The organism is Amycolatopsis sp. NPDC051716, assembly GCF_040681595.1.
GTDB lineage: Bacteria > Actinomycetota > Actinomycetes > Mycobacteriales > Pseudonocardiaceae > Amycolatopsis.
This window is the reverse complement of record NZ_JBFAZA010000008.1, coordinates 186,557-301,899: the sequence shown is the minus strand read 5'-3', so window position 1 is coordinate 301,899 and position 115,343 is coordinate 186,557. Positions and strand designations below refer to the sequence as shown.

At 70.1% G+C, this 115,343-nt stretch carries 96 protein-coding genes and 6 pseudogenes (2 of these 102 running past the window's edge); 51 read left to right on the top strand and 51 right to left on the bottom strand.

From position 1 onward, the window contains the following. The 3 genes in view from AB0M30_RS13965 to AB0M30_RS13955 are tightly spaced (at most 12 nt apart) and all read right to left on the bottom strand, a layout consistent with a single transcriptional unit that may run on beyond the window. On the bottom strand, nt 1-731 hold the 5' portion of the coding sequence (locus AB0M30_RS13965; RefSeq protein WP_364583930.1) for an alpha/beta hydrolase fold domain-containing protein. 235 nt of this gene lie to the left of the window's left edge; 731 of the gene's 966 nt are visible here — the first part of the coding sequence; it begins with the start codon at nt 729-731; the stop codon falls past the left edge of the window. Further along, nucleotides 728-1,675 carry an aldo/keto reductase gene (locus tag AB0M30_RS13960; RefSeq protein ID WP_364583927.1) on the bottom strand — a complete coding sequence of 316 codons (948 nt, stop codon included), beginning with the start codon at nt 1,673-1,675 and terminating at the stop codon, nt 728-730. Before AB0M30_RS13960 ends, AB0M30_RS13965 begins: the two co-directional genes overlap by 4 nt. 12 nt (nt 1,676-1,687) lie before the next feature. Further along, complete coding sequence (locus AB0M30_RS13955) at nt 1,688-2,791, bottom strand: zinc-binding dehydrogenase (RefSeq protein WP_364583982.1); 1,104 nt, start codon at nt 2,789-2,791, stop codon at nt 1,688-1,690. Nucleotides 2,792-2,847: 56 nt separating this feature from the next. Between AB0M30_RS13955 and AB0M30_RS13950 the strand changes: the two genes are divergently transcribed. Further along, a complete protein-coding gene (locus AB0M30_RS13950) occupies nt 2,848-4,137 on the top strand; it encodes an amidohydrolase family protein (protein ID WP_364583924.1) in 1,290 nt (429 codons plus the stop codon). Here AB0M30_RS13950 and AB0M30_RS13945 read toward each other — a convergent pair whose 3' ends face one another. Beyond that, nucleotides 4,138-4,872 carry an SDR family NAD(P)-dependent oxidoreductase gene (locus AB0M30_RS13945; protein ID WP_364583921.1) on the bottom strand — a complete coding sequence of 245 codons (735 nt, stop codon included), beginning with the start codon at nt 4,870-4,872 and terminating at the stop codon, nt 4,138-4,140. 45 nt (nt 4,873-4,917) lie between these two features. On the opposite strand from AB0M30_RS13945, the gene AB0M30_RS13940 reads away from it, so the two are divergent. Next, entirely contained in the window at nt 4,918-5,838 is a 921-nt protein-coding gene (locus tag AB0M30_RS13940) for an aldo/keto reductase (protein WP_364583919.1), read from the top strand. A 54-nt stretch (nt 5,839-5,892) separates the two neighbouring features. Here the strand turns inward: AB0M30_RS13940 and AB0M30_RS13935 are convergent, their stop codons facing one another. The 5 genes from AB0M30_RS13935 to AB0M30_RS13915 are packed head-to-tail and all read right to left on the bottom strand — an operon-like array spanning nt 5,893 to nt 11,745. Then, on the bottom strand, nt 5,893-6,612 hold the full coding sequence (locus AB0M30_RS13935; RefSeq protein ID WP_364583918.1) for an alpha/beta fold hydrolase: 720 nt from the start codon (nt 6,610-6,612) through the stop codon (nt 5,893-5,895). A 12-nt stretch (nt 6,613-6,624) separates the two neighbouring features. Continuing rightward, nucleotides 6,625-7,530 carry an ABC transporter permease gene (locus tag AB0M30_RS13930; protein ID WP_364583916.1) on the bottom strand — a complete coding sequence of 302 codons (906 nt, stop codon included), beginning with the start codon at nt 7,528-7,530 and terminating at the stop codon, nt 6,625-6,627. Beyond that, nucleotides 7,527-8,471 carry an ABC transporter permease gene (locus tag AB0M30_RS13925; RefSeq protein WP_364583914.1) on the bottom strand — a complete coding sequence of 315 codons (945 nt, stop codon included), beginning with the start codon at nt 8,469-8,471 and terminating at the stop codon, nt 7,527-7,529. The genes AB0M30_RS13930 and AB0M30_RS13925 overlap by 4 nt, the downstream gene beginning before the upstream one ends. Next, nucleotides 8,468-10,045 carry an ABC transporter substrate-binding protein gene (locus AB0M30_RS13920; RefSeq protein WP_364583912.1) on the bottom strand — a complete coding sequence of 526 codons (1,578 nt, stop codon included), beginning with the start codon at nt 10,043-10,045 and terminating at the stop codon, nt 8,468-8,470. Before AB0M30_RS13920 ends, AB0M30_RS13925 begins: the two co-directional genes overlap by 4 nt. Continuing rightward, nucleotides 10,042-11,745 carry an ABC transporter ATP-binding protein gene (locus AB0M30_RS13915; protein WP_364583911.1) on the bottom strand — a complete coding sequence of 568 codons (1,704 nt, stop codon included), beginning with the start codon at nt 11,743-11,745 and terminating at the stop codon, nt 10,042-10,044. The genes AB0M30_RS13920 and AB0M30_RS13915 overlap by 4 nt, the downstream gene beginning before the upstream one ends. Before the next feature lie 230 nt (nt 11,746-11,975). Here AB0M30_RS13915 and AB0M30_RS13910 point away from each other — a divergent pair, with 230 nt between their 5' ends. Further along, on the top strand, nt 11,976-12,950 hold the full coding sequence (locus AB0M30_RS13910) for a methyltransferase domain-containing protein (protein ID WP_364583909.1): 975 nt from the start codon (nt 11,976-11,978) through the stop codon (nt 12,948-12,950). A gap of 2 nt (nt 12,951-12,952) precedes the next feature. Beyond that, complete coding sequence (locus AB0M30_RS13905; protein ID WP_364583906.1) at nt 12,953-13,870, top strand: alpha/beta hydrolase; 918 nt, start codon at nt 12,953-12,955, stop codon at nt 13,868-13,870. A 1-nt stretch (nt 13,871) separates the two neighbouring features. On the opposite strand, the gene AB0M30_RS13900 is transcribed toward AB0M30_RS13905, so the two are convergent. The 4 genes from AB0M30_RS13900 to AB0M30_RS13885 form a co-directional block, all read right to left on the bottom strand. After that, on the bottom strand, nt 13,872-14,459 hold the full coding sequence (locus tag AB0M30_RS13900) for a TetR/AcrR family transcriptional regulator (protein ID WP_364583903.1): 588 nt from the start codon (nt 14,457-14,459) through the stop codon (nt 13,872-13,874). 66 nt (nt 14,460-14,525) lie between these two features. Next, a complete protein-coding gene (locus tag AB0M30_RS13895) occupies nt 14,526-16,127 on the bottom strand; it encodes an amidohydrolase (RefSeq protein WP_364583900.1) in 1,602 nt (533 codons plus the stop codon). A gap of 2 nt (nt 16,128-16,129) precedes the next feature. Then, complete coding sequence (locus AB0M30_RS13890; protein ID WP_364583898.1) at nt 16,130-16,864, bottom strand: MoaF C-terminal domain-containing protein; 735 nt, start codon at nt 16,862-16,864, stop codon at nt 16,130-16,132. Nucleotides 16,865-16,871: 7 nt separating this feature from the next. After that, the gene (locus AB0M30_RS13885; protein ID WP_364583896.1) at nt 16,872-18,734 is read right to left on the bottom strand and encodes a primary-amine oxidase; all 1,863 of its coding nucleotides are present in this window, start codon (nt 18,732-18,734) and stop codon (nt 16,872-16,874) included. Nucleotides 18,735-18,846: 112 nt separating this feature from the next. On the opposite strand from AB0M30_RS13885, the gene AB0M30_RS13880 reads away from it, so the two are divergent. Continuing rightward, nucleotides 18,847-19,545 carry an SDR family oxidoreductase gene (locus AB0M30_RS13880; protein WP_364583893.1) on the top strand — a complete coding sequence of 233 codons (699 nt, stop codon included), beginning with the start codon at nt 18,847-18,849 and terminating at the stop codon, nt 19,543-19,545. A 13-nt stretch (nt 19,546-19,558) separates the two neighbouring features. Next, nucleotides 19,559-20,359 carry an SDR family oxidoreductase gene (locus AB0M30_RS13875; RefSeq protein ID WP_364583891.1) on the top strand — a complete coding sequence of 267 codons (801 nt, stop codon included), beginning with the start codon at nt 19,559-19,561 and terminating at the stop codon, nt 20,357-20,359. A 1-nt stretch (nt 20,360) separates the two neighbouring features. Here the strand turns inward: AB0M30_RS13875 and AB0M30_RS13870 are convergent, their stop codons facing one another. The 8 genes from AB0M30_RS13870 to AB0M30_RS13835 all read right to left on the bottom strand — a co-directional run bounded on the left by AB0M30_RS13870 (nt 20,361) and on the right by AB0M30_RS13835 (nt 28,487). After that, the gene (locus tag AB0M30_RS13870; RefSeq protein WP_364583889.1) at nt 20,361-21,053 is read right to left on the bottom strand and encodes an ATP-binding cassette domain-containing protein; all 693 of its coding nucleotides are present in this window, start codon (nt 21,051-21,053) and stop codon (nt 20,361-20,363) included. Next, a complete protein-coding gene (locus AB0M30_RS13865) occupies nt 21,050-22,768 on the bottom strand; it encodes an ATP-binding cassette domain-containing protein (RefSeq protein ID WP_364583886.1) in 1,719 nt (572 codons plus the stop codon). Before AB0M30_RS13865 ends, AB0M30_RS13870 begins: the two co-directional genes overlap by 4 nt. Then, entirely contained in the window at nt 22,755-23,615 is an 861-nt protein-coding gene (locus AB0M30_RS13860) for a branched-chain amino acid ABC transporter permease (protein ID WP_364583883.1), read from the bottom strand. Before AB0M30_RS13860 ends, AB0M30_RS13865 begins: the two co-directional genes overlap by 14 nt. 10 nt (nt 23,616-23,625) lie before the next feature. Beyond that, nucleotides 23,626-24,798, bottom strand: coding sequence for an ABC transporter substrate-binding protein (locus AB0M30_RS13855; protein WP_364583881.1), 1,173 nt, complete (start codon nt 24,796-24,798; stop codon nt 23,626-23,628). Beyond that, nucleotides 24,795-25,190: a nuclear transport factor 2 family protein gene (locus AB0M30_RS13850; RefSeq protein WP_364583878.1), complete on the bottom strand. Its 396-nt coding sequence runs from the start codon at nt 25,188-25,190 to the stop codon at nt 24,795-24,797. Before AB0M30_RS13850 ends, AB0M30_RS13855 begins: the two co-directional genes overlap by 4 nt. A gap of 11 nt (nt 25,191-25,201) precedes the next feature. Beyond that, a complete protein-coding gene (locus AB0M30_RS13845; protein ID WP_364583875.1) occupies nt 25,202-25,969 on the bottom strand; it encodes a MoaF C-terminal domain-containing protein in 768 nt (255 codons plus the stop codon). A 57-nt stretch (nt 25,970-26,026) separates the two neighbouring features. Further along, the gene (locus tag AB0M30_RS13840; RefSeq protein WP_364583873.1) at nt 26,027-26,971 is read right to left on the bottom strand and encodes a helix-turn-helix domain-containing protein; all 945 of its coding nucleotides are present in this window, start codon (nt 26,969-26,971) and stop codon (nt 26,027-26,029) included. A 289-nt stretch (nt 26,972-27,260) separates the two neighbouring features. Continuing rightward, entirely contained in the window at nt 27,261-28,487 is a 1,227-nt protein-coding gene (locus AB0M30_RS13835) for a cytochrome P450 (protein WP_364583871.1), read from the bottom strand. A gap of 935 nt (nt 28,488-29,422) precedes the next feature. Between AB0M30_RS13835 and AB0M30_RS13830 the strand changes: the two genes are divergently transcribed. Then, nucleotides 29,423-29,785 carry a hypothetical protein gene (locus tag AB0M30_RS13830; RefSeq protein WP_364583868.1) on the top strand — a complete coding sequence of 121 codons (363 nt, stop codon included), beginning with the start codon at nt 29,423-29,425 and terminating at the stop codon, nt 29,783-29,785. A 140-nt stretch (nt 29,786-29,925) separates the two neighbouring features. On the opposite strand, the gene AB0M30_RS13825 is transcribed toward AB0M30_RS13830, so the two are convergent. After that, nucleotides 29,926-30,516, bottom strand: a complete 591-nt coding sequence (locus tag AB0M30_RS13825) for a helix-turn-helix domain-containing protein (RefSeq protein ID WP_364583866.1) — start codon at nt 30,514-30,516, stop codon at nt 29,926-29,928. A gap of 39 nt (nt 30,517-30,555) precedes the next feature. Between AB0M30_RS13825 and AB0M30_RS13820 the strand changes: the two genes are divergently transcribed. From AB0M30_RS13820 to AB0M30_RS13805, 4 genes are all read left to right on the top strand, one after another. Further along, nucleotides 30,556-30,855, top strand: a complete 300-nt coding sequence (locus AB0M30_RS13820) for a hypothetical protein (protein ID WP_364583864.1) — start codon at nt 30,556-30,558, stop codon at nt 30,853-30,855. Between the two features lie 129 nt (nt 30,856-30,984). Beyond that, nucleotides 30,985-31,311, top strand: a complete 327-nt coding sequence (locus AB0M30_RS13815) for a helix-turn-helix transcriptional regulator (RefSeq protein ID WP_364583863.1) — start codon at nt 30,985-30,987, stop codon at nt 31,309-31,311. Continuing rightward, the gene (locus AB0M30_RS13810) at nt 31,308-32,066 is read left to right on the top strand and encodes an HD domain-containing protein (RefSeq protein ID WP_364583860.1); all 759 of its coding nucleotides are present in this window, start codon (nt 31,308-31,310) and stop codon (nt 32,064-32,066) included. The genes AB0M30_RS13815 and AB0M30_RS13810 overlap by 4 nt, the downstream gene beginning before the upstream one ends. 38 nt (nt 32,067-32,104) lie before the next feature. Further along, nucleotides 32,105-32,785 (top strand): hypothetical protein, encoded by a 681-nt coding sequence (locus AB0M30_RS13805; protein ID WP_364583857.1) that lies wholly within the window; start codon nt 32,105-32,107, stop codon nt 32,783-32,785. Between the two features lie 77 nt (nt 32,786-32,862). Here AB0M30_RS13805 and AB0M30_RS13800 read toward each other — a convergent pair whose 3' ends face one another. Both AB0M30_RS13800 and AB0M30_RS13795 read right to left on the bottom strand, forming a co-directional pair. Then, nucleotides 32,863-34,194: a peroxidase family protein gene (locus AB0M30_RS13800; protein WP_364583856.1), complete on the bottom strand. Its 1,332-nt coding sequence runs from the start codon at nt 34,192-34,194 to the stop codon at nt 32,863-32,865. 99 nt (nt 34,195-34,293) lie between these two features. Further along, entirely contained in the window at nt 34,294-35,499 is a 1,206-nt protein-coding gene (locus AB0M30_RS13795) for a low temperature requirement protein A (protein ID WP_364583853.1), read from the bottom strand. A 131-nt stretch (nt 35,500-35,630) separates the two neighbouring features. Here AB0M30_RS13795 and AB0M30_RS13790 point away from each other — a divergent pair, with 131 nt between their 5' ends. The 5 genes from AB0M30_RS13790 (at nt 35,631) to AB0M30_RS13770 (ending at nt 37,573) form a co-directional block, all read left to right on the top strand. Beyond that, complete coding sequence (locus tag AB0M30_RS13790; RefSeq protein WP_364583851.1) at nt 35,631-35,843, top strand: hypothetical protein; 213 nt, start codon at nt 35,631-35,633, stop codon at nt 35,841-35,843. Further along, nucleotides 35,840-36,193, top strand: a complete 354-nt coding sequence (locus AB0M30_RS13785) for an antibiotic biosynthesis monooxygenase family protein (RefSeq protein ID WP_364583849.1) — start codon at nt 35,840-35,842, stop codon at nt 36,191-36,193. Before AB0M30_RS13790 ends, AB0M30_RS13785 begins: the two co-directional genes overlap by 4 nt. Before the next feature lie 61 nt (nt 36,194-36,254). After that, complete coding sequence (locus AB0M30_RS13780) at nt 36,255-36,401, top strand: hypothetical protein (protein WP_364583846.1); 147 nt, start codon at nt 36,255-36,257, stop codon at nt 36,399-36,401. A gap of 72 nt (nt 36,402-36,473) precedes the next feature. Continuing rightward, nucleotides 36,474-36,842, top strand: a complete 369-nt coding sequence (locus tag AB0M30_RS13775) for a cupin domain-containing protein (protein WP_364583843.1) — start codon at nt 36,474-36,476, stop codon at nt 36,840-36,842. Next, nucleotides 36,839-37,573, top strand: a complete 735-nt coding sequence (locus AB0M30_RS13770) for an NAD(P)H-binding protein (protein ID WP_364583840.1) — start codon at nt 36,839-36,841, stop codon at nt 37,571-37,573. The genes AB0M30_RS13775 and AB0M30_RS13770 overlap by 4 nt, the downstream gene beginning before the upstream one ends. Before the next feature lie 33 nt (nt 37,574-37,606). On the opposite strand, the gene AB0M30_RS13765 is transcribed toward AB0M30_RS13770, so the two are convergent. The 5 genes from AB0M30_RS13765 to AB0M30_RS13745 form a co-directional block, all read right to left on the bottom strand. Then, on the bottom strand, nt 37,607-37,972 hold the full coding sequence (locus AB0M30_RS13765) for a hypothetical protein (RefSeq protein WP_364583838.1): 366 nt from the start codon (nt 37,970-37,972) through the stop codon (nt 37,607-37,609). A gap of 20 nt (nt 37,973-37,992) precedes the next feature. Then, nucleotides 37,993-38,886: an RNA polymerase sigma-70 factor gene (locus tag AB0M30_RS13760; protein ID WP_364583835.1), complete on the bottom strand. Its 894-nt coding sequence runs from the start codon at nt 38,884-38,886 to the stop codon at nt 37,993-37,995. Nucleotides 38,887-38,963: 77 nt separating this feature from the next. After that, complete coding sequence (locus tag AB0M30_RS13755; protein WP_364583833.1) at nt 38,964-39,338, bottom strand: hypothetical protein; 375 nt, start codon at nt 39,336-39,338, stop codon at nt 38,964-38,966. Further along, the gene (locus AB0M30_RS13750; RefSeq protein WP_364583831.1) at nt 39,335-40,369 is read right to left on the bottom strand and encodes an FAD-binding protein; all 1,035 of its coding nucleotides are present in this window, start codon (nt 40,367-40,369) and stop codon (nt 39,335-39,337) included. Before AB0M30_RS13750 ends, AB0M30_RS13755 begins: the two co-directional genes overlap by 4 nt. Nucleotides 40,370-40,371: 2 nt before the next feature. After that, nucleotides 40,372-41,130, bottom strand: coding sequence for an SDR family oxidoreductase (locus AB0M30_RS13745; RefSeq protein WP_364583828.1), 759 nt, complete (start codon nt 41,128-41,130; stop codon nt 40,372-40,374). 155 nt (nt 41,131-41,285) lie between these two features. Here AB0M30_RS13745 and AB0M30_RS13740 point away from each other — a divergent pair, with 155 nt between their 5' ends. The 5 genes from AB0M30_RS13740 to AB0M30_RS13720 all read left to right on the top strand — a co-directional run bounded on the left by AB0M30_RS13740 (nt 41,286) and on the right by AB0M30_RS13720 (nt 45,100). Further along, nucleotides 41,286-42,332, top strand: a complete 1,047-nt coding sequence (locus AB0M30_RS13740) for a ferritin-like protein (RefSeq protein WP_364583825.1) — start codon at nt 41,286-41,288, stop codon at nt 42,330-42,332. A 944-nt stretch (nt 42,333-43,276) separates the two neighbouring features. Continuing rightward, complete coding sequence (locus AB0M30_RS13735) at nt 43,277-43,648, top strand: hypothetical protein (RefSeq protein WP_364583824.1); 372 nt, start codon at nt 43,277-43,279, stop codon at nt 43,646-43,648. 230 nt (nt 43,649-43,878) lie between these two features. Next, nucleotides 43,879-44,025 carry a hypothetical protein gene (locus AB0M30_RS13730; protein ID WP_364583822.1) on the top strand — a complete coding sequence of 49 codons (147 nt, stop codon included), beginning with the start codon at nt 43,879-43,881 and terminating at the stop codon, nt 44,023-44,025. 70 nt (nt 44,026-44,095) lie between these two features. Beyond that, complete coding sequence (locus tag AB0M30_RS13725; RefSeq protein ID WP_364583819.1) at nt 44,096-44,554, top strand: hypothetical protein; 459 nt, start codon at nt 44,096-44,098, stop codon at nt 44,552-44,554. A gap of 138 nt (nt 44,555-44,692) precedes the next feature. After that, nucleotides 44,693-45,100 carry a hypothetical protein gene (locus tag AB0M30_RS13720; RefSeq protein ID WP_364583817.1) on the top strand — a complete coding sequence of 136 codons (408 nt, stop codon included), beginning with the start codon at nt 44,693-44,695 and terminating at the stop codon, nt 45,098-45,100. A gap of 14 nt (nt 45,101-45,114) precedes the next feature. Here the strand turns inward: AB0M30_RS13720 and AB0M30_RS13715 are convergent. Continuing rightward, nucleotides 45,115-45,343 (bottom strand): annotated as a pseudogene (locus AB0M30_RS13715) (aldo/keto reductase); the annotation flags it as partial. A gap of 303 nt (nt 45,344-45,646) precedes the next feature. Between AB0M30_RS13715 and AB0M30_RS13710 the strand changes: the two are divergent. The 5 genes and pseudogenes from AB0M30_RS13710 to AB0M30_RS13690 form a co-directional block, all read left to right on the top strand. Then, nucleotides 45,647-46,024: pseudogene (locus tag AB0M30_RS13710) on the top strand (hypothetical protein); the annotation flags it as partial. 354 nt (nt 46,025-46,378) lie between these two features. After that, the gene (locus tag AB0M30_RS13705) at nt 46,379-52,909 is read left to right on the top strand and encodes an RHS repeat-associated core domain-containing protein (protein WP_364583815.1); all 6,531 of its coding nucleotides are present in this window, start codon (nt 46,379-46,381) and stop codon (nt 52,907-52,909) included. Then, nucleotides 52,906-53,388: an Imm26 family immunity protein gene (locus AB0M30_RS13700; RefSeq protein WP_364583813.1), complete on the top strand. Its 483-nt coding sequence runs from the start codon at nt 52,906-52,908 to the stop codon at nt 53,386-53,388. Before AB0M30_RS13705 ends, AB0M30_RS13700 begins: the two co-directional genes overlap by 4 nt. 551 nt (nt 53,389-53,939) lie before the next feature. Then, nucleotides 53,940-55,040: a hypothetical protein gene (locus tag AB0M30_RS13695; RefSeq protein WP_364583811.1), complete on the top strand. Its 1,101-nt coding sequence runs from the start codon at nt 53,940-53,942 to the stop codon at nt 55,038-55,040. A 1,120-nt stretch (nt 55,041-56,160) separates the two neighbouring features. Continuing rightward, nucleotides 56,161-58,059, top strand: a complete 1,899-nt coding sequence (locus AB0M30_RS13690; RefSeq protein WP_364583809.1) for an RICIN domain-containing protein — start codon at nt 56,161-56,163, stop codon at nt 58,057-58,059. Between the two features lie 149 nt (nt 58,060-58,208). On the opposite strand, the pseudogene AB0M30_RS13685 reads toward AB0M30_RS13690, so the two are convergent. Further along, nucleotides 58,209-58,538, bottom strand: a pseudogene (locus AB0M30_RS13685) (cellulose-binding protein); the annotation flags it as partial. Nucleotides 58,539-58,799: 261 nt separating this feature from the next. On the opposite strand from AB0M30_RS13685, the gene AB0M30_RS13680 reads away from it, so the two are divergent. After that, a complete protein-coding gene (locus AB0M30_RS13680) occupies nt 58,800-59,465 on the top strand; it encodes a response regulator transcription factor (RefSeq protein ID WP_364583807.1) in 666 nt (221 codons plus the stop codon). 26 nt (nt 59,466-59,491) lie between these two features. On the opposite strand, the gene AB0M30_RS13675 is transcribed toward AB0M30_RS13680, so the two are convergent. Both AB0M30_RS13675 and AB0M30_RS13670 read right to left on the bottom strand, forming a co-directional pair. Then, entirely contained in the window at nt 59,492-60,469 is a 978-nt protein-coding gene (locus tag AB0M30_RS13675) for a TQO small subunit DoxD (RefSeq protein ID WP_364583805.1), read from the bottom strand. Between the two features lie 111 nt (nt 60,470-60,580). After that, complete coding sequence (locus AB0M30_RS13670) at nt 60,581-61,789, bottom strand: hypothetical protein (RefSeq protein WP_364583803.1); 1,209 nt, start codon at nt 61,787-61,789, stop codon at nt 60,581-60,583. A gap of 184 nt (nt 61,790-61,973) precedes the next feature. Between AB0M30_RS13670 and AB0M30_RS13665 the strand changes: the two genes are divergently transcribed. Next, nucleotides 61,974-64,121: an MMPL family transporter gene (locus tag AB0M30_RS13665; protein ID WP_364583801.1), complete on the top strand. Its 2,148-nt coding sequence runs from the start codon at nt 61,974-61,976 to the stop codon at nt 64,119-64,121. Nucleotides 64,122-64,372: 251 nt separating this feature from the next. Here the strand turns inward: AB0M30_RS13665 and AB0M30_RS13660 are convergent, their stop codons facing one another. The 3 genes from AB0M30_RS13660 to AB0M30_RS13650 all read right to left on the bottom strand — a co-directional run bounded on the left by AB0M30_RS13660 (nt 64,373) and on the right by AB0M30_RS13650 (nt 67,555). Beyond that, entirely contained in the window at nt 64,373-65,824 is a 1,452-nt protein-coding gene (locus AB0M30_RS13660) for a HAMP domain-containing sensor histidine kinase (protein ID WP_364583799.1), read from the bottom strand. Next, nucleotides 65,821-66,513, bottom strand: a complete 693-nt coding sequence (locus tag AB0M30_RS13655) for a response regulator transcription factor (RefSeq protein WP_364583796.1) — start codon at nt 66,511-66,513, stop codon at nt 65,821-65,823. The genes AB0M30_RS13660 and AB0M30_RS13655 overlap by 4 nt, the downstream gene beginning before the upstream one ends. A gap of 112 nt (nt 66,514-66,625) precedes the next feature. Continuing rightward, nucleotides 66,626-67,555 carry a helix-turn-helix domain-containing protein gene (locus tag AB0M30_RS13650; protein WP_364583794.1) on the bottom strand — a complete coding sequence of 310 codons (930 nt, stop codon included), beginning with the start codon at nt 67,553-67,555 and terminating at the stop codon, nt 66,626-66,628. Between the two features lie 89 nt (nt 67,556-67,644). Here AB0M30_RS13650 and AB0M30_RS13645 point away from each other — a divergent pair, with 89 nt between their 5' ends. Continuing rightward, entirely contained in the window at nt 67,645-68,232 is a 588-nt protein-coding gene (locus AB0M30_RS13645; protein WP_364583792.1) for a DinB family protein, read from the top strand. A 45-nt stretch (nt 68,233-68,277) separates the two neighbouring features. On the opposite strand, the gene AB0M30_RS13640 is transcribed toward AB0M30_RS13645, so the two are convergent. Then, nucleotides 68,278-69,552: a sigma-70 family RNA polymerase sigma factor gene (locus AB0M30_RS13640; protein WP_364583790.1), complete on the bottom strand. Its 1,275-nt coding sequence runs from the start codon at nt 69,550-69,552 to the stop codon at nt 68,278-68,280. A gap of 519 nt (nt 69,553-70,071) precedes the next feature. Next, nucleotides 70,072-70,281: pseudogene (locus AB0M30_RS13635) on the bottom strand (LacI family transcriptional regulator); the annotation flags it as partial. Nucleotides 70,282-70,786: 505 nt separating this feature from the next. Between AB0M30_RS13635 and AB0M30_RS13630 the strand changes: the two are divergent. From AB0M30_RS13630 to AB0M30_RS13615, 4 genes are all read left to right on the top strand, one after another. Beyond that, nucleotides 70,787-73,486 carry a family 78 glycoside hydrolase catalytic domain gene (locus AB0M30_RS13630; RefSeq protein WP_364583787.1) on the top strand — a complete coding sequence of 900 codons (2,700 nt, stop codon included), beginning with the start codon at nt 70,787-70,789 and terminating at the stop codon, nt 73,484-73,486. Nucleotides 73,487-73,502: 16 nt separating this feature from the next. Next, entirely contained in the window at nt 73,503-75,107 is a 1,605-nt protein-coding gene (locus AB0M30_RS13625) for a carboxylesterase family protein (protein WP_364583785.1), read from the top strand. A 24-nt stretch (nt 75,108-75,131) separates the two neighbouring features. Next, the gene (locus tag AB0M30_RS13620; protein WP_364583782.1) at nt 75,132-77,660 is read left to right on the top strand and encodes a glycoside hydrolase family 3 C-terminal domain-containing protein; all 2,529 of its coding nucleotides are present in this window, start codon (nt 75,132-75,134) and stop codon (nt 77,658-77,660) included. Between the two features lie 215 nt (nt 77,661-77,875). Continuing rightward, a complete protein-coding gene (locus AB0M30_RS13615; protein WP_364583979.1) occupies nt 77,876-78,937 on the top strand; it encodes a LacI family DNA-binding transcriptional regulator in 1,062 nt (353 codons plus the stop codon). A gap of 260 nt (nt 78,938-79,197) precedes the next feature. Here AB0M30_RS13615 and AB0M30_RS13610 read toward each other — a convergent pair whose 3' ends face one another. After that, nucleotides 79,198-80,226, bottom strand: coding sequence for a LacI family DNA-binding transcriptional regulator (locus AB0M30_RS13610; RefSeq protein WP_364583779.1), 1,029 nt, complete (start codon nt 80,224-80,226; stop codon nt 79,198-79,200). A 171-nt stretch (nt 80,227-80,397) separates the two neighbouring features. On the opposite strand from AB0M30_RS13610, the gene AB0M30_RS13605 reads away from it, so the two are divergent. From AB0M30_RS13605 to AB0M30_RS13590, 4 genes are read left to right on the top strand one after another with little or no spacing between them, the layout of a single operon-like run. Then, nucleotides 80,398-81,336, top strand: coding sequence for a sugar ABC transporter permease (locus AB0M30_RS13605; RefSeq protein WP_364583776.1), 939 nt, complete (start codon nt 80,398-80,400; stop codon nt 81,334-81,336). Then, complete coding sequence (locus tag AB0M30_RS13600) at nt 81,333-82,154, top strand: carbohydrate ABC transporter permease (protein WP_364583773.1); 822 nt, start codon at nt 81,333-81,335, stop codon at nt 82,152-82,154. The genes AB0M30_RS13605 and AB0M30_RS13600 overlap by 4 nt, the downstream gene beginning before the upstream one ends. After that, a complete protein-coding gene (locus AB0M30_RS13595) occupies nt 82,151-84,745 on the top strand; it encodes a family 78 glycoside hydrolase catalytic domain (protein ID WP_364583770.1) in 2,595 nt (864 codons plus the stop codon). The genes AB0M30_RS13600 and AB0M30_RS13595 overlap by 4 nt, the downstream gene beginning before the upstream one ends. Then, nucleotides 84,742-85,995 carry an extracellular solute-binding protein gene (locus AB0M30_RS13590; RefSeq protein ID WP_364583768.1) on the top strand — a complete coding sequence of 418 codons (1,254 nt, stop codon included), beginning with the start codon at nt 84,742-84,744 and terminating at the stop codon, nt 85,993-85,995. The genes AB0M30_RS13595 and AB0M30_RS13590 overlap by 4 nt, the downstream gene beginning before the upstream one ends. A gap of 93 nt (nt 85,996-86,088) precedes the next feature. Here the strand turns inward: AB0M30_RS13590 and AB0M30_RS13585 are convergent, their stop codons facing one another. Together AB0M30_RS13585 and AB0M30_RS13580 are read right to left on the bottom strand one after the other, a co-directional pair. Continuing rightward, nucleotides 86,089-86,598 carry a nuclear transport factor 2 family protein gene (locus AB0M30_RS13585; RefSeq protein ID WP_364583765.1) on the bottom strand — a complete coding sequence of 170 codons (510 nt, stop codon included), beginning with the start codon at nt 86,596-86,598 and terminating at the stop codon, nt 86,089-86,091. An 88-nt stretch (nt 86,599-86,686) separates the two neighbouring features. Further along, nucleotides 86,687-87,865, bottom strand: a complete 1,179-nt coding sequence (locus AB0M30_RS13580; protein ID WP_364583763.1) for an FAD-dependent monooxygenase — start codon at nt 87,863-87,865, stop codon at nt 86,687-86,689. Between the two features lie 124 nt (nt 87,866-87,989). On the opposite strand from AB0M30_RS13580, the gene AB0M30_RS13575 reads away from it, so the two are divergent. Beyond that, nucleotides 87,990-88,889 (top strand): helix-turn-helix transcriptional regulator, encoded by a 900-nt coding sequence (locus tag AB0M30_RS13575; RefSeq protein ID WP_364583761.1) that lies wholly within the window; start codon nt 87,990-87,992, stop codon nt 88,887-88,889. Between the two features lie 214 nt (nt 88,890-89,103). Next, nucleotides 89,104-89,382 (top strand): MafI family immunity protein, encoded by a 279-nt coding sequence (locus AB0M30_RS13570; protein ID WP_364583758.1) that lies wholly within the window; start codon nt 89,104-89,106, stop codon nt 89,380-89,382. A gap of 212 nt (nt 89,383-89,594) precedes the next feature. Here the strand turns inward: AB0M30_RS13570 and AB0M30_RS13565 are convergent, their stop codons facing one another. Further along, entirely contained in the window at nt 89,595-90,425 is an 831-nt protein-coding gene (locus AB0M30_RS13565) for a hypothetical protein (protein ID WP_364583756.1), read from the bottom strand. 495 nt (nt 90,426-90,920) lie between these two features. Between AB0M30_RS13565 and AB0M30_RS13560 the strand changes: the two genes are divergently transcribed. Continuing rightward, nucleotides 90,921-91,394, top strand: a complete 474-nt coding sequence (locus AB0M30_RS13560; RefSeq protein ID WP_364583754.1) for a hypothetical protein — start codon at nt 90,921-90,923, stop codon at nt 91,392-91,394. A gap of 527 nt (nt 91,395-91,921) precedes the next feature. Here AB0M30_RS13560 and AB0M30_RS13555 read toward each other — a convergent pair. After that, a complete protein-coding gene (locus AB0M30_RS13555; RefSeq protein ID WP_364583752.1) occupies nt 91,922-92,413 on the bottom strand; it encodes a MarR family transcriptional regulator in 492 nt (163 codons plus the stop codon). 117 nt (nt 92,414-92,530) lie between these two features. Between AB0M30_RS13555 and AB0M30_RS13550 the strand changes: the two genes are divergently transcribed. From AB0M30_RS13550 to AB0M30_RS13540, 3 genes are read left to right on the top strand one after another with little or no spacing between them, the layout of a single operon-like run. Beyond that, nucleotides 92,531-93,337, top strand: a complete 807-nt coding sequence (locus tag AB0M30_RS13550; RefSeq protein WP_364583750.1) for an MBL fold metallo-hydrolase — start codon at nt 92,531-92,533, stop codon at nt 93,335-93,337. Nucleotides 93,338-93,339: 2 nt separating this feature from the next. Next, nucleotides 93,340-93,750 carry a nuclear transport factor 2 family protein gene (locus tag AB0M30_RS13545; protein ID WP_364583747.1) on the top strand — a complete coding sequence of 137 codons (411 nt, stop codon included), beginning with the start codon at nt 93,340-93,342 and terminating at the stop codon, nt 93,748-93,750. Nucleotides 93,751-93,781: 31 nt separating this feature from the next. After that, nucleotides 93,782-94,924, top strand: coding sequence for an extracellular solute-binding protein (locus AB0M30_RS13540; protein ID WP_364583744.1), 1,143 nt, complete (start codon nt 93,782-93,784; stop codon nt 94,922-94,924). 245 nt (nt 94,925-95,169) lie between these two features. On the opposite strand, the gene AB0M30_RS13535 is transcribed toward AB0M30_RS13540, so the two are convergent. From AB0M30_RS13535 to AB0M30_RS13525, 3 genes and pseudogenes are all read right to left on the bottom strand, one after another. Beyond that, nucleotides 95,170-96,720 (bottom strand): carboxylesterase family protein, encoded by a 1,551-nt coding sequence (locus AB0M30_RS13535; protein ID WP_364583741.1) that lies wholly within the window; start codon nt 96,718-96,720, stop codon nt 95,170-95,172. Between the two features lie 59 nt (nt 96,721-96,779). Beyond that, nucleotides 96,780-97,839 (bottom strand): annotated as a pseudogene (locus AB0M30_RS13530) (CocE/NonD family hydrolase). Further along, nucleotides 97,836-98,417 (bottom strand): TetR/AcrR family transcriptional regulator, encoded by a 582-nt coding sequence (locus AB0M30_RS13525; protein WP_364583739.1) that lies wholly within the window; start codon nt 98,415-98,417, stop codon nt 97,836-97,838. The pseudogene AB0M30_RS13530 and the gene AB0M30_RS13525 overlap by 4 nt, the downstream one beginning before the upstream one ends. A 276-nt stretch (nt 98,418-98,693) precedes the next feature. Here AB0M30_RS13525 and AB0M30_RS13520 point away from each other — a divergent pair, with 276 nt between their 5' ends. Both AB0M30_RS13520 and AB0M30_RS13515 read left to right on the top strand, forming a co-directional pair. After that, a complete protein-coding gene (locus tag AB0M30_RS13520) occupies nt 98,694-100,715 on the top strand; it encodes a TIR domain-containing protein (RefSeq protein WP_364583736.1) in 2,022 nt (673 codons plus the stop codon). A 163-nt stretch (nt 100,716-100,878) separates the two neighbouring features. Then, on the top strand, nt 100,879-102,996 hold the full coding sequence (locus AB0M30_RS13515) for a tetratricopeptide repeat protein (protein WP_364583733.1): 2,118 nt from the start codon (nt 100,879-100,881) through the stop codon (nt 102,994-102,996). On the opposite strand, the gene AB0M30_RS13510 is transcribed toward AB0M30_RS13515, so the two are convergent. Both AB0M30_RS13510 and AB0M30_RS13505 read right to left on the bottom strand, forming a co-directional pair. Next, nucleotides 102,993-106,280, bottom strand: coding sequence for a toll/interleukin-1 receptor domain-containing protein (locus tag AB0M30_RS13510; RefSeq protein WP_364583730.1), 3,288 nt, complete (start codon nt 106,278-106,280; stop codon nt 102,993-102,995). The genes AB0M30_RS13515 and AB0M30_RS13510 overlap by 4 nt on opposite strands. A 46-nt stretch (nt 106,281-106,326) precedes the next feature. Continuing rightward, nucleotides 106,327-107,262, bottom strand: a complete 936-nt coding sequence (locus AB0M30_RS13505) for a TIR domain-containing protein (RefSeq protein WP_364583727.1) — start codon at nt 107,260-107,262, stop codon at nt 106,327-106,329. 15 nt (nt 107,263-107,277) lie between these two features. On the opposite strand from AB0M30_RS13505, the gene AB0M30_RS13500 reads away from it, so the two are divergent. Both AB0M30_RS13500 and AB0M30_RS13495 read left to right on the top strand, forming a co-directional pair. Then, nucleotides 107,278-110,106: a toll/interleukin-1 receptor domain-containing protein gene (locus AB0M30_RS13500; RefSeq protein ID WP_364583725.1), complete on the top strand. Its 2,829-nt coding sequence runs from the start codon at nt 107,278-107,280 to the stop codon at nt 110,104-110,106. Between the two features lie 88 nt (nt 110,107-110,194). After that, nucleotides 110,195-110,287: pseudogene (locus AB0M30_RS13495) on the top strand (MerR family transcriptional regulator); the annotation flags it as partial. Between the two features lie 476 nt (nt 110,288-110,763). Here the strand turns inward: AB0M30_RS13495 and AB0M30_RS13490 are convergent. Beyond that, complete coding sequence (locus AB0M30_RS13490) at nt 110,764-111,699, bottom strand: zinc-binding dehydrogenase (RefSeq protein ID WP_364583722.1); 936 nt, start codon at nt 111,697-111,699, stop codon at nt 110,764-110,766. Nucleotides 111,700-111,795: 96 nt separating this feature from the next. Here AB0M30_RS13490 and AB0M30_RS13485 point away from each other — a divergent pair, with 96 nt between their 5' ends. Together AB0M30_RS13485 and AB0M30_RS13480 are read left to right on the top strand one after the other, a co-directional pair. After that, nucleotides 111,796-112,398, top strand: a complete 603-nt coding sequence (locus AB0M30_RS13485) for a helix-turn-helix domain-containing protein (protein ID WP_364583720.1) — start codon at nt 111,796-111,798, stop codon at nt 112,396-112,398. An 89-nt stretch (nt 112,399-112,487) separates the two neighbouring features. Continuing rightward, nucleotides 112,488-112,868, top strand: a complete 381-nt coding sequence (locus tag AB0M30_RS13480) for a VOC family protein (protein WP_364583718.1) — start codon at nt 112,488-112,490, stop codon at nt 112,866-112,868. Between the two features lie 112 nt (nt 112,869-112,980). On the opposite strand, the gene AB0M30_RS13475 is transcribed toward AB0M30_RS13480, so the two are convergent. Both AB0M30_RS13475 and AB0M30_RS13470 read right to left on the bottom strand, forming a co-directional pair. Beyond that, complete coding sequence (locus AB0M30_RS13475; RefSeq protein ID WP_364583716.1) at nt 112,981-113,334, bottom strand: SgcJ/EcaC family oxidoreductase; 354 nt, start codon at nt 113,332-113,334, stop codon at nt 112,981-112,983. Between the two features lie 3 nt (nt 113,335-113,337). After that, complete coding sequence (locus AB0M30_RS13470) at nt 113,338-114,045, bottom strand: SDR family oxidoreductase (RefSeq protein ID WP_364583713.1); 708 nt, start codon at nt 114,043-114,045, stop codon at nt 113,338-113,340. Between the two features lie 122 nt (nt 114,046-114,167). Between AB0M30_RS13470 and AB0M30_RS13465 the strand changes: the two genes are divergently transcribed. Beyond that, nucleotides 114,168-115,088: a LysR family transcriptional regulator gene (locus tag AB0M30_RS13465; RefSeq protein ID WP_364583711.1), complete on the top strand. Its 921-nt coding sequence runs from the start codon at nt 114,168-114,170 to the stop codon at nt 115,086-115,088. 73 nt (nt 115,089-115,161) lie between these two features. Next, nucleotides 115,162-115,343, top strand: partial view of a hypothetical protein gene (locus AB0M30_RS13460; protein ID WP_364583708.1) — the start only. It continues 232 nt past the right edge of the window; the window shows 182 of its 414 coding nt (coding positions 1-182); its start codon is at nt 115,162-115,164; the stop codon falls past the right edge of the window.

Below are 115,343 nucleotides of genomic sequence, written 5' to 3'. Positions count from 1 at the left end.
TCCGCCCAGACGTGCAGCTCGGTGGGCACCCCCGCCCGGGCCAGCCGCTGGGCGTACGCCACGTCTTCGTCGCGGAACAGCTCCGCGCCGCCGACCTCGACGAACGCCGGTGGCAGGCCACTGAGGTCCGTCATCCGCGCCGGGGCCGCGTAGGGCGAAACCTGCCCGTTCAGCAGGCTGCGCCAGCCGAAGTCGTTGGCTTCCTTCGTCCACACGAGGTCCGGGAGGTCGGCCGTGGTCCGGTCGTCGAGCATCGGGCACAGCAGCAGTTGCCCGGCCAGCGCCGGCCCGCCGCGGTCGCGGGCCAGCAGCGCCACCCCGGCGCTGAGCCCGCCGCCCGCGCTGCCGCCCCCGACGACGAGCCGTTCGAAGCCGAACGCCGAGGCGAACCACACGAGCCCGGCGTAGCAGTCTTCGAGCGGCGCCGGGTGCGGGTGCTCGGGCGCGAGCCGGTACTCGACGGTCGCGCAGGCGAACCCGAACTCTCCGATCAACGGCACCAGGCGCGGCAGGTCGGCGAACCGGTCGTCCATCACCATCCCGCCGCCGTGGATGCTGTACAGGCCGGGGGCGTCCGGCCGCGGGTGCCGGGGCCGCAGCACCGTGACCACGACCCCGCCGTCCAGGGTGTGCTCCGACCAGGTGATGTCCCGGTCGCCGATGGCCTCCGGCGGCGTGGGGTTGCGGAAGGACGCGCGGATCGCGGGGAGCGTCTCGGCGGAAAGGTTCACGGCCCCTCCGGATCGACGGCGTCCCGGTCGGCCCAGAACGGTTCCACCAGCGCCCGCAGCTCCGCCGCGCCCACCCGCTCGACCAGCGCGACCGCCGCCAGGTTGTCCGCCAGCTGCCGCACGCTGGTCGCCCCGAACAACGTCGTCGTGTTCGCCGGGTGCGTGAGGGTGAACGCCAGGCACAGCTGAGCCGGGGTCGCCCCGACGCCGGCGGCCACCTTCGCGAGGTCCGCAGCCGAGTCCGCGATCCGCTGCCGGACGTCACCGGGGTCGCGGCCGACCTGACGGCCGCCCTTTCCCAGCAGCACCCCGCCCTCGAAGACGTCGGACGCCTGGAGCGAGACCCCGAGGTCGAAGACCGAAGCGAACGGCTCGCCGTCCGGAATGGACCGCCGCGCCACGCTGTACTTCAGCTGGGCGATCGCGGGGCCCGGGACACCGTCCGCGGCCGCGAAGCCGTGGACGGCCTTGATCGCCGACGCGGACCAGTTGTTGACGCCCCACTGCCCGATCAGCCCCGCGTCGTGCAACTCGGCGAGGTCGGTGACGAGGGCGTGCAGGTCGGTGCCGTCGCGCCGGAGGTCGCCGAGGATCACCAGGTCGGCGTGGGTGACACCGGCGCGGAAGAACGCGTTCTCCAGCTGGGCGCGCAGGCTGTGCTCCGGATAGCCCTCCAGCCACAGCTTCGCCGACAGCAGGTAGTCCTCGCGGCGCAGGCCGGCGGCCCGGACCATGGCCGAGAACAGCACGTCGGTGAACACCGGCGGGCTGCCGGGCAGCCCGTAGACGCCGACGTCGAAGAGGGTGATGCCGGCGTCGATGGCCGCTTGCAGCAGCGAGACGGCTTCGCGGAAGTCCATCCGGTCGTAGGTGTGCCACGAGCCGAGGGACAGCACGCCGGTGAGCGGGCCGTCGCGGCCGATGAGGCGTTGGGGAATGGGCACGGGCGAGCCCTCCTAGGGCAGTCGGGGGTCGATGACGGCTTTGAGCTCGCCGAGCCGGGACATCGACTCGACGGCGGCGGACGCGCCGGCCAGCCCGACCGGCGGGCTGAACAGCTCGTCCCAGGGCATCCGATCGGCGAAGGCGCGCAAGAACCCGACCGAGCGGTGGTAGTCGGCGATGTCGCCGTTGAGGGATCCGGCGAGCGTGAGCTCCTTGCCCATCACCGTGCCGAGCGGCACCGGGACGGGTGTCGGCCCGGTCGATCCGACGAGGGCGACCGTCCCGCGCTGGGCGGCGAAGGCGACGGCCTCCTCGCCGATCGTCGGGCCGCCCGCGAAGTCGAAGACGTGGTCGGCGCCGCGGCCGCCGGTCAGCTCGCGGACCCGCTCGATGCGTTCGTCCGGAGTGGACTCGACGGAAACGGTGGCGGTGGCGCCGAACCGTTCGGCCACGGCCAGCCGCGACTGCGGGCCGCCGACGGTGATCACCGTCCCGGCGCCGCAGAGGCGGGCGACCGCCGTGGCGAACACGCCGAGCGCGCCCGCGCCCTGGACGACGACTGTCGCGTTCGGACGGATGCCGCCGGACCGGGTCACCGCGCGCAGCACGGTCTTGCCCGCGCAGCCGGACATCGACGCCCACGTGTCCGGGACGTCGCCGGGCAGCAGCAGCTTCGCCGCGCCTGGCGTCACGTAGCAGTACCGGGCCAGGCCGCCGGTGGCGTACGGGAATCGGTCGGCGCGCTGCAGGAAGCCGTACCCGCGGTGCTCGCAGGCAACGGGCTCACGCAGAACCGTGCAGCCGTAACACCTCCCGCACGTCGACTCGGACCAGCCGATGCGGTCGCCCGGCTTGACCTCCTGGCCGAGCGTGTCGGTGGTGCCCGGTCCGGTGGCGACGACTTCGCCGACCATCTCGTGACCCAGCACCATCGGGAGCATGCCGGGCAGGCTCATCCGCCCCGACCACAGGTGGACGTCGGTGCCGCACAACGTGGTGCAGGTGAGCCGGACGAGTGCGGCACCGGGCTCGGGCTCTTCGGGCAGTGGGAGCTCGCGCAGTTCGAGGGGAGCGCGGTGGCCGGTGAGAACGGCGGCCTCCGTGTGGGTGGGCAGGGCCATCTTTTTAGTCTACAGTCGTGGAAGAAAAAGTCCAGGGCCGGGAGGAAAGCATGACAGCGCAACGGATTCACCCGGCGGACCTGGTGGTTCACGGCGGGGTGGTGCACACCTTCGGCCCGGCGGGCACGGTCACCGGTCTCGTGGTTCGCGACGGCCGGATCGTCGCGGCAGGCGGCGACCTGACCGGCCACATCGGACCGGACACCGAGGTCCTGGACCTCGCCGGCCGGACGGTGCTGCCGGGCATCAACGACGCCCACCTGCACGCGACCTGGCTCGGCGCCCGGTGGCCGCACCCGCTGCTCGGCGCGCCGCACGAGGAAACCCCGGTGGTCACCGCGGAAGACCGCCGGGCCGCGATCCTGCGGGCCGGCGACGTCTGCGCGGCGCTCGGCATCACCAGCTACACCGAGCCCGGGCTCGGTCCGGGCGAGACCGGCTGCTTCTCGGCGGAAGTCGTCGACGAGTACGCGGCCTTGCAGCGCGAAGGGCGGCTGCGGACACGGGTCACCGTGCTGCGCCTGTTCGGTCTCCTGGACGGCGCCAGTTCACTGGCGGACTTCGAGCGCGGCCTCGCCACGCCCGCGCCGACGGCGGACCCGGAGTGGCTGGCCGTCACCGGCGTCAAGATCTTCGCCGACGGCATCCCGCCGATGCGCACGGCCTGGACCCACCACTGCTACGCCGACGGCTCGCACGGCGCCCTGCTCGTCGACGGTTCCGACGACGACGAGCGCGCGGCCACCCTGGCGGCGATGATCTCGCTGGCCCACGAAGCCGGCCTCGTGGTCGGCGTCCACGCCACCGGCGAACGCAGCATCGAAGCCGCTCTGGAGCACCTGCGGGCCGGTGACCACCTCGTGCACGGCGACCTCGTCACCCCGGCGCAGCTGCGGCGGATGGCCGGTCGGGGCGTCGGGCTGACCACGCAACCGGCCATCGCCACCGCGATGCGGCCGATGGTCGCCACCGCGCTCGGCGAGGACGTCGCCGCGAAGGCGTGGCCGCTGCGGGACGTCCTCGACGTCGGAGTGCAGCTCACGCTGAGCAGCGACGCGCCGGTCGTCACACCTGACTGGCGCGTCCACCTCGCGGCGGCGGGGGAGCTGCTGGGCGCGCGAGGTGTCACGTCCGAGCTGACCGCGCGCCTGCTCCGCTGTTACACGACCGAAGCCGCCGCGCAGGACGGATCCGCGGCGTGGAAGGGGTCACTGGACCCGGGCAAGGTGGCCGACTTCTGCGTCCTCGGCGCCGATCCTGTGGTCGTTCCCCTGGCGGACCTGCCGTCGGTCACCGTCGAGCTGACCGTGACCGGCGGCCGGATCGTCCACAAGGGATAATCAGGTGAGCAGCTGGCCGCCGTCCACCGCCAGGCTCACCCCGGTGATGTGCCCGGCGGCGGGCGAGGCCAGGAACGTCACCGCCGGGACGACGTCCTCGACGGCGGCGATGCGGCCCAGCGGAATCCGGGCTTCCCAGGCTGCGCGGGCGGCGGTGTCCGCGGCGAACCCCGCCGTCATCGGCGTCAGCACCGGCCCGGGTGCGACCGCGTTGACGCGAATCCCGTGGGGCGCCAGCTCCAGGGCGGCGGACCGGGTCAGCGCGTCGACGGCCGCTTTGGTGGCTTCGTAGTGGCCGAGCCCGGGCGTCGGCTGCCGGGCGCCGATCGAGGAGATGTTCACGATCGCTCCGCGCGTCCCGGCCGCCGCCATGTGCGCGCCCACCGCACGGGTCATCAGGAACGTGCCGCGGAAGTTGACCCGGAGGCAACGGTCGAAGACCTCGACCTCCAGGCCGGTCAGCGGACCACCGCCGCCGGCCAGCCCGGCGTTGTTGACCAGTACGTCCACCGGCCCGAACCGGTCCGCCACCAGGGCGGCCGCCGCCTCGATCGACGCCGGGTCCGCGATGTCCAGTTCGACGTGCTCGGCGCCGATCTCGCGACCGACGTCGTGCGCCGCCCGGGCGTCCACATCGGCCACGACCACCCGGTCACCCGCCGCGAGAAACCCTTCGGCGACCCCGCGGCCGATTCCGCTCGCGCCGCCCGTGACCACCACAACCCGTGTTTTCATTCTACAATCGTAGATGAAAGATGTGCTGTGGCGAAAGGAAAACCCGTGCTCGGAAGATCGGCCTTCGGCCTCGGCTCGTGGAACACCTGGGACCGGATGGACTTCGGCGACGCCGTCCGGCTGCTCAGGACGGCCGTCGACGCCGGCGTGACCCTGTTCGACGTCGCCCACTACGACTTCGGTCCGCACGCGGAGAACTCGCGCACCGACATCCTCTTCGGCGAGGCCGTCCGGAAGGCCGGGATCGCGCGCGAGGATTACGTGCTGTGCGGCAAACTCTGGCTCTGGGACTATCCGCGCAGCGGCTTCGCGGGGCAGCTCGAGACGTCGCTGGGCCGGATCGGCACGGAGTACGCGGACCTGGTCGTGGTGGGCGACTACCGGGAACGCCCGGACATCCCGCGGATCGTCACCGAGGTCGCCGAGCAGGTCCGGGCTGGGCGCGTCGGCGGCTGGGGCGTCAACAACTGGCTCGCCGCCGACCTGGACCTGGCCCTGGGGTTCGCGGACCGCGAGGGCCTGCCGGCGCCGGAGTTCGCCCAGCTCAAGTACTCGATCGCCCGCCGCTCGATGGCCGAAGGGCAGCCGTACCGCAAGCACTTCGCGAGCGGGCGGCTGGCACTGCAGGCGTCCGACGTCTTCGAAGGTGGTGTCCTGCTGGGCAATGCCACCCCGGCCCGCAAGATCGGCGCGGACGTCGGCGGCATCCGCGCGGCCATCGTGGACGCGTCCGCGGAGGTCGGCCGTATCGCGGCGGACTTCGGCGCCACCCCGGCCCAGCTCGCGCTGGCGTTCTGCCTGGCGTACGAACCGGTGGCGAACGTGCTGTTCGGCGTGAGTCGCGCGGAGCAGCTGACCGACAACCTCGGCGCGCTCCTCCTGGCCCGCGAGCACGGCCCCGAAATCCGCGCGGCCCTCGACCGCCTCCGCCTCGACCACGCCGTCAACCCCGACGGCTCCTGGTGAACCCTCGTGAGTGGTAAGGCGGGTTCTCACCCGCCTCACCACTCACGAGGGCGGTCAGGGGGTGGTGAGGAAGGAGACGGCCGCGGCGCGGAAGGGAACGCCGCGCAGGGCGCCGCCGTGGTCGCCGGGGACCGTCAGGAGGTCACTGCCCGGGGCCAGCGGGATCAGGGTTTCGATGCCCTGGCTGATCGGGTCGTCCTGGCCCGCGACGAACCGCGTCGGCACGGTGAGGGTGCTCGCCTCCGGGACGAACGGCTCGTGCCGCAGTCCCTCGATGCACCGGGCGAGGGCGGCCGGGTCGCGGCCGGGCGCGGTGATCATCCGGGCGATCGCCGCCGTGAGCGGGTCCGCTGGCAGCCGCCCGCCGGCGGCGAAGGCGAGCGCCGCTTCGACGTCGACCGCGCCGAACGGCTCGTGGGGGCCGAGCCCACCCAAGACCAGCCGGCGAACCGGCAGCACCGCGGGCAGTTCCCACGCCAGCCGCGCGCCCAGCGAGTAGCCGACCACGTCCACTTCGGACACTTCGCCGGCCACGAGAGCGAGTTCCCCGGCGATCGCCTTCGGCGTGACGTCGGCGAGCGCCGGGCTGGACCCGTGGCCGGGCAGGTCGGGCACCAGCACCGGACGGCCCGCCGCGGTGAGCGCCGACGGCCAGCCCGTGCTGACCCAGTCGGTGTGCCCGTCGGAGGCGAACCCGTGCAGGAGCAGCACCGGCGGTCCGGCGGCCGGCCCGTCCGGGGTGAACCGGCGTACGGCAAGGGAGGTGAGCGTCAAGGAGATCCTTTCTCACGAAGCCCGGCGCAGCCGCTGCAGCTCGCCGAGCGTCCGGGCACGGGCGTCGACGGCGATCCGCAGCGCGGAGCCGATGAGGTTGAGCAGGAGCACGCAGGCCATGATCGTCACGCCCGGCACCACGACCAGCCACGGCGCGGTGACCAGGTACGACCGGCCCTCGGCGATCATGTTTCCCCAGGTCGGCGTGGGTGGGGCGATGCCGAGGCCGAGGAAGCTCATGGCTCCGTCGACGAGCATCGCGGCCGCGGCCAGGATGACGACCTGGACCAGCGCCAGCGGCAGCACGTTGGGGAACACGTGCACCAGCAGGATCTTGCCGCGGCTCATCCCGGACACCCGCGCGGCGCCGATGTACTGCCGTCCGGCGATGCCGAGCACGCGGCTGCGGATCACCCGGGCGGTGAACGGCGTGAAGATCACCGTCAGCGCGATCAGCTCGGTCCAGATGCTCGCGCCGAGCGCGATGGCCAGCGCCATCGCGAGGATGATCGCCGGGAACGACATCCACGCGTCCATCAGCCGCATCAGCACCGCGTCCGCGGCCCGGTAGAAGCCGCTGACCAGGCCGATCACCATGCCGGAGAAGGCCGCGCAGAGCGTGATCAACGCGGACAGCCCCAGCGACGCGCGCCCACCCGACACCAGCCGGGCGAGGACGTCCCGGCCGAAGGAGTCGGTGCCGAGCGGATGCGCGCCCGACGGCGGCAGCAGCCGGTGCACCGGGTCGGTCGCGCTGACGCTCGGCAGGAAGAACGGCAGCACGACCACGGTGAGCACGATCAGGCCGAGCAGGACCGAGCACACGACGAGGGTCCGGTTGCGCCGGAACACCCGGGCCGCGCGCCGCGGCAGGGGAGCGTCCACCGAGGTGGCGGGTTCGGCGACGGCGAGGCTCATGCGACACGCACCTTCGGGTCGAGCAGCGCGTACGACAGGTCGACCAGCAGGTTGACCACGACGAACAGCACCGCGACGAACAACGTCACGCCCTGGATGAGCGGGAAGTCGCGAGTGGACACCGCACCCATGAGCAGGTGCCCGAGGCCGGGCACCACGAAGATCGACTCGATGATCACGATCCCGCCGACGAGCATGGCGAAGTTGCTCCCCAGCTGCGTCACCAGCGGCATCAGCGCGTTCGGCAGGACGTGCTTGAGCAGCACCCGCCGTTCGGGCAGGCCCTTGACGCGCGCGGTCCGCAGGTAGGCGAGCGGCAGCTCGCCGAGCACGCTCTCGCGCAGCGTCAGCACGAACAGCGCCGTCTGCCCGATGACGAGCACGGTCACCGGCAGCACCAGCGCCGGCACCGCGGCCACCGGATCGGTCAGCAGGTCGTGGTAACCGCTGGAGGGGAACCACCGCAGGGTCACCGAGAAGACGAGCACCAGGACGAGGGAGATCCAGAAGTCCGGCATCGCCATGCCGAGCGACGACAGCCGGTCGAGCGTGCGGGCCACCGGGTTGCGCGGCGACACCGCCTGCCACGAGGTGATCGCCACCGAGAGGACGAAGCTGATCACCGTCGAGAGCACGGCGAGCGTCAGTGTCGGCCCGATGTGCGCGGCGACGACGTCGAGGACCGGCTGGTGGTAGGTGATCGACGTGCCGAAGTCGCCGCGCAGCACGTGCCCGGCCCAGCTCAGGTACTGCTGCCAGAGCGAGCCGTCGAGGCCCAGGCTCGTGCGCAGCGCGGCGACGTCGGCCGGGCGCGCGGTCGGGCCGAGGATGGCCTGGGCCGGGTCGCCCGGGATCAGCCGGATGACGAAGAACATCATGGTGCCGGCGATGACCAGGATGATCACCAGGTCGCGCAGCCGACGCAGCAGCACCCCGGTCATGCGGCCAGCCAGGAGTTCCAGAACACCCGGTAGAAGTCGCCGTAGCCCTTGAGCCGCGGGGTGTAGGCCGCCCAGAGCTTCGACTGGCTCAGCGTGATCACCGACAGCTGCTTCCAGGTGAACGTCTGGAGCTTGTCGATGACGGCCTTGGCCTGCTCGGGTGTGGTCGAAGCGTTGAACTCGGCCAGCAGCCCGTCGAGCTCCGGCGACGACGAGCCGTTCAGCGTGCCGAGGGTGAGCGCCGGCATCTGGGCGGGCGAGGTCAGCGACGAGTCGAAGAACAGCGTCGTGATGTCCCAGCCGCCCGGGTCCTTGGTGAGGGTGCCGAGCATGGTGGCGAAGTCGAAGGTGTCGATCTTGGTCTGCAGGCCGATCTTGCCGAGCGCGTCCTGGATGAGCACGGCCCACTTGCCGAACTCGGGGTAGGAGTTCGTGGTGACGATGTGGATCGTCGCCCCGGTGGTGATGCCGGCGTCGGCGAGCAGCTGCTTCGCGCGGGCCGGGTCGTGTTCGCGGTAGACGGATTCACCGGCGGTCGAGTAGGACGCCTTGTTGTCCGGCGAGGCGAACGCGCCCGTCTCGATGGTCAGGTCCTTGCTGCCGCCGGTCGCCGCGTTGATGGCGGGCTTGTCCAGCAGCAGGTTCAACGCCTGGCGGGCCCGGGGGTCGGCGAACTTCGATCCGGGGTTGAAGTTGGGGATGACGACGTTCTCGTTGCCGCCGGGCAGGTTGTGCACCACCAGGTTCGGGTTGGCCTTGAGCTGCTCGTACTGGTCGTTGGCCGGCATGGCGTGGTCCCACTGGCCGGTCTGCAGGCCGTTGATCAGCGCGTCCTGGTCGCCGACGACCTTGTAGGTGACCGTGTCGAGGTAGGCGTGCTTGGCGCCGGCCTGGCCACCCCAGTCCTCCTCGGACCGCGACTGGTAGCCGTCGTAGCGCTGGAGCACCAGCTGCTGGCCGATGTCCCAGCTCTTCAGCTTGTACGGGCCGGTGCCGATCGCCTTGTCCTGGCCGAACCCGGTGGCGGGCAGGTCCACCAGGTTCTTCGCCTCGTAGATCTCGGTGCCGGCGCCGGCCAGTTCGTCGATGAGGGGGTAGCGCGGCCGCTTGAGCTCGATGCTCACCGTCGCCGGGTCCGGCGCGGTGATCGCGTCGATGTCCGGGGTGACGAGCTGCCCGGTGCGGTGGCTCTTCTGCCAGCGCCGCAGGCTCGCGACGACGTCGTTCGCGGTCAGCGGGTTGCCGTCCTGGAACGTGACGCCCTGGCGCAGCTTGAACGTGTAGGCGAGCCGGTCCGGGCTGGTCGTGTAGGTGTCGACGAGCATCGGCCGGGCGACGAAGTGCTGGTCGACCTCGAACAGCTTCTCGTACATCATGTTGCCGATCTGCGCGGTCACCTGGCCGGGGTTGGCGACCATGTCGAGCGACTGCGGATCGGTGGGGACGGCGACGGTGAGGTTGCCGCCGCGGACCGGAGGCCCGTCGGCGGCCGGGGTCGTTCCGGCGCTGCCCATGCAGCCGGCGAGCAGGGTGCCCGCGGCGGCGAGGGTGGCGAGCAGGGGAGTTCTCTTCATGGGCGCGTCGATCCTGTGTGGGGGAGGGCGGGCAGGTCGGGGTTGGCGGCGAGCAGCCGCCGGGTGTAGTCGTGCTGCGGGGAGAGACGGATCTCGTCGGGGGTGCCGGTCTCGATCAGCTGCCCGCGGTACATGACGCCGACGCGGTCGGCGACCGAGAGCACGAGGCTGAGGTTGTGGGTGATGAACAGCAGGCTGAGCGTGCGGGTGCGGCGCAGGTTCAGCAGCAGGTTCATCACCTGGCCCTGCACCGAGACGTCCAGGGCCGATGTCGGCTCGTCGGCCACGATCAGCTCGGGCCCGGCGGCGATCGCCCGCGCGATGGAGACGCGCTGGCGTTGCCCGCCGGACAGCTGCGACGGCAGCTTCCCCGCGGTGTCCTTCGGCAGCCCGACCTCGTCGATCAGGTCGGCGACCCGCCGGTCGAGCTCGGCTCCGCGCAACGGCGTGAGCTCCTTGAGCGGCTCGGCGATGATCCGCGCGGCGGTGTGCCGGGGGTCCAGAGAGCTCTGCGGGTCCTGGAAGATGAGCTGGACGCGGCGGCGGAACGCCCGCTCGTCACCGGTGAGCCCGGCGGAGTCGATTCCATGGGAACCGAAGGTGACTGTTCCCGAAGTCGGCGGTTCGAGCGCCGTCACCAACCGGCCGAGGGTCGACTTGCCGGAGCCGGACTCGCCGACCAGGCCGAAGAACTCGCCGGGCGGGATCTCGAGGGAGACGTCCCGCACGGCGTCGACCCGGTGTCCTCTTCGGCCGTACACTTTGGACGCTCGAGTGATCGTCAGCGGAGATCCCTGGCGGACCTGGTCCGGCTGTGGTTGCCCGGCCGGCGTCTCGAGGGTCATCGTGGGAGAGATGACCGGGAACCCGGCGCGGCGGTCGACACCGAGCTGCGGCACGCAGCCGAGCAGCGCCCGGGTGTACGGGTGCTTCGGCCGCGTCAGGACCTCGTCGCGCGAGCCCACTTCGACCAGGCGGCCGCGGTACATCACCGCGATCCGGTCGGCGACCTGCGCGGCGACGCCCATGTCGTGGGTGATGAACACGCAGGCGGTGCCGTGGTCGCGGCGCACGCGGTCGAAGAGCGTGAGGATCTCGGCCTGCGTGGTGACGTCGAGCGCGGTGGTCGGCTCGTCGGCGATGAGCAGGTCCGGGTCGGCCATCAGGGCGAGTGCGATCATCACGCGTTGCTGCATGCCGCCGGACATCTGGTGCGGGTACAGCCGCAGGATCCGGTCGGTGTCGGTCAGCCCGACCTCGGTCAGCAGCCGCTTCGCCTTGGCTTCGGCCCGCTTGCGCAGCGGGCTGCCGCGGCGGGCCGCCTGGCCGGGCAGCGACCCGGGTTCGCGGTAGGCCTCGGCCAGCTGCGAGCCGACGCGGCGGCTCGGGTTCAGCGAGTCCAGGGCCTCCTGGAAGATCATGCCGATCCGCGGGCCGCGGTAGGCGCGCATCGCGTCGGCGGGCAGTTCCGTCACGTCCACGCCGTCGATCGCGATCTCGCCTCGGGTGCGGACGGGGGCGACGAACTCGAACAGGCGGATGATCGACAGGGCGGTCACGGTCTTTCCGCTGCCGGACTCGCCGACTACGCAGAGCGTCCGCCCTTGCCCGAGATCGAGGGAGAGCTCCCGCACGAGTTCGCGTTCGGTGTCGTCGGTGACGACGCCGACGGTGAGCTCCCGGATTTCGAGCAGCGTCATGAATTCCCCTTTCCTCGCGGCCGCCGCGCGGGGGCGGGCCGGACTGCCGGGCACCGGCAGGGGTAGTTCTACGCATGTTGACACTGGCCGCACGCGGTGTCAATGGTTTTATTCTACAGACGTAGGAAGTTGAAACATCACAGCTTTTTGTTGCTGCGCGGGAGAAATTCGGTGCTGGACTCTTTTATCTACACATGTAGAGTGTCCGGGTCGAACACAAGGAGGATGACGTGACGCCCACCCCAGCCACGCCCGAGAAGATCGTGGAGACCGCCGTCGGCTACATGGCCGCCCAGCAGCTCTTCGCCGCCAACCGGATCGGCCTGTTCCCGGCGCTGGCGGCCGGCCCGCTCGGGCCGGCCGAGCTGGCCGAGCGCACCGGCAAGCCGGAGAAGATCGTCCGGATCCTCGGCGACGCCCTCGCCGCGCGCGGCCTGCTGTCCCGCGTGGACGGTCGCTACGCGCTCACGTCCGAGACCGCCGAGTACCTCGGCGGAGGGGGTCTGGACCTCGCGCCGTTCCTGACCTTCCTCGAAACCATCAGTTACCCGCACTGGCTGCAGTTCGCGCGCACCGCCGACACCGGCGAGCCGGGCGAGCTCGACCTCGACGGCGACCGCTGGACGACGTTCCTCGGCGGGGTCATGGTGTATAACGCCCTGCACGCGCGGATGCTGGCGCGAAATTTCGACTTCGGCGGGTACAAGAACCTCCTCGACCTGGGCGGCCTTTCCGCCGAGTTCGCGCTCCAGGCCCTCCGCGCGAACGACGTCCTGCGGGCGACCTTCGTCTACGACCCGCGGTCGGTGGACCCGGTGACCGCGGCCGTCACGGAGTTCGCCGACCGGACGACCGTCGTCGGCGCGTCGACCCCCGGCGCCGAACCGCCGGGCGAGTTCGACCTGGTGATGGTGAACCACGTCGTCCACCGGTTCTCCGTCGACGAAAACCGGGCGATCCTGCGGCACGCGCGGGCCGCGGCGGCGCCCGGCGCGCGGCTGCTGCTGCTCGACTTCTTCCTCGACGAGGACGCTTCGCCGCGGGACCTGGACGCCCTGCACGCGGGGGAGTACCTGGTCATCGACGGCACGGTCGTGTACCCCGAGCGGGACGTCCGCGGCTGGCTGGCCGGCGCCGGGTGGCGGCCGGTCGACCGGCTGACGCTGCCGGGTTCGCCGCGGGTGCTCGTCGCGGAGGCGGTGTGACCATGGGTCTCGACCCCGCGGTGCGGGAGCTGCTGGCCCGCAGCCCCGACGCGCCCGCCCGCCCGATGACGGCCGCCGAGCTGCGGGCGGCGTTCGCGGCATCGCGGCCGGAGCCCGGCCCGGTGGCGCCGGTGGCCTCGGTGACCGAGGTGGCCGTGCCCGGCCCGGGCGGCGACCTGCGCGTCCGGCTGTACCTGCCGGACGCGCCCGGCCCGGTGCCGGTGCTCGTGTGGATCCACGGCGGCGGCTGGACGATCGGCTCGATCGACGAGAACGAGGTCGCCTCCCGCGCGGTGTGCGCGGCGGCGTCGGTCGCGGTCGCGGCCGTCGAGTACCGACTCGCGCCGGAGGACCCGTATCCGGCGGCGCCCGCGGACTGCTACGCGGTGCTGGAATGGCTGGCGGCGGGCGGCGCGGGCCCGGCGGTTTCGCCGTCCCGGATCGCGGTCGGCGGCGAGAGCGCCGGCGGCAACCTGTCCACAGTGGTCTCCCTGATGGCTCGCGACCGCGATGGCCCCCCGATCGCGGCGCAGGTGCTGATCTGCCCGGTGTTCGGCCATCCCGACGACGGCCATGCGTCCTATGTGGACTTCGCGACCGGCTACGGCATGACGGCCGATGCGATGCGGTTCTTCTTCGCCCAGTATGCCCCGCTTTCGTTCGACGACCCCTACGTGCTGCCGTCGCGTGCCAGTGACCTCACGGGCCTGCCGCCGGCGCTGGTGCTGACGGCGGAGTACGACGTCCTGCGTGACGAGGGGGAAGCGTTCGCCCGGCGGCTGGCCGACGCCGGGGTGGCGGTGGACCTGCACCGGTACGCCGGGCAGATCCACGGCTTCTACGGGCTGTACACGGACTTGCCCGCGTCGGCGCGCTCGCACGCCGAGGTGGCCGCGTACCTGCGGGGGATCTTCGCCTGAGTCAGGGGCGGGTGAGGCGGTCCAGAAGGGACTCCAGGTGCCGGTGCTGGAGGTCGATCGTGGAAAACTCACCCGCCACCAGGCTCATCACGTTGGCGCCGGCGTTGAGCAGGACGATCTCGTCGACGATCTGCTCGTCGGGGGTCTCGGTGACGATGTCGCCGTCTTCGCGGCCCTCGGCGAGAAAGCGGTGCAGCAGCCCACGCCATTCGCGGACGTGCTCGAGGTACTTGTCGTGCATCCGCCGGTTGCCCAGCGACTTCTGCCAGAAGACGAGCAGCACCCGCCCGGCGGTGATCCGCTCTTCGTCGATCGGCATGGACGAAACGCAGATCTCGCGCAGCGCGGTGAGCCCCCGCAGGCCGTCGAGCTCGACGTACTGGCGCATCATGTCGAGGGCCCGCTCGTAGGTCGCCGCGATGATGTCTTCCTTGCTGGGGAAGTACAGCTTGAGGGCCCCGTTGGCGAATCCGGCGGCGGCGGCGATCTCCCGCATGGTGGCGGCTTCGATCCCGCCCTGCACGATCAGCTCCCAGGTGACGTCGACGATGTCGCTGCGCCGCTGGTCGTGGTCGATGATCTTGGGCACCCGGCACCTCCCGCACTGGTTTCTCTACCAGTGTAGGAGAAAGTGTGCGTGCGGACAGCGCCGGGGTCAGCGCCGGAACACGCGCCGCCCCGCGAACCACGTCTCCACGACCTTCGTCGCCGCGACCGCCGCCGTCCGGAAGGGATTGCGGTCCAGGACCACGAAGTCCGCCGACCGCCCCGGTGTCAGCGCGCCCGTCACGTCGTCCAGGCCGCACGCCCGTGCGCCGCCCATGGTGAACACCTCGATCGCCTCGGCCAGGGTGATCGCCTGCTCCGGCCAGAGTGCGCCCGGCCGCCGGCCGTGGGGGTCCGAACGCGTCACCAGGCCCGCGATGCCTTCCCAGGCGTTCGGCGACTCGCTCACCGGCCAGTCCGAGCCGCCGGCCACCAGGGCACCGGTGTCCAGCAACGTCCGGTTCGGCTGCATCCGCGCCGCCCGGGCGGCCGGCAGCACCTCCGCGATCGCCGCCGGGATGACCCCCGGCACCCACAGGAACGGCGAGATGTCCGCCGCGACGCCCAGAGCGGCGAACCGCGGCAGGTCGTCGGGGTGCACGAACTGCCCGTGCGCCACCTGGAACCGCGTATCGGCGTATCCCGCCGCGCGCACCTTCTCGACCGCGTCCAGGAACTGCCGCACCGACGCGTCGCCCGTACAGTGGACCTTCGCCGAGAAGCCCGCGGCGGCCGCCGTGATGAGCCAGCCGGTCAGTTCGGCGGGGGGCATCGTCGTGGCGCCGTGGAAGCAGCTGCCGTGGGTGTCGTCGGGCAGGTACGGCTCCAGGAAGGCCGCCGTGCGGGTCGGCGGCACGCCGTCGAGGAAAATCTTCACGAAGTCCGGCCGATGGTGCTCGGTGCGGTACTCGCCGGCGAGCTCCAGCAGCGGCGCCCCGACCGGGTCGACCCCGAAGATCGGGTCGTTGACCAGCAGCGATGACACCACCCAGGCGTCGAGCTCGCCGGCCAGGTCCAGCGAGCGCAGCGCGCCCAGGATGTCGGCCGAGACCCCGGCGTCCTGGAACGCGGTGACACCGAAGCCGTGCAGCACCTCGATCGCCCGCCGGGAAGCCCGCCGGTGCTGCTCCGGGGTCAACCCGGCGATCACGCGCTCGACCAGCACCCCGGCGGCCTCCAGCAGCAGCCCGCTGGGCTCGCCGCCGTCGCGGACGACGATCCCGCCGGGCGGGTCCGGCGTCGCCGCGGTGATCCCGGCCAGCTCCAGGGCCCGGCTGCTCACCCAGCGGTTGTGCCTGCTGTCGTCCGACAGCGACACCGGCCGCCCGCCCGCGGCCGCGTCCAGCGCCCGCCGGGCCGCCGGGACCGACAGCTCCGCGACCAAAGTGGACGCCCAGGCGCCGCCGGTGAGCCATTCGTCCGGTCCCAGCGACGCGGCCCGCGCGCGGACGGCGGCCAGGATGTCCTCGACACCGGCGTCCGAGCCGAAGGCGAGTTCGAACAGCTCGGCCCGCCCGGCCATCGCGTGGTGGTTGTGCACGTCGACGAGCCCCGGCATGACGAACGCGCCGCCCAGGTCGAGCACCTCGGTGTCCGGGCCGGCGACATCGTCGACGACCTTTCCACCGGAGACAGCCAAAGAGGACGCCCACGGCCGTGTGGCGTCCAGTGTGTACACGACGGCGTTCGTCAGCACCAGGTCGGCGGCCATGGTCAGCTCTCCGCCGGGTCGAACCCGGCCGGGTGGACGGTGGTGCTCAGCAGCCGTCCGTGCGCGCCGAAGGTGAAGTGCGTCGGCTGTTCGCCGGTGGCGTCGAGTCCGAAGAGGACACCGTGCGAGCGCAAGGCGCGGGCGTTGCGGTGGTCGGCGACGGTCACCGACGCGCACGGGATGACCTTCTCCCGCCAGGTGAAGACGTGGATGCCGGGCCGCAGCTGGTAGACGGTGTTCTCGTCGGTGTCGGCCAGCCCGCGCTCGGGCCCGGCCAGGCACTGCCAGGTGTACCAGTGCGGGCTGAGGTAGACGTGCTCGTAGGCGTGCTCGCGGCTGTAGACCCACAGCACCCGGCGTCCGATCAGCGCGGTGCTCGGCGTCATCGGCTCGCCGCGGACGTCGGAGCCGTCGATGGTCGCGGGCCGGAACTCCTGGGTGACGCGCGGGGTGCCGTGGTCGTTGATCGTCGTGGTGACCACCAGCGCACGGCCGTCCCGCAGGTCCAGGAAGAGCGAGACCGCCTCGCGAGCCGAGGGCCGGACTTGGACGTAGTAGAGGTCGTCGTCGACGAGGAACGTCTCGTCGGTGCCGCGCCAGGTGAAGACCGGTCCGTCGTCGTCGCGCAGCACGAAGGAGCGGTCGTGCAGGTCGTCGACGACCGGCGCCTTGTTGGCGTCGAAGCCGGGAGCCAGGCCGTCCAGGGGCAGCCAGGTGGAGGTGTCCGAAAGGGTCATCGTGTCCTCAATGTGCGCAGTGGTCGCCGGCCGGGAGGTCGAGCGCGGGGTTGCGGTCGAGGAACCCGGACGGCCGGAACAGGAACCCGGAGCGGTCGACCGGCATCACCGGCCAGTCCTCGGGGCGGGGCACGTGGGTCGGGCCGAACACGTGCCACAGCACGAGGTCGGTGTCGACGAGGTCGCGGTCGGCGGCCGTCCACGCCGGCAGGCCCGCACCGCCGGGGTGGGCGTTGGGGCGGTCGCCGGCCGGGTACCGCTCGTCCTCGCGGTACGGCGTCGCCCACAGGTGCTGCGTGGCGAAGGTGGCGCGGGCGTGCACGGTCGCCTCCGGCTGCGCCATCAGCGTCGCCGACGGGCGCGGTACCAGCTGGTAGGCGGTCGGCTTGCCGAGCCGGTTGACCCGGGACGCGCTGCGGACCTCCCAGACGCGGGCGCGGGCCGGGTGGGCCCGGCGCATCGCCTCGCGTTCGGTCCGCATCGGCGTGGTCTTCCAGGTGAACGCGTTGCCGTACGGGTTGCGCGGGCCGGTCGGCACGCCTTCGACGTCGATCTCGTGCAGGCTGGTGCGGTCGCCGTCGACCTCGACGTCGAGGCGCGCGCAGAACAGGTGCTGGTGGACCGGCGCGAACAGGCCGGGCGCCAGCTCGGTGGCGTGCGGCTGGTCCTGGCCCGGGGTGCCGGCGCCGCAGAAGACGATGCCGGTCGCCTTCGCCTCGAACTCGATGGAGCCGTCGAGGTGGAAGTACCAGTAGTGGCCGTAGTCGTAGTTGCCGATGGTGGAGATCGACGACACCACCAGCCGCCGCGACCGCCGGACCTCGGGCCGCCCGGCCAGGTCGGTGTGCTTCCAGAGGATTCCGTCGTCCTCCTCGTGCAGGCAGACCGCGCGCGGGACCTCCACCGGCTCGCCGCGGTCGTCGGCCACCCAGGCCGGGAAGTAGCGGATTTCGCCGACGCAGTCGCAGCCCAGGCGCAGGTCGTTGCCGTTCTTGCCGAACTGGTACTCGCCGGCGTCGAAGTAGCTGATCCAGAACCGGCCGGGCGCGACGTCCCCGTATGGGACCACCATCTCCGGGACGGAGGCCCGGTACAGGACCGGCCGGTCCTGGAAGCTCACCTGGTGCAGCGTCAGTCCTTCGCGGGCGTTGAAGCCGACGCGCAGCCGCCAGCCCTCCCAGCTCACTTCGGAGCCCTCGACGGTGAAGCTCGGCCCGGCGGGCTGGGTGATCTCGACCGGCTTGAGCGTCGTCCGCGCCGGGCCGCCGGTGTACCGCCCGCTCTCGGCGGGTACCGGGACGTCCCCCTCGTCCTCGACGCGCAGCACGCGCTGCTCGGTCAGGTTCAAGTGCACGACCAGGCCTTCGACCGGGTGCGCCCACGGGCTGTCGTCGGCGTCTTCCCGCAGGAAGGTCAGGGAACGCATGACGCGGCCGGTCTCGTCCTCGCGCCCGAAGTAGCCGGGCGCGAGCGGCGCGCAGAAGGCGTGTTCGATCCGGTCGGCGAGGCCGCGCCGAGCCATCGCGGCCTGCCACTGCTCCGACGCCTTCGTCAGCCGCTCGGCCAGCGCGTACTCCTCGAACAGGTACGACGGCTGCCCGTCGGCCTCGGCCCAGTCGTCCCAGGACACCAGCTCGCCCCCGGTCACCGAGACGACGGCCTCACCGGCGCGGCCGGTGGCGGTGTCGAGGAGCGTGTAGCGGATCCGTCGGTCACCCCGGCCGGCGCGCACCTCCGCCTTGGCGGGTTCGACGGGCAGGACCTGCGGGACCCGGATCGTGGCGCCGGCCAGCCCGGCCGCGGCGAGGATCGCGCGGCCGGCCGACAGCTCGGCGGCGGTCAGCGGGTCGAGGGGGTGCGGCGTGCTCACCCTGGTGAGTCTCGGCCCCGGTCGCCGTGCGCGCCATCGACCTTGCGGCGCCGGACAACAACGCTGCGCTCGCGGCCAACGCCCGGCGGCCGCCCGCGGTGAGGATGGGCGCATGCGAACCGAACTCGCCGGGAAGGCGGTGCTGGTGACCGGCGGCGCGTCCGGCATCGGCTTGGCCTGTGCCCAGGCGTTCCGCGCCGAGGGTGCGCGCGTCGGCGTCGTCGACCGCCGGGCCGGTCCCGGCGTCGTCCAGGCGGACGTCACCGACGAACCCGCGCTGGCCGCCGCCGTCGACACCGTGGCCCGTGGCTTCGGCGGCCTCGACGCCGTGGTCGGCTGCGCCGGGATCTCCGGCCCGGTCGGCACCCCGCTGGCCGCGACCACGGCCGACGACGTCGCCCGGGTCCTCGCGGTGAACGTCACCGGGCAGTTCCTGCTGGTCAAGCACGCGCTCCCCTGGCTGGCCGACGGCGGCGCGGTGGTCCTGCTCGGCAGTGACTCGGCGTTCACGGCGGCGCCGGGCATGGTGCCCTACTGCGCGTCCAAGGGCGCGGTGGTCGCGATGACCCGCGCGCTGGCCGTCGAGGTGCCGGGCATCCGGGTCAACTGCGTCTGCCCGTCGGTGGCGGACACGCCGATGGCGCGCGCCGACCTCGGCGCCGTCCTGGACGACCCGGCGTTCCCGGTGCAGGCGGCCGGCGACGTCGCCCGGCAGGTGCTGTTCCTCGCGTCTCCGGCTTCGCGGCCGGTCAACGGCCAGGCCCTGCTCGCCGACTTCGGGATGTCGGCGCGTTCCGCGTTCCCCGCATAGGAAAGGATCCATAGTGGACTCATCAGGCAAGGTCGTCGCGATCACCGGCGGCGGCACCGGCATCGGCGCGGCGGTGGCCCGCCGGTACGCGGGCGAAGGCGCGCGCGTGGTCGTGCTGGGACGGCGTCGCGAGCCCCTCGAGAAGGTGGCCGCGGAAACCGGCGCGCACGTCATCACCGGCGACGCGAGCGTGCGTGAGGACGCCGAAAGCGCCATCGCCGAGATCATCGGTGAGTACGGACGGCTGGACGTCGTGGTCGCCAACGCCGGCGGCCACGGCCTGTCGTCGGTCGTCGACACCGGCGACGACGAGTGGGAACTGGCCCTGCGCTCGAACCTCTCCAGCGCGTTCGTGTTCTGCCGGGCCGCGCTGCCGTCGCTGGTCGAGACGGGCGGGCAGGTGGTCGTGGTGTCGTCGCTGGCCGGGCTGTTCGCCGGGCCGAACGTCGCCGGCTACACCGTGGCGAAGCACGCGCTCATCGGCCTGACCCGCTCGATCGCCCGCGACTTCGGGCCGCGCGGGGTGCGGGCGAACGCGGTGTGCCCGGGTTGGGTCCGCACCCCGATGGCGGACGGCGAGATGGACCAGTTCGCCGCGGCGGCCGGCTTCACCGGCGGCCACGAGGAGGGCTACCGCCGCGTGACGGCCGAGGTCCCGCTGCGCCGCCCCGCCGAGCCCGGGGAGATCGCGGCGATCGTCCGGTTCCTGGGCTCGGCGGAGTCGTCCTACATCACCGGAGCGGTGATCGTCGCCGACGGCGGGGCCCACGCCGTGGACCTGCCGACCCTGGCCTTCGAGCGCGCCGGGATGTGAGTCAGGACCCGAGGTAGGCGGAGTGCAGGGTGGCGGGGGAGTCGAGGAGGGTCTGCGCGTCACCGGTGTAGGTGACGCGGCCCGACGAGACCACCACCGCCTCCTGCGCGACGCCGAGGGCCAGGTGCGTGAACTGCTCCACCAGCAGGATCGCCGCGCCCTCGGCCGCGAACCGCGTCACGACGGGCAGCAGGCGGGTGAAGACCACCGGGGCCAGGCCCAGCGACATCTCGTCGATGAGCAGGTACGCCGGGCGCGCGGCGAACGCCCGCGCCAGCACGACCATCTGCTGCTCGCCGCCGGACAGCAGGGCCGCGGGGGAGTCACGCCTTTTCTCCAGCTCGGGGAACAGCCCGAGGACCTCGTCGACGACCGCGGGCGTGCGGGCGGTCAGGCGGAGGTTCTCCAGCACCGTCAGGCCGGGGAACACCGCGCGGCCCTGTTCGATGTGGGCCAGCCCGAGCCGGGCCCGAGCCACCCGCGAATGCCGGGTGACGTTCACCCCGCCCAGGTGAACACTGCCCGTGGACGGCGGCACCACGCCCGACACCGCCTCCAGCAGGCTCGTCTTCCCGGCGCCGTTGGGCCCGACCAGCGCCGTGATCCGGCCCGGTTCGAGGACCAGGTCGACGTCGCGGATGACCGGGCCGGCCCCGCGCTTCACCGTCAGCCCGTGGACTCGCAACGCGTTCACAGCAGCTCCGTTTCACCCATGTACGCCTTGAGCACGGCCGGATCGGCCAGGACGTCGGCCTGCGGCCCGCTCGCCAGCACCCGGCCGAAGTCGAGCACGGTGAGCGTGTCGCAGACCGACCGGACCAGGTCGAGGTCGTGCTCGATGAGCAGCACCGACACCCCGAACCGCGCGGGCACCTGCCGCAGCCGGCGCCCGAACGCCACGTGCTCCTCGTGCGGCAGGCCGGCCGCCGGCTCGTCGAGCAGCAGCACCCGCGGGCGGGCGAGCAGGTGCCCGACCACTTCGACGAGCCGCCGCGCGCCCGCGTCGACCCGCGACAGCGGCGTCCGCGCCGCCGGGCAGCCGAAGAACGCCAGTGCGTCGGCGACCTCGCGGCCGGGGAGCCGCCGCCGGGCGACGAACCGGACGTAGGCGCCGACGGTGAGGCCGGGCGGGACGCGGTCCTGCTGGAACGTCCGCCGCAGCCCGCTGCGGGCCCGCCGCGTCGGCGAGCCGGTGAGCGGGCGGTCGCCGAGGGTGGCGGTGCCGGCGGCCCGGGGCAGGAAGCCGCTGATCGCGTCGACCAAAGTGGACTTCCCGGCGCCGTTGGGCCCGATCACGCCGAGGATCCCGTGTTCCGGCACCGTGATGTCCACCTCGGACAGCGCGGTGACGTGTCCGAAGGAGACGCTCAGCCCGCGGACCTCGAGCACCGGGTGGCCGGGTGGCAGCGGCTCGACGTCGGGGATGCTTTCGGTGAGCCCGACCCCGGCCGTCCTGCCCGAGCGGCGGCGGTACCAGAGGGCCCGCACGGCGGTGCCGAGGTTGCCGCGCCCGGTCAGGGCCTGGACGCCGAGCACGCCGAAGACGACGAAGCCCCAGTCCTGCGGCACGCCCCAGCGTTTGAGCAGCTCGGGCACGGCGACCCAGAGCAGCGCGCCGAACACGGCCATGTCGATCAGGTGCGCGCCGGACATGACGGCCAGGACGTACAGCGCCAGGGACTGGATGGCGGTGAAACTGGCCGGGAAGGCCAGGCCGACCTGCCCGGTGAGCAGGCCGCCGCTGATCCCGCCGAGAGCGGCGCTGACCGCGAAGGCGGTGAGCTTCGACGTCCGCACGCCCGCGCCGACCGCCGCGGTCCCGCGCTCGGAGAAGGCGACGAGGTGCCAGCTGCTGCCCCACCGCCCGCGCCGCAGGAAGTGCACGACCAGCCCGCAGGCGATGAGCACCAGCACGGCGAACAGGAAGTAGGACCGGTCGTCGGAGAACGCCTCGGGCCGCTCGACGGAGAGGCCTTCGGTGGCGCCGGGGAACTGGATCTGCACGAGCGTGAGATCGGCGGCGGCGGCGAGCCCGAGGGTGACGACGGCGAGGGTGATGCCCCGCAGCCGCAGGGCGGGCAGCCCGACGAGCACCCCGGCCACGGCGGCGGCGAGGCCGCCGAGCAGCAGCCAGGTGACGAACCCGCCGGGCACGCCGGCCACGTTGCAGGCGGAGACGACGAACGCCCCGACGGCGGCGAAGGTGAGCTGGCAGAGCGAGATCATCCCGGCGGTCCCGGTGACGACCCCGAGCCCGAGCAGCGCGATGGCCGCGACGACGGCACTGACCCCGAGGTAGACGAAGTACCCGGCGAGCCCGGCGCTGAGCGCGTAGCCGATGCCGGCGGCGGCGGCCGCGACGAGGAAGGGCAGACCCGCCCGCGCGAGACGGTTTTCAGCGAGCCGCATCCCACACCTCCTTGCGCTGTGTCCACAGCAGCAGCGCCACGATCACCAAGAACGGCAGGAAGTACCGCAGCACCGAAAGCCGGTCACTCTGCGCCACCGCGCCCTGGGCCATGCCCAGCACCAGCCCGCCGGCCACGGCCAGGTCCAGCCGCCGGAAGCCGCCCAGCAGGGCCGCCGCCGCGGCCGGCACCACCAGCATCGCCAGCGAGGTCGGGTCGTTCGACTGCGACGGCGCCACGATCGACACCGCCAGGGTCGCGATCACCCCGGTCGCCGTCCACACCCCGACCGACAGCGGCCGGGCCGGGATGCCCAGCAGCTCCGCCGTGGTCGGGCGCTCCGACAGGGCCCGCAGGCGCACACCCAAGGCCGTCCGGGCCAACACCGCGCGGCAGCCCAGGGCGACCAGGATCGCCAGCGCCACCGTGAGCACGGTGACCTGGCTGACCACCACACCACCGATCGTGAACGCCGGGCCGGCCAGCAGCGGGTGGAACGGCTGCGGCTTGTTCCCGAACAGGATGAACGCCAGCGAAATCAGCAGCAGGAGCACCGCGACCGTCGTCGCCGAGCGCGTGCCGGTGTCGGCCTCGGCCAGCCAGGTGGAGACGATCCAGCCGAGCACCGCGCTCAGCGCGCCGCCGAGCAGGATGCCGGTCAGGGTCGCCAGCCACGACGGGACGCCGAGGTGGACGGCGAGGAAGACGGCCACGTAGCAGCCGAACATCCCGGTCGCGGACTGGGCGAAGTTGACCACCCGCACCAGCCGCGACATCAGGGTCAGGCACACCGCGAGCACCGCGTAGAGCCCGCCGGCGGCAAGACCGGCCAAAGCGCCCTGCAGCATCGACGTCCTCCTACTGCTTCGGGATCCGGAGCCAGTCCTGCGCCACGAGTTCCCACTTGTCGGCGCCGGTGGCCAGCTTGATCGGCCAGCCCGCGGTGTTGTCGTGGTGCGCCTGCGCCGGCCCGAACACGTACGGCGTGCCGACCATCGGGTCGCTGATCGGCTTCATCTCGCGCAGCGCCTTCGACACCGTCTCGCGCGTGATGTCGCCCTTCATCCCGCGCAGCACGGCGAGGAAGTACTTCGCCGCCAGGTAGCCGCCCTGGCTGAACGACGTCAGCGGGATCTTGTTCTTCGCCATCAGCTCCCGCCAGTCCTTGTTGGCCGGGGCGGCGGCGTCGGTGAACGGGTAGAACTCGGCCGGGACGTACACGCCGGCGCCCGCGTTCGAGATCGCCTTGGCGTAGTTCTCGCTGTAGACGCTGGTCAGCAGCAGCCACGTGACGTCGGTCCAGCCCTGCGCCTGCGCCGCCTTGAGCTGGCCGATCGAGTCCGGCTCCACCGGGTTGACGGTGATCGCCTTGCAGCCCGCCGCGCGCGCCTTGACGATGTAGGGCGTGTAGTCCGATCCGCCGTAGGGCACGGTCGAGTCGACGTACTTCAGCTTCTTGCCGGTGATCTTCGTCCACTCGCCGATGGCCGCCTGGTACGCCGGCAGCGTGTTGCCGGCGATCTCCAGCAGCGCGCAGATGTCGTCCTGTTTCAGCACTTCCGAGCCGTAGAGGAGGGTGAGCGTCATGTCGTGGAACGGGCCGACGTTGACCGGCGCGATGTTCGGGCTGGAGAAGCACGCCGGGTCGACGCCGATGCCCGGAATCGACAGGATCTTCTGCTGCTCGTAGTACTTTTCGTTGATCTCGCACTCGATCAGGCTCGACGACCCGACGAGTGCGACGGCCTGGTCGCCGCCGACCACTTCGCGGGCGGCCGCCGCGGCGGCCGCCGGGTCGCCCTTGTCGTCGATCGCCTTGTACTCGATCTTGCGGCCGTTGACCCCGCCGGCCGCGTTGGCCGCGTCGAACACGGCTTTCGCGGCCTGGGACGCCTCCGGGAAGGTGGCCGCGCCGGACAGCGCGTTGACCGACCCGACCACGATCGGGCCGTTCGACCCGGCGTCGGAACCGGCGCAGCCCGCGGTGGCCAGGAGCACGGCCGCGGAAAGGACGGGCAGGATTCTTCTCATTGCTGCTCCTGGAGGGCGGCCACGACGGGCGCGGAGTCGACGATCTGCTCGAAGGACACGACCTCGCCGCTCGCGAAGCGCCACAGGTGCGCGACGCGGGCGGTGAACGAGCGGCCGGTCCGGCGGTGGGTGCCGGTGTAGGTGCCGACGCCGATCACCGCGTCCCCGGCGTCGAGCAGGTCGCCGAGGGTGAAGCGGTAGCCGTCCCAGTCCCGGCCGATGGCCTCGAACACGTGCTCGCGCACTTCGTCCGGGCCGGTGTAGGTGCCGGCGTAGGGGAACCCGGCCGCCTCCGTCCACGTCGTCCCGGGGCCGAGCGGGGCGAGCATGCCGGGCAGGTCGCCGGCGTCGCTGGCCGCGTAGTGCGCGCGGATCACGTCCGGATTGGACACGGGTTGCTCCTTCAGACGGGCTGGGCATCGGGGTAGGCCACCGCGCCCAGCGGGTAGATGTGCCCGCCGGCGCGGGAGTGCTCGGACTCCCCGTCGCCGGTCAGGCCGAGGAACACCCCGGTGGTGCGCAGGGCGTAGCCGAGGTCGTGCAGCCAGACGCTCGCCACGGCGATCCGGAACTCGCGGAAGCAGAACAGGTACAGCCCGTCGGCGAACTTCCACACGGTCGAGAGGTCCATGTCGCCGTGGCCGCGCTGCACGCCTTCCAGGCACTGCCAGGCGTAGCGCTGCGAAGAGACGTAGACGTGCTCGTACAGGTGGTCGGGGCTGTAGCGGTAGAGGTTCCGCTTGCCGATCAGGTCGCGCGACGGTCCGGGCACGGCCCCGGACGGCTCGCCGCCGTCGGTGACGCCCGCCCGGAAGTCCTGCGAGACGCGGGGAACGCCCTCGACGTCCTCGGCGCCGATCACCGAGCGGACGGCGAGGGCGCGGTGGGTGGCGGTCGAGTACACGACGGTCAGCGCCTCGCCGTCGACGCTGGTGAGCGGCAGGTTCACGAAGAAGACTCCGTCGCGCACGGCGACGGCGTCGTACGGATCTTCGACGCCGTTGCACAGCACGTGCTCGGCGTCGGTGAAGCTCAGGGCGAGGACTTCGCCGTCGTCGAGGGTGATCCTGACGTCCCGGCCGGTGAGGTCGGCGTTCGGCAGCCGGTAGGTGGCGATGCCGGCCGCGAACTCGTCGTAGGTGCGCCAGTCGTCGGAGGGGGCTTCGGGCATGGCCTCATCGTCGGGCGGCCCCGGGATCCGGGCGAGCGGTCACGCGCTGGCGGGCAACTACCGGACGCTGACGGTCAACTCCCGGCGCACCTCGCTCGGCGCCCGGCCGAACGCGCTCTTGAACACCCGGCTGAAGTGCGCGGCGTCGACGAACCCCCAGCGGGCGGCGATGGCCGCGACCGGGCGGCCGGCGTACACCGGGTCCAGCAGGTCGCGGCGGCAGTGCTCCAGCCGCCGGGTGCGGATCCAGCCGGAGACGGTGGTGCCCTGTTCCTGGAACAGCCCGTGCAGGTGGCGGGTCGAAATGAAGTGCTCGGCCGCGATCCGCGCCGGGGTGAGGTCGGTCGACTGCAGGTTCGCGTCGATGTGGGCGCGGATGCGGCGCATCAGCTCGTGGTGCGGGTCGGCGTTCGCGCGCGCGAGGTCCAGTTCGGTGGCGACCAGGGTGGACAGCAGGTCGACGGCGCTGTGCGCCAGCCGCGCGCCCGCGGGGCCCGCCAGCTGCTCGAGGTTGCCGCCGAGCTGGGCGAGGAACGGCACGACGACGTTGCCGACGCCCTCCTTGCCCGACATCCGCACCGCGGTCAGCCGCCCGACCAGCTCGGCGGGCAGGTCGATCAGCCGCTGCGGGAACATCACGACGAGGGTCCGGAAGTCCTCTTCGAACACCAGCGAATACGGCCGGTGCGTGTCGTAGAGGGCGACGTCGCCGGGGCGCAGCACGGCCTGGCGGTCGTCCTGCACCAGCAGCCCGGTGCCGGCCAGGATCAAGCTCAGCTTGTAGTAGCGGCGCTCGCCGCGCGCGATCAGCTCCGGCGTGCGCTCCACCACGTGCGGCGAGGCGGTCACCTCGGAAACCTGCACGTCGTCGGCCGCCGACGAGCGGATCCGGCCGCGGAAGCCGTCACCGCCCGCGGTCACGTGCAGCGGCACGAAGGACTGGGAGACGGCGGCGCGGAATTCGGTGAAGTCGCGGGCGATGAGGGTCGTCGGGGCAGGCACAGGGTCACCTCGCAGCGTCGGGAGGATGCAGCGTCGTATACGATAAGCGATACGATCTTTGCCGACAATGCTCGCTCGTCGTGGGCTCGACAGCGGCGTGACGACGTTCTGGTGGTCTGCCGCTCGTCTCAGTTGATCGATGGTCTCGCGATATCGCCCCGCCAAAGGCGCTCGTGACGTACGAGTTGCCGTGGTGATGTCGCAGCGCGACGGTTGGTCGGCGCTCTTCGTCGTCGAAGACAGTGAACGGGTCGAGGACCGGTTCTTCGTCCACTGCGCGATCCGGGCGTCAGCGAGGTGCGGGCCGGAGGTGGACGGGCAAGCTGGTGTGCCCGTTGGACAGGAACGTGGGCAGGGTGGTCAGATCCTCCGGCGGCACGGCGAGGGACAGCTCCGGGAAGCGGTCGAACAGCGCCGGGAGCGCCACCCCGGCTTCGAGCCGGGCCAGCGGCGCGCCCGGGCAGTGGTGCACGCCGTAGCCGAAGGTGAGGTGCGGTGCGGCCGTACGGGTGATGTCGAACCTGTCGGCGGTGTCACCGTGCTGGGCGGGGTCGCGCCCGGCGGCGCCGAAGCCGACCAGGATCGCGTCGCCGCGCCGGATCACCGTGCCGTCCACCTCGATGTCCTCGACCGCGTACCGCAGCGGCGTGTACGGGATCGGCGCCTGCCAGCGCAGCGTTTCCTCCACCACGGCGGTCCAGGGCCGTCGTCCGGACCGGACCAGGGCGAGCTGATCAGGGTGGGTCAGCAGGGCGGTGACGGCGTGGTCGAGGAGGTTCACCGTGGTCTCGTGGCCCGCGGTCATCATCAGCATCATCGTGTCGACGAGCTCGGTTTCGGTCAGCGCGCCGTCCCGGTCGTCGCGCGCGGCGATCAGGGCGCTGGTCAGGTCGTCGGCGGGCGCCGCGCGCTTCTGCGCGATCAGTTCGGTGAACAGGGCGTACGCCGCCGCCACGTTCGCCTGCGCCTGTTCCGCGGTGATCGCGCTGTCGAAGAAACCGTCCACTACTTCGCGGATCCCGGCCCGTTTGTTTCCCGGGACGCCGAACAGCCGGCAGATGACCTCGATCGGCAGCGGGTACGCGTACCGCGCCCGCAGGTCGACGGGCGCGTCACCGGAATCCGCCTCGATGGCGTCGAGCAGGTCCCGGGTGATTTCTTCCACTTTCGGGCGGAGCGCCTCGGTGCGGCGGGCCGTGAAGGCGGCGGCCGTCAGGGAACGCAGCCGCCGGTGGTCGGCACCGTAGGCGGTGAACATGTTCCGGATCGAAACCCAGATCCGCAGCGGCCAATCTTCGGCGATTTCCCCGTTGGTGAACGCGGGCCAGTGCTGAAACGCGTCCTTGGACACCCGAGGGTCGGCCAGCAGCCGACGCAGGACATCGTTCCCGGTAACGGCCCAGGCCGGAACGCCACCGGGCAGTTCGATCCGGGTCACCGGCCCGCGGTTCCGCAGGCGGGCGCCTTCGGCGTGCACGTCCGAACCTTTGACGTCGAGCGTGATCGGCTGTTCCATTCTCATCCCCCTATCGGTTGCGCTGGACCGTAATTCCGGAATGGCGAAGTTCCTCGCGGGTGTCGCCGGCGGCGATCAAGACGATGCGGACGTCACGGTGTAGCTGCACTTGCCTGAACGTCATCGATCACCGCCCCTTCGGCTTCCACGTTGATATCGCGGGCGGCCGTATTGCGTCACATTTTGAGGCGCCGCAGCCCGCAAAACACCCCATTCGGGTGATTCGAGCCCGGGCAAAAGTCCTGCCGGCGCCGTACGCGAGGATCGCAACGCTGGACGGATGTCGCGGCAGTGGGCCATGACGGCGCCCGCCCTCCCGGCGCGCCGGCGGATTGGTGCCGGATGCACAGCGCGGCCCGAATCAGGGTGCACGGTGTCGCACCGAAGGACGATCGCGACGGCGACAGTGGGTCCTCCCGATCGACCGACAAGGGCCATCAGATGCCCCCTCGACGACGAGTGCGTCGTGCTGCCGCCGCAGGTGCGGTTGCGGTCGCCACGGTCTTACGTGTTTCTCGCAATCCCGGCCGGCCTCGCGCTCGACCGGTTCCTCCGGCCGGCCCTCGTCGCCGGCGCGGTCCTCACAGCCGGCGGGGCGTTCCTGAGACTGGTGGCCGACGACTTCGCCTGGGCCTTGGCCGGGCAGGTCGTCGCCGCGGCAGGACAGCCGTTCGTCCTCAACGCCATCCCCGGTCTCGCCGTGGGTTGTCTGTCCGAAAAGGACCGTGCCGCCGGGATCGCCGCCGCGTCCTCCGCCACCTTCGGCGGCATGGTCCTCGGGTACCTGCTCGGGGCGTTCCTGCCCGGTGAGAACCACATCCGCCTCCTCACGCTGATCACCGCGCTGGTCGCTCTGGACGCCGGGCTGTGCCTCGTCGGAGCGCTGCGCTTCGCGCCGGCGCGGGGGGAGTTCCGCGACCGGTGGCCTCCGGGCCGTGCGTGCGGCGTTCGGCAACCGGTACGTCCGGCGGTTGTGCGCGGTCGTCGCCATCCCCATGGGCACGTTCATCGCGCTCGCGACGTTCGCGCAACCGCTGCTGGCGCCGGCCGGAGTCCCGGAAGTCACCGCCGGGCTGATCCTCGCGTGCACCATGATCGCCGGGGTGCTCGGCTGCGCTGTCGTGCCGGTGTGGGCGGACCGGCGCGGCCGCGAGGTCTCGCTCATGGGCGCGGGGATCGCCTTCACGGCCGTGGCCTGCCTGCACTTGGCCCTGGTCCCAGCACGCCGATGGCCTTCCTCACGCTGGTCGGAACGGGCTTCGTGCTGCTCCCGGCGCTGCCCATCGTGCTGTCGCTGAGTGAGCGGCACGCCCTTGGCGCCGAAAGCACGGCCGCCGGGCTGATCTGGATGGCGGGCAACCTGGGCGGTGCCGTGCTCGCGACGGTGATCGGATTCGTCGTGACCAGCCCGGCCATCGCCTTCGCTGGTTCGAAAAGCTCAGCCGGCCATGATCCCGGGCGCGACGTCCAGCACGAGCAGGGCCGCCGCGACGTGGGTGGGGTTGTCCTCGACCTTGACGACCGCGAGGTCGTTGGCGCGCGAGACCCGCCGCTCGACGGTGTTGCGGTGGGCGTAGAGGCCGGCGGCCGCGCGGCTGGTGTTGAAGCCGCACTGCACGTAGGTGATCAGCGTCCGCCGCAGCTCCGGGTCGGCTTCGGCCAGCGGGCCGAGGGTGTTGACGACGAACCGCCGGGCACTCGCGCGGTCCTTGGTGAGGGCGTCGATCAGCTCGACGTCGGCGTAGGCGGTGAACCGCCGGGCGGAGCCGAGCCGGACGATCAGCGCCTGGGCCGAGAGAGCGTCCTGGTCTGGTCGTTGCTCGGCGGCGACCAGAGCAGCGTGCTGTACGACGTCGCCTACTTCTTCGACGCCTTCTCGCGGTCGGTCGGCATCACGCTCATCCTCGTCATGGGCTTGCTGAAGGTCACCCGTGGCTACAGGCCGTCCGTGGCCGTCGATGTCGGCGTTTTCGCACTCGCCACCGCGGCCGGGCTGTTCCTCCGGCACTTCCACGGTGAAGACCCCCATGCCGACAACGCCGCGTTCGCCGTCGCCGCGTTCTACGTCGTGGTCAACCTCGTCTCGGCGGTCTTCCTGGCGTACTTCGCCAAGCGGCTCTGGGACGCCGGCGCGAGGTGGCCGGCGGTCTGGACGGGACTGGTCACCGCGGCCGGCACCACGATCGCGATCGCCTACGACTTCTTCCCCTTCCCGTTCGACGACGCGAGCCGCACGTTCTTCTACACCGCCGCGCTGGCGACGTGGGGCACCCAGGGATTCGTCTACTTCTTGGCCTACCGCGTGCTGCACGACCACAACGTGGCCGCAGGCACGAAGACGACACAGGAAGCGGGGGCGACTTCATGATGGATCCGGCACTCGAGGAGCACATGGGTGAGGACGCCGGCCGGGCGCAGCCTTTCCTTCGAAGCTTGATCGAGGGTGTGGGCTTGGTAGCGCTGGACGGATGAGGACTACCTATGTAGAGTACGGCATATGGTCGGACCGCGGATGACGTTGCAGACCCAGCTGGTATTGCGCGCCTTGCTGCAGCGGCCCACGCGGGAGCAGTACGGCTTGGAGCTGTGTGCGGAGACGGGCCTCCCCAGCGGCACCATCTATCCGATCGTGGCCCGGCTCGAGAACTTCGGATGGGTCGAAAGCCGCTGGGAGGACCCGAACGAGCACATCACCGAGGGGCGGCCGCGACGCCGGTACTACCGGCTGACCGACGATGGGGCGGAGCAGGCGCGGACCGCCCTCGCCCGCGCGTACCGGCCGGCGCGGATGCACGGGTTCGGCCTGGCCGGGGAGCCGGCATGACCACCGTCCCGCCGCAGGTTGCCGAGATCGCGGGCCGGTATCCGGACGCCGATGCCCGGCTGGTCGAACGGGCCTACGTGTTCGCCGCGTTCTGGCACCGAGGCCAGACCCGGCGCAGCGGCGACCCCTACATCTCCCACCCGGTCGAGGTCGGCGCGACGCTGGCCAGGCTGGGACTGGACGCGCCGATGGTGTGCGCGGGCCTGCTGCACGACGTCGTCGAGGACACCGGTTGCCCGCCGGATCAGCTGCGCACCGAATTCGGCGACGAAATCGCGGCACTGGTCCACGGGCTGCTCACGCTGGAGCGGGAGGGCGGTTCGTGGGAATCCGCCGATCGACGGGTGCTGATCCTCAAGCTCGCCGACCGGTTGCACAACATGCGGACCATCCGGTTCGTGCCGCGGGCCAAGCAGGAGCGGATATCCCGGGAAACCCTGGAAGTGCTGGGGCCGCTGGCCGGCCGGCTCGGCCTCGATACCGTGAAGGCTCAGTTGGAAGCGCTGTCGCTGGCGACGCTCTACCCGGATCGGTTCGTCGCCCGGACCGGACCGGTCCGCAGCCTGCGCGTCTCGCGAAGGGTGCTGGCGATTTCGGCCGTGCTGCTGCCTGTCGGCGCCCGGGCCCGCTGGCTCGAGGAATGGACCGCCGAACTGCACGCATTGCCCGGCCGTCGCGCCAGGACTCGCTTCACCGTGCAGATCCTGGTCGGCATGGTGCGGCTTTCGGTCGTGCTGCGGCAGGCCGGGCCATGAGAAGGCCGCCGCGGCACGAGCCGTGCCATCGGGCGATCATGGCGGTGGACGTCGAGGCCTCCACGACCCGGCGCAACCCGGACAAGATCAGGCTGCGCGCGGCGCTCTATGAGATGTTCGAAGCGGCCCTGCACACGGGCGGGATCACCCGGCGGCGCCGCGACCCGCTCGTCAACTGCGGTGACGGAATCCTGACGCTGATCCGCCCGAGCGACCGCACGCCGAAAACACTGTTGCTCAACCGTGTGGTTCCCACACTCGACCGGCTGCTGGCCGCACACAATGCGAACCACCCGGCCCACTGCCTGCGCTTGCGCGCGGCCGTGCACGCCGGTGAGGTCCACTACGACCGCCACGGCTGTTTCGGCGAGGCCGTGGACCTCACCTTCCGTCTGCTGGATTCGCCCGAGCTGAAGACGGCGCTCAGCCGGTCGAGCACGCCGCTGACGCTGGTTGTCTCCGACGGCATCTACCAGTCGATCATCCGCCACGGCTACGACCGCATCGAACGACACGACTTCCGGCCGCTGGTGCACGTGACAGTCGCCGACCAGCGTCACCACGGCTGGGTTCTCTCATCGCGGCAGGACTTCGGCCAGCACGACGTGCCCGCCGAAGATCTTGGCGTAGAACTCGCGCGACACTTCGACGTCGCGCACGGTCAGGAAGTGCGTGACGATCAGGCCCTGATCCGGCGCGGGAAAACCTTCCATTACTGAAATCTCCTCCCGGTCGTCGCCGGCGAAGACCGGACAGCGGTGCGATGTGACCGTCGCCGCGGGCGAGTTTCCTCGGCTCAGCGCGCCGTGTGGCCCAGCGTGAGCAGGTCGGCCAGGCCGTAGGCCGGTCCCGCGGCGGGCAGGGTCGGTCGCCAGCCCGGTTCGCCGTTCAGGTAGCTCGCCGGGTCGGCGCGCACCAGTCCGATCAGGACTTCCGCGACGATGCGGCCGCCGACCTCGCCCAGGCGGTCGCCGCCGCCGTGGTGCTGGGCTTCGTTGAGGACGTAGATCCACAGCGGCGTGCCGTGCGGCCAGGAACCTTCGCCCGCGGTCAACGGCGGTACGCCGAGGTGCCGGGCGACGGATTCGCCGCTGGGCAGTCCGGTGGTCTCGCCGCGGAGGAGGTCGCGGACCGCGAGCGACCGGTGGGCGACGGCGTCGACGGTGCCGGTGACCTGCTCGGGCAGCGCGATGAGGCTCGCGGGAAGGCGGCCGTCGATGCGTTTGGCCCGCTGGGCCGGCGGGTGGCCGGGCAAGTCGAAGATCAGCGCGAGGTCGAGGTGCCGGCCGGCGGGCACCGGCCGGAACCCGACGAGGTCCGGGAAAAGCGGCAGTTCGGGGCCGCCGGGGACGAGCCGGTAGGTGTGGCGGATCTGGCTGTGGCCGTAGCGGAAGGCCGCGTGGGAGAACTCCAGCGGGATGGCGGCCTGTCCCGGCGGCGGCGCGAACCACCGGCCGCCCGTCGCGAGCACCTGCTCGACCAGGGGCAGCCCGACGAGCCTGGGCAGGAAGTCGTGGACCACGATCCACTGGTAGTGCCAGGTGAGTGCCTGCCGCGCCCGGTCGAAAACGTCGGTCACGCCGTCGTCGCGCAGCAGATCCACGATGCGGTTGTGGGCCCGCAGCAGCGCCGTGTGCAGGGTTAGTGCGACCAGGTGCGAGTCGTTGCGGGGGTCGCCGATCAGGGCCACCCCCTGCCGGTTGCGGGGCACGTCGTAACCAGCGGGGCGGCCGAGCAGGAACTTCGCCGGATCGTCCGTGTCGTAGAGGAACGGCGAACCGATGGGACCGTCGGAGTAGAGCATCTCCAGGTCGAGCTTCGGTGCGCGGGCGTTGCGCAGCGCTCCCGGGCGCAGGTCACCGGTGATGGAAGAGCGGTCGGCGGTGATGTCGTGCGCGATCAACTGGCCGAAGAACGGCCACCCCGCTGCCTCGGCCGCGTCGTCGCCGCCCGGCCCGGGCATCGCCGCCGCGTCGCAGATCCCGCCGTGGCCGCCCGCGCGCACCAGCAGCCGCGGATCAGTGACCAGTGGGGCGAGGCCGGGGAACATGCGCCCGTACCGGCTCGGCCCGGCCGGCGACGGGTGCCCGGCCTCCGCCTCCGCGATGGGGGTCACCACGGTCGTCACGGCATACCTCCTGTTTGCTGGGGATCGTCGTGATCCCGGTGCCAGTGAGGACAAGACAGCCCGGCGGCGTGTGACAGCTCCGGTGAGATCCGGATCTCCTCACGCGGCCGGGCTGACGATGGCGTCGAGGACCCGGGTGATGGTGAAAGCGACCAGCAAGGCGCAGGCCGCCGCGATGCCCGCGACCACGACGGCCACGCCGGTCCACGGCGCGGCGAGCGGGAGCAGGAACACGACGGTGGCGCAGGCCAGAACCGCGCCGGGACGCAGGACGGTCCTCGCCACGATCGGGACGTGGATCAGCCACAGGAGCACGAGAAACACGCCCACGGAGGCTGCGACGGCGTAGCTGATCAGAAGCGGTGAGGCCGGCAGGTGGTGCCCGGTGTCCTCGACCGCGACCTCCAGGCTCGCGCCGAGTGTCGCGAGCGCCGCGAAGATGCCGAAGTGGCCGTAGCCCCACAGGTAGGACCCCTCGCGGCGATCGCGCAGCCCGTCCCCGGCCGGTTCCAGGAAGTACAGCCACCAGGTAGCGAAGAGCAGCACGAGGCCGGAGACCGAGATCGTGACGAACGCGGCGCTGATCTCCGCCGCCTGCAGAACTCCCCGGACACCCGTGATCGCGGCCAAGACGCTCTCGCCGAGCAGGATGATCGTGAACAGCCCGTAGCGCTCGGCGATGTGGTGCGGGTGCCAGGTGGTGGCGCCGGGCCGCTCCGCCCAGCGTGGCACCGCGAGTTCCGCGGCAGCCAGCGCGAGGAAGCACACCGTCCGGGTGCCCGGCGAAAGGACACCCGTCTCGCCGAGGACGAGCCAGCCCACCCAGCCGATCTGCAGGACGGTGATGCCGGCGGCGTAACGGAACGCGGTTCGCCTGCGCGCCGGGTCCTCGAGGCCGGCCCGCAACCACTGCGTGATGAGCCCGATCCGCATGACGAGGTAGCCGGCCGCGACGGCGCGGTAGTCGCCGGTGGCCGTGGCGGGCACCCCGGCGGCGAGGACCAGCACACCGGCCATCTGCACCATGGTCAGCAGCCGGTATGCCACGTCGTCGGTGTCGTAGGACGACGCGAACCACGTGAAGTTCATCCACGCCCACCAGATCGCGAAGAACACCTGGAGGAACCCGGCCAGGCCGGTCCAGGCGTGGCCGTCGGCGATCCGGTGCGCGAGCTGGGCGGTGGCGGCCGCGACGGCGACCACGAAGACGAGGTCGAACAGCAGCTCGAGCGGGCTCGACGCGCGGTGCGGTTCGTCGATCGGGCGCGCGCTCATCCGGACGCGGATCCGGATCCTGGTGCTCATCGGCGGCAAGGGCTCGCTCCATTTCACTGGGTCGGTCGCGAGCCAGGACAGCGCAGCACCGGCGTTCGTGACCGGAACGGAACTCAGGTCGCGCCTGTCACAACACGGCGGGCTGCCTTGTCTCACGGGACATGAGCACGCCGGACCACGAAAAGTTCCTGCACGGGCTCGAGATCGAGGTGTCGGCCGAGCTGGACATCGCCGAATCGAGCCATCCCGGAGACGCCGCCCGCACACCGGTCACCGAATGGCTGTTCGACCCCACCGACGCCGAGCGCTACGAGGTCGACCTCCGCGGTCTTCTCGGCGCTGTCGAAGCGGTCGAGGAAGGCGAAACCAGGTGAGCAGATCCCTGGCATCGAAGACCGGTGTCGACGAACCGGTCACGGTCATCAAGTACTACACCGTTCCGGCCGGCGAAGCCGGTTATTTCGTCGAGAGGTACCTGGAGAACGCCCGGATCATGTCGGCCCAGCCCGGCTTCGTCCGATCTCGCCTGCACCGGCCGCTCGCCGACGCCCCCGAGGTGCGGTTCGTCCACATCGCCGAGTGGTCATCGGGCTCCGCGCTCGACAAGGCCACCGGCAACCCCGAATGGCATGCCTCGCTGCGCCGCATGTTCGACGATCCGGGCCTGCACATCACCTCGGAACCTGCCGGCTATCGCGTCGTCGTCGAACTCCACTCCGCCTGACCGCGGGGATGCCGGGCATGGCTGCTCGACGCGGTACGCGGCCGGGTTCCGGTCCCCGTCGGTGCGGGCACCTCTGGATGAGCCGAGTCCGAGTGAGCTGCGCGTCCTGCGGTACCTGCCGACCAACTTGACGCGTCCGGAGATCGCGGGCGAACTACGCCTCCTGTCGGCGAGCGGCACCCTCGCGACGCCGCGCGGCGGCACGTGACGGTCCGCCGGTCACAAATCGCGCGGCTGTCCGGTCCTAGCGGGTGTATCCGTTCGTCGAGGAGGTCTTCTCATGTCTTTGACCGTGTTGCAGGAGGCGAAACCGCCGTTCGTGCCGGAGGGGGCGCATGCGATGACCATCGTCATCGAGTACCCGCCGGGCGACCCCGGCACCCCGCCGCACCGCCATCCCGGACCGGCCTTCGGCTACGTGCTGGAGGGCGAAATGGTCTTCGAGCTCGAAGGCGAGCCGCCGCGGGTCGTCCGCGCCGGCGAGGCGTTCTGGGAACCGGGCGGCGACGTCATCCACTACCAGGACGGCAACAACCGCGACGACGTCCCGGTGCGGTTCACGGTCACCATGCTCTGCGAACCCGGCAAACCGATGGTCGACCTCGTGAGCGAGGACGAACTCAGCGCGAAGGGATGGTCGCGGAAGTGAAGATCGCCGTCATCGGCGGGACCGGGCTCATCGGCTCCCGCGTGGTCAAGATCCTGGCCGCGAACGGGCACGAAGCGGTCCCGCACTCGCCGTCCACCGGGCTGGACCTGCTCAGCGGGCAGGGCCTGGCCGAAGCGCTGGCCGGGGCCGGCGTCGTCGTCAACCTGACGAACTCGCCGACGTTCGACGACGCCTCGCCCGCGTTCTTCCGGACGACCATGGACAACCTGCTGGAGGCGGCGGACGCGGCCGGGGTCGGCCACGCGGTCATCCTCTCGATCGTGGGCGCCGAGCTGGTGCCGGACCTGGTCTACTACCGCGCCAAGGTGCTGCAGGAGGACATCCTCAAAGCCGGGCCGGTGCCGTACTCGATCGTGCGGGCCACGCAGTTCTTCGAGTTCATGGGCGCGACGATGTCCTGGACCTCCGACGAGAACACCGTCCGCCTGCCCGCGACGCGCATCCAGCCCATTGCCGCGGACGATGTCGCCCAAGCGGTCGCCGACGTCACCATGGGTGCCCCGCTGCGGGGGACCCGGAACGTCGCCGGGCCGGAGGTGTTCGCCCTCGACGAGCTGGGCCGGATCACCCTGGCCGCCCAGGGTGACCGGCGGCCGGTCGTGACCGACGACCAGGCCGGCCTGTTCGCGGCCGCGTCCGGCGACGCCCTCGTCGCCAAGGACGGTGCCGTCATCGCGAAGACCACCTATCGGGAGTGGCTGGCGCGGTGACGGAGACCGGGCCCGCCCGGCGTGCGGGCCCGGTCAACCGCGGTGCCAGGCGGTCAGCTTGGCCGGGTTGAGCACGATCCAGAGCGTGGTGATCCGGGACCCGGCGGTTTCGGCGCCGACGACCGCGACGGCGCGCGAGGCGTGGCGTAGGGCGAGCCCGGCGCGGCCGTTGACGGACTCGACGGTGAGCTCGGCGTCCGCGGGCCCGCCCAGGACCTCGATGACCAGCCGGGCGACCTCCGCCGCGCCGCGCGCGGTCCCCGCCGGCGCGGGCACCAGGTCGCCGCCGTCGCACGTCGCGACCGCGTCGTCGCCGAGGATGGCTTCGAGCGCGGCGCCGTCCCGGCGGCGGCAAGCCGCGGCGAACCGGCGCACGGTCGCGTCATGCGGGTCGAACACGGATTCCTCCCGCCGGCGGGTCAGGCCGGGACCGGCACCGCCTGGTTCTTCTCGGGGTTGACCAGCCACAGCACCTGATCGATGCCTTCGCTGGTGGCGCTGACGGTGAGCAGGCCGTACGGGACGCCGCCCTGGAGGAGCACCGCGGAGGTCTGCCCGTTCGTGACGGCCCACCGCACGTCGATGCCGTCCCAGAACCAGGTGGAGATCGCCAGCAGGAACTTCGCCACCCGCGCCGTGCCCACGACCGGGGTGCGGGCGACGCCCTTGCGGCCGTTGCCGTCGGACAGGCTGGTCACGTCCGGCGTGAAGAGCCGTTCCAGCGCGGCCATGTCCCCGGCGCGGGCGGCGGTGAGGAACGCGGTCAGCAGTTCCCGCTGCTCGGCCGCGGGCACCGACGCTTGCCGCTCGCTCGTGAGGTGCTTGCGGGCCCGGCTGACCAGCTGGCGCACCGCGGGTTCGGTCGACGACAGGATGTCGGCGATCTGCGCGTAGGTGTAGTCGAAGGCTTCCCGCAGCACGTAGGCCGCGCGTTCGCTGGGGGTGAGCTTCTCCATCAGCAGCAGGGTCGCGAACTCCAGCGCTTCACCGCGTTCTGCGCCCAGGTACGGGTCCGCGGCGGTGTCGACCGGTTCGGGCAGCCACGGCCCGACGTAGGTCTCCCGGCGTTTCCGGGCCGACTGGAGGACGTTGATGGCCAGCCGGGTGGTGGTCGTCGCCAGGAACGCTTCCGGGTTGGTCACGGTGGACCGGTCGTAGGTCTGCCAGCGCAGCCAGACCTCCTGCACCAGGTCCTCGGCCTCGGTGACGCTGCTGAGCATGCGGTAGGCGATCCCGAACAGGCGCGGCCGCGCGCTCGTGAAGGTGGCCGTGGCCGCCTCGAGATCGGCCAGGTCGCCGAGTTCGGCACTCATCCCGGAATCCGTCACCCCCCGACTCTACGATGTCGGCTTCCGGGGGCCCCGGCCGCGCGGCCGCGGCCCCCGGAAGCTCATTCGACGAGCTTGCCCGCGGTGGACACCTCGCGCATGAGCGAAGCGATGTCCTCTGGGATCGGGGGAAGCTCTTCGCGCGCGACCCGCCCGGGCCCGGACCAGACGAGGTTCACCCGCAGCGACTCGTCGAGGTCCGGGTGGTCCGCGCGGTTGTGGCAGCCCCGCGTCTCGCGGCGTTCGAGCGCCGATTCGAGCGTGGCCCGCGCGGCGAGCACCGCCGCCTCGAGGTCGAACGCGTGCGCCAGGTCCTGGAACCCGGCGATGCCGGGGTGGACGCCCACGGCACCCATCCGGCTTTCCAGTTCGTCCAGCTCGGCCAGGCCGGCGCGCAGGCCGGTCTCGTCGCGGACCACTCCGGCGTGTTCGGTCATGGTGTTGCGCACCGTGCGCTGCAGGGCGCGCACGTTCTCCGGGCCGTCCGCGGCCAGCAACTCGTCGACCTCGCCCCGGGCTTCCTCCGTCGCCGCCGCCGACCGCCGTGCAGACCGCTCGCTGCCTCGCCGAGGGCGTACAGGCCCTCGACACCGGTGCCGTGGTCCTCCCGCCGGACCCACACCCCGCCCATCGAGTAGTGCGCGGTGGGCGCGATCTCGATCGGTTCCCGGGTGATGTCGAGCATCTGCAGTTCGAGCAGGGTCTGGTAGACGCGGGGGAGCCGGCGCATGATCGTCTCCCTCGGCAGGTACGAGACGTCGAGCCGCACCCCGCCACCCGGCGTCCCGCGGCCCTCCTTGATCTCGGTGTAGGCCGCCGGCGCCACTCTGTCGCGAGTGGACAGTTCCATGCGGTCCGGATCGTACTCGGCCATGAACCGCTCGCCGTGCGCGTTGCGCAGCACTCCGCCTTCGCCGCGGCCGCCTCCGAGACGAGCGTGCCCGCGGCGTTCTCCGGCGCGATCAGACCCGGCGGGTGGAACTGGACCAGTTCGGCGTCCCGGATCCGGCCGCCCGCCAGCACGGCCAGCCGGAAGGAGTCGCCGGTGTTCTCGTCGCGGCGAGACGACGACGCTTTTGGGGGTCCGGGTGGCGGAGCCCCCGGCCTGGGGCGAAGCCCCGGATGTCACAGTGCGGCGCCAGATGCGCGTGTGCCCGCCCGCGGCGAGGGGGTCCTCGATGCCCCGGGCTGCGTTCTCGGTGACGATCCGCACGGTCTCGGGATCGGCCAGCAGGTAGCTCTCCTCAAGCGTCTCCGCCGCGTGCTGCTGCCACGAGTCTTCCGGGTCCATCGTCGCCGGCGCCGCGTTGATGCCGCCGGCGGCGAGAGTGGTGTGCGCGTCCGACTTCGCCCGCTTGCCGACCGTGAGGACGTCGACGCCGTGCTCGGCCAGCTCGATCGCGGCGCGCAGGCCGCCTCCGCCGGTTCCGATGACGAGGACCGACGTGGCGATCTGGTGCTCGGTCACGGTCACTTCGCCGGCGGCGGGTTGAGCGGGAGCCAGTCGGCGAACCGGGTGGCGGCCAGCTGCGCGCCGGGGCCGGGCAGGAGCATGTCCTTGTCCAGCAGGACGCCGAAGTAGCGCGCGTCCGGGTCGGTGACGACCTCGCGCGGGTCGCCGCGGAAGGCCAGCCCGGTGCGGATCAGCTCGTCGAGCCCGAACTGCTCGGGACCGGCGACCTCGAGAGTGCCGTTCAGCGGTGCGCCGGCGGCGACCCGGCCGACCGCGGTGGCCACGTCATCGGCGGCCATGGGCTGGATGCGCGCGTCCGACAGGCGCACGGTGTTCCCCTCGGTCGCCGCCTGGGCGATGCTGCCCACGAACTCGAAGAACTGCGTGGCGTGCACGATCGAGTACGGCCGCCCGGCCTCCTCGATGAGCTTCTCCTGCGCGATCTTCGCGCGGAAGTAACCGCTTTCGGCGAGCCGCTCGGTGCCGACGACCGACAACGCCACGTGGTGCCCCACCCCGGCCTTCTCCTCGGCGGTGAGCAGGTTTCCGGTGGAGGTGCGGAAGAAGTCCAGCACAGCGTCGTCGGCGAACGAGGGTGAGTTCGAGACGTCGACCAAGACCTGGGCGCCTTCCAGCACTTCGGCCAGCCCTTCGCCGGTCAGCGTGTTCACGCCCGAGTCGGGTGACGCGGGGACCGCTTCGTGGCCGTGTGCGGTCAGCTTCCGGACGAGCTTCGAGCCGATCAGCCCGCTGCCGCCGATCACGACGATCTTCATGGTGTGCCTTCTCCTCCCGCGTTCCGGCCGCTCCGGGACGTCGTTCTCCAGCAAGGACCGGACGGGCTCCCGGTTTGTGACAGCCCGGCTGTCACAAACCGCGATGGGCGTCCGGTCTTGGCTGTCGACACCGATCCGACGAACCGGAGTACCGCATGGACACCCGTGGCGCCCACGCCATCGACACGATCGACGATCTCCGCCGCCACCTGCAGTGGGCGATCGAACTCGAGCACGCGACGATTCCCCCGTACCTGTGCGCGCTGTACTCGCTGGACCCGGCGCGCAACCCCGAAGCCACCCAGGTCGTGGGGACGGTCCTCGCCGAGGAGATGATCCACCTGGCCCTGGCCGCGAACCTGCTCAACGCCGTCGGCGGCTCGCCCAAGCTCGACACGCCGGACCTGTTGCCGCCGTACCCGCACCCGCTGCCCCACGGCGACCGGTCCGTGCACGTCCACCTGGCCCCGTTCGGCCCCGAGGCCCTGGAGCTGTTCCTGCGCATCGAACAGCCCGCGTCGGCGGACGCGCCACCGCAGAGCGACGAGTACCGGACGATCGGCCAGTTCTACGCGGCGATCGAGCAGGGGTTGCGCGCGCTGTGCGACAAGCTGGGCGAGGAGCAGGTGTTCACCGGCGACCCGGCCCGGCAGATCGGCGAGTTCCACCTCCGCGGTGGAGGGGGCGAGGTGCTGCCGGTCCACGACCTGAAGTCCGCGTCGGCCGCCCTGGCGGAAATCGTCGAGCAGGGTGAAGGGGCCGCGCGCACGGACGTGTGGGACGGCGACCGCGACGTCTTCCACCCCGGCCGGGAAGAGGTCGCGCACTACTTCCGGTTCCAGGAGCTGAAAGTGGGCCGCCGCTACCGGACGGGCGACACCCCGCAGTCCGGCCCGACGGGCGAGGAGATCGCGGTCGACCTCGGCGGCGTGCTGCCGATGCGGCACAACCCGCGGACCGCCGACTACCCGGAGGGCAGCCCGATCCGGGTCGCGCAGGAGGAGTTCAACCAGACGTATTGTCTGCTGCTCTTCCAGCTGGAAGAGGCTTTCACCGGCAACCCGGGCGGGATGATGGGCGCGGTCGGCACGATGTTCGGGCTGCGCAAACAGGCGCTGGCTCTGATGAAGATGCCCACCGGAGACGGGAAGACGACCGCGGGCCCGACGTTCGAGTACGTGCCACCCGAGCGGCGGAACTGAAGCACGGGCCGTCAGCCGTTCCGAGGATCGCGCGTTCATGTGATGTGCCGGGCACCCGCCAGGTGAACGATGTCGCACGTGCCTGTGCCGGTGGACCGGACGACTGTTCCACACCGGTCCCATCCCGTCGGCCGGCTCGCTTGATCGACGGTCACGGCAACTGCAGGTCGGCGGCGAGCTTCAGGGTGGGGTTATCGATCAGCTCGGTCCTCGGACACAAATACGTGGGAGATCTCCCAAAGCACAGAGCAGCAGGCCCGCCACGACGGGTCTTTCTCGCGTTCAGCTCCCGTCGATCTCGGCTAGGCTGATCTTGACCGCGCCCTCCCTTCGCGCAGCGCGTCGAGGAGGTGTCGCATGACCCGCATCCCCTCTTTGGCCCTGCCCGGCCGGATCACCTCGCCGGACCCGGAACGCCTGGCCCCGCTTCCTGTCCCGATGGACTTGCCGCCGTTGGGTGATCTCCATGCGGCGGATGGTCCGCGGCTGTCGATCGCGCTGATGGATGGGGGAGGGCGGTTGCAGGACCGCGGCGCTGTCGCGGCCCTCGACTGGAATCCGGGTGACCGGCTGCTGATCACCCTCGTTCGGACCTCGGTGGTGATCCGCCGGCGACCGGACGGGGTGTTCGTCATGCCCCGCAAGCCCTACGTCGCGCTCCCCGCTCCGGTGCGCCGCGGCTGCGGAGCTCTGGCGGGCAGCGGCTGCTGCTGGTCACCGATCCCGTCCACGACGTGCTCATCGTCCACCCCGAAGCCGCCGTGCAGGCGATGCTGCGCACCTTCCACACCTCGCTGGCCGTCCCCGAGGAGGCGTCATGACCGCGACCACTCAAGATCTCGAAGCGGCCCGGCTGCTGTTGTCGCGCCTGGGCGTAGACAGCCAAAAAATGGGCCGAACGCATCATCGGGAGTGTCCGGCAGTCGCCGGCTCCGCAGCGGCTCGTGCCGGGCAGCGACCCGTACCGCTTCATGCAAGCCGGGCTGTCGGAGCGCTTTGCCGACGTCGAGGCGCAGCAGGACACTGCCGCGCAGACCGACTTCGCCGAGCAGGTCTTTCACGGGTCGACCCCAGCGCGGCAACGCGACCTCCACCCGTGCGAGCTGGACCGCGGCTACCGTCGGCGCCGGTGCGGACCTTGTCGGCTCGCATCCGCGGAGGCTTTCCGCGGTATCGGCGATGGTGTCCTCGATCGGCCGGCGTATCAAGATCACGACGACGAACTCACCCTGATCCGCCCGGACGGACACATCGGACTGCGCACCCAGGACGCAGCCGCCGTCCCCGCGTACCTGGCCGCCGTGCCGGCAAGCTGAGCGGGAACTCGGTCACGTCACCCAAGAGGTGAAGTACGACGACTTCGTCTGCGTCTTCTGCAGCTGGCGCGACTGAGCATGCGTGGGGCTCGTCCGATCGGGTGAAGCCGCGTTCTCGGGTAAACCGACTCCCGTTTCTGGCGTGAACCACTCGCCAGGAGGACCGCGAGGTGAACCTCGTCCTCCGAGCGCACCGTCCGTCAGCCCAGGGAGGAGACTGTGAAATTCGCGTGACCCGCGTCGTAGCCTCGGTAGCCGCCGCAGAGACACTGGCGCAGGCGGCGACAGACACCGCGCTGTCGGCGCCCACGGCCATCACGAGCGTGTCCGACGACACCATCTGGCGGATCTCCCACCAGCCCGACCCCCAGAACTAGGGCCACCGCAGCAGCGATTGCTGACCGGCACCCGAGTCCGATGACACGTGCCCAAGCGAGAGGAATGCCCATGACTAGGCTCAGCAGGACGGCAAGCAGGCTCAGGGCCGCCACGGTGTGCGGGATCGCCGCGATTTCAATGGTCAGTGGGGCGGGCGTCGCGTCGGCGACCAACCCCAGCGACGCACCGCCCGGGTACGCCGGTCCGTTCTCGTACTGCAAGGGCAGCCAGTACGACTCCATTCCGCTGGGGAACGGCCACGCGTACATCGACATCTGGCGGTCCGCCGAGGGCAGCGGCACCTTGTGTGCGATGACCTACGACGTCCAGGAAGGCCGTCATGCCATGGCGGTCTACATCCGCCGCGAAGACTGGCAGACGGACTGGTACGACCTCGGCAATTACGACAGGTACGCCGGGGCCATCTACGTGGGCGGCACCGAGATCCACTGTGCCTATATCTCGGGATGGGTGAACATCGATGGCCAGATCTACAACGGCGGGGGCGAGAAGAAGATCTGTTCCTGACTGCCCACTCCTGGTGCGCGCAGGTCACCGTCGACCGATGAAACCGGGACCGCAGGCCGCCAGAAGTCACACTTCTGGCATCCGAATGTATTTCGTCCAGAATCTACCGGTTGGAGAAAACCGATGAGAAGATTCGGTATGGCCGTGGCCGCCGCAGCGGCTGCTCTCACTTTCGCCGCCGCGCCCACGGTCGCCGGAGCGGCACCGGCCGGCGCAGCTGACTACCCCGTCTCCTACTTCCTGGTCAAGGACGGCACGGGTGGCTACTTCTCCGGCAGGGTCACCTGGTACAACCGGTCCGTCGGCATCGTCGGGTCGTTGAACTCCAGCGGATGCGAGCGGGCTCTCGCGAGGTCGATAGTGAACTTGAAAGAGCTTGACGCGAGAAGCACGAGCTTGCGCTGCAATACCGTCACGTCGGTCAGCTTTTCCCTTTCCGCGGACGTTCCCGGTGGAGCGGATCGCGTCTACGTCGACCTCACCGACGAGTACGGCAGGATTCTGGACTTCATGAATTGCTATCGTGGCAACCCGGACTGCGTCTAGTACCGCTACGGCGGTCAGCGGCGAGCTTCGATCACCAGATCCGCGCGGGTCACCTTGCGGAGGTGGTCACCGGCGAGCGCGTCGTGCGGGAAGCCGAGCTCGATCGCGGAGGACCTCCGCGAGGCGGGCCAGGTGCGCGGCGGTGAAGCCGACCTCCAGAGCGCCCAGGTTGTCCTCGGGCTGCGCGGGGGTGCGGGCGCCGACGATCGGTGCCGTCACCGCCGGGTTCCGCAGCGGCCAGGCCGGCCCGGCCTGCGCCGTCGCGGCCCGTCGTCCGCGGCCGCAGACGAGCGCCAAGACCTTTCTCCTGCAGGCGCGTTGGCGAAGCCAAGATGCGAACGGTGAATGCACCACGAATTGACTTCTACGGGTGGGCTGCGACGCCCGCGAGCCGTGGCAGAGCTGCTTGTGACGGTGCGACGTGACCGCAGTCGAGTCGCCGGTCCGCCGCCGCAGGAACTGGAGCGCGCGTCGCTGCTCATCCAGCACACCCCGGGCCGCTACCGAATGCACGACCTCATCCGCGCCTGCGCACGGGACCACGCCAACTACCGGTACTCCACCAACGTGCAGATCGCGATCGACGCCGAGACCAGGTTGTTGATCGCCACCGGCGACCCGCGCCCGGGCAGCCGCAACGACTGCACCGTCCACCGCGACTCCGGCATCGCGGAGGTACTCGTCGGCCGGCCGGTGATGGCCGACGGTCGCTACCAACGCAACCTCGAGGTGCTACGTCACGACGCTGAGCGTGTCGATCCGGGCTCTGGGCTTGCGCAGCGTCTCCTGGTTCAGCTTGGTCAGGCTTGCTTGGCCGGACGGGCAGGTACCGCGCGGGTCGGCTGGAGTTCTCCGGTTCGAAACCGGTACTGCGCCCCCCGGTCCGGCCCGCCCACATCGACTCCAAAGGGTGTTTTGGTGTGAAAATCCGGCCTGGTTGAAATGTTGGAATCAAGCCTTCGGTGCGTTAGGTGATGACCTGAGCATTTTCTGAGCGAAATCAGGCTTTGTCTCATTCCATGTCGTCACACTAATGGGTGATGGCGATGGGGATCTTGGTGCGTCTAGCTTTCCTTTTGCCGCTCTCGGGTCCGGGTGCGCGCGACCTCGTTGCTCCGTCTCGTGTTTACTGGGTGGAAAGGTTGTGCCGTGTCCGGTTCTGGTCGAGGTGCGCGCAGATCTGTCGCAGTTCGCGGACGTGTGAACGGATGGACGCTGCGGGGGAAAGTCCGGTTCCTGATACTATTTCTGGCTGTCCTTGCACTTTCTTCTGGGTCTGTGACGACGGTTTCCGCCGCGTACCTTCCGGAGCAACCTCGCGCCGCTGTTCCGAAGCCCGCGGACTTCGGTGCGGGCGCGGCGAAATCCGCGGACCTCGCGATCGACGGGTGGGGTGACGCGCGCGGCTACCACCTCGAGGTGGGGCGGGAAAAGTCCGGATTTGCCTGGCAGGAAGCCGCTCTGATCAGACCCGAGGGCGTCGACGACTCGTCGTGGACGGGGTACCAGTGCCTGTCCGGAGACGGCCGGTTCGCGGCGGTGGCGGTGCTGCCGGCGTCAGCGGTCAACCGGCAAGCGGCTCGTGACCATGGCGCGCTCGCCTACTCCGTGGACTTGACGAGCGGCCTGGTACGCCCACTCGCCGGCGGAGTCGGACTGAAGTACTTCTCCCCAGGCTGCGGCACCGGCGACGAGGCCGTGTTCAGCCTGGACACCGGCGTCAACGACCAGGACACCCAGCTGCTGAGGGCGAATCTGGCGACCGGCAAGATCGACACGGCGATCACCGCGCCCGGACAGGTCACCTCCGCGGTGCCGACGGCGAGCGGGATCGTCGGTGCGGCCGGCCCGCGGCTGCTGTCGATCTCCGGCAGCGGAAAGCCCGTGGTCGTGGCGACGGCGAACGGCGATGTCTACGACCTGCGCCCGGCCGCCGACGGGGGAGTGAACTTCCTCTGGACCCGACGCGGGACCCAGGACGCCACCGCCGCACACGAACACGCCGGAACCGTGACGGAGCTGGGAACCGGAGCGCTCGCGCGGCTGCAGCTGTTCCAGGGCCGCGGTGGACACGGGCTTCTCGCCGGTGCCGGGCGCACCCAGCCAGGGGCCCTTGCCGCGGCCGCGGTATCCACAGCCGACGACATCGGGATGGCTCGCGGCGCATCGGCGTCGTCACTGGACGGCGATGCTCTGCTCGGACCGAGCGCCGACAGCCAGAGCCCTTACCCGATGGTAAAGGCGACCCGCACCGCGAAGGTCTTGAGCCGCCCGCCGGCGCCCAGCACCGCGACGGCCACCACCGCATGGCCGAACTACACCACCGCGCTCCCGCAGACGGTTGCGAGCTCGCCGGCCGGCCATCTCGTCCCGAAGGCCGACGCCGCCGGAAAGGGCGGCGGCGGCGCCGCGGCAGCACCCGCGGCGACGCAGACCCCGACCTGCGCCGTGCCGCCGCTGGACCCGGCGAAACAGGTCATGCAACCGAACCCGGCACAGGTCGACTGGGCAGTGCAGATGGCCGAGCAGGGCCTGCTGACCGGCAGCGCCTACACCCGTCCCGCCGGCTTCGACAACCTCGGTCTCGCGGCCTACGCGCCGAGCAGCGACTTCCCGTTGATCGCCCTGTCCCACCCGTCGGGCGGCGCGAGCACCGTACCGAGGTCGGTGTTCGAAGCGATCATGGCGCAGGAATCGAACTGGTCGCAGGCGTCGTGGCACGCTCCGGCCGGCACCGCGGGCGACCCGCTGATCGCCAGCTACTACGGCGAGGGCGGCGACATCCGGTCGATCAACTACGCCGGCGCCGACTGCGGCTACGGCATCAGCCAGGTCACCGACGGCATGCACGTGGGCGACCACTCCCTGTCCGCGCACGGCCAGATCAAGGTCGCCGTCGACTACCAGGAGAACATCGCCGCCGGCTTGCAGATCCTCGAGACAACCTGGAACTCCCTGTACACCGACGGGATCATCGCCAACAACGGCGACCCGAAGGACCTGGAGAACTGGTACTTCGCGGCCTGGGCGTACAACTCGGGCATCCAGCCCAACGCCGCCAACGGCAACACCACCGGCTGCACCCCCGGCCCGTCCTGCACCGGCCCGGACGGCACCTGGGGCCTGGGCTGGACCAACAACCCGGCCAACCTCGACTACCCGCCCAACCGCGACCCCTACCTGCAGGACACCTACGCCGACGCCGCGCACCCGGCCAGCTGGCCCTACCAGGAGCGAGTGCTGGGCTGGATGGCCTCGCCGCTGCTGCGCTACGGCAGCCACGCCTACGCCAAGCCGACGTACCACGGCGGCAGCACCTGGGTGCAGCCCGCGCCGTTCACCGCGATGTGCGACCTCGCCGACAACCACTGCGACCCGAACACCACCAACCCGACCAACCCGGGCGCCAGCCACTGCATGCTCAACGACTTCGAATGCTGGTGGCACCAGCCCGTGACCTGGATACCGGGCTGGGCGACAACCTGCGCAACCAGCCCTTACGCCGTCTCCGGCGGCAGCGAACCAGCGAACCCGACGAAGAACCCGCCGACCTGCAGCCAGGACACGGCAAAGGTCCCGGCCGGCGCCATCATCGTCGACGACGAGCCGAGCCGGCTCAACCTGCAGGGCTGCGGAGCCGCGAACTGGTCGGACAACGGCACCTTCTCCTACAGCTACGGCAAGAACACCGCCGGCGACCCCATCGGAGCGATCGACACCCACCAGCTCGGCACCGGCCTCGGCGGACGCATCCTCTTCTCCCACACCGAGGACGGCACGGAACCCGCCCTGATCAACACCGGCACCTGGACACCGAACCTGCCGTCGTTGCAGTACTACAAGATCAAACTGCACCTGCCAGGTCTCGGTGCCGAAGCCGACAACGTCGTGTACACCATCAACCCCGGCGGTGGTGTGGCGCCCTGGAAGATCCGGGTGAACCAGGCGTGGAACTCCGAGCAGTGGGTCACCATCGGCACGTTCGCCATGCAGAACGGCGGCAACGTCGTCCTCACCAACCAGTCTCCGACCGTCGACAAGACCGACAAGGACTACTTCGACTTCGACGTCGCCTACGACGCTGTCGCCTTCGTGCCGATGGGTGGAACTCCGGGCCAGCCGATCGGCGGCCCGCCGGGAATCCAGGACGCGCCGAAGGGCTCGAACCCCGCGTTCATCGCCTGCGGTTGCGCGAAGCGGACCGCCGGCGATCCGGTCGACACCGGCACCGGCTACTTCGGCGACGGCTTCACCGATCTGAGCACACCCGGCCGCGGCGCGGCACTCGACTTCACCCGCAGCTACGCCGAGGGAATCGCCGACCCGGACGGCCCGAACAAGAGCCTGGCCGCCGACGGGCCGTTCGGGTGGGGCTGGACCTTCTCCTACAACATGTCCGCGGCGACGGACCCGGGCACCGGCATGGTGACGATCAAGCAGGAAGACGACTCACAGGTCCAGTTCTCCAGCAGCAACGGCACCTACACCACCGTCGCACCGCGCTACGACGCCACGCTCAGCAAGTCCGGGACGTCCTATGTGTACACCAGGCGGGGCAAGAACATCTTCACCTTCGACGTCGCCACCGGCCGGTTGACCGCGGAAACCAACCCCGCGGGCGCCAAAGCCGGCCCGCCCTATCAGACGGCCCTCGGCTACGACGGCGCCGGCCACCTCGCCACCATCACCGACCCGGCGAACCGGACTTACACCCTCACCTGGACCGGTAACCACATCACCGCGCTGGCCGACCAGGCCGGACGGACCGTCACCTACGGATACGACGCCGCCGACAACCTGACCGACGTCGTCGACATCGCCGGCGGTCGCCGCCAGTACACCTACACCGGCTCCCACCTCATGACGTCCATGAGGACACCCGGCAACTACGGCAAAGCCGCGTCCGCCACGACGTCGATGACCTACGACAGCAGTGAACGCGTCCAGGCCCAGACCGACCCCACCGGTCACACGACCACCTTCACCTACGGCCCCGGCGGCGGTCTCACCGCCGGGCAGACCCTCGTCACCGATCCGTCCGGGCACAAGACGCTGGACACCTACCAGAACAGCCTGCTGGTGTCCGAGACCAAGGGCTACGGCACCGCCGATGCCGGCACCTGGTCCTACACCTACGACCCGGTCACCCTCGGCGTGAACACCCAGACCGACCCGGACGGTCACTTCGAGACCTTCAGCTACGACGACCACGGCAACACGATCGCGAAGTCGGATGCCCTCGGCGCCACCACGGCCTACCAGTACGACGACGCCGACAACCTCGTCGAGACCGTCGGCCCGGACCGCGTCGCCACCGTCAACGCGTACGACCAGAGCGGTCACGTCCCGGCCGGTGCGACCGGCGAGGGGGAGCTCACCTCGACCACCGTCACGCAGGCGAACAACGTCGTCGAGTCGACCACCGGCAACTTCGGGCCCGAACCGGTCCGCACCACGAACTACTACTACGACGATGCGGCGCACCCCGCCGACCAGACGCGCTCGACCACCCCGCTCGGCAAGACGACCACGACGACCTACGACGCCTACGGCGACAAGACCTCCGTCACCGATCCGGCCAACGATAAGACCACCTACGCCTACAACACCGCCACCGGGTGGCTCACCGTCACGACCGACGCCCGGGGAATGCCCACAACGCAAGACCACGACGCGAACGGCAACGTGGTCCACACGACCGACCCGCTCAACCACGTCACCTCCGCGAGCTACGACGCGGACGGAAACAAGACCTCGATCACCGACGCGAACAACCACACCACCGTCGTCGCCTACGACGCCGACGACCGCCCCGTCACGACCACGCAAGACGGCGGCACCGCGCAAACCACCGACTACAACCCCGACGGGACCATCGCCGACACCGTCGACGGGCTCGGCAAGAAAACGACCTTCGGTTACGACGGCCAGGGCCGCAAGAACTCCCGAACCGACGCCGACACCCGCACCACGACCACGCACATCGACCCGGCCGGGCGAGTCCTCACCACCACCGACCCGGACGGCCGGATCACCACCCTCGGCTACGACGCCGCCGGCCGGACGACGTCGGTCGCCTACTCCGATGGTCACACCGCCGGAGCGACCTACGGTTACGACCCGGCCGGCCGCCGGGTCTCGATGACCGACAGCACGGGCACAACCACCTGGGTCTACGACGTCTTCGGCGAGCAAACCACGCAAACCCAGGGCTCCGGCGCCACCGTCGGCTACACCTACGACGACGACGGCAACCAAACCGCCGTCGCCTATCCCGGCCAGACCGGCACCGTCACCCGCACCTACGACAACGCCGACCGGCTGCGCACGCTCACCGACTGGGCCGGCAACGCGACCACGTTCGGCTACAACGCTGACAACCAGGTCGCCACGATCAACTACCCGAACGGCACCACCGTCACCACCGGCTACGACAACGCCGGCCGCGCCACCGCCATCACCGCCGCGACCGGCGGGACGACCGTCCTCGCCGCGACCTACACCCGTGACCCGGTCGGCCAGCCGTCCACGCAGACCGTCGCCGGCACCTCGCAATCGGTCACGTACACCCCTCGCGAACAGCTGGCCACGGCGGGCAGCAGCGCCTTCGGCTACGACAACGCCGACAACCCGACCACGGTCGCCGGGACCACACAGACCTTCGACCCGGCGGGCCAGTTGCTCACCTCGGGCGGTACCGGCTACGGCAGCGACGACCTCGGTGAGCGGACCACGGCCGGCACCGGCACCACCTACGGCTACGACCAGGCTGGGCGCCTCAGCACCTACACGTCCGGATCGATCGCCGCCACGTACGCCTACGACGGCACCGGCCTTCGGGTGGGCAAGACCGTCAACGGCACGACCGGCACCTTCACCTGGGACGACAGCTCGACTCCCGACGTCCTGACCGACGGCGTCAACGACTACCTCTACGGCCCCGGAGGGCTCCCGGTCGAGCAGATCGGCGCCGGCGGCCCGAGCTGGTTCGTCCACGACGGACTCGGCTCGACCATCGGCCTGCTCGACTCGGCCGGCGCGGTGACCGGCCACTACAGCTACACCCCCTACGGGATCGCCACGTTCACCGGAACCACGACCACGCCACTGCAGTTCACCGCCCAATACACCGACGCCGAGTCCCACCTGATCTACCTGCGCGCCCGCTATTACGACCCCGCCACAGCGCTGTTCCTCACCCTCGATCCGCTCGTCGACCGGACCGGGACGCCCTACGCCTACGCCGGGAACAACCCGCTCGTCGCCATCGACCCCACCGGGCTGGGGTTCTGGGACATCGTCACCGACATCGGCGAAGCGGTCGTCATCGGCGCGGTGGACGTCGGCGAAGAGTTTCTCACCGACGGTGCGGCGACACCTTTCCTCGCTGAGGAAGACTCCGCTATCGCGGCCGGGTTCTCCGCTCTGCGTGGCCTGATCGGCGGGTACGCCAAAGCCCAGGTACTCGGCGACACGATCAACGACCTCGGCTACGACTCCGGCGGATCCGCGGCCGCCGTAGGCGGTGTCTACACCCTCCGGGACGACGACGGCAATGTGCAGTATGTCGGTCGCACCAACGACTTCGGAAAGCGAAGAATCGCCCACGGTAGTTCACCGACGAAGGGAGGCCTCAACTTCCAGCAGGAGTACACCTCGCAGGACTACGACACCGTCCGGGGGCTCGAACAGTACCTGTATGATGTGCACAGTCCGATCCTCAACAAGATCCGCCCGATCAGTTTGAGGAACGGCAACATCGGAAAGTACCTGGAAGCGGCCTGCAAGTTCATTGGAGAGCTCGGATGACACGCCGGGGAGCCAAGCAGAAGTATCGTGAAGGTGATTGGTTCACGGTTCCGCTTCGGGACGGACGGCACGCGATCGGACTTATCGCCCGAACCACAAAGAAGTCGCCTTCGATTCTCTTCGGATACTTTTTCGGGCCTGCGCGCGGTGTCGCGCCGGAGCTGTCGGATACGACCGACCTGCGGCCTGGTGCTGCGGTCTGGGTGCACATGTTCGGAGATGTCGGTCTCCACGCCGGCACGTGGCAGGTGCTCGGACAGGCGCCGGACTGGCAGCGTGACGCTTGGCCGATGCCGGGTTTCGTCCACAAGGACGCGCTGGTGCCCGGTCGTTACACGCGGCGGGACTACCCGGGAGAGGACCCGGGTGCGGACCCGGTCGAAAGCCGGATCGGGGAGGACGAGATCGCCGGACTGGCCGAAGACGGCCTCGCAGGTTCGGGTTTCGTCGAGCAACGCCTGACCAAATTGCTGACCTGACCGGCCGGTCGTTCCTCATGGGTCGGCCGACCAGACTCCAGGGATCGGCGGCGGCGTCGTGTGATCGGTCGTCCGTTCCGCCCCCGGCCATGGCGGCTGCGGGAGCTGTCGCCGTCATCGCGGTGCTGACCGCGGGCCGTACGATCATCATGGGCTTCGGCATCGATGCGTGAGGCACGGTCAGCGGCAGAGATGACCTTGTTCAGGACTTCGTACGTCCCGGTGGGGCCAACTCCAGCTAGTGGGCCCGGCGGTGCGGTCGCCGCTGGTGAGCCACCCATCGGCCGAAGTCTCACCGAGGTCACGTATTCAGAGGCCGTCGGGGATCTTGGCGAGTGCTCTGCGGGCCGCCTTGCGGATCCACGCCGGTGAGTGGGTGGAGCAGGGGCGACCGCGGCGCGAATACCGGGTGGGCGCAGGGGCCGAGGGCTTGAACCGTCGTTTGCCCTTTTGGACGTCCCACAATGGGGCTCGTCGTGGATGATGGGTCTATGCGGAGACCGCTGAATCGGCCACCCGAGGGTAAGCCGGCACAGAGCCGGGCGGAGGTCATGGACACGGCCCGGCCTGCGGCGGTGTCGGTCGAGTCGCCGGCCGCCATGCCCCGAAGTGCGGCGGCCGTCGAGTCGCTGGCCGCCATGGCCGGAAATGCGGCGGTCTCCAGATTGCTGACCGTGCAGCGGATGGGTTCGGTCATGAGCTCGGAGACGCAGCTGGGTGCCGTACAGGGCCACGCGATGTACGGGCTGCTGCCGGCGCTGGCGGTGATGCCGCCCAGTGTCCTCAACGATCAGGCGTCTGCTCGTCAGATGGGGGGCGACCGGCTGGTTCTGGCGATCGAGGCTGTGCAGGCCAAGGGCAAGCAAAACTGGATCGAGTTCGCCCGGCAGCGCAGTGGACGGCTGGCTCAGCTGCCGGCCGACCAGGTCACCGACATCGTCCGCTACCTGGGCGCGCCCGCTGACGCTCGTTACTACACAAGACAGTTCTTCAACCAGAACTACGACGGGGTGGTCGATCCGGTCAAAGGCGAGGTGCTGTTGGTGTTCAAAGTCCAGTTCTTCTTCGAGGAATCCTCCCGAGTGAATGTCGGTCCCATGCGGGCGAGTTTCCCGGCTGGGTTCAAGAGAGCCGTCGAAGAAGTCTGGTCGGGGAAAGGAACCTGTCAGGCGCCTGGTCCCGACGGCGCCAAGCGAGCGTTCTCTACCAAGGTTCAAGTGACGGCCGTCACCCAGGATCCGCACTACACCTTCCGGGTCAGCGTTATCCCGAAAGGCCGGGTGTCGGTCACTGACCGGGGCACACACAGTGGCGGGTTGGACTATCACGACAACGAGCCGCGGCAGTACTCCGAGGACTTCCCCGCGCCTGGTGGCAAGGTTGTCCACACCGAGACCGAGCAGATCGCCTCTGCGCACGAGGCCGGGCACGCCTTCGGGTTGGACCACGCTAACGGAACTGGCAGCGACTCGAAGGACTATGCCGACCGGCCGGAGCAGGCACCGGACATCATGGGCCTGGGCAACAAGATCTTGGTTCAGAGCAACCCGAAGGGGCAGGTCACGCACAATGACTTCGCACCCTTCGAGGCCATCGCGGACAGGTGGCTCAAGGAGCTGTATCCCGGCGGACTGGACGCGCAGTGTCGCTGATCTGTCTGTGTGGGCGGAGGTCGGGGGTCTTGGGCGGGCCGCCGTCGCCGATGCGCGGATTCGTGGAGCGCTCCGACCGGGTTCGGTCACGGTGAAGCCGCATTTCCAGACCAGAGTTGCGACTCGGCGCGCGGCTGGCAGTGATCTCCGATAGCGATCTTCATCGCGACGCAAGGCCGGCCGGGGCCGGCGGGGCTCCGACTGGGCCCGGATCCTGCTGGGCCAGTACGCCGACGGGCCGCGGCGGCCTGCCGGCCCTCAGATCCTTCGCCGGCACGACACGTTGCTTCGGAGAATCGCCGATTGCCCAGGGAGCCGGCCAGGATCTCAGTAGCCGCGCCACGGTGACCTCAGGGTGACGGCGAGGGCTGGAGACGAGTCCATCGGCGTGAACCGTCGGCCCGCCGGGCAACGACATCGCGTAGCGGGAAAGTTCAAGGCGAGCCCGGTCGTCGAGGGGGAGGGGACGACCGGGCCCGCGCCAGCAACGTACCCAGGTCCGTGGCCGAAAATGCTTACCAACCGAACTTCGGCGAAGGTGGACGCCGACGGCGTCGGCCTCTAGCGGCGGCCGAGCAGGCGCCGGACCAAGCTGCGACGCGATCGGAGCTTGCGTGGGTGGCGTGGTGCCGACCTGCAAGGCGAGGTCGAGCGCCGCGGCGCGTTGCCGGGCGCCGGCGCGAGCGCAGGCGGGGGAGGCGGTGAACGGCGCGGCGGAGATCATCGGGGTCAGCGGTGGCGGTGGTGAAAATCCCCCGATTGGCAGCGGGTCTTGAACTTGGTGAGGAAGGCGGTGAGCTCGCCCGCGGCAGTCTGATGGTGCCGCGGTCGTGCCCACTGCCGTCGTGGCGGACCGCCGCCACCGCTATCAGCCGTACACCGGGCACCTCGGGCTTGATCGCCGCCCCAGCAGCAAGCTCATGACTCGAAGGGGTCTTGAGCTGCAGGTTTACGGTCGGTCGAGGTCGAGCGACGTCGCCGAGGTGGGGCTCAACTTCACGACCAACAGCCGGTCCATTCGCGAATTTCGCGAAACATTCACCCTCTTGACGTAGGCGCCGCGAGCACCGATCATCCCACACAAGCTCTGCAATGTTAGCGCTAACAATGAGGTGCGCACATGAGATCGATGCTCCGGCGTGGTGCCGTGGTGTTCCTGCTCGCGGCGGCGATCATGCCGATCACCGGTTCGGCCGAGGCCGATGTCCAGCGGGTCCCGCCGGCACCGGAGGTCGCCGTGTCGCCGCCTCCGATGGGCTGGGCGTCGTGGAACAGCTTTGCGGCCAAGATCGACTACCAGACGATCAAGGCGCAGGCGGACGCGCTGGTGTCGTCGGGCATGAAGGACGCTGGCTACACCTACGTGAACATCGACGAGGGCTGGTGGCAGGGCACGCGGGACGCGGCGGGCAACATCGTCGTCGACGAGACCGAGTGGCCCGGCGGGATGAAGGCGATCGCCGATTACCTGCACCGGAAAGGGCTGAAGGCCGGGATCTACACCGACGCGGGGCGCGACGGCTGCGGCTACTACTACCCGACCGGCCGGCCGGCGGCGCCGGGCAGTGGCAGCGAGGGGCACTACGACCAGGACATGCTGCAGTTCCAGCGCTGGGGCTTCGACTTCGTCAAGATCGACTGGTGCGGCGGGGACGCCGAGGGCCTCGACCCGGCGACGACCTACCGCGCGATCAGTGACGCGATCACCCGTGCCACCGCACAGACCGGCCGGACGCTGAAGCTGTCGATCTGCAACTGGGGCCGGAAGAACCCGTGGAACTGGGCGCCGGGGACCGGGGCGCTGTGGCGCACCAGCAACGACATCATCTTGTATGGCCAGACCGCGAACCTGGGGCAGGTGCTCACGAACTTCGACCAGGCGCAGCACCCGGTGTCCCAGCACACGGGCTACGTGAACGACCCGGACATGCTCACCGTCGGTATGCCCGGCCTCACCGACGCACAGGCTCGTACCGAGATGAGCCTGTGGGCCGTCTCGGGTGCGCCGTTGCTGGCAGGCAACAACCTCGCGACGATGAGCAAGGCGACGAAGTCGATCCTCACGAATCGCGACGTCATCGCCGTCGACCAGGATCCGCGCGGCCTGCAGGGCGTGAAGATCTCGGAGGACAGCGCGGGCCTGCAGGTCTACGGCAAGGTGCTCTGCGGTTCCGGTCGTCGCGCGGTCGTGCTGCTCAACCGGACGTCCGCGCCGGCTCCGATGACCGTCCGATGGGCCGATCTGGGCCTGACGCCGGATCGGGCGCGGGTGCGCAACGTCTGGACGGGCGAGACCAGCAGGTCGGCGAACTACACCGTGACGGTGCCCGCCGGCGACTCGGTCCTGATCACCGTGGACGGCGACGAGGCTGCTTCGACGACCTACCTAGGTGACTTCACCGGCGTCGCGGCCGGCGCCACGGGGCTCGCCGTCGCGGACGTGTCCTACACCGCTCGCACCGACCAGACCGCGACACTGAAGGTCAACGACCAGCAGCCGACGGTCGTCGCGTTCCCCGCCACCGGCCGGAAGCCGGGCCGGGTGTCGGTGATCGTGTCCCTGGCGAAGGGCGTGAACAAGCTGTCGTTCACGAACACGCCGAGTGCGGTGACGGTATCCCCGCTTCCGGGCACCGCCGGCGCCGAAGTGGTCGGCAAGCAGTCCGGACGCTGTCTCGACATCGACGACAACGGGATCGGCAACGGCATCCAGGCTCAGCTGTGGGACTGCGCCGGCGGTCCCAACCAGACCTGGGTGTCGTCGCGCGGGCAGCTGGTCGTCAACGGCGGGAAGTGCCTCGACGCCTACGACAGCGGCACCACGAACGGTACCGCGGTGGTGATCTGGGACTGCCACGGCGGGGCCAACCAGCGCTGGAACGTCAACGCCGACGGCACGATCACCAACGCGGTGTCCGGCCTGTGCCTCGACGCTTACAACAACGGAACGGGCAACCGGACCAAGATCGTGTTGTGGACCTGTGGCTCGGGCGTGAACCAGCAGTGGTCGCTGCGGTAGCGGACTCGTGAGCGGTTAGGGCGGTTCTAACCGCTCACGAGTCGTTCACCCGGTGGTCACGGTGAGTAGGACCGCCTGCCCGGCCGGAACCGCGGCCGGGTAGCTGCTTGTGAACGTGCCTACCGTGCGCGCCCAGACGTCGCTTACCTGTTGTTCCGCACGAACCTGCCGCGGAGCGGTCGCCCTCCACTGATGCTGAGCACGCCGTCGTTGATGCCGTGCGATGCGAGGTACGCGATGGGAATCGTCCCGCCGCTACAGCCGCTGAGCCGGCCGCCCGAGTAGAGCGCGGCCGCGCGGAACACGTTGGCCCGGGCACACGTGAGCGCGTAGCTCATGGCGGCGCCGTAGCTGAAGTCGACCGAGAAGACCCGCGTCGTGTCGACGCAGAGGTCGCCCTCGAGCTGCTTGATCATGTCGTCCGCCAAGGTCACCTCTTGGCCGCCGGAGTTGGCCCATCCGTTGTTGAACCCCTGGGGGCGACGAAGTTCCGGCAGCACCGACCGCATCGTCGTGCACGACAGCGGCCCGCCCGACGACGAACCCGCGCCCGCGGCCAACCGGCCTGAGCGCCGCTTTAACAGTCGTCTCAGATTCGCTCGATATGAAGTAGGGCATCGCCGGGCGACGCGGGTGTCGGCATGGCCGAACGCGCCGCGCTCTGCGGCGGCACGGTCAGCGCCGGCCCCCGCATCGGACGGCGGCTGGACCGTCTACGCGACCCTGAAAGGCAGCCGTTCATGATCTCTGTGCTCGTGGTGGACCCCCAGCCGCTGCAGCGCTTCGGGTTTCGCATGCTGCTGGAGAGCTCTCCCGACACCGAGATCGTCGGCGAGGCCGAGAACGGCGCCGAGGCCGTTCGGCGGACCACCGAACTGCGTCCCGACGTGGTGCTGATGGACATCCGCATGCCGGGCGTCGACGGGATCGAGGCCGCCCGGCGCATCGTCGCCGCCGGTGGGCGTTCGCGGATCCTGGTGCTGACGACGTTCGACATGGACCGGTACGTGCTCGCCGCGCTGCGGGCCGGGGCGAGCGGTTTCCTGCTGGAGGACACCCGCCCGGAGGAGCTGCTCGCCGGTATCCGGGCCGTCGCCGCCGGGGACGCGGTGATCGCGCCGGCGCTGACTCGGCGGCTGCTCGACGCGTTCGCCGACCGGCTCGGCGATGATCTCTGCGGGCCCGTGCGGGAGGATCTCCGGCTGGACTCCCTGACCGGCCGCGAGCGCGAGATCCTGGTCGCCATCGGCCACGGCCTCACCAACGGCGAGATCGCGCAACGGTTCACGCTGTCGGAGTCGACGGTGAAGACCCACGTCGGGCGGGTCCTCGCCAAGATCGGCGCACGGGACCGGGTCCAGGCCGTCATCCTCGCCTACGACCTGAGACTCGCCCTGCCGGTTTAGCGGTTCGTCTGGCGCGTCCGCTCCGGTCATGCGGTCGCGACCTGCCCGTCGACGACTTGCACCGGCACTTTGGTCAGTGATTTCGTCGCCGGTCCGCCGGTGACCTGGCCGTCGCCGTCGAAAGTGGAGCCGTGGCACGGGCAGCGGAAGCCGGAGCCCGCGGGCGTGATCGGGCAGCCCTGGTGCGTGCAGTCGGCGAGGAAGGCCAGGAAGGTGTCGGTCGAGGGGCGCACCAGGTATGCGGCGGAACCGTTCGGTGTGGTGAAGCTTGTCGACGAACCGACGGCGACGGCGGAGACCGCGGCGATCACCGTCCGGGAGCTCGTTCCCGGGTCTGCCGGCCGGCTTGGTGCCGGGTTGGTGGTGGTGCGACGGGAAAGGGCGATGACGCCGCCGCCGAAGGCCGCGGCCGTCGCGGTGATCAGGCCGCCCCAGAGCAGAATGCGTCGCTCGGCGTCGTCTGGGGCGTCGTTCGGCGGGTGACGACGACGTATCGCGGCGCGCAGGTGGGCCGTCGTGGAGAACAGGCCTGCATCGCCGGCGATCAGCAGCGGGGTCCAAGCGGCTGCGAAGACGATGTCGGCGCCGAAGTAGTACGGGCGGGTCGTCCAGCTGACGGTGAGGAAGAAGCTCAGCGCGAGGAGAAACCCGCCGAGTGCGGCGATCCGGGTGAAGAGCCCGAGCAGAGTACCCAGCCCGACAGCGATTTCGCCGAAGGCGATGACCAAGCCGATGATGGTCGGGTGTTCGGCCGTGAACGACACCAGCGGGCCGATCGGCGAGGTTGTCGCGGCGTGCAGCATCTGAGCGTGGACGCCGAGGGGTGAGGTGTGGTCCAGGTACTGGGTGTCGAAGATTTTGGAGAGGCCTGCGTAGAGGAATGTGCCGCCGAGGAAAACGCGCAGCGGCAGGAGTGCCCAGATCGGTATCGGTGGTGGCGCATCGGCCCGTGGCGTTGTTTCGCCAGGGGAAGGCTCTGGGGACAAGAGAAGTCGCCCTTTCACGTCGCGGCGGGAGTCTTCAGCTGCGGCAGGAGTTCGGTGCCGACGTGTGTGAGCTCAGAGCTGGTTTCCGGCTTGGTGACCGCAGTGAGCTCACACACGTCCGACGCTTCGTCAGGACTTGCGGGGGGAGACCGTCATGATGCCCGCGCACATTTCGTCGCTGGTGCCGTCGCCCCACACCACGTAGCGCGGCGGCAGCTTGCTCAGCTGCGGCAGCCGTTTGCGCAGCCCCGCGTCGTGCGTACACGTCACCCGCAACGTGTCGCCCGGACCGATCTCCACCGGCGACGGCAGCTTCACCAGCCGCTGGTTGTCGAAGTCGAACTGCGGCACGTCCAGCACGACCTTGGCGTTCGGTGTGCCGGGGTTGAGTTCGACCTTGATGGCCCGCCCGAGCAGGTGCATGTGGCCGAAACCGGCGAACAGCGTCACCGGCGCCTCCACCTTGTGGTCGCACGTCTGGGTGTCGCCCGGCTTCGGCGCGCTCTGGCCGCACTCCTCCACCTGCCGGTCCGCGGTTTCGCCGACCTCCGGCCCGAACCGCTTGGTGACGTCCGCGATCGAGGACGCCCGGTCACAGAGCGGCCCCGACTCGCCGGCGGCGCAGGGCAGGTCGGTCGGCGCGTCGAGCGGCAACGTGTCGAGTTCCCTGGTCTGCGGTGTGCCGTCCGTCAGCCGCAGCCGCAACGCCGTGCGGTCCGACCCGCCCGGCTTGCCGTCGGTCGCGAGCAGGTTGTAGTGCATCTGGAGGATGACCAGGCTGCCCGGCTCCAGCTTGAAGCCGACGTCCTGGGTGAACAGCGTCTCCGTGGCGCCCGGCGCCCAGGTGTCCGCCCACGTCGCCTCCCCCTCTTCTACTTCGGCGCCCTTCACGCCGGTCCCGCCGAAACACCGCCAGCCGGGGCCGGGGGTTTTCGCGTCCTGCTCGCGCACCGCGGCAGCGCCGCCCGGCGGCACCGTGTACACGATGGCGTGGTGGGCAAGGGCGACGTTCTCCGGCATGACCTGGGTCCCGGTCAGGAACGCCGTCTTGGTCAGGCCCGGATCGACCACCTGGCACCGGTACTCGTCCGTGCCGCCGCCCTCCGGCGGCGTAGGCGTGTAGGCCTCGGCCATCTTCAGGTCGACGAACCGCTCGCCGGCGCGCAGCGGCTGCGGCGGGGCCGATGCGCCGCCCGCGTGCGCGCTGTGCGGGCCGGCCGCGGCGGGCGCCGCACTGTTGCCGGCGCTCGACCCGCAGGCGACGACGAGAGCGAACGCCGTCGCCAGCGCCATAGTGGCCGCCCCGAACCTCCACAGTGGACTATCAGGTTTCGTCATGGCCTGAACGCTAGACCCAATTCCGTCCCGTTTCGTCGTACTGCGGTCGTCATTCTCGGGAGGACGGCAGTACGACAGTACTACTGGGCCCGAATTCACACCTGTTTTAACGGTCGTCTCAGATTCGCTCGGTACGAAGTCGGTGTCGGATAAGCGATTCAACAAGTATCCAGGAGGCCATTGAATGGCAGTCAACGCAGCGCCGTCCGGGCAAGCGCCGACCAGTCGGTTGGCAGGCCGGTGGGTGCCGTGGTCGGTGCTCGGCTTGTGGGTGGTGCTGGCGGTGGTCATGGTGCCCCTGAGCGGAAAGCTGAGTTCGGTCACCACCGACAGCGCCGCGGTCACCCTGCCGGCCGGCGCCGAGTCCACGAAGGTCGCGGTGCTGGGGGACAGTCTCCCCGGCGGGGAAGACAACACTTTCGTCTTCGTTTACCACCGCGCCGGTGGCATGACCGACGCCGACCGCGCGACGGTCGAGCGCCACTACGACACCCTTGCCAAGCGATACCCGCCGAAGGTGGCGGCCCCGGCCGGCGAGGGCGACGAGGGCCCACCGACGAGACCCTCCGCCGACGGCAAGGCGATGATGTTCACCCTCGATGTGAGCACGACCTACGGCGCACCGGAGGACATCGTCGGCCCGTTGCGTGACGCCGCGAAGGACCGCCCCGCCGGCCTGGAACTCGACGTGACCGGCCCCGCCGCGATCGACGGCGACATGGAATCCGTCTTCGACGGCATCGACCTGCAGGTCTTGCTCATCACCGTCCTCGTCGTCGCGCTCCTGCTCATCATCACCTACCGCAGCCCGGTGTTGTGGTTCATCCCGCTCGTGGCCGTGGGCGCGGCCGCACTGACCGCGATGGCGACCGTCTACCTGCTCGTCAAGGGCTTCGGCATCGTGGTCAACGACCAGAACTCGGCGCTGCTGACGATCCTGGTGTTCGGCGTCGGCACGGACTACGCGCTGTTGCTCATCGCCCGATATCGGGAGTCATTGCACCACCACGAGAACGTCCGGGTCGCGATGGTCCACGCGCTACGCGGCGCGGCGCCCGCCATCGTCGCGTCCGCGGCCACCGTGGTCGCCGGCCTGCTCTGCCTGCTTTTCGCGGACCTGAACAGCACCAGCGGGCTGGGCCCGATCGGTGCGGCCGGCATCCTGTGCGCGCTGGTGGCCATGCTGACGCTGTTCCCGGCGCTGCTCGTGGTGCTCGGCAGGCGGGTCTTCTGGCCGGCCATCCCGCGGTTCGGCACGGCCGTGGCGGAGAGGCCGGGGCTGTGGGGACGGCTTGGCACCGCGATCAGCCGCCGCCGGTGGGTGGCGGCGCTCGGCTCGCTCGGAGTCCTCGGCGTGCTCGCCATCGGGCTGGCGGGCAACACCGGCGCCCTGCGTGAGCAGGACCAGTTCCCGTCCGCGCCGGAGTCGGTCACCGGCTTCACCGTTCTCCGCCAGCACTTCCCGGAGCTCGGCGGCCAGCCGATGACGATCTTCACGCGGCCGGCGTACCAGGAGCGGGTGCTCGACATCGTCAAGGGCACTCCCGGTGTGGCCGTGGCCATCCCGGGTCAGACCAGCGGTGGCTGGGCCGACCTCTCCGTGTTCCCGACGGACGCGCCGGACACCGTCGCGGAGTACGACACGATCAAGCGGGTGCGCACCGCCGTGCACGCGGTGAGCGGGGCGGAGGCGATCGTCGGCGGGCCGAGCGCGGAGAACCTCGACACCGAGGTGACCACCAGCCGCGACGAGTTGCTGGTGATCCCGTTGGTGCTCGCCGTCGTCCTGTTCGTCCTCGGGCTGCTGCTGCGCTCGATCGTGGCGCCGCTGATCCTGATGGCGACCGTGATCGTTTCCTTCGCCGCGGCCTTCGGCGGCAGCGTGTTCGTCTTCGACACGCTCCTCGGGTTCAAGGGTATCGACCATTCGGTGCCGCTGCTGGCGTTCCTGTTCCTGGTGGCGCTCGGCGTCGACTACAACATCTTCCTGGCCAGCCGGGCCCGTGAGGAGACCGTGCGTCTCGGCACCGGAGAGGGCATGCTCAAAGCCCTCTCCGCCACCGGTGGCGTCATCACCTCGGCCGGCCTGGTCCTGGCGGCCACGTTCGCGGTCCTCACCACGCTTCCGCTGGTGATGCTGATCGAGGTCGGGTTCCTGGTCGCCTTCGGCGTGCTGCTCGACGCCTTGCTGGTGCGGTCGGTCCTGGTGCCCGCCCTCACCCTGCTGATCGGCCGGCGGATGTGGTGGCCGAGCCGGCTGTCCCGCCCGGTGGAGCCGCCGGACGGGCAACGGCCGCTCGTGGCCGATGAGGAGCCTGCGCTGCAACGGTGAGCGCGGCGGTACGGACGAGCTCCGGGACGGGCCCAGGCCCGTCCCGGAGCTTTTCACGAGGCCCGACGGCCGCCATGCGGCCGGGGCTGGGGTCGGCGCACCGCGGCGTCCTGCCCGGTGGTGGGCCGCTTGTTCGGCGCCGTGTGGCTGGGGCTGGGGTCGGCGCACCGCGGTGCCCTGCCCCGACCGTGAGCCGCGTGGGGCCAGGCGCGAGGGCCGTCCCTTGTCCTGCGCCGCGCCGCCGGGGCCGGTCAGCGCACCGCGGTGTCCTCCCCGGCAGTGAGCCGCGCGGTCGGGGCGAGCGGGGCCGCGGCCGGAAGGTCGACCCGGAGCAGCGCGCCGCCGCGTGCGGACCGGGCGACGGTGACCCGGCCGCCGTGGGCGTCGACGACGCGCTGCACGATCGACAGCCCCAGACCGGATCCCGGCAACGCCCGGGCGCTGTCGGCACGGTAGAACCGGTCGAACACCCGAGGCACGTCGGCGGCGTCGATGCCCGGCCCGGCGTCGTCGACCTCGAGCACCGCCGACGCGCCCTCGGCACGGAGCCGGACCTGGACCGGCTGGTCCGCGGGAGACCACTTGCCGGCGTTGTCGACGAGGTTGAGCACCGCCCGTTGGAGGCCGGCCGGACGCCCGCTCACCCACACGGAGGTCACGTCGAGCGCGACCTCGATGTCGGGCACCCGGGACCGCGCCCGGGTCGCGGCGGCCACCACCACGTCGGCGAGGTCGAGCACCTCGGTGCTCTCGTCGCTGACGTCACCGCGCGCCAGGTCGGTCAGCTCGGCGGCAAGGGTGCTCAACTCGGCCACCTGGGCGCCGAGGTCGTTGAGCAGCCGGGTCCGGCTCTCCGGCGGCAGTGCGCTGTCCAGGGTGCCGCGCCGATCGAGCCGGATCAGCAGCTCGACGTTGAGGCGCAGGCTGGTGAGCGGGGTCTTGAGCTCGTGGGCGGCGTCCTCGGCGAGCAGCCGCTGGGCCCGCCGGGAGTCCCGGAGCGCGGCGAGCATGTCGTTGATCGACCGGATCAGCCGCCGGATCTCCCCGCCGCCCTCGTCCGGGATGGCGGCGTCGAGATCCCGGGTGTGCGCGACACGGACCGCGGCGGCGGTCAGCCGGTCGATCGGTGCCAGCCCGGCCCGCGCCACGGTCCGCCCGACAAGGGCGCCGCCGGCCACGCACAGCAGCCCGATCAGCAGCATGCCCCACCCAAACTCGTTGTTCGAGCTGCCGTCGGCGACGCGGGCCACCTGGACCGCGCCGCCGCCCGCCCGCAGCGTGTAGATGAGGTAGACGTCGTTGTCGCTGTCGTTCGATTCCATCAGGTCGGCCGACGCGCCCTGCGCCACACGCCCGGCGTCCTCGCTGACCGGGGGCAGCGCGGGTTGGCCGGCCGGCGTCCGGATCGAGCCGTCGGGCAGGATGACCCGCACCAGCCCACCGGATCCGGAATACGGCGGTAGCTGGACCTGCGCCAGACCGGCGCGCTCCGCGTTCGTCGCCAGGACGCGGGAGTCGGCGCGTAGCTGATCCTTCGCGGTGTCCTGCAGCTCCCGGTCCAGTAGCTCGATCGCCACTTGGAAGGCCACGAACACGCTCACCGCGATGGCCGTCGCCGCGATCACCGTCAGCCTGGTCCGCAGGGACCGCCGGCGCCACCACCGAGTCAGCCGGCGTGGTTCCCGGCCGGCGGCCGTGCTCACGGAGGAGTCTCCCGCAACGTGTACCCCAAGCCGCGCAGCGTGTAGATCAATCGCGGCTCACCCCCGGCTTCCATCTTGCGGCGCAGGTAGCTCACGTACACCTGGAGGTTGTTGGCGGTGGTGCTCATGTCGAAGCCCCAGATCGCCTCGAACAGCGCGTCGCGGGTCAACACCCGGGTCGCGTTGCGCACGAGGACCTGCAGCAGGGAGAACTCGGTCCGGGTCAGGCGCAGCGGCCGCCCGCCCCGCCACGCCTCGAACCGGTCGGGATCGACCCGGACGTCGGCGAACGACAGGATCTGCGACTCCTCGTCGCCCGGCGCGCGGCGGCGCAGCAGGGCCCGCACCCGGGCCAGCAACTCCTCGGTGGCGAACGGCTTGGGCAGGTAGTCGTCGGCGCCCGCGTCCAGCCCCGCGACCCGGTCGGAGACCTGATCCCGGGCGGTCAGCATCAGCACCGGCAGATCCCGCCCCGCCGCCCGCAACCGCCGGCAGGTCTCCACCCCGCTGAGGCGCGGCATCATCACGTCGAGGATCAGCAGGTCCGGCGCGTCGTCACCGACTCCGTCGAGCACGCTGAGCACGGCGAGACCGTTGGCGACGGTGCTGGTGTCGTAACCCTCGACCTGGAGCACCCGCTCCAGCGACTCACGGATGGCTGCCTCGTCATCCGCGATCATGATCCGCACGCCGGCCCGCCCCTTCCCGTCGATGCTTTGCCGCTCATCCTCGCCGATCAACCTGAAGCCAGCATTAAAGCGTCGCCGCCGCAGACGCAGTCGAGGGCTTCTTAGGGGCTGCTCAGTGATGATGATCGCGGGCGAACTGGGCCGGCGTCTGGCCGTAGTAGCGACGAAACACCCGGATGAAGTGGCTGCTGTCGGCGAACTGCCAGTGTGCCGCGATCTCCGAAACCGTGGGGTGGGCCGGCGAGAGGAGCGCGCGGCGCGCCTGCTCGAGGCGACGCCGGCGGATGTACGCCGCGACGGGCTCGCCGGTGGACGCGAAGGCCCGGTGCAACGTTCGCAGCGAAACTTTGAGGTGGCGCGCCAGCAGCGCTGGTGTCAGGTCCGGGTCGGTGAGCAGCTGATCGGCGAGGTTGCCTGCCGCGCGGACCAGCGGGCCGGCCAGGCCGGGTTCGGTGCCGTCGAAATACCCGTGCAGAACCCCGCGGACCAGCTCCACCAATGCGTTGCGGCTGGCGTGGACGCCGCCGTCGCTGAGGTCGCCGAGTGTCGCGTGGACAGCACTCGTGTGTGCCAGCAGCAGGTGAACCTCCGCGGCGGCGGCCGGGCCGGTCGCTTGCGTGCCGTCGGCGAACGAGCCCAGCGCCTCGGCGGGCAGCCCGATCACCTGCGCGGTAGTGCCCGCGGCGACTTCGTAGCCGGTGATCCCGGTCGAGCGGCTCAGCAGGAACTGTCCGGCGTCGACAGCTATCGTGTCGCGTTCACGTCTGAGGACGTAGGCGCCACGATGCACCACGTAGAGCCGCAGTTCGCCACTGTCGGGAAACGCGGAATCGACCCGGACGCGCGTGGCGGTTTCGAAGTCTGTGACGACCGAGTCCCCGACGCGGGAGGCGAAACCACGAACGACGGCTCCGGCGGTGGCTTCGTGGTGGAACGCGGGCAACGTGAAACCGTCGCCGACCTGCGCTTCCCAGCCGTCGCGGAAGGCGTCGACACCGAACCGTTCGGTGTCCAGCCGAACCGAGCCGCGTACCGAGTCCATCCGGCCATCCAACCACGTGGCACGCATCGTCGATCGAGACGGCACGCGTGTCCAAGACCGCGGGGGTACCGGATTTCTAGGGTCGGGACGTGGATTCGAAAATCTATTTGCACCTGTACTTGCAGCAGGTGCGCGACGTCCTGGTGTGGAAACTCGACGGCCTGTCCGAGTACGACGCGCGCCGGCCGCTCACCCCGACCGGAACCAATCTGCTCGGACTGGTGAAACACTTGACGGGCAACGAGTTCGGCTACTTCGGCGAAGTGTTCGACCGACCGGCCCACGCGGGGGAGTGGCTGGTCGACCGCACTCAATCAGAGGACTTCCTCGCCCGCCCCGAGGAGACACGCGAGGACATCATCGCGCAGTACAAACGGTCGTGGGAGCACGCTGACGCCACCATCGCGGCGCTCGATCTCGACTCACCCGGCAAGGTGCCCCACTTTCCCGAAGGCATGCGCGACGTGACCTTGCACTGGATGCTCGTCCACATGATCACCGAGACCTGCCGGCACGCCGGTCACGCCGACATCGTCCGCGAGCTCATCGATGGCCGCGCCGGCTACCACCCGACGGTCAGCAACCTTCCCGACGGGTGGTCCGAGTTCCACGATCGTGTCGAGATCGCGGCACGTGAGGCCGCCCGTATCACCGGCGTCCGCACGCGGGACATGTAGCTCAGAACGTCAGCAGGGCGAAGAAGCCGCCCGCCACCGGGGAGGTCATCCTTCGGGGTCCGGCGTCGTCGACGTTTTGTCGGCTCGTTTTGACTCTTTGGCCGCTTGTTTGGACTCCCTCGCGGCCTGCCTTGACTCTTTTGCGGCTTGCTTGGACTCCTTCGCCGCTTGCTTGTCGTTCGTGGTCGCACCCGTGGCCTGCGTGGCTCCGGGCTCTCCGGAGGCGGTCGGGTCACCGCCCGGCACCGACGTGAGCTGCGGATCCGGTGTCTCCGGCGCGGCTTGGGCGGTACCGGCCGGCGCCACGAGTGCTCCCGTCTCCTGCGGTGCGGAACCGGTCCGCATGGTTTGGGTCGTCGTGCCTGCGTCGCCGGTCAGCGGCGGCGGGGCGTCGCCGGACGTGCTCGCGCCGATCGTCACGGTCGTGACCAGGGCCGCGCCTGCGGCGGCCACCTTCGCCGCCGTCGCCCACGACAGGGCGGACGCGCCGGTGGCCGCCCCGGAGGAGGCGACAGATCCCGTGGTGGTCAGCCAATGCGTGACAATCGGGATACCGAGGACGAGCGGGGCCACCGTGGCCGGCAGTTCCTCGTTCAGTTCCTGCAGGCCGGCGGCCAGCCTGCTGCAGTCGGCGCAGCGGTCGAGGTGGATGGTGATCCGGTGCGCTTTGAGGTCGGAAATGTCGCCGCGCACCCAGCGGGCGAGCTGGCCGGACACGTTCCGGCAGTTGCGGCGCCGCGCCTCGGGAACGTGCTGGTCCAGGTAGGCCTGGCGCAGGCCTTCGCGGGCCCGGTAGGCCAGCGCAGCGACTCCGTTCGGCGTCATCCCGAGGTCTTCCGCGATCTCCGCGGGCGACTCCCCGACGATCTCGGTGCGCCACAGCACCGATCGCCACCGTTCAGGCAGGCTCGCGAACGCGTCCGCGGCGACATTGGCGTGCAGCCGGTTGCCGACCGGCTCGTCACTGCCCGCACCCGGCGTCACGTCCGGCACCTCGGCGACCACCGACACGGCGGAGTCGCGTCGGCGCCAGGTGACCATGGTGTTGCGGATGGTCGTCAGCAGGTACGGCCGGAAGTCCTCGTCCGGGCCTTCGCCGGAGCGCAATATCCGCAGTACGCGGGTGAAAGCCTCGGCGATCAAGTCTTCGCGCTCGGCCTGGTCGGCCGCGATCGCGGCCGCCACCCGGCGGGCGGCTGGGAGGTGCCGGTCGTAGAGCTCGCCGTACGCGGCGATGTCGCCACCGCGGACCGCCGCGATCAAGGCCGCGTCGCTGGGGAGGGCCGTTGTCCCGGCCACCGCCGACACTGTTTCCGTCATCGACACCCCCTCTCGCCCGTGCGCATGCACGTGCAGAACGTCGCACGATAGTGGTCGAAAGAGAGATCGCGCGCAAGGTCCGGCGTGCAACACGGCGTGAGGCGCGAATATCGGTCGGGACTGTGTCCAGGGCGAGGCGTCCGGAGGGATGGCTACACCGGCAGGCCGGGCTGGGGCCTGGATTTCGTCCGGTCGGTGATCAACTTGGCTCCTCGTAGGCGCAGTCGATGTCGACCTCGTGCCTGCGGCTGGCCGTCGAGTGGGAGGTGGGCCTCGCCAGCTGTGCAAAGGGTAGTAGGGGTTCGTGCGCCTCGGAAGCCGTTGGACTTCACTGCGATATTCGTAGCGTCGACAGCGCTCGAGAAGCGTAGCCGGTGGGCGGGGCCATCCGGCCGCTCGAACACAGCGTGAGCCCGCGGTAGAAGTGGCCCCACGCGCGGGTTTGCGGACGACCGTAGAGGACGTTGTCCGCCATCACCTCGGCCAGCTGAGTCAGTGCCGTCCGGTACCGGCCGCGGCGAGGTTGGCGCTGTTGCGGAGGAAGAGCGAAAGGTCGCCTTCGGCCGTGGTGTCCTCCATTCCGCCGGCGACGTCGGTGAAGAACGGGTGGCCGCCATCGAGCATGACGTAGGCGATCACGCTGATGTGCCCGACACGGAGGTGGCGGGCTGTGAAGCGCAGCTCGGCGATGGCAGCCTCGACCTTCGCGCGTGTCGCCTGACTGACCAGGGTCGGCCGGCGTCGTCATCTGTCCGGACGCGCTGAGGCGGCGACGCCGCGTACAAAATCGATTTACCGAGGCCCGTCAGCGGCGTTGACTTCGCCTTCAGGGCCATAGTAGCGTCGTCCGCAGGAGGTCTTGAAACCTTTTAATCCAGGAGACGCGATGAGGCGTTGGGATCCGGGACACAGGCCCCTGATGGCCGTCTGTGGAGAGTCTCGAAGGCCGGGCGGGTCGTCCGTCACCGTCGCCGCCGGGTGAGCAGAGGTCGGTGAGCCGGCTGGGCTTGGCCACTCCCATCCAAGCGGTGGCGTGGGCCGCACGTCGCGGGCTGGTGTGAGCGGTGGGCGGCGGGTTGTCCGGATCCGGGCAAGCCTCTTGTTCGTCGCGGTAAGGCGTCCGTAGCTTCCAGCGTCAAGTAAAACGTTTCAGCCAGGTGAGTGATGAGGCTGGGCGACACCCTGGCGAGCCGGCCGAAACGCGAGCCGCTCCTCCCGGCCGAAAGGACAGCCGATGAACCGCCGGCGCACCCTCCTCACGCTTCTCGCGGCAGTTCTGCTCGCGGTATCCGGATCGGCGGTGGCCGCCGCGGCGCCGGGCGGTCGCGGTGGGCCACCGACGTCCCTGAAGACCGAGAACCTGGTGGACCCGATCGGGCTCGACGTGGCCAAGCCGTTGCTCAGCTGGCGGCCATCGCGTGGCTCGGCCGGCCAGGCAGCTTACGAGATCCGGGCGACCCTCGACACCTCCGCCCGGCCGCGAGACCTGTGGGACAGCGGCAAAGTCCGTTCGGCGGCCACCTCGAACATCGCCTACGGCGGCCCGGCGCTGCACGCCCGCGACCGGGTCCGCTGGCAGGTCCGCACCTGGGACACCGCCGGGCGCGTCTCGCCGTGGAGCGGGGAGGCGAGCTGGGAGATGGGGCTGCTGTCCGCCGCCGACTGGTCGGCCCGCTGGATCGAGAACCCGGCCTACGACTACACCCAGCCCGACGGCAAGGAGACGCCGCTGCCGGTCTTCGGCAAGGCCTTCCCGGTGCACGGGCCGGTCAAGCAGGCCCGCCTCTACACCACCGGCCTCGGGATGTACGCCGCCACGGTGAACGACCGGCCGGTCGGGGACGCGGTGCTGGAACCCGGCCAGACCACGTACTCCGCCGAGGTCGGCTACCGCACCTACGACCTTACGCGCGCGCTCCGCCCGGGCACGAACACGATCAACCTGGAGACCGGCAGTGGCACCTACCAGCGGGTGAAGACCCCTGGCCGGTACTTCTTCGGCAACACGCTCGAGCAGTACACGGTGTACGGCGAGTCGAAGGTCATCGCCCAGCTCGAAATCACCTACCAGGACGGCCGACGGGAGGTCGTCGCCAGCGACGGCAGCTGGCGCACCGCGCTCGGGCCGACGACGTTCTCGTCGTGGTGGAGCGGCGAGGAGTACGACGCCCGCCGCGGGAACGGCACGGACTGGCAGCAAGCAAGCATCGTCAAGCTGACCCGAAGCACGACGCCGCGGGACACGACGCCGTTGCGCGCCAACCCGCGTCCGCCGGTCACCGTCGCGGAAACCCTGCGGCCGAACGACATCCGCAAGCTCGCGGACGGCTCGTACCTCCTCGACTTCGGCGCGAACCGGTCCGGCTGGCCGAGCCTGTCGGTCTCCGGTCGCACCGGCGACACCGTCACCATGATCCCCGCCGAGAAGCTCGCCGCGGACGGCACCCTGGACGTCGCCAGCACCGGCGCGAAGCCCGGCAACCAGATCGCCTACCGCTACACCCTCGCCGGGCGCGGCCTGGAGGAGTGGCACCCGCAGTTCACCTACAGCGGCTTCCGCTACCTGCAGGTGAGCGGCCTGCGTACGCCGCCGGCGAGGGACACGGTGACCGTGGACGTCCTCTACGCGGCGAACCCGAGCGCGAGCGAGTTCACCTCGTCCAGCGACCTGCTCAACCGGATTCACGTCATGACCGAGCGGTCGATCCGGAGCAACATGATGTCGGTCCTGACCGACTGCCCGGACCGCGAAAAGGGGCCGTACACCGGCGACAACCTGCACAACATCGACGCGCTGCTCACCGACTACGACATGGCGACCTACCAGTCCCAGCTCGTCCGGAACATGGCCACCGCGCAGCGGCAGCCCGGCGACGAATCACCGGGCCTGATCGCGAACATCGCGCCGGAGTTCCACCGCGTGGCCCCGGTCAAGCTGCAGTACCCGCAGGGCACCATCGAGTTCCTCGACGAGGTCAACTGGGGCGGCGCCATCATCCGCATTCCGTGGCAGCTCTACCAGACCTACGGCGACACCCGCACGATGGCGACGTACTACGGCAACATGGCCGCCTGGCTCGACTACGAAGCCGCGAACAAGGCCGCCAATAACGGCGACATCCCCGGCCTGGGGGACTGGTCCGCGACGGACAACACCACGCCGATGCAGCTGGCCATCACCGCCGGTTACCACACCGCGGCGAGCGACATGGCGAACATCGCCCAGGTCCTCGGCAAGGCCGCCGACCACACCAAGTACACCGCGCTGGCGGCCCAGCTCGCCGCCGAGTTCACCACCCGCTTCCGCCACGTCGACGCGACCGGCGTCTACTACGGCAGCGACAGCGAAGCGTCCAACGCCATGGCCCTCGATGCCGGCCTGGTCGCGCCCGCCGACCGCGCCGCGGTGCTCGACCGGCTCGTCGCGTCCGTGCGCAAGGCCGGCAACCACATCACCACCGGATCGGTCGCGCTCGGCCCGCTGTTCCGCGCGCTGCAGGCCGGGAACCGCAACGACGTCCTCTACGACATGGTCGTCAACCCGACTTCGCCCGGTTACGGCTATCTGGTCGCCAGTGGCCACACGACGTTGTCGGAGAGCCTCGACGGTGGTGGCTCGCAGAACCACCACTTCCTCGGTGAGGTCGACGCGTGGTTCGTCCGCGGGGTCGCCGGGATCCGGCAGGCGCCGGGTTCCGTCGGCTACCGCAGCCTGGAGATCGCGCCGGCGCCCGTCGGCGACCTGACGCACGCGTCCGGCAGCTACCAGACACCGCTCGGAACGGTCACCAGCAGCTGGACGAGGTCGGCACACGGGTTCCGGCTCGACGTCACCGTGCCGCCCGGCGCCACCGCGACCGTGCACCTGCCGGGGCCCGGCAACGCCGTGCGCACCGTCGGTTCCGGCCAGTTCTCCTTCACCGTGGCGGATTGAACCCAGAGGAGGTCCGATGTCAGGCTCGAGGATGACCCGCAGGACGATGATCGGCGGATCATTGGCCGCCATCGCCGGGATGGGCGTGCCCCTTCCGGCGCTGGGTACGGAACGAAGCGCCGAGGCGGCGACCCGTTACGGCAGGGTGCGCGGCAAATGCGAGGACGGCATCGCGAAGTTCCTCGGCGTCCCCTACGCCACGCCGCCGCTGGGCGAACTGCGGTTCAAGGCCCCTGGACCGCTCAAACCCTGGCACGGCGTGCGCGACGCGGTGAGCTTCCCGAACCCGGCCTTCCAGGTCGCGGGCGGCGAGATGGGCCCGGGCGGCAACGGCCGGATGCCCGCACCGTCGGAAGACTGCCTCTACCTCAACATCTGGACTCCCGCCGCGGACCGCCGGCGGCGGCCGGTGATGTTCTACAACCACGGCGGCGGCTACATGATCGGCTCCGGCTCCGCCACCGGCCAGGACGGCACCCACCTGGCGCAGCTCTACGACGTCGTGGTCGTCGAGTCCAACCACCGGCTGGGCCTGCTGGGTTACTTGTTCCTCGGTGACCTCGCCGGCGGCGGGTACGCCGCCAACCAGGGGATGCTGGACATCCTCGCGGCGCTGCGCTGGACCAGGGAGAACATCGAGAACTTCGGCGGTGACCCGGACAACGTCATGGTCTGGGGCGAGAGCGGGGGAGGCGCCAAGACCGCGGCGATCCACACGATGCCGCGGGCCGCGCCGCTGTTCCGCAAAGCGTCGATCGAGAGTGCCGCGCCGCTGCGCTTCCCGACCCGCGCCGGCGCCACCGCCCGGGCCAGGCGCACGCTGGACCTCCTCGGGCTGACCACGGCCGACATTCCCAAGCTGCACGACATCCCGGCCGCGAGACTGCTGGAGATCCAGCAGTCGGAAGCCGCGAACGGCGTTGCGCCCTGGGGCGACCCCGACCCGCTGCCCGGCTTCGGCGCTTTCGTCGACGGCTCCGTCATCCCGCAGCACCCCTTCGCCGACGGTGTGGCGCCGTTCTCGGCGGGCAAGCCGCTGATGTGCGGGACGTGCCGCGACGAAATGGTGTTCTTCAGCTTGTTCGGGCCGCCGGACATCTTCCGCATCGACGAGGCCGGGCTGCGCCGGGAACTGAGCAAGACCTACCAGGGCGCCGAGCTGCACGAGATCATCGCGACCTTCCACAGGTCGAGGCCCGACGCGACACCGGCGCAGCTCTACTTCGCGATCACCACCTCGCCGATCTGGCGGGACTCGATCAAAATCGCGGAAACCGAATACGCGCAGCACGCGGCGCCGGTGTACATGTACCAGCTCGCCTACAAGAACCCGACCCTGGTACCCGGCACCGACTTCCCGATCGGCTCGCCGCACGCGTCCGACATCCCGCTCAAGTTCGCGAACACCGGTCACGACCTGCCGGGGCAGTTCGCGACCGCGCAGCACATGAGCGCGCTGTGGGCGGGCTTCGCCCACCACGACCGTCCCACCGCGCCGAACGTACCGGCCTGGCCCGCCTACACGCCGAAGAACCGGTCGACGATGTGGCTCGACGCCGACTGCCGGATCGTCGACGATCCGGACAAGGCCGAAAGGTTGTTCTGGCAGCACCACGCCTGATCCGCACCACGAAGGAGTGTGCAGATGGATGTCACGCGTCGGTCGATGTTGAAGTGGTCGGGAGCCGGGGTGGCCGCGGCCGGGGTCGCCGCGGTCGTCGCACCCGGCGTGGCGGAGGCGGCTGCTCCGGCGCCACCTCCCGAGCTACCGGCGGCCGCCGGCCGCGCCCGGCAGCTGGTGGCCCGGATGACCCTCGACGAAAAGATCGCCTACTGCCACGGCATCCCGGCGACGAAGGGCTTCACCGGCCATATCCCGGCCAACACCCGGCTCGGCATCCCGGCGCTGCGGCTGGCCGACGGGCCCAGCGGCGTCGGGAACGGGTCCGTCGGCGTCACCCAGTGGCCGGATTCCAAGGCGCTGGCCGCCACCTGGAACCCGGACACCGCGACCGCGTACGGGAACGCCTACGGTGCCGAACAGGCAGCCAAGGGCCACAACGTCGCACTGGCACCGTGCATCAACATCCTGCGGGTGCCGCACTGGGGCCGCTCGTTCGAGACCTACACCGAAGATCCCCACCTGAACGGGCAGCTGGCCGCGGCCGTGATCCGCGGCGTCCAGGCCAACCACGTCATCGCGACGGTGAAGCACTTCGTCGCCAACAACCAGGAGATCCTGCGCAACTCGATCGACGTCGTCGTGTCCGACCGCGCGTTGCAGGAGATCTACTACCCGGGCTTCCGTTCTGCCGTCCAAGCCGGGGTCGGCGCGGTCATGACCTCCTACAACAAGATCAACGGAACCTGGGCGCACGAGAACCGGATCAACGTCCAGGACGTGCTGCGCGACGCGTGGGGCTACGACGGCTGGGTCATGTCGGACTGGGGCGGCACCCACAGCACCGTCCAGACCGCCAAAGCCGGCTCGGACACCGAGATGCCCGGCGGCACCTACCTCGGCGACGCGCTCAAGGCGGCCGTGCAGTCCGGCGCCGTCAGCGAGGCGCAGCTCGACACGATGGTGACCCAGGTGCTGACGCCGATGATCCGCATCGGGCTGTTCGACCACCCGCTGCCCGACCCGGCCACCGTGGTCGACACGGTGGTCTCGACCCCGGCACACCTCGACCTGGCGCGCCGCATCGGCGTCGAAGGCAGCGTGCTGCTGAAGAACGACGGAGTCCTGCCCTTCGTACGTCCGCGCAGCATCGCGGTGATCGGCGACGCGGCCGACGCCGGGGCCCAGACCCACGGAGGCGGCTCGGGCAGCGTCACTTCGAACGGCCCGGTCGTGACGCCGCTGGCCGGGATCCGTGCCCGGGCCGGGTCGATCCCGGTGACCTACGCGCGGGGGACGCTGGGGATCGGGGCGTTGCCGGTGGTTCCGGCATCGGCGTTCGGCGCCGGGCTGACCGCCACCTACTACGCCTCGACCGACCTGAGCGGCGACCCGCTGGGCAGCGAGACCGTGCCGCAGCTGAACGTCACCGCGACCCCGGCGGCCGTCGCGAGCCAGCCGGACGGCTGGTCGGCGCGGTACACCGGCACGTTCCACGCTGCCGCCGCCGGGAGCTACCGGTTCAGCCTCACCGCGGGTGGCCTGACGACGTTGAGCCTCGACGGCAAGAACGTGCTGACGTCCATGCCGGGCCGGGAGCCGGTTTGGAACGCGCTGATCCCGTTGACCGCCGGTGACCACGCCATCGAGGTCACGTACGTGTCCGCTGCGCCTGTTCCCGGCGGCCGCACTCCGCGTACTTCGCTGGTTCTGGGCTTCCAGGCCGGGTACGACCAGCTGCACCGGGAGGCGGCCGCGGCCGCGCGAGCGGCGGACGTGGCCGTCGTCGTGCTTGCCGACGTCACCAGCGAAGGCATGGACCGTTCGACACTCGCGTTGCCCGCCGACCAGAGCGAGCTGGTCGCCGCGGTCGCGGCGGCCAATCCGCGGACAGTGGTCGTGCTGAACACCTCGGGCGCGGTGCTGATGCCGTGGCTGGGCAGCGTCGAGGGCGTCATCGCCAACTGGTACGCGGGACAGGAGCAGGGCAACGCGGTGGCGGCGATGCTGTTCGGCGACGCGGAGCCGGGCGGCCGCCTGCCGGAGACGTTCCCCGCGACCGACCAGCAGGGGCCGGCGAAGACGGGAGTCGAGTTCCCCGGCGACGGAGTCCACGTCTTCTACGACGAGGGGCTGGCGATCGGGTACCGCTGGTACCGGAAATCGGGCGAGAAGCCGTTGTTCCCGTTCGGGTTCGGGTTGTCGTACACGACGTTCCGGCTGGGTGACCTGCGGTTGTCGCGCACGCCGGGCGGGCTTCGCGTTTCGGTGTCGGTCACCAACACCGGGCGCCGGGCGGGGTCGGAGGTCGTCCAGCTCTACGTCACCGCGCCGGACGCGGCTCGGGAGCCGGCGCAGCAGCTCAAGGCGTTCTCGAAGGTGACTCTTCAGCCGGGCCAGCGCACGATGGTGACCCTCGATGTGCCGCGGGACGAGCTCGCGGTGTGGCTGAACTCGAGTACCGGGTGGACTGTGGTGCCGGGGAACTACAGCGTTGACGTTGGGACTTCTTCCGCCGACCTGCCGCTTCGCGGTCGCATCTCGTTGTCCTGACCGTCCGAGAGCGGCGCCGACGAACCCACCGGCGCCGCTCTCGGACGGCCAAGTCCTCGGACAGTCATGCGACGAACTCGGTGGTGCGGCCGGGAACCGGGGCCAGTGCGCATCTTGGGGACGTGCCGCGGTGCTGGGCAAGCGGTTGTCCCATACCGGCCACGCGCCGAGTGTTCGCCCTGGCCAGCGGGCGGCCCGGCCTGCACTAACATGGGCTGCGAGGTCCACGGCGTCGCGAGAGGAACGGTCGGCTGAACAGGGTCACGATTCGCGACGTCGCCGAGCTGGCGCGGGTCTCGCCGGCCTCGGTGTCGAACTACTTCCACAAGCCGCGCAAGCTGTCGGACGGCACCCGGCAGCGGATCCAGCGGGCCGTCGACGCGCTGGGGTTCGTCCCGAACGACGCTGCCCGCAGGCTCCGGACCGGCGTGAACCCGGTGATCGGCTACATCGCCTTCGAGCTCGCCGGGGCCACGACGCCCGAGATCGCCGCGGCCATCGAGCAGCGGGTGTCGGCCGAAGGCATGTACATGCTGATGGCCAACGACACCGGCTCCGAGCAGCGCGAGCGCAGCTACCTGCAGCTGTTCGCGAAACAACAGGTCAGCGGCGTGATCATCGCCCCGGTCGGCAACGTCGAGGCCGAGCTGGCCCGGATGCGCTCCTTCGGGATCGCCAGCGTGCTCAGCGCGCGCCGCGCGGAGTCGCCCGCACAGGCGTCGGTGTCGATCGACCACGTCGCCGGCGGCAAGCTGGCGGCGGCCCACCTGATCGAGCTGGGCCGCCGGCGCATCGGGTTCGTTTCGTCGTCGCTCGAGCTGAAGCAGGTGGCCGACCGGCTCAACGGCGCGCTGTCGGCGGTCCACGCGGCGCCCGGCGTCACCCTGGAAGTCCTCCCGGTGCCCGAGCGCTCGGTCGAGGCCGGGATCGCCTGCGCGAACGCGATCGCGAGCCGGCCCCCCGGCGCGCGTCCCGATGCGCTGTTCTGTGCGAACGACCTGCTGGCCATCGGGGTCGTCCAGGCCTTCGTGTCGTCGAAGGACGTCCGCGTGCCGGCCGACATCGCCGTCGTCGGCTACGACGACATCGAGTTCGCCCGGTCCACCATCGTGCCGCTCACCACCATCCGGACCCCGCACGCCGAGCTGGGCACCGCGGTGGCCGACCTGCTCTTCGCCGAGATCGACGCGCTCGGCTCGGCCGGAGACAGTGTCGCCGAGCCGCGTCCGCGGATCGAGTTCTCGCCCGAGCTGGTCGTGCGGGACTCCGCACGGTGAATCGTCCCGATGGTGGTGCCCGCCGTCATTCCGCGCGCCCACGTCGCCGCGCGCCGCGCTCGGGCTCGACAGCGATCTCGCCACCATCGTCGAGGCGTACCAGGCGGTCCTGGCGGCGATCGCCTCGATCGACCCGGAACGAGCCGCCGCACGACCCCGGTGGACGCCTGGGCGGCGGCTGCGCGATCCGCTGAGCCACGCGCCCTTGGACATCGTGGCAGCCATCGAGAAGGCCCTCGCCGCGCTCCCGGCAGCGGAGGTCAGCGCGGGGGAGCGGTGGTGCGCCGGGGAACCAGAGTCGGAGACAGCTTGATCTGGGCCGCGGGCCGCGTGCGATCGGCGATGCGTTCCAGCAGGAGCCGGGCGGCGGCGGTGCCGATGTGGTGCCCGGCCTGGTCGACGCTGGTGAGCGAAATCGGGCCGAGGGCAGCGAAACTCGTGTTGTCGTAGCCGGCGAGGGAAATGTCGTCGGGGACGGACAGACCCGCTTCGCTGAGCGCGGTCAGCACGCCCATGGCGACGATGTCGGCGCCCGCGAAGATCGCCGTCGGCCGGTCCGGGCGGGCGAGGATCTGCTGGGCGCCGCGGTAGCCGCCGTCCTGGGTGTAGCTGGTCGAGACGATGTCGACCGGCAAACCCCGGTCCAGCATGGCCTTCCGGTAGCCGTCGGCGCGGACCGCGTTGGGCATCTCGGCGAGCCGGGCCGGGTCGGTCTCGTGGTGCTCGATGTGGGCGATCCGGCGGTGGCCGAGGCCGGCGAGGTGGTCGACGACGAGTTCGGCGCCGGTCGTGTCGTCGTCGGTCACCGTGTCGTAGTGCGCCGACCGCGTGTGCCGCCCCACCACGACGGCCGGGACGGTCTTGGCCAGGCGTTCGAGGCGTGCCTTCGACATCACCGGGGCGATGAGGACGAGGCCGTCCATGCCCCGGTCGACCATCGCGTCGGTGAGCTTGGCTTCGTCCTTTTCGCTGTCGCAGCTGGGGCCGAGCAGCACGTGGTAGTCGGTGTCGCGCAGCGTGTCGGTGAGGCCGTCGAGGATCTCCGGGAAGAACGGGTTCCGGATGTCCGGCAGCATGACGCCGATGGTGTAGGTCTGGCCGCGCAGCCCCCGGGCGGCGGCGTACGGGCGGTAACCCAGCTCTTCGATCGCCTGCTGCACCTTCGCGCGCATCGCGGGGCTCGCGCCGTAGGCGTTGCGCAGGACTTTCGACACCGCGGTCGTCGACACGCCCGCGTGGCGCGCGACGTCGACGATCGTCACCCGCCGCTGCGGCTCTGCTCGATCCATGTGGGAAACGTTACCTGTCGCACGCAAGCCCGGAACCAGGTGTCTTGACTCACAACCGCGCGGCTTTTAAAGTCGTCCGCACCCCACAGTGGGCAACGTTACCCAAAGCCTTCGGAGCGCAAGCCGACGCACTGACCGTCAATTTGAAACGTTCAAACAAGGTGGGCGCCGATGACTGTCGCCATCAAGGAACCGCACACGAAGGTCTCGGCCGAACCGGCCCGCCGGCGCGGCCCGGTGGTCCGGCGGGGTGCCCCGTGGTGGTTCACCGTGCCGGCTCTGCTGCTGTTCGCGTTCGTGGTGCTGGTGCCCAGTGCCCGCGGCGTCTACTACGCCTTCACCGACTGGGACGGCCTCTCGCCGGGCTTCTCCTGGGTCGGGTTCGGCAACTTCGCCGAGATGGCGGACGATCCCGCGGCCACCCAGGCCCTCTGGCACACGCTGGTGATCGCCGTGGCGATCACGGTGATCCAGAACGGCGTCGGCCTGCTGCTCGCGCTCGGCGTCAACAGCGTGATCAAGTCCCGCAACGTCCTGCGAGTGCTGCTGTTCGCGCCGGCGGTGGTCACGCCGATCGTGTCCGCCTACCTGTGGCGCAACATCCTCGGCCCGGACGGCGCGGTGAACAGCCTGCTCGACGCGGTGGGCCTCGGCTCGTGGCGGCAGGACTGGCTCGGCGACCCGGACATCGCGCTGTGGTCGGTGGTCGGGGTGATCGTGTGGCAGTTCGCCGGCTATTCGATGGTCATCTTCCTGGCCGGGCTGCAGTCGGTGCCCCGCGAGATCCACGAAGCGGCGGCCATCGACGGCGCCGGTGCGGTCCGCCGGTTCTGGTCGGTGACGCGGCCGCTGCTCGCCCCGGCGTTCACGATCAACCTGATGCTGTCGATCATCGGCGGGATCAAGCTGTTCGACCAGGTCTACGCGCTGACCGGCGGCGGCCCGGGGCACGCGACCGACACGCTCTCGACCCTGATCTACAAGGACGCCTTCACGCTCGGGGAGTTCGGCTACAGCATCGCGCTCGCGGTAGTGCTGACGCTCGTCGTGTCGGTGGCCTCGGCCGGGCAGTACTTCGGGCTGTCGCGAGCTGAAAAGGCCGTGTCGTGAACCGCTACCGCGCCCGCACACTCATCCTCGAACTGGTGATGATCGCCGTCGGGCTGGTCTTCGCGTTCCCGGTGTACGTGCTGGTCAACCTGGCGATCCGGCAGCCGTCGGACACCTCGTCGCCGATCGCGCCGACCACCTCGCCGACCTTCGGCAACTTCACGCAGGCCTGGCAGCAGGGCGCGCTCGGCGGGGCGCTGGCCAACAGCGTCCTGGTCACCGCGGGGTCCGTGGTGATCATCCTCGCCGTCTCGGCGCTCGCGGCCTACCCGCTCGCCCGGGTGGCCGCCCGCTGGTCGCGGTGGACGTTCCTGCTGATCATGCTCGGCCTGGTGCTGCCGTTCCAGCTGGCCGCGCTGCCGCTCTACCAGACCATGCGCGACCTCGGCCTGCTCGGCACGCCGTGGGCACTGATCCTGTTCTACTCCGGGCTGCAGGTGCCGTTCACGACGTTCCTGTACGTCGGCTTCCTGCGCGCGGTCCCGCGCGAGTTCGAAGACGCGGCGCTGATCGACGGCTGCACCACCCTGCAGGGCTTCCGGTACGTCGTGCTGCCGATGCTCAAGCCGGTGACCGTGACCGCGCTGGTGCTCAACGCGGTCGCGGTGTGGAACGACTTCTTCACCCCGCTCCTGTATCTCAGCGGCGGCGCCCAGCAGACGCTGCCGGTCGCCATCGCCGGGTTCGTCGGGCAGTACGTATCCGACTGGAACCTGATCTTCGCCGCACTGGTGATCAGCATCGTGCCGATCCTGGTCGTCTACTTCGCCCTGCAACGCAGCATCATCAACGGTTTCGCCGGAGGGCTCAAAGGATGACGGACACGCTGACGCCGTACGGACTGCGCACCGAACAGTGCCACGAGCCCCTCGGGCTCGGCGAGCCGCGCCCGCGGCTGTCGTGGCGGCTGGCGAGCGACCGTCACGGCGCCGCGCAGAGCGCCTACCGGATCACCGCCGCCGAACGCGCGGCCGACCTCGGCGATCCCGCGCGGCTGCGGTGGGACAGCGGCCGCCGCGAATCCGGCGACGGCGTGCTGGTGCCGTGGGACGGCCCGGTCCTGCGCTCGGCCACCCGGTACCACTGGCGTGTCGAGCTCTGGGACGAGACGGGAGCCGCCGCGGGGACGGCGGAAAGCTGGTTCGAAACCGGCTTGCTGCACCGCGACGACTGGACGGCCGCCTGGATCGGCCGCGATCCGCACGCGCAGCCGGTGTTCGACCCGCCGACCGATCACGACCAGCCGCTCGGTGCGCCGCCGCTGAACCTGCGGCGGGAGTTCTCGCTGTCGCGGGAGCCGGTGCGGGCTCGGCTCTACGCCACCGCGCACGGCGTTTACGAGGCGTCGCTGAACGGTGCCCGCATCGGCGACGTCGAGCTGGCGCCGGGGTGGACCGAGTACCACCACCGGCTGCAGTACCAGACCTACGACGTCACCTCGCTGCTGCGGACCGGCGAGAACGTGCTGGGCGCGGTCGTCGCCGACGGCTGGTGGTCGGGGTTCGTCGGCTTCGACGAGCGGCGTCCCGCGCGCCACTACGGCGAACAGCCGGGGTTCTTCGCCCAGCTCGTCGTCGACTTCGCCGACGGCTCCCGCCAAGTGGTGGCCACGGACTCCGCCTGGACCGAGCGGCCGGGCGCGGTCCGGTTCGCGGACCTGCTGGTGGGTGAGCACGTCGACGCGTCCGTTGTGGACGGACCCGGTCAGCCGGTGGCCGTGCTCGGCGTCGAGCCGGGCCCGCTGGTGGCCGAGCCCGGCGAACCGATCCGCGTCACGCGCGAGGTGGCACCGATCTCCGTGGTGGAGCGGGAACCCGGCCGGTTCATCGTCGACTTCGGACAGAACCTCGTCGGCCGGGTGCGGCAGACCGTCCGCGACGGTGCCGCGGGACAACGGATTCTTTTCCGGCACGCCGAGATCCTCGACGACGGCGAGCTGTACGTGGCGAACCTCCGGCGGGCCACGGCGACCGACAGCTACGTGTGCGGTGGCGACCCCCTCGAAGTGTTCGAGCCGCGGTTCACCGTGCACGGCTTCCGGTACCTCGAAGTCAGCGGATACGCCCTCGCGGCGGACGACGTCGTGGCCCGCGTGTTGCACAACGACACGCCGTGGACCGGGAAGTTCGAGTGCTCCGACCCGATGGTCAACCAGCTGCAGGCCAACATTTCCTGGGGCCAGCGCGGCAACTTCGTCGCGGTGCCCACCGACTGCCCGCAGCGTGACGAACGCCTCGGCTGGCTCGGCGACGCCCAGATCTTCGCTCCGACCGCGAGCCGCAACGCCGACGTCTCCGCGTTCTTCGCCCGCTGGCTGGCCGATGTCGTCGACGGCCAGGACGCCGACGGTGCGTTCGGCGACGTCGCCCCGCGCATCGCGATGCCCCGCGAGGCGGCCCCGGCCTGGGGTGACGCGGGGGTGATCATCCCGTGGCACCTGTACCGCACCTACGGCGACCGCCGCGTGCTGGAGCGGTGTTTCGACGCGATGGTCGCCTGGGTGGCGCACATCCACCGCCACAACCCGAACCTGCGCTGGCGGAACCGGACCGGCAACTCGTACGGCGACTGGCTGCAGATCGACGTCACCACACCGCGTGACGTGGTTTCGACGGCCTACTTCGCGCGCAGCGCAGAGATCGTCGCCGACGCCGCCGAAGTGCTGGGACGGGCCGATCTCGCGGCCGGGCACCGGGCCCTGCACGCGGCGATCCGGGCTGCCTTCATCGAGTCCTATGTGGACGAAGATGGTGCGGTCGAGGGTAGCACGCAGACCGCCTACCTGCTGGCGCTGGCGTTCGGCCTGGTCCCGGAAGAGCTGGTCCCAGCCGCCGCCGACCACCTCGCCGCCGACGTCGAGAAGCGCGGCAACCGGCTCACGACCGGCTTCGTCGGGGTGGCGTTGCTGTGCCCGGTGCTGGCCGACCACGGCCGCGCCGACCTGGCGTATGCGTTGCTGCAGCAGGAGGAGTTCCCGTCGTGGGGCTACTCGATCCGCCACGGCGCCACCACGATCTGGGAACGCTGGGACGGCTGGACCGAGCACGGCGGCTTCCAGGCCGCGGCGATGAACTCGTTCAACCACTACAGCCTCGGCAGCGTGGGCGACTGGCTCTTCGGCCGCGTCGCCGGCATCGACCAGACGCCGGACTCCGTCGCCTACTCCGAACTCCTGCTGCGGCCCCTGCCCGGCGGCACGCTGACCTGGGCCCGGGCCGAGCAGGAAACCGCCCGCGGCCGGGTCGCCTGCGGCTGGTCCCTCGACGGCGACCGGATCACCGTCACCGCGGACGTCCCGCCGGGGGCCACCGCCGTGCTGGAAATCCCCGCCACCGGCCCGGCGAGCACCCACCGGCTGACCTCCGGCCACCACGTCGTCACCGCCACCTTCTCGAAGGAGCTGCCATGAACATCCGCCACGTCCTGCTCGCCGTGACGACCGGCGCCACGCTGGTCGCCTGCAGCGGCGGCACCAACGCCGCGAGCGGCGGCGGCGCGCAGACGCTCTCGCTGGCCTCGGTCGACCAGGGCTCGATCGAGGACGTCGTCAAGGCGTTCGAGGCGGCCAACCCCGGCGTGAAGGTGAACTTCACGACCAGTGGCGCCGACCAGTTCCAGCAGCAGATCCGCACCCAGCTCGCGTCCGGCACGGCCCCGGACGTGATGTCGGTGTGGCCGGGCAACGGCAACCCCGGCACGGTCACGGTCCTGGCCAAGGGCGGCTACCTCAAGGACCTGTCCGACCAGCCGTGGGTCGCGAAGTTCCCGAAGGTGGTCAGCGATGTCGCCCAGTACCAGGGCAAGACCTACAACGCGATCTACGGCATCAACGGCATCGGCGCGGTCTACAACCAGGAGGCGCTGAGCAAAGCGGGTCTGACGACGCCGACGACGTGGACCGAGCTGCTCGCGTTCTGCCGCGCGGCCAAGGAGAAGGGCACGCCTGCGTTCGCGCTCGGCATCCAGGACAACTGGGTCACCCAGGTCGCCCTGTACCCGCTGGCCGCCACCCTCGTCTACGGCCCGCAGCGCGACTTCGAGAAGAAGATGGCCGCCGGCCAGACGTCATTCGCGAGTTCGCCGTGGGCCGCCGCGTTCGCCGAGTACGGCGAGATGAGCCAAGCGGGGTGCTTCCAGGACAACCCGCTCGGCACCAGCTACGAGGCCAGCCAGAAGCTGGCCGCGACCGGCAGAACGCTGGGCATCATCCAGGGCAACTGGGTGATTTCGCTCCTCAAGAAACAGAACCCGGCCGGCACGTTCGTCCTCAAGCCGGTCCCGGCCACCGACAACCCGGCCCAGACCATCGTCCCCGCGGCGGCCGGCGCGGGCTACGGCGTCAACGCGAAAGCGAAGAACCCGGAACTGGCGATGAAGTTCATCAGCTTCGTGGAGTCGCCGCAGGGCATGAACCTGTTCGCGGAGAAGCAGGGTGGTCTCCCGGCACTGCCGGACACCGGCTACAAGCTGGACCCGTCGCTCACCGAGCTGTCGGCCTACCTCAACCAGAACAAGACGGTCCCGTTCATGGATCAGCTGTGGCCCAGCCCGAAGGTCCAGCAGACCATGCTCACCGGTATCCAGGAGATCTTCAGCAAGCAGTCGACCCCGGACAAGGTCCTGGCGGCGATGGACGCCGACTACAAGTCCGGTGCCTAAGCGTGGTGAGCAGCCTCGCACTGCTCGTCGGTGACCGTGCCGGTGTTCTTCGCCGGGCATGGAGGGGCATCCCGCCGCCGCTGCCGCAGCCCGTCAGGCGGTCGGCGGGGTCCAGGTGGCGGGCAGGCCGGACTGGGCGAGCAGGGTGGCGAGGCTGTAGTAGTCCCGGTCACTGACGATCAGGCCCTGCCGCAGTTCGAGAATCGTCGTGGCGGGCACCGCGAAGGGTGCCGGCGCGCCGTGGATCTGTCCTGAGTAGACGGTCTCGACGGCGATGTGGTCGCCGCCGCGGAACGACTCCTTGACCGTGACGTGCACGTTCGCGATCAACAGGTCGGTGCGCTGCTTCCAGGAGGCGACCCCGGCCCGGCCCGTCGAGACCACGTTGACGCCGAAGTCGGTGTAGGTGGCGTCGGGGGTGAACAGCTTCGCCAGCGCCTGCGGGTCGGTACCGTTCCACGCCGACGCCCAGGCCGACACAATGCCGGGACCCCCGTGCCCGGATTGGCGGTGGTCGGCGAACGCGCTGCCGCTCAGGGCGGTGACACCCACGACGGCGGCGGCGAGAACGGCCAGGACGCGCTTCACTGCGGAGATCTTCATGGTGGTTTCCTCACGGTGGTGAAAGGGACTGTGGTGAAAGGGGACGGGCAAGACGGCTAGCGCCGCGACCGGGACGCTGCCGGAGGCGTCACCGCGTGGTCCGTACGGTCCGGTAGTCGGGCAGGCGAAAAACTTCGGCTTCCTTGCTGGCGTCCCGGAGGGCGAGCTTGCGTCCCAAGGCGGTCGACAGGAACCGGTCGCGCAGCCAGATCGCCGCCCCGCTCGTGGGGACGAGCATCTTCACCGCCTTTCCCGCGCCCGCCTGACCGCGCCGGGCGTACGGGCGAAGACTGCTTTCGTACCTCGCGAACGCGGTCTCGAAATCGGGTCCCGCGGCCGCTATCTCGTGCGCCAGAACGTAGGCACCCACGACAGCGGTTCCCGTACCCATCCCGGTCAAGGTCGCTCCGCAGGCCGCGTCACCCAGCAACGCCACTCGCCCGTTCCGCCAGCGGGGTACGTCGACGCGGGCGATGGTGTCGCAGTACACGTCCGTTGCGCCCGCCAGACCGTCCAAAAGCGACGGCACGAGCCAGCCGTGGCCGGCGAACCTCCGCCGGAGTTCGCGCAACTGCTCCTCGAGATCCAAAGGGGCGGTTTCCGCCGCGTACAGGCACAGCACGTTGGCCCGGGACGGGTCCTCCGCGTCCGGGAAGACGCTGACCAGGGTCCCGGGAGCGTTGTGGACCAGGGTCTCGCCGTGCAGATCCGCCACCGCCGGGACGTCCCAGCCGGCGATGCGGTAGCCCAGGCCGGTGACGTAGTCCTCCTCCGGCCCGAAGGCGATGCGCCGCACTCCGGAGTGCATTCCGTCCGCGCCGATCACGAGGTCGAATCGCCGCGGGGAGCCGTGCAGGAATGTCACCTCGACGCCGTCCGCGTCCTGGACGATGCTCGTCATCTTGTCGCCGAAGACGTAATCGACGTGTTCCCGGCTTCGCTCGTAGAGCAACCGGGACAGGGCCGAGCGGGGAATCTCCAGATCTCCGCCGGTGAATTCCGGCGGCATCGTCAGGATGGTTTCCCCGGACTGACGGACGAAGCGGGTCGTCCGGCCACCTGTCCGGCTGCCGCGAACGGCCTCGAGAACCCCCATTCGCCGCAGGACCTCGAGGTGGGTCGCGCCCCGGAAATCGACGGCATAACCGCCGCGGCGCAGTGCCGGGGCGGCCTCCACCACCGTCGTCTCCCAGCCGGAACGGCCCAGCCAACCGGCGAGGGCCGGGCCCGCCACGCTGGCACCCGATATCAATATTCGTTTCGGCATCCTTCGAGCATGGCAACGCCGGGGGAGCGCAGCCACGGACTGCCGATCCGGGGCTACGGCACGCTCGCTGTGGCGGCCGTCCGGAGCCGGCCCGGTCCGGCGGCGGCGGCGGTAGCCTGGGATCATGACGCGGCAACCACCGGAGCGGCACGTGTCGCCTGGCTTGCGGATGGACCGTCCGGCGCTCGGTGACTTCCTGCGCCGGCGCCGGGAAGCCCTCACTCCGGCGGACGTCGGCCTCACCGCCGGCCACCGGCGTCGCACCCCCGGGCTGCGCCGGGAAGAGGTCGCTCAGCTGAGCGCGATGTCGGCCAACTACTACGAGCGGCTTGAGCAGGCTCGCGGCCCTCAACCGTCCGTGTCGGTGCTCAGTGCGCTGGCCCGGGCGCTTCGCCTGACCGGCGACGAGACCGGCCATCTCTACACCCTCGCCGGGCACGCGCCGCCCCGGCACCCGGTGTCCGGGCCCTCGCCGGCTGATCCCAGCCTGCTGACCGCGCTCCACTCGCTGGGGCCCACGACGATCGGCCTGATCACCGACGACCTCGGCGCCGTGCTGGCCCAGAACGCCCTCAGCGCCCGGATCTACGGCTCCTTCGCCGACGGGAGCGGCCTCGACCGGAACATCGTCTGGCGGTGGTTCGTCGATCAGGCCTGGCGTGACTCCGTCGCTCCTCCCGAAGAGCAGGAGCAGACCAGCCAGGCCTATGCGGCGGACCTGCGCCTGGCCGTCGGCGTGCGGGCCGCGGACCAGGCCTCCACACAGTTCGTCCGCCGGCTGCGGGCGGCCAGCGCCTCGTTCACCGAGTTGTGGGAGCGCCACCACGTAGGCCTGCTGCGGCCGGGCCCGAAGGTCATCCTTCACGCGCGTTCCCGGCTTGAGCTGCGCTGCGCCGTGCTTCCGGGCCAGGAACCGGGCCAGCGGCTGGTGCTGTTCCGGGCCGACCCCGGCGGCCCGACAGAGCGAGCACTGGCCGCGATCCAGCCGTTCGCCGATCTCGGGATGGTCCCGGAGCCGGGTTGAGCGGTCCGGCCACCGCGGCCGGCTCAGCGAGGACACCCACTCTTCGGCCGAGCCGAAGATCGTGGCGAGCCTTCGGCCGGTGTCGCGGGCGTCGGCCGCCGCCGTGGCCCGGCGGGCACGGGGTGCAGGACACCGGCAGTACGCGAGCCGGCCGAGGTTGGCCGCTCATCGGCAGGTGAGCGCGCCTACTGAGCTTTCTGGGACCATCATCCCGGTGAACAGCACTTGGTACGAAGAGATCGCTGCGTGCATGCGGGGTCTTAGCACCCGCCTTGGTGGCCGGCTCTCAGACGACCAGCAGCGTCAGGTGGCCGAGTTCATCGACGTCAACGAGTTCGGACTCGCCCTTGAGGCTCTTGCTGATTTTCTGTGCGAGGACGAGCAGCCGGTGTGGCCGGACGAACGCTCCGACATGCTCGAGCTTGCCCGTCGGATGCAGATCGATGGTCGGGTCGGTCGAGCACTGGCCCTCTGCCCCGGCGTCGCGACGTGACGCCACGCGCTCGTCGGCATGTGAGGACGTTGCAACGCTCGGTCAGCGGTATGACAGGACGTTATCGATCGCGTCCGCAGACGTACTTCACCGGCGACGTGTGGGACCTACGGTCGTTGGCGCCCAGCAACACCCGGGCCCTACGCATCAGCTACACAGGATTCTTCAATCAGGAAGCCGGCAAGAACCGGTCAGCGGTTACCCGGGCGTACTCAAAGCCGCAATCCGCGACCGGGCGCTAGACCGATCTCGAACTGTTGCCCACAGGCAATCGCCAGCGCTTCTCGGAGGCGCATGGATCGGGGCAGGTTGCCGCGTAGTGAGAATATGGCGTCCCGCAGTTGATGAAGCTGTTGCTCGACAGCAGGGGAAAGGTCTTCGACGTCGTTCTCGACTAGCCTGGCGGTGGCTTCGATCGCGAGCGGAAGCAGGTGCTCGCGCATGGGGATGACCGGCAGGAACGGGTTCGCTTCACCCCGCAGGATCGTGTCGAGCCGGGCTGCGGCGTCCGCTCGGATCCAGCTCAACTGCTGCTCGTACATGCGTGGTTTCACGTAGTCGTCGAGGAAACGCCATTGTGCGCACGTGCTGGCCCAATGTTCCTCCATGTCGACCAGAAATGAGAAATTGTGTGTCAAGAATTCATGCATAGTGGATAACGCGTCGACCAGAGCAGGAATATCCGGCGACGCCCCTTCGCGCACATCGGTCACTTGCTCGAGCCGGTCGAGAACTTGCGTGGTCAAGGAGTCGAGCGCGATGTCCAAGCGGTCGTGCGACCGACTCGAAGTCACACGGCGCACCCAACCCGCGAACGCGGCCAATGCGCCGTCGAACAGGCTCTGTGCATTGGATCGTTCCAGCTGTTCGGCTTGGTGTGCGGTGAACGACGCGAGGAAGAGCAACGCGAACGGGATTCCAAAGCAGGCTGATGTCACACCCGAGACGAGATTCGTCAGGAATGGCCGAGTCGTCCACCAGCCGAATTGATCCGCAGCGAAGCCGAGGGTGAGCAGGCAGACACCGACCAGCGGCAACGTCACCATGAGGACCTTCAGTGGCCGACTCGCCCGGTTCCACGAGTCGCTGACACTCAACTTGCCGAGAGACCTTTCCATGAAGATATCTCACTACATGAACCGGCCGGAGACTAGGGAGTGTAGCCGACTGCGCGCCAGAGGTAGCGAACCTTTGGCGAAGTAAAACACAAAACGCCAGATAGAGCGCTTGGAAACCCTGCTCGGGAAGCTGCCAGACCCCACAGCCACTCGGCCACCTGCGGACCGCCAAGGACCGAGCCTGCCCCGGCAATCTGGGCGGACGGTTGCGCGTTCGGCAGCCGGTGGGATGGTCAGAGCGCCGCTCGTGGTGGACGTGTCATGGTGTCGCGTTCGCCGGTCACGGGCAGCAGGACGGCGCGATGATCGGACTCGGCGGCATCGAGGGTCTGCCCGATGTGGGCACTTGGATCGCGCTCCGCGTCGATCCCGCGTACGTCGGTATCTCTCCCTACCCGGTCTGACCACGCGCCTGCCGCCTTGGACGTGCTCGAACCAAGACTGCATGCGCTGTCATCGGCATGTGAGGACGTTGCCACGCTCGGTCAGCGGTATGACAGGACGTTCATAGTTATCGGGTCGTTGTCGACGTGCTGGCTCGGCTCGCATGCTCAGGCCGATCACCCACGCGTACGAAGGGCGACCCGGCCGATCATCAGCGCACCGCACGTCCACCGGATCACCAAGTACGATCCCGCCGATCGCGACGACCGGGGCGCGTACCGCGGGTCCGAGGACGCGTCCGGCGACCACGGTTCGGTGGAGGTCGCCTACCTCGCCGCCGTGAAAGCGTTCACCGAGGACTCCGGTGTGACCGGGCTGACCATCCGCGACCCCGCGGTCAGCGGAGTCGTCCACTTCGGAGTAAAGCCGCCCGTCGACGACCACGGCTGCACGGGCTCGGCTACGACCGGTACATGCGGTCGGAAGCGCGCAACCGTGCGGTCGCGCTGACTGCCGCGAGCGGCTTGTTCGTCGAGCCGCTCGACGGCTCGCCCTACGGCCCGGGTGGCGGCGGGCCGTACGAGTCGCGTCCGGCGGACGCGGCGTTCCGGGCCGAGGTGGCGGCACTCACGGCACAGCACGGCAGGGTGCTGTTGGAGGAGCAGAGCGTCGGCGACCACTCCCGTTGGCCTCGACTCACCGCCGACGACCTCGACCGTGCCCGCCGACCGCCCGGACGACCCGGCGTGGCCAGGCGACGTCGTGGTGACCCGCGAGATCACGCTGACCGGCGCGTTCCGCTGCTTCGACACCGACTTCGACGAAGGTCTCGAGCTGCTCGCAGCCGGACTGCGGGTCGACCCGGTCGGCACGCACAGGTTTCCCGCCGACGCGATCGCGGCCTTCGACGTCGCCGGTGATCGTGCGGTGGCCTCCGAAGGTTTGCTCGACTTCGCGGGCGGCTGGCGAGCGAAGGGGACCGCAACGACGACGGCGACCAGCAGCGGCAACTCGTCGACGCGTCCTGGCGCCAAGTGTCAGCGGCGCCAGGGCAGGCTGGCGTCCGCGGGGCGGTCCGGGCCGGTCAAGCCCGTGAGGATCGTCTCGCAGACCTCGCCGAAGGCGCGGACCTGGTCGGGGCTGAGCCGGTCGAACACTGCGGCGCGCACGGTGGCGACGTGGCCGGGGGCGGCGCGCTCCAGCAGCGCCAGGCCGGCGTCGGTCATCACGGCGAGCTGGCCGCGCTTGTCGCCCGGACTGCCCTCGCGGCGTACCCAGCCCTCGTCCTGCATGCGGCTGATGGTGTAGGTCAGGCGGCTGCGGGCGACCTTCAGGTGCTCGGCGAGGTCGGTCATCCGCAGCCGTCGCTCGGGCGCTTCGGAGAGGAACACCAGCACTGAGTAGTACAGGTGACTCAGCCCGGCGTCGTGCCGTAACCGCTGGTCGAGGGTGTCCTCCAGCAGCAGGCTGAGATCCCGGTAGGCACGCCACACACGCTGCTCCTCCGCGGTCAGCCACCTGGTTTCCATGAGCTCAGCCTACCAGGTACGTGAAATTTGAAGTAAGAACTTGAAATTTAAAGTACCTTGGCCTAGTGTCGGAGGTGCTTCAAAATTGCAGTATTCGTCCCTCTCGAGAGCGAGCTCATGGCCACATTGGACTTCACTGGCTTCGACCTGGACTTTCCGGTCGGCAGCAAGAACAAGACCGCCACCCTCGTGGCCGGCGAGGACGAGGCGCTGCTGGTCGACGCCGGGTTCACCCGCGCCGACGGCCACCGGCTCGCCGCCGCGGCGCTGGACTCCGGCAAGACCCTGACCACCGTGTTCGTCAGCCACGGCGACCCCGACTTCTACTTCGGCGCCGAAGTGCTCGCCGACGCCTTCCCGGACGCGGTGTTCCTCGCCACCCCGCCCGTCATCGAGCACATCCAGCACTCCTACGAGGGCAAGCTCAAGGCCTGGGACGCCCTCGGCGCGAACCTGCCCACCCGCCTCGTCGACCTCCGGCCGCTGACCGGCGACCTCACCCTGGAAGGCCACCGGTTCGAGCTGCGTGGCGGGCCGGCCGCGCTGCCCGACCGGCACTACCTGTGGCAGGCCGACCAGCGCGTGATCCTCGGCGGAGTGCTGTTGTTCGCCCGTGAGCACGTGTGGGTCGCGGACACGCCCCAGCCCGAGCAGCGCGCCGCCTGGATCGCCCTGCTGGACGAGATGGCCGCCCTGGCACCGGAACTGGTCGTGCCCGGCCACCGCCTGCCCGGCGCCCCGGCCGACGCTTCCGCCATCGCCGGCACCCGCGAGTACCTGCTCGCGTTCGAGGAGGAACTCGCCACGGCCGCCGACAGCGCGGCCCTCACCGACGCGCTCGTGCGACGGTTCCCCGGCCACGGGATGCTGATCGCCGCGCAGATCGGCGCCAAGGTCGCCACCGGCGAAATGAGCTGGGGCTGACCATGTCCGACTTCGCCACCTCCCCCGCCCCCGCCGACGTCGTGCGCCGCCAGTACCTCGCCTCCGCGGCCGGCGACCTGGACGCCCTGCGCGCCACCCTCGCCCCCGACGTGGAGTGGACCGAAATGGCCGGCTTCCCCCTCGCCGGCACCTACCGCACGCCCGAGGGTGTCACCGCCGACGTCATGGAAAAGCTCGCCGCCGAGTGGGAGAGCTGGACCGCCCACGACGACACCTACGTCGTCGACGGGGAGAACGTCGTCGTCCTCGCCCGCTACACCGCCGTGAACAAGGCCACCCGCAAGCCGATCGACGTCCGCGTCGCCCACCACTTCACCGTGCGCGGCGGCGCGATCGTCCGCTTCGAACAGTTCACCGACACCGCGCTGGTCCTCGCCGCGATGACCGCCTGACCGGTTCCGTCAACAGAGAGGTTTCTTCACCATGACCAGTTCCTTCAGCAGGCGACGTGCTCTGGCCGCCGGAGCCGGCGTCGGCGCCGCCTTCGGCCTCGGTGCCTTCGGCGCCGCCTCCGCCTCGGCTTCGCCGGCCGCGTCAGGACACGCCGGGCCCGAGGAGACCAGGACGCTCGACGAGCTGTACCAGGCGGCGCTCGCGGAAGGCGGCAAGCTCGTCATCTACGCCGGCGGCGACACCCCGACCCAGCAGGACGCGACCAAGGCGGCCTTCAAGGCCCGCTTCCCGGGCATCGCCCTGACGCTGATCGTCGACTACAGCAAGTACCACGACGTCCGCGTCGACAACCAGCTCGCCACCGGCACCCTCGTCCCCGACCTGGTCCAGCTGCAGACCGTGCAGGACTTCGTGCGCTGGAAGGAACAGGGCCGCCTGCTGCCCTACAAGCCCGCCGGTTTCTCCAAGGTCTACGACGCGTTCAAGGACCGTCAGGGCGCGTGGGTCGCGGTGTCGGCGCTCGCCTTCAGCTTCATGTACGGTCCCGCCGCGGTCGGCTCGGCCGCACCGCGCACCCCGCTCGACCTGGTCGACCCGAAATGGCGGGGCAAGATCGCCTCGTCCTACCCCCACGACGACGACGCGGTCCTCTACCTCTACTCGCTCTACGCCCAGACCTACGGCTGGGACTGGGTGGCCAAGCTGGCCACCCAAGACGTCCGGTTCGCCCGCGGCAGCAACTCACCTGGCGACGCGGTGAGCGCCGGGCAGAAGGCGATCGGCATCGGCGGCGCGGGCTCGCTGACCGCACCGGCGTCGTCGCCCACGCGGTTCGTGGTCGCCGACGGGCACCCGTTCATGGCCTGGGGCCAGCGGGCCGCGATCCTGGCGCAGGCCAAGAACCCGACCGCCGCCAAGCTCTACCTGAACTGGCAGCTGTCGACGGCCCAGCAGCAGGCGTCCTTCAACGGCTGGTCGGTCCGCACGGACGTCACACCGCCGACCGGTCTGAAGCCGCTCTGGGAATACCCGAACGCCCACCTCGACGGCTTCCCCCGCTTCATGGCCGACCGCGCCCAAATCGAGCGCTGGAAGCAGACCTTCGCCCTGTACTTCGGCGAGGTCAAGGGCGACCCCACACCCGGCTGGCCCGGACTGCACCCCGGCTCCTGAGCCGACGGTCCAGGCGCCCGGACGCTGATCTGGTTTTCGGCCAGCGGGACGCCTGCACCGGCACACGCCGGTGCAGGCGTGCCGGGTCCGGGTGTCTCCGGTCTCAGCTGTGGTGGCGTACTCCCATTCGGCCTCGGTCGGCACCCGGTCAAGGCGCAGTGGGCATGGGCGTCGGTGGTCGGTTCACCAGAGCGGAGCCGCGGGTGCGAGAGCTGGTCACCGATCAGCTGATCCTCGACGGGTAGCTACGGCAACAGCGGCAACGGCGCCAAAACGTCGCGCTCCCAGAGTTGCCGCGAGCTTTCCTCGGGGTACGCCGTGACCGTGGGTCGTGCGTCGAAGACTTGGGTCAGGCGGTGGTCGGTGTCGAACGCGGGCCAGCCCGGGTCGCCGGTGGTGGCGAAGGAGATCCAGGCCGCGCGCATGCGCGCCGACAGCTCCACCGTCTCGACCGAAGGCGTCGGGCCGCCCAACAACATCCGCGCAAATCGACTCTCGAAATCGCCGAACACCAACGGCTGGTCCAGGCCGTGGCACGCACCGAGCAGTCCACCCGCGCCCGGCGCGGGCCAGGCCAGTTCGTAGAAGTGGGTTCGCCCACCGCCGTCCGCGTGGGCCTGCGCCAGCCGCAGCGTAGGCATGCGAAACAGCCAGTCGGACTGGACCCATTCCCAGAGTTGTTCGGCCGTGGCGTCCGGGAAGGCAGCGCGGTAGGCCTTGTCGGCGTCCGTGCCGGGGCCGAAGACCCCGAGCACCCGGGCTGCTTCCCGGTCGTCGATCGCGCCCAGTTTCCCGGACGCGAACAGGAACAGCCGGTACTCGTCGCGGTTGTGCCCGGCGATCAGCTCGACGTCGCGTCCCACGCCGGCGGCCAAGGCCTGGTACGGGGTGGCCGGGAGCACGTCGCCGTCCACGTTCGGGACGAAGAACGTGAGGTGTGCGGCCATCGGCCCCCATCTGTCGAGGTACTGGCGCTGGGTCGCGGCAGTCTCCTCGCCGGCCAGCGCAAGGTCGTCCGGGTCCAGTGTGGACAGATCGGCGACGGTAGGTCGCCTGCCACGTCGGCCCGCGATGGCGGTGGTGATGTCGGTGGCCAGCTCAGGTGAGAGGAAAGGGCCGCCGAAACTCTGCGCGATGGCGCGGCGGAACAGTCCCGCGGCGGCGGGCATCGCCATGAGCGTACCGACGGAGCTGCCACCGGCCGACACTCCGAAGACGGTGACCCGGTCCGGGTCGCCGCCGAACGCGGCGATGTTGTCCCGCACCCATTCCAGCGCGGCGATCTGGTCGAGCAGGCCGCGATTGGGCGGGGCGCCCTCGATGGCGGCGAAGCCTTCGACGCCGAGCCGGTAGTTCAGGCTGACCAGCACCAGGTTGCCCTCCCGAGCGATCCGGGCGTTGGCCAGGAGGTCCGCGCCGGACCCCATTTTGTACGCCCCGCCGTGGATCCACACCATCACCGGGAGGTGCGCGACGCGATCCGGGGCCGGTGTCCACACGTTGAGCGTGAGCCAGTCGTCGCCGGTCGATCGCGGGGGAGAGCCCTCGCCGAGGCCGAGGTTCCGGAAGCCCGCGAAGTCCTGTGGCGCGGGCGGGCCGAAGGCAACCGCGTCGCGCACCCCGTCCCACGGGGACACGGGCTGAGGCGCGGCGAACCGCGCGGCACCGACCGGGGGTGCGGCATACGGGATGCCCAGGAAGGCGGCGAGCCGGCTCTCCCAGCGTCCGCGCACCGTTCCGGCGGTGGTGCGGATCTCGGGCTCGGCATTCGACCGCTGCGTCGCGTCAGCTGTCATCGTCTGCTCTCTCAGCGTTGTGAAGGTCTCATCAGGCACACGATTGTGGGTATTCGTCCTCAGGCTGACCCGAGGACCGGAAGCGTGATGGCGGACGGCCGATCTGGTCCGAAGTGGACGGTCTGGTCGGCGGCGAGCAGCGTGGTGGCGGTAGCTCGCGACTCGCCGGTCCCGGGATTGCGGGCGTACCGCGGGAAAGCGCCGCCGGCGACCTGGACGCGAATGCGATGCTCGCGCCGGAAGCGGTACGCCGTCGGCCACAACGTCACGGAGACGCCCTGTGGTTCGGCGGCGTCGGAGAGGCTCACCAGGCCGTCGCACACGTTCCACGACCGGCCGTCCTGGTCGACGTCGCAGAGCCGCACGAACACGTCGGCGTGCGGCAGGCTGGAGGAGAACCAGATTTCGGCGCTGACCTCACCGACGACCTCGACGTCCTGGGCGAGTACCGGTGTGGTGTAGGTGAGCACGTCCGCGCGGGCCTCGAGTTCGGTGTTCTCGGCCCGTCCGGCGGCACCCACGGCCAGCCGCACGCCGCCGGCCGTCGGGGTGGGGTCGGCCGGGTCGTAGCGGTAAGTGTCCACCGAGGACTCAGCAGGTGGCTCCGAAGTCAGCGCACCCGCGGCACCGAGGTGGAAACGCTGTGGCGAGTACCCGGCCGGTGGCCAGGAGTCGAACGAGCGCCACGCGTCCTCGCCCAGCACGTACAGCCGGACCGGCGCGCGGTGTGGCGGCTGGACGCCGCGGGCGTGGGCGAGACCGAAGTTCACCGCCTCTTCGACCGGCGTGCCAGTCGAGGGTCGCGAGCCCGTCCGCGCGTTCCTGGCGCATCGGGTCGAACGTGCCACCGGAGCCGAAGCCGCCGCGCACACTCTGGATCACCACCTGGTATCCGCGCTCGGCCAGCGGCCTGGCCAGGATCGTGCCGTACATGCCCCGGCCGTAAGGGGTGCGGAGCAACGCCGTCGGCAGCCCGTCGCCACCGGTCCGCGGCAGCCACCGGTCCGCCAGCAGCTCGACGCCGTCCGGCATCGGGATGCGCAGGTTCCGCTGGACGCTGACCTTCCGCGCCACCGGGGGGTCGAGCTGGAGCTTGCGCAGGATCAGGCGGCTGATCATCGGTCCTCCCCGCCGAACCGGCCGAGCACGTTCATCAGCCGGTCGGTGCATGCTTCCGGGTCGTGCGCGCCGTCGACAACCCAGGCCGTGACGAACGAGCCGGCGCCGCCGGTGATGAAGGCGGCGAGGTCGTCGGCGGCCTGGGTCGTGAGCCGGTGGCCGTGCCTGCGTTCGATGACCCGCCGGTTGATCGGCAGGAGCAGGCTGAACAACCCGCGGTTCAGGGCGAATGCGCAGGAACCGGTCAGCAGGGCGCGGTAGAACTTCCGGTGCCCGGCGAAGTGCCGGGCCATGGCGAGGGTGCGGGCGCGCGCGTCCGCCGGCTGTGCGGTGTCACCGAGCAGCGGCAGCAGCTCACGCCTCGCGAGATCGAGCCCTGCCTCCAGCAGCACGGTGTCGAGGTCGCCGAAGTGCTGGTAGACGACCCGGCGGCTGACGTCCGCCGCCTCGGCGATCTCGGAAACCGTGACCGCCGTCGTGCCACGCTCGCCGACCAGAACCAACGCGGCCCGCAGCACGGCGGCGCGGGTGCGGCGCACCCGCGGATCGCGTGCGGGCTCGGCCTCGTACAAGTCCATGCAAAGATCATGCGCACCTGTTACTAAGTAGTCAAGTGTTACTTATCTTCGGACTTGGGCAGGAGCGGTTCATCGCCAAGGTCTCCGACAAATGAAGGAATTTCGTGAACCTGGTCTGGTGGTTCCCGCGTTGGCTCGCCACGAGACGGCGCAGATCGATGCGGTCAGATCGAATGCGCGCTGGCATTCCTGTAACCAGTAGTGTGGTCCGAACGAACGAGGGGCGCCCAGCCACTCGGACCGCAGTCCGAGCGTGCGTTGCGGCGGAGGAGGCTTGTGGATCGAGACGAACGCGAGGGATTCGTCGAGGTAGCGGTGGTGTCGTGCGACATCCTCGGCCATTCGACTACCAGCGGGACGGACCAGCTGCGCCGGGTGGGTGCGATCAACCGGATAGTCGCCGACTTGATACGGCGTCGTGGGCCGGACCTGGTCGTCTGGTCTTCGGGCGGCGACGGCGGCCACGTGGTCTTCTTCGGCGACGGGTGGCAGCCGGACGCCCTCTACCTCATGAGTGAGCTGTATGCCTGGGCCTCCGATGAGGGGGTTGCACTCCGGATCGCCGGTCACCTCGGTGTGGTGGCGACGCTCATCGGAGCCGACGGGCGCACGCAGGCGGTCGGCACTGGGATCAACTTCGCCGGCTGGCTCATCCGCCAGGCCACTGGCGACGGGGTAGTCGTCTCGGACGCCTTCCGGCGCGGGATGGCGTCCTCGACAGTCGCATCGGCCGTCGAATTCCACGGGGAACGCCTGCGGGTGGACCGCAACTCGATTCGCCAGCTGCTCTGGCTGATGTCTTTCAGTGACCTCCGGTCGGAATGGGTCGAGAGTCAGAATGACGACTACACGGCGTTCGATAAGTGTTTGCACCGGAAAGACGGCTGGGGAGCGCTCTACTACGCGAAAAGGATTTCGCAGATAAACCCACACCATCACACGGTCACCGGTGCTCTCGACGATGTGTCTCGGATTCTCAAGTCGGATGCAGGGGACAATCGGAGCTTCCTTGAACAGTTGAGAGCCGAAGAATTGACCGAGGTGCTGAAGCTCGGCCATCTGGTGGAGCGGGCCCCCGGCGAGGTGATTTGCCGTGTCGACGAGCCCGGGGAGTCGATGTTTGTCATCCTGCGCGGCGACGTCGGGGTCTACAACCTGGAAGGCAAAGGCTTTGGTGGCAGTGCCGAGCCGAAGCACACGCACCGGGCGGGCGAGGTCGTGGGTGAACTCGCCGCCGCCCTGAACCGGAGCCGTACCGCAGACCTCGTCGCGATGACCGATGTCGCTCTCCTGTCTTTTATCAGTGAGGAAGTGAGCGACAAGCTGTCCAATGCTGCCACGGACGCGGGCAAGGAGGCCAAGCGCCAGTATGATCGGTTCATTCTCGATCGGGTCCTGCAGCACACCACGCAGGTCGCGACGTACTTGTTCGGACCGAACCGCGCGGGCCCGTTGAGCCGTAATCCTGCTCACGGCTCATCGCGCCTCGGTGAAAAGGAGGCGTGGGAAGCGACGATTCGTCATCTGCTCAAATACGCGGAACTCGTCACTGTCGAGACTGGACTTACGCTCGAAATCGACCAGGTGACACGCAAGATCGGCAGGGCAACCGCCGAACATGGTCTGTTCGTGCTGGTTGCGGGAAGCGTCCAGGTGACCGATCCGGTTCCGGCCGTGCTGTCGGGTGTGCAGTGTCCGCTCCTGTGGGTGGACGTCCCCACGTTGTTCACGAAACCGTCCGGTAGCTATGCGCGCGTCGCCGAACCGATCAAGGTGCTCTGGATTGCTGCGGACGGAATCGTTCAGCTTTCGATCGATCAGCGTACCGAATTGCGTCGTGCGCTGGAGGGTACGGTCGGTGCGAAGCCGCCGGAGTACGAATACGACGTGTACCTCTGCCATTCCAAGATGGACAGGCGGCTGGTCCTGGAAATCAAGGACCGGTTGTGGAACGAGTACGCGATCACGTCGTGGTACGACGACATCGATCTGCGCCCGGGTGACCGGACTCGAAGGACGATCGAGAAGGGGTTGATGACCTGTCGGTTCCTCCTCCTCTGCGCGAGCGCCAACATGCGGAGCTCGGAGTGGGCCAACCTCGAGGTCGACTCGGTTCTGCATCTCGACGTGAAGCGGCGCGAAGGTCCGAAGATTCTGGTGCTGAAGCTCTACGAGCACGAAAGCAATGACGAAGCGATCCCGGTGATCTTGCGCGGTATCAAGCGCCAGAACTTCGGCCGGGCGGGCGATTTCGAGCAGTTGGCCCGGTACATAGTCACCGCCCGGATGCGGCAGTAGGGCTGGCGAGCCGGGATCCGGCCAGTAGCCGGTGGCTTCTCGTGGCCGGCGAACGGGCTATGGCCGCGACCGTGTTGTGTGTTGACAATGGAACGGCGGACACGCGGCCGCTGACGCTGCGGGCGTCTCGACCGGCTGGCTGAACGAGCTCCAGGGGGTAAGCGTGGACGAGTTCGCGAATCGCCCGGAGGTCGTGAACAAAGCAGGCGAGGTGCACGGCCTCTCGTTGCAGGCGGGGACGATCCACGGAAACGTCCAGCTGACAGTGGGTGACCAGGCGCTGCCGCGGCCAACCCAGTTGCCCGCCGCCAACGGCTGTTTCACCGGACGCGTCTCAGAACTCGCGGAACTGGACCGAAGCCTGTTGCAGGAACGTTGCGACGCGCCGCCGATCGTGCTGCTGACCGGTATGGCGGGTGTCGGCAAGACCGCGTTGGCCGTGAAGTGGGCGCACGGCGCCGCAGAGGCGTTTCCGGATGGGCAGCTGTACGCGGACTTGCGTGGTTTCGGGCCCGACAGTCCTCTCGAACCGGCGGAAGTACTCGCGGGTTTCCTTCGTGCGCTGAGACGCCACAGGCCGGAGGAATTCCCGACGGCGGCGGAGCGCGCCGCGCTCTTCAGATCGTTGCTCAGCACCAGGAAAGTGCTCTTTGTACTGGACAACGTTCGCTCGGCGGACCAGGTCAGATTGCTCTTGCCAGGCGTCCCGACGTGTTCGGTGGTCATCGTCAGCCGCCGGCAACTGCCCGGTCTCGCGGTGCACCACGCGGTCGAGTGGATCAAGGTGAACCGGCTGGACGACACCGATGCCGTCGAGCTCCTCCAGGCCGCGATCGGAGATCGCGTGCGATCGGATCCGGCGAGCGCGCGGCTGCTGGCGGAGGGGTGCGCTGGTCTGCCGCTGGCGCTCCGTATTGTGGCCGTCCGAGCCGCGGCACGTCCGAGCCGTTCGCTGGCCCAGCTGGCGAGCCAGCTCGCCGACGAGCGAGCCCGTCTCAAGAGGCTGGACGTCGGCGACGATGCCGGAACCGCGGTACGAACTGCGTTCTCGTGGACTTACCAGAGACTGAGCGATGGGGAAGCTCGCGCCTTCCGAGTGGTCGGTGACCATCCTGGCCGGCACTTCGACGTCTACGCGATGGCAGTGCTGACGGACACGCCGCTCGGACGAGCCGAGGACCTGCTTGACGGCCTCATGGCGATGCACCTGCTCGACGAGCCGGAACCGAACCGGTACGAGATGCACGACCTGCTGCGCTTGCACGCGGTGGAGCTGAGGGAGCGCGAGGACGATCCCGCCGAGCGTGAGGCGGTCCTGCTCCGCCTCTACGATCACTACCTGCACACAGCAGATCGGGCGAACCGGGTACTCATGCCGCACCGCTTGAGAGTCCCCTGTCCCGGAACGGCTCCGCACGAACTGACTTTCGGTGATCGGGCGTCGGCGTTGAGCTGGCTGGATGCCGAACTGGCGAATCTGGTGGCTATGTGCCGCTTGACCGGTCCGGCGTTCGACGTGCGGTGCTGGCAACTCGCCTACACGATGCGCGACTACTTCTTCCTCACCAAGCGCATCGACAGCTGGGTCGAGACCCACACGCTCGCCTGGCGCGCGTGCCAGCGGATCGGCGATCGGCGCGCGGAAGCCAGAACCCGGAACAACCTGGGGCGCGCGCTCCTCGAATCGGGGGACGTCGAAGCCGCGGCGGACCACTACGAACACGCTCGGATCCTGTTCGAGGAACTCGGGGATGGCCATGGGCTGAGCAACGCCCTGGCGAACCTCGCGTCCATTCTCCGAAGGACCGGGGACTTCGAAAGTGCCCTCGCGAACCTGACCCGGGCGCTGGCGTTCTATCGCAAAGGCGCACAACGCAACTGCGGAATCACGCTCCGGAGCATGGCTCGTGTGGAGATAGAACTGGCCCGCTTCCCGGACGCGGTGCGGGACGCGGAGGAGGCCTTGGCGATCGCGGATGAGCTCGGTCTTGACCTCGATGCCGCGCAGGCATCCGCGTGTCTGGGCCAAGCTCATCTCCGGTCAGGGAACCTGAGGGGCGCCCGAGACGCGTTCGAACGCGCGGTGCGGCACAGCGAACTCGCCGGAAGCCGCTACGAACAGGCAGGGGCTCTCCGCTGGCTCGGTGAAGTCGCCCTGCGGTCGGGGGATCTCGGCGAGGCGAGAGAGCACTGGCGTGCTGCGTTGCGCCTCTACGAACAGCTCGGTGTTCCGGTGGCACAACGCGTCGCGGACGAGCTGGCCGTGCTCGGCGAACTCTAACCTTCGGGCAACGGCGGTACGTCCTGCTGCTGCCACGCGCGGACGATGTCGTCCCCATACCGGGCAGCCAGGTCCGCCAGCCGGGCGGCTATCCGGTTGGCGATCGTCCCGTCATCGAACGGTTCGGCTATCGACCACGCCGCGGCGAGTGCGTCGAGCACGCCAGCAGGCTCCAGCGGCAGGCTTCCGAGGTCCAGGTAGGTGTCGCGGAGCGGAACGGCGAACCGTGCAGGCGCAACGTTGCACAAACCGAGGAAGATCTCCGCGGCTTCACCGAACGCTTCCGCGGCTGGTCCGGGCTTGTTCGAGTGGGTCAGCACACGGCCGAGATTGCGCAGGGACTCGGCGAGTTCGGGGACGAACGGCCCCCGGTTCTCGTTCGCCAAGCGTCGCCGCAGCTCGACGCACTCGGTGAGAACAACGTTTGCCTCGTCGAGACGGGCAAGCTTGAAGAGCACCATGGCCTGGGTGTTCAGGGCGACGGCCAGTTCGGGGAGTCGTTCGGCACCTTGGGCCGGTCGCTCACGCGACAACTCGGCCGCGCGAGTCGAACTGGCGAGCGCCCCGTCCAGGTCGCCGAGCTGGGCCTGCCGGTTGGCCAGGGCATTGAGCGCCATGGCGAGCTCGGGCCGGAACACTGCCGGCCGTGATCGGGCCAGCTCTTCGTAGTGGTCGGCGGCCTCTTGGGCGGCGGAGCGCGCTTCCGGATGCTGGCCCGCGTTGCCGAGGCGGATCGCGAGCATCTTCGTGACCGAAGCGAGCAGGGGCAGGTGCGTTTCGGGGTTCGACGCGGCCAGCAGCCGAAGCACCTCGGCCGAGCGTTCGATCGCGGCGAGGGCGCCGGCCGGGTCACCCAGGTCCGTCCTGGTCAGGGCAAGCGTCGACAGCGCGATGGCGTGGTCCCTGCGGAAGGCGTCGGGCTGGTCCTCCGCAAGCAGTTCGTACAAACGTACGGCTTCGGCGGCGTGGCGAGCGGCTGCTTCGACGTGGTCGTTTTCGCGGTTACGGAGTGCGAAGTTGTTCAACGCTGTCGCGTAGTCACTCGCGTAGAGTGACGACTCTTCGCCGGCGAGCTGACGCCTGAGTTCGAGCGCCTGCGCCGCTACGTCGAGCGATTCCTCGGCGCGCTGGAGTTCGTACAGGCACGTGGCCTTCGTGTCCGTCACTGCGGCCAGGACCTTCCGGTACGCCGCTGTTCCTTGCGCGCTGAGCTCGGTATAGCGCTCAAGGGCCCGGTCGATGGTCTCCAGTGCGTCGTCGTACTGACCGAGGTCGCGTTGCGTCAACGCCAGGCTGTTCAACGCCTGTGCCTCGAACGGGCGGAAGCTGCGGGGCTCGGCCGCCGCGAGCTCGGTGTACGCCTGGGCTGCGGTGGTGGCCGGGCCGATCGCCTGGTCAGGTCGGTTGAGCGCGCGGTAGGCGCTGCCGAGCCGGAGGTTCAGCTGCGCGAGCTGCCGTTCGTTCCGGGGTGCCAGCCGCTCGTGGAGAGCGATGGCGCGGCTGAGGGCGTGGACCCCGAAGGCGCCCAGGGCCTCGCTGCTTTCCGGCAGGTTCTCGACCGCGAGGTCGATCAGGGTGGGGTCCGCGTCGCCCATCGTGGTGGTGATCGAGCGGACCAGCGGCCGGGGATCTTCGATCAGAGTGGCGACGCCCATGGCCACTGGCACCCGTTGCTCCGGGGATACGTCGATCAACCCGCTGATGGTGTCCGGCACGTGCCCGTGCCTAGGAGCCGCGCGGCCCAGCACGGTCAGTGCCTGGGATATCTGCTGGGGCGTTCGCTGCGGGGAGTCGGCGAGTGCGAGGTCGGGCTCGTGGCGCAGTTCCGTCGCCACGTGGTCTTCACCCAGGCGGTCGGGGCGAAGCGGGTTGAGTGCTTCCTGGCCCGGGTACATTTCCTGCAGCCAGCGGAGCACGAGGCTCAGCCGGGTCCGATCCGGCACCCAGTGCTCGAGCAGGTCGAGTGCTTCTTGGCGCGTCGCGGCGCCGAAGAGCGTGGACAGCGCCACGACGTAGCCGAGTAGGGCGAGCGTGGCGTCGTCCGTGCCGACCTTCGCGGCCGAGCGCTTCCAGTACCGCTTCTCGTGATGGAGCACGCGCAGCACCGGATCACGCGTGTCGCCGGCGGGTCCGCCGTCGCCGGTCTGGTCCAGTAGTGCGGCAAGTGCGGCGGCGTGCAGGTCCAGCACGCGGTCGTAGGCGCCGTCGGCGAGGTCGGCCGGGGCCACGACGTCGCCGACACGCTGGTCCAGGTGCTGGCCGAACGCCTGCAGCGCACGAGTGAACTCCGCGTGCCGGTCGTCCGCGTGGACGAGCGGACGGAGGGGGAGCCTGGTCGCGCGCCGGAACAGCTCGGCCACCTTGCTGTTGCCGCTTTCCTGGATCCGGCTCAGCCAGTCGCCCGCGGAACGGCCGACGAGGAGCAGCCGGACACGAGGGTGTTCCCCACGCTCGGTCATCGCTTCGACGAGGGCGGCCAGCTGGTCGGCCCGCCCTTCGACGTAGTCGATGATCAAGAGCAGGGAATGGTCCAGCCGGGCGAGCTCGGCCAGCCGGCCGGCGGGGACGGACTCGGCCAGCACCCCGGCGATCCAGCCGTCCGCCGCGAGTTCGGCCGCGAGCTGCCCGGCGAGGCGGGTCTTCCCCTCACCGGCCGGGCCGGTCACCAGGTACGCCGACAGCGGGACGGCGGCCGCGCACCAGGCCCGGAGGTCGTCCAGCTCGTTCCGGCGCCGGTCGGCTTCGAACGGAACGATCCCGTACTCGGCCCTCAAGAGCGCGCTCGGAAGAGGGTCGTCCGAGAGCTGCGGAGGCTGGACCAGGAACTCCCGCAGCACGAGCCCTGGTGCCTGTGCAAGCACCGCGCTGACGACGCCGGCGATGTCCGAGCCCTGGGACTGGTGACAGATCCAGTGGGCTTGTGACTGCCGGAGCCGGACGAGCTCGCCCGGGAGATCTTCCTTCGCGGGCCTCGGTGTGTCGTCGAGGAACACGGGAAGGACGGGAATCCCGCGTTGGTACGCGGTTTCGATCTCCCAGCGAACCCAGTCTTCCGGGTCGTCGATCCGGCGAGATCCGTCGCTCCGGCGTTCGAGCCACTTCGGGCCGATGACGGCGACCAGGACGTCGGCTCGGCGGGCGGCGGCACGGATGGTGGACGGCGAATGGTCTCCGGCGACCAGCGTGCGCGCGTCGCGGAAGGCCTGCTCCGGCCCGAACCGGTCGACCAGCCGGTCGTACAGTGCCGCGGCCACGTGCGCGGAGTCGTCGGTTCGATAGTTCACGAAGACCAAAGGCACGCTGTTCCCTCTTCGGTTACGGCTGGACGCCCTACGCTTTGACCCCGGTGTCGATGTGGACGTGGACACGCGAGAAGTCCGCCAGGTCGTCCCGCGTGCTGATCTCGAACGCTCGGCACTCCGCGAAGGTGAGGTCGTTCACGAATCCGACAGCAGAGCCGACGATGTCACTGTCCGCGTAGAACGTCGCTTTGAGAACCAGCGTCAATACGGCGTTCTCGCGGCTGGTGACTTCGCCGTGCACGGTGATCGAGGAACGTTTCTTCGGGTTGACGCCGATGCTCCCGAAATCCAGCCGCCACTTGCCGGGATTGCTGGTGAACTGCAGCTCGCCGGGAGTTTCCGGGTGAGCCACGCTCGCCCTGGCCCGCGTTTGACGGGGAGCGGGTTTCGTCGCGGGTGGTGTGAGGTCACCGGCGGAATACCAGTCCTCGGCGCGGAGATCCACGTCGCATCCGATGGCTTCCAGCCGGTGGGCCAGCCTGCTGCGGCTCTCCGGTGAGTTGTCCAACCGGACCCGAAACCTCGCGTCGATGTTGGTGAACCGCCGGACCTTGCCGAACTCGACCAGGACCGTGTGGTCCGGGTACCGGGCGAAGGCCATGCCGGCTTCGAAGAGGACGTTCGGCCGGGCCTGGCCCGAGGGCCGAGTCTCGGGATCGTCCTCGTCGTCAGCGTGTTCCTCCTTCAACTGCACGATGTCATCGGGCGTCAGCAGGACGATGAACGCCCGATCGGGGCCGAACGCCTTGTCCAGCGTGTCGCTGATCAGCGGGGAGCCACCGGCCGATTCGGAGAGGGCAACCGACCACTCGACCGGCTTCAACCCGATCGCGCGAAGGAAGGTGAAGAATTCGCGCCGGGCGACCTTGTCGCGGCCGTGACTCACGAAGACTTCTTGTCCGAGGCTCATCTCGACGATGATGTCACAGGCACGAAACGGCACAGGACGCGGCGCGCCGGACAACGTACCGTGGCGCGGGTGTTCGACGTCTTTCTCTGTTACAGCTGGTCTGATGACAAATCCTGGACAGATGATCTCCACGCGGAACTGAACGCACTGGGTATAGCGGTGTTCCAGGACGACAAAGACATCCCTTTCGGTGACACTCTCGCGCCCGCGCTGCAGGCGGCGTTGGGCGGATCACGGATGTTGGTACCCCTGATCGGCCCGGCGTTCCACGAGAGTCCCAGCTGCCGACAGGAACTGCTCTACGCCCTGACCGCCAGTTACCGGTTGGACCCCAAGACCATCGAACGGGTGATGCCAGTGACCTGGCGGGTCCCGCCGAGCAAGCTGCGGCCCCGGCAGCTGAAGCACCCGAAGCTGCTGAGCCGCGAGGCGTACGACGTCGCCGCGCAGGCACGGATCATCGCGGACAAGCTCGAGCGCCTCCGGGCTTCCGACGGCCGGCGTTTCGGCGACGCGCCCCCCTTGCCCCGGCCGCGGTGGTATCCCGACGAACTGCCGACGAACCGGCGGTTCCACGGCCGCGGCGAAGTGATGTGGGATCTCCACGAGGCCCTGCTCGCCAGGGACAAGCCGCGCAACCTCGGCCACGCCGTCGTGTCGGTGACGGGTGGGGGAGGCCAGGGAAAGTCAGCGCTGTGTGAGCAGTACGCCCGGTGGTTCGCAGCGGATCACCCGGGTGGCGTCTTCGTGATCCGGCTGGGTGGCAGCGATCGGCGGCGCCGACCCGACCCGCGAGCGGTGCTGAGCCGGTACAGCCTTCAGCTCGGTCAGCTCGCCAAGTCCCTGAACCTGCCTGTCGAAGATGATCTCGGGGCCGCCAGAGCGGCGATCGCGCGCTCCCTGGACGAGCGCCCGCCCTACCTTTGGATCGTCGACGACGTGCCGTCGGACATCGACGAGAGCTACCTGCACAAGTTGTACGCACCGACGGTCAACGGAAAGACGCTGATCAACACGCGTGGTTCGTTGGCGGGCCTGGTGTCCGCCGAGATCGCGCTCGAACCCCTGGAACGCAATGCGTGCCTCGGTGTGCTGACGAACGATCACGCCGTCAGCGAGGCCAAGTCGCCCGAACGCGAGGCAGCGCTGGGAATCGTCAACGATCTGGGGCAGAACCCGCTCGGGCTCACCGTCGCGGCGGGACTGACGACGCTGCCGGACTTCGAGGGCTATCCGAAGCTGCGCGCCGAACTGCAACAGGATGCGCCGGACGCGTTGGAGCTGGCCGAGCACTTGGCCGGCGAGCTGCCGGTCGGGGCGGCGAAGGGCTTCGGCGCGGTCATGGTGCGGAGTTTCGCGCAGCTCACCGACCCGGGCCGGGAGGTCCTTGCGGCGAGCAGCGTCCTCGGTGCCGCGCCGATCCCGGCCGGCCTGACCGCACGGATGATCGAGCGCATGGGGACCACCTCCGCCGAAGCCGGCCTGGAAAGGCTGGTGGCGCGCGGACTGGCCGAGGATCTCGGCAACGGTTCGTACACCGTCCACGCTCTCGTCTCGCGCGCGGCGCGCTTCCGGTTCCCCGCGGGGTACCGGCGAAAACTGCGTGACCACGCCTGTGACCTGCTCGGTCGGCAGTTCGAGGCCGGCCGCGAGGATTTCGGCCTCGTCCGCTCGGCGGCCTCCTGCCTGCCGCACGTGCTCGCGCTGGCGACCGAGGAGTGGCCGACGGGGCCGGCGGAATGGCACCTGCTCGGCGAGGCCGGACGCGCGCAGTTCGAGCTGGGTGACAACGTGGGCGCCTTGGAATCGCTGGAAACCCTCAACGAACGCGCGGGAAGATCCGCCGAGTTCGACGAAGAAACCCGGGTCAGGGTGCTGGCGAACATCGCCGGCGCCCAGTACGGCACAGCGGAGTTCTCCGCAGCCCTTCGAGGCCAGCGGGAAGTCATCGAGCGGCTGAACGCCTTGCCCGACGTGGACGAGTCTTACCGGCTGCAGACCGAGGAGAACCTTTCGAACACCCTGTCGGCGCTCGGTGAGTTCGAACAGGCGCGGGAGCTGATCACGAGCGTGTACCGGCGGCGGCGCGACAGCGCCGGCCTCACCCGGAAAGCGACGCTGATCGCCTTGAACAACCTGGTGATCGCCGTCGGCCGCTGCGGCAGGCCGGCTCTGGCACTCAGGCTTGGGATCGGCGCCTGGTCGCTGTGGCACCGCGGAGCCGGTCCCGACGAGCCCGAGACCCTCGACAGCGTCGAGAACATCGCGAACAACCTGCTTCGATTGGGGCATGTCGCGGAAGCCGCGGCCACGAACAGCTATCTGGTGTCGCGCCGGGCCGTGGTGCTTGGGCCGGAACACCCCAGCACGATCGACTCCCAGGAGAACCTCGCGACGGCGACGGGAGCGTCGTACTGGCCGGTCTACGCGGCCCGGCTGAGAGCCCAGGGCCCCTCGCACCCCGACACGATCGCGACCCTCGAACACCTGCTTCGGTCTTCGTTGCCCAGCGGGGCTGTGGCCGACCCGGTCGACCACGTGGTCTCCGGCCTGCCGGCCGATGTCCGGCTGGAGAACGTGCGCCTGGACGGTGAACACGCGGAGTCGTTGAGCGAGCTCATCTCGTCGGCCGTCCAGTTCGAGGAAGGGGAGTCCGGGTACGGCCCCGAGCATCCCCGTGCCCTGCGAGCCAAGCTCCTGCTCGTCCACGCGCTGGCGGCGGCCGACCAGTTCGACGGCCAAGTCGAGAGCGCACTCCCGATCATCACCGATTCGAGAGACGGCCTCGAGGAGGCCTATGCCCGGGACCGCAGCTCGGTCCAACCTGATGAACTGGTCATCGCCAGAGAGCTGCACCACTGGATCTTGCGGTTGCTCGCCCAGGAACCCGCCTACTGACTCTCGGCTTTCAGATTCGACTTGGGCGTAAGCCTTCAGCGATGCAGATCGGTGACCTGTCCAGGCGTGCGGGCCGAGCGCGCGCTCATTGCGGTACTACGAAGAGCAAGGCCTGCTGATCAGTGCGCGTTCCGAGGCGGGGCAGCGGCACTATGCGGAAGCCGACGTCCAGCGGGTGTTGCTGCTTCGGCAGCTGTTCGGCGCGGGTCTGTCCAGCCGGGTGATCGCGACCTTGCTGCCGTGTGTGGACGTCCGCGGCGACCTCGACATCGCGCACCTCGTCCAGACCCGGGACCTGGCTCGCCACGGTCGCGTTCGTCGCGGCAATCGTGCTCGCCGCGGTCGCGGTCTTGCTGGTCGACGCCCCGCAAACAATTCGGCAATACCTGGCGACGTTGGGGTTCGTCCTGGCGTGGGCGGCAACGAGTTCGGGCATCTCGCGATCCGGGCTACCAGATCGGGCGGGTCCGGCAGCGCGCGACAAGCCGGCGCCGGCCTCGACAGACAGCGGCATGACGGCGGTGCATGGACGGGTCTTTCTGCTCGGCGGGGCGAGCTGGCCGCACTTCTCGTCCTGCCGCCGAAAGACCCGTCTCTCGTCTCAAGTCCCCGCCCACGTCGCCAACGTCATGAAGCGTGCTGCTGTCCGGGATTCGTTCATCGTGGCTCGGTGATCTGGAGCACGATCTTGCCGCCGGGGCGTTGTGACTGGCTCAGTTCGATGGCTTCGCGCCAGTCGTCGAGGGGAATCCTGCGAGCGACAGGGATGCCGAACCGACCCTCGGCCGCGAGCTGAGCGCATTCCCCGACGACGTCGTAGCGGTGCCCGAGCGGTCCCTCGGTGAACGCGTCGCGGGCGCCGGATTCGCGTGCCTGGGCCAGGTTGCCGATGGTCAGGACGTGCCGGGGATCGGTGACCGTGCGCAGGAGTTCCGGGATGGTGGCGTCGTCGGGCGGTGAGACGTCGAGGACGACGTCGACGGGGCCGCCCGCCAGTTCGCGGATCCGCTCGGCCATGCCTTCGCCGTAGCGGGTGACTTCGGCGCCGGTGGCGCGCAGGGCTCCGGCGTGGGTGGGACCCGCGGTGGTGAGCACTCGTGCCCCGGTCCGGCGGGCGAGTTGCACGGCGGCGAAGCCGGTGGTGGTGCCGCCTCCGCTGACGAGCAGAGTCGTGCCGGAGGCGATGTCGAGCAGGTCCAGGCCGAGCTGGGCGGTATCCACGGCCATGGGCAGGGCGACGGCCGCCGCCGGTGCGAGGGTGGGTGGCCGAAGGAACCAGACGTCGAGCAGCGCGTGGCCGGAGGCGCCCGCGGTCGGTCCGGTGAACGGGGCGGGGCCGAAGACGGCGTCCCCGAGGTGGACGCCGGTCACGTCGTCGCCGAGGGCGTCGATCGTGCCGGCGACTTCGAGCCCCACTCCGCGGGGCAGGTCGCCGGGGTAGAGGCCCCGGCACAGGGCCAGGTCGGCGGGGTTGATCGTGCAGACCTCCACGGCGACCCGGATTTGTCCGGGGGCCGGCTGTGGCGGTTCGGCTTCCTCGAGCCGCAGGACGTCGAGGGGTTCCCCGGTCTGGTGGAAACGCAGGGTATGCATGGCGATCTCCCGGTTCTGAGCTACCGATGACAGCAGATGCTGTCATCACTTGCCCACCATAGTGACGACAGCATCTGCTGTCACTATGCTGGAGCCATGGCTCGGTGGGAGGGCAACACCCGTGAACGGCTCGAGCGCTCGGCGTTGGAGCTGTTCCGTGATCAGGGCTACGACCGCACCACGGTGGCGCAGATCGCCCGGCACGCCGGCTTGACCGAGCGATCGTTCTACCGCTGGTTCACCGACAAGCGGGAGGTGCTCTTCGCCGGCGACGAGCTGCAGGCCTGTTTGGAGGCGGGCATCGCCGAGGTGCCCGCGGGAACCGGCGCGCTCGCGACGCTGATGGCCGCGTTCACCGCCGTGCCGAAGGTGCTGCGTCCGCGCGAACTGCTGATCGAGCTGCGCACCGTCGTCGCGGCCAACCCGCCGCTGCGGGAACGCAGCCTGATCAAGGAAGCGATGCTGTCCGAGGTGACCGCTGCGGCCCTGCGCCGCAGGGGCCACGACGAGCAGACCGCGCGGCTGGCCACCGCTCTCGGCATGGCGATCCTGGGCGCGGCGACCCGGCGCTGGGTGCTCGGCGACGAGGCCGACTTCGCCACCCTGCTGGCCGGCAGCGCGGCCGATCTCCGTGCCGTCGCCGCCGACCTGCCACCCGCCCACACCGAGACCGGCCACGCGCCGCGGCCGGGGAAGTAGCAGGAGACCTCGGCCCGGCAGGTCTCCGGCCGGCTCGTCACCAACCGGTCTTGGACCGGGCTGTCTCACGTGTCGGATAGCCTCATGCCGTGCATCGCAGTCGGCTGTTCGGGATCTTCATTGACACGCCTGCCGCGGAAGCCGGTTCGGCAGCGGGTTTCTGGTCCGCCGCACTGGGGGTTCCGGCACGGTCCGTGGTGGGCGAGGAACAGTTCACTGCTCTCGACGGTGCCATCCCCGGGTTGATCGTCGACATCCAGGCGGTCGACGACGCGCCCCGCTATCACGTCGACATCGAGACTGATGACGTGGCGGCGGAAGTGGCCCGTCTGACAGCTCTGGGCGCGAAGCCGGTCTCGCGTTGGCTGGAGTGTCACACACTGCGCGCTCCCGGAGGCCACCTGCTCTGCGTGGTGCCGGTGCACAGCGATCCGGAGACGTTTCACCGGCTCGCCCGGACCTGGCCATGACGGTGGCCGCCGCGACCGGCGGGTGGCGTCTGGCCAGGCTGTCGCATCGGCTTCACCCCGAGTCGATGGAGCCTCGCGCCACCGGCGGGGAAACTCCGTCGTCTCGCTCCTTTCAGAGCCGCGAGACCTGGTAGTGGGCGATCAGCCAGCGGTCGCCGGTGCGGCGGACGACGACGCTCAGGTGCACCGGGAGCGTCGGCCGGTCGGTGAAGGCGAACTCGACGCCGGCGTACCCGAGGACCACGTCTTCGGCCAGGCGGCGGGTCTCCACGATCCGGTAGTCCGCCGTCATGCCGCGTGGCTGGGCGTCGTAGTACGCCGCGACGCCGGCCCGGCCCACGCTGTACGGGTGGAGGCCCTGGAAGATCGCGTCCTCGGTGAAGACCTCCGCGACGCGCTCGGGTTCGTGCGCGTCGACCGCCGCCTTCCAGGTGTCCAGCACGGTGCTGAGGATGTCGGTGCTCATGTGTCAGTGTCCCGCGCTCTGGCCGCCGTCGACGTGCAGGATCTCGCCGGTGACGAACGGCGCGCCTTCCAGGTAGACGACCGCGTCGACGATGTCGCCCGGGTCGCCGATCCGGCCGACCGGGTGCAGGGCCGCCAGGGCCTCGTGCGTCGAAGCCGGGTGCATCGGGGTGCGGATGATGCCCGGCGACACCGCGTTCACGCGGACACCGCGGGTGGCGTACTCGACGGCCAGTGACTTCGTCACCGAGTTCAGGCCGCCCTTGGTCAGCGCCGCCAGGGCCGAGGGCACCGCGCTGTTCGCGTGGTCGGTCAGGCTGGTGGTGACGTTGACGACGTGCCCGCCGCCGACCTCGAGCATCGCGGCGATCGCCCGCTGGGTGACCTCGAAGAAGCCACGCAGGTTGACGCCGGTCACCAGGTCGAAGTCGGCGCCGGTGTAGTCGGTGAACGGCTTCGCGACGAAGACGCCGGCGTTGTTGACCAGGGTGTCGACGCGGCCGAACGTGGCCAGGGCCTGGTCGATCACGCGGGCGCCGACGGCCGGGTCGGCGATGTCGCCCGCGACAGCCAGGATCCCGGCATCGCCTGACGGGGTGATGGACCGCGAGTTCGCGACCACGGCGTAGCCGAGCTTGCGGTACGCCTCGACCAGGGCCGCGCCGATGCCCTGCGAAGCGCCGGTGACGACCGCGACCTTCTGGGTGCTCATTTCTGTGGACCTCCTCGAAGTGGTGCTTCCGAAGCCGATGGTGTGCCGGACCCGGGTGCTTCGCCACGACCGGTTCGCTTCCACTTGGGAGGCGCAACCTCCCACCGCATTAAGCTGCCGCCATGGAGCTACGCCAGCTTCGGTACTTCGTGGCCGTCGCCACAGAGCTGAACTTCGGCCGGGCCGCCGAACGGCTGCGCATCGCCGGGCCGTCGCTGTCCCAGCAGATCAAGGCGCTGGAACGGGACCTCGGCGTCCGCCTCTTCGACCGTGACCGCCGTTCGGTCACGCTGACCGAGTGCGGGGAATCGCTGCTGCCCCAGGTCCGGGCGCTGCTGGAGCAGGCGGACGAGCTGCGCCGGTCGGCCGCGGGGATCGCGGCGCGCGAGCCGGTGCGGCTGGGCTACGTGAACTGGCGCCCGGCCGACCTGCTCGATCGGGTGGCGGGCGTCGCGCACCTGCACGTCGACACGTGGGTGTTGCCTTCGCACACCCAGTTGCGCCGGGTGGCCGACCGGAGCATCGACCTGGCGATCTGCTGGGCGCGGGCCGCCGACCTGGCCGAACTCGGGCTGGCGGCACGCCTGATCGGTGCGGACCGGCTGTACGCGGTCGGCACCGGCACCGCCGAGGTCGCGGCCCGGGACGTCGTCGTGCTGGTCGACGCCGACACGGCCAGCTGGGCGTCGTGGAACGCCTACGCCGAGGAGTTCGCCCGGGCGACGGGCGCCGAGGTGGTCCACACCGAGGACGGGGGATCCACGGGCCCGGCGCTGTTCGACCACGCCCGCCGGCTGCGGCGGCCGGTGCTCAACAACCCGAAGGGCCAGACGACGCCGGTCCCGCCGGACCTCGGGCGGCGGCCGGTGGTCGACCCGGCGCCGGTGTGGACGTGGTCGCTGGTGTCCCGCCGCGACGAGACCCGCCCGCCGGTCCACGCGGCCATCGCGGCCCTCACCCGGGACGTCGGCTCCCTGGACCTCGCCACCGGCTGGCTGCCCGCCGACGACCCGCACGCCACCGAGCGGGATTTGGCCGGATGAGAACACCCGTCATGGCGAAGCGCGCTGTCGGCGGCATGAGAGCGCGAGGTGTGATCACTGGAATACTCCGGTGATGACCGATCTTCCGGCTGACGTGGAGGCGCATTGCCAGCGTCTGGCGGCGCAACACCACTGGCCGCCGGAGACCGAGGCTGCATTCCGGGCGACCGTCGCGTGGTACCGGGCGCTGGATGAGAGCTCCGAACCTCGTCAATACTTCGAGCAGGTAGCTCACGAAGGCCTGGTCGACAAGGG

Bases quoted from the DNA above. Each gene is read 5' to 3' on its own strand.
- AB0M30_RS13950 (WP_364583924.1), top strand. From the start codon at position 2,848: ATGACAGCGCAACGGATTCACCCGGCGGACCTGGTGGTTCACGGCGGG.
- AB0M30_RS13945 (WP_364583921.1), bottom strand. From the start codon at position 4,872: ATGAAAACACGGGTTGTGGTGGTCACGGGCGGCGCGAGCGGAATCGGC.
- AB0M30_RS13930 (WP_364583916.1), bottom strand. From the start codon at position 7,530: ATGAGCCTCGCCGTCGCCGAACCCGCCACCTCGGTGGACGCTCCCCTG.
- AB0M30_RS13925 (WP_364583914.1), bottom strand. From the start codon at position 8,471: ATGACCGGGGTGCTGCTGCGTCGGCTGCGCGACCTGGTGATCATCCTG.
- AB0M30_RS13920 (WP_364583912.1), bottom strand. From the start codon at position 10,045: ATGAAGAGAACTCCCCTGCTCGCCACCCTCGCCGCCGCGGGCACCCTG.
- AB0M30_RS13915 (WP_364583911.1), bottom strand. From the start codon at position 11,745: ATGACGCTGCTCGAAATCCGGGAGCTCACCGTCGGCGTCGTCACCGAC.
- AB0M30_RS13905 (WP_364583906.1), top strand. From the start codon at position 12,953: ATGGGTCTCGACCCCGCGGTGCGGGAGCTGCTGGCCCGCAGCCCCGAC.
- AB0M30_RS13895 (WP_364583900.1), bottom strand. From the start codon at position 16,127: ATGGCCGCCGACCTGGTGCTGACGAACGCCGTCGTGTACACACTGGAC.
- AB0M30_RS13890 (WP_364583898.1), bottom strand. From the start codon at position 16,864: ATGACCCTTTCGGACACCTCCACCTGGCTGCCCCTGGACGGCCTGGCT.
- AB0M30_RS13880 (WP_364583893.1), top strand. From the start codon at position 18,847: ATGCGAACCGAACTCGCCGGGAAGGCGGTGCTGGTGACCGGCGGCGCG.
- AB0M30_RS13865 (WP_364583886.1), bottom strand. From the start codon at position 22,768: ATGCGGCTCGCTGAAAACCGTCTCGCGCGGGCGGGTCTGCCCTTCCTC.
- AB0M30_RS13860 (WP_364583883.1), bottom strand. From the start codon at position 23,615: ATGCTGCAGGGCGCTTTGGCCGGTCTTGCCGCCGGCGGGCTCTACGCG.
- AB0M30_RS13855 (WP_364583881.1), bottom strand. From the start codon at position 24,798: ATGAGAAGAATCCTGCCCGTCCTTTCCGCGGCCGTGCTCCTGGCCACC.
- AB0M30_RS13845 (WP_364583875.1), bottom strand. From the start codon at position 25,969: ATGCCCGAAGCCCCCTCCGACGACTGGCGCACCTACGACGAGTTCGCG.
- AB0M30_RS13835 (WP_364583871.1), bottom strand. From the start codon at position 28,487: ATGGAACAGCCGATCACGCTCGACGTCAAAGGTTCGGACGTGCACGCC.
- AB0M30_RS13825 (WP_364583866.1), bottom strand. From the start codon at position 30,516: ATGGGGGTCTTCACCGTGGAAGTGCCGGAGGAACAGCCCGGCCGCGGT.
- AB0M30_RS13815 (WP_364583863.1), top strand. From the start codon at position 30,985: ATGGTCGGACCGCGGATGACGTTGCAGACCCAGCTGGTATTGCGCGCC.
- AB0M30_RS13810 (WP_364583860.1), top strand. From the start codon at position 31,308: ATGACCACCGTCCCGCCGCAGGTTGCCGAGATCGCGGGCCGGTATCCG.
- AB0M30_RS13805 (WP_364583857.1), top strand. From the start codon at position 32,105: ATGGCGGTGGACGTCGAGGCCTCCACGACCCGGCGCAACCCGGACAAG.
- AB0M30_RS13795 (WP_364583853.1), bottom strand. From the start codon at position 35,499: ATGAGCACCAGGATCCGGATCCGCGTCCGGATGAGCGCGCGCCCGATC.
- AB0M30_RS13790 (WP_364583851.1), top strand. From the start codon at position 35,631: ATGAGCACGCCGGACCACGAAAAGTTCCTGCACGGGCTCGAGATCGAG.
- AB0M30_RS13775 (WP_364583843.1), top strand. From the start codon at position 36,474: ATGTCTTTGACCGTGTTGCAGGAGGCGAAACCGCCGTTCGTGCCGGAG.
- AB0M30_RS13760 (WP_364583835.1), bottom strand. From the start codon at position 38,886: ATGAGTGCCGAACTCGGCGACCTGGCCGATCTCGAGGCGGCCACGGCC.
- AB0M30_RS13755 (WP_364583833.1), bottom strand. From the start codon at position 39,338: ATGACCGAACACGCCGGAGTGGTCCGCGACGAGACCGGCCTGCGCGCC.
- AB0M30_RS13745 (WP_364583828.1), bottom strand. From the start codon at position 41,130: ATGAAGATCGTCGTGATCGGCGGCAGCGGGCTGATCGGCTCGAAGCTC.
- AB0M30_RS13740 (WP_364583825.1), top strand. From the start codon at position 41,286: ATGGACACCCGTGGCGCCCACGCCATCGACACGATCGACGATCTCCGC.
- AB0M30_RS13725 (WP_364583819.1), top strand. From the start codon at position 44,096: ATGACTAGGCTCAGCAGGACGGCAAGCAGGCTCAGGGCCGCCACGGTG.
- AB0M30_RS13720 (WP_364583817.1), top strand. From the start codon at position 44,693: ATGGCCGTGGCCGCCGCAGCGGCTGCTCTCACTTTCGCCGCCGCGCCC.
- AB0M30_RS13700 (WP_364583813.1), top strand. From the start codon at position 52,906: ATGACACGCCGGGGAGCCAAGCAGAAGTATCGTGAAGGTGATTGGTTC.
- AB0M30_RS13695 (WP_364583811.1), top strand. From the start codon at position 53,940: ATGGACACGGCCCGGCCTGCGGCGGTGTCGGTCGAGTCGCCGGCCGCC.
- AB0M30_RS13690 (WP_364583809.1), top strand. From the start codon at position 56,161: ATGAGATCGATGCTCCGGCGTGGTGCCGTGGTGTTCCTGCTCGCGGCG.
- AB0M30_RS13680 (WP_364583807.1), top strand. From the start codon at position 58,800: ATGATCTCTGTGCTCGTGGTGGACCCCCAGCCGCTGCAGCGCTTCGGG.
- AB0M30_RS13670 (WP_364583803.1), bottom strand. From the start codon at position 61,789: ATGACGAAACCTGATAGTCCACTGTGGAGGTTCGGGGCGGCCACTATG.
- AB0M30_RS13665 (WP_364583801.1), top strand. From the start codon at position 61,974: ATGGCAGTCAACGCAGCGCCGTCCGGGCAAGCGCCGACCAGTCGGTTG.
- AB0M30_RS13650 (WP_364583794.1), bottom strand. From the start codon at position 67,555: ATGGACTCGGTACGCGGCTCGGTTCGGCTGGACACCGAACGGTTCGGT.
- AB0M30_RS13640 (WP_364583790.1), bottom strand. From the start codon at position 69,552: ATGACGGAAACAGTGTCGGCGGTGGCCGGGACAACGGCCCTCCCCAGC.
- AB0M30_RS13630 (WP_364583787.1), top strand. From the start codon at position 70,787: ATGAACCGCCGGCGCACCCTCCTCACGCTTCTCGCGGCAGTTCTGCTC.
- AB0M30_RS13625 (WP_364583785.1), top strand. From the start codon at position 73,503: ATGTCAGGCTCGAGGATGACCCGCAGGACGATGATCGGCGGATCATTG.
- AB0M30_RS13620 (WP_364583782.1), top strand. From the start codon at position 75,132: ATGGATGTCACGCGTCGGTCGATGTTGAAGTGGTCGGGAGCCGGGGTG.
- AB0M30_RS13610 (WP_364583779.1), bottom strand. From the start codon at position 80,226: ATGGATCGAGCAGAGCCGCAGCGGCGGGTGACGATCGTCGACGTCGCG.
- AB0M30_RS13605 (WP_364583776.1), top strand. From the start codon at position 80,398: ATGACTGTCGCCATCAAGGAACCGCACACGAAGGTCTCGGCCGAACCG.
- AB0M30_RS13595 (WP_364583770.1), top strand. From the start codon at position 82,151: ATGACGGACACGCTGACGCCGTACGGACTGCGCACCGAACAGTGCCAC.
- AB0M30_RS13590 (WP_364583768.1), top strand. From the start codon at position 84,742: ATGAACATCCGCCACGTCCTGCTCGCCGTGACGACCGGCGCCACGCTG.
- AB0M30_RS13585 (WP_364583765.1), bottom strand. From the start codon at position 86,598: ATGAAGATCTCCGCAGTGAAGCGCGTCCTGGCCGTTCTCGCCGCCGCC.
- AB0M30_RS13580 (WP_364583763.1), bottom strand. From the start codon at position 87,865: ATGCCGAAACGAATATTGATATCGGGTGCCAGCGTGGCGGGCCCGGCC.
- AB0M30_RS13575 (WP_364583761.1), top strand. From the start codon at position 87,990: ATGACGCGGCAACCACCGGAGCGGCACGTGTCGCCTGGCTTGCGGATG.
- AB0M30_RS13555 (WP_364583752.1), bottom strand. From the start codon at position 92,413: ATGGAAACCAGGTGGCTGACCGCGGAGGAGCAGCGTGTGTGGCGTGCC.
- AB0M30_RS13550 (WP_364583750.1), top strand. From the start codon at position 92,531: ATGGCCACATTGGACTTCACTGGCTTCGACCTGGACTTTCCGGTCGGC.
- AB0M30_RS13545 (WP_364583747.1), top strand. From the start codon at position 93,340: ATGTCCGACTTCGCCACCTCCCCCGCCCCCGCCGACGTCGTGCGCCGC.
- AB0M30_RS13540 (WP_364583744.1), top strand. From the start codon at position 93,782: ATGACCAGTTCCTTCAGCAGGCGACGTGCTCTGGCCGCCGGAGCCGGC.
- AB0M30_RS13535 (WP_364583741.1), bottom strand. From the start codon at position 96,720: ATGACAGCTGACGCGACGCAGCGGTCGAATGCCGAGCCCGAGATCCGC.
- AB0M30_RS13525 (WP_364583739.1), bottom strand. From the start codon at position 98,417: ATGGACTTGTACGAGGCCGAGCCCGCACGCGATCCGCGGGTGCGCCGC.
- AB0M30_RS13490 (WP_364583722.1), bottom strand. From the start codon at position 111,699: ATGCATACCCTGCGTTTCCACCAGACCGGGGAACCCCTCGACGTCCTG.
- AB0M30_RS13485 (WP_364583720.1), top strand. From the start codon at position 111,796: ATGGCTCGGTGGGAGGGCAACACCCGTGAACGGCTCGAGCGCTCGGCG.
- AB0M30_RS13475 (WP_364583716.1), bottom strand. From the start codon at position 113,334: ATGAGCACCGACATCCTCAGCACCGTGCTGGACACCTGGAAGGCGGCG.
- AB0M30_RS13470 (WP_364583713.1), bottom strand. From the start codon at position 114,045: ATGAGCACCCAGAAGGTCGCGGTCGTCACCGGCGCTTCGCAGGGCATC.
- AB0M30_RS13465 (WP_364583711.1), top strand. From the start codon at position 114,168: ATGGAGCTACGCCAGCTTCGGTACTTCGTGGCCGTCGCCACAGAGCTG.